Annotated in this window: 63 protein-coding genes and 2 pseudogenes; 40 read left to right on the forward strand and 25 right to left on the reverse strand. The window is 61.8% G+C overall.

What is annotated here, in order from left to right; translation table 11 throughout:
• Positions 1 to 20: 20 nt before the first annotated feature.
• The 4 genes from AC3WK8_RS26685 to AC3WK8_RS26700 all read left to right on the forward strand — a co-directional run bounded on the left by AC3WK8_RS26685 (position 21) and on the right by AC3WK8_RS26700 (position 10,669).
• The gene (locus tag AC3WK8_RS26685; protein ID WP_492574089.1) at positions 21 to 5,822 is read left to right on the forward strand and encodes a thioester reductase domain-containing protein; all 5,802 of its coding nucleotides are present in this window, start codon (positions 21 to 23) and stop codon (positions 5,820 to 5,822) included.
• 48 nt (positions 5,823 to 5,870) lie between these two features.
• On the forward strand, positions 5,871 to 7,277 hold the full coding sequence (locus AC3WK8_RS26690) for a PfaD family polyunsaturated fatty acid/polyketide biosynthesis protein (protein WP_103326348.1): 1,407 nt from the start codon (positions 5,871 to 5,873) through the stop codon (positions 7,275 to 7,277).
• Between the two features lie 348 nt (positions 7,278 to 7,625).
• The gene (locus AC3WK8_RS26695) at positions 7,626 to 9,317 is read left to right on the forward strand and encodes a SulP family inorganic anion transporter (RefSeq protein WP_085600152.1); all 1,692 of its coding nucleotides are present in this window, start codon (positions 7,626 to 7,628) and stop codon (positions 9,315 to 9,317) included.
• Between the two features lie 197 nt (positions 9,318 to 9,514).
• Positions 9,515 to 10,669, forward strand: a complete 1,155-nt coding sequence (locus AC3WK8_RS26700; protein WP_085600154.1) for an ankyrin repeat domain-containing protein — start codon at positions 9,515 to 9,517, stop codon at positions 10,667 to 10,669.
• 63 nt (positions 10,670 to 10,732) lie between these two features.
• Here AC3WK8_RS26700 and AC3WK8_RS26705 read toward each other — a convergent pair whose 3' ends face one another.
• A complete protein-coding gene (locus AC3WK8_RS26705) occupies positions 10,733 to 11,392 on the reverse strand; it encodes a hypothetical protein (RefSeq protein ID WP_085600156.1) in 660 nt (219 codons plus the stop codon).
• Between the two features lie 164 nt (positions 11,393 to 11,556).
• On the opposite strand from AC3WK8_RS26705, the gene idi reads away from it, so the two are divergent.
• Positions 11,557 to 12,072, forward strand: a complete 516-nt coding sequence (gene idi, locus AC3WK8_RS26710; protein ID WP_022644453.1) for an isopentenyl-diphosphate Delta-isomerase — start codon at positions 11,557 to 11,559, stop codon at positions 12,070 to 12,072.
• Between the two features lie 60 nt (positions 12,073 to 12,132).
• On the opposite strand, the gene AC3WK8_RS26715 is transcribed toward idi, so the two are convergent.
• Entirely contained in the window at positions 12,133 to 12,786 is a 654-nt protein-coding gene (locus AC3WK8_RS26715; protein ID WP_103326347.1) for a TetR/AcrR family transcriptional regulator, read from the reverse strand.
• A gap of 166 nt (positions 12,787 to 12,952) precedes the next feature.
• On the opposite strand from AC3WK8_RS26715, the gene AC3WK8_RS26720 reads away from it, so the two are divergent.
• The 3 genes from AC3WK8_RS26720 to fahA are packed head-to-tail and all read left to right on the forward strand — an operon-like array spanning position 12,953 to position 16,370.
• The gene (locus AC3WK8_RS26720; protein ID WP_103326346.1) at positions 12,953 to 14,197 is read left to right on the forward strand and encodes an MFS transporter; all 1,245 of its coding nucleotides are present in this window, start codon (positions 12,953 to 12,955) and stop codon (positions 14,195 to 14,197) included.
• A 35-nt stretch (positions 14,198 to 14,232) separates the two neighbouring features.
• Positions 14,233 to 15,039, forward strand: coding sequence for a cyclase family protein (locus tag AC3WK8_RS26725; protein ID WP_103326345.1), 807 nt, complete (start codon positions 14,233 to 14,235; stop codon positions 15,037 to 15,039).
• A complete protein-coding gene (gene fahA, locus AC3WK8_RS26730) occupies positions 15,036 to 16,370 on the forward strand; it encodes a fumarylacetoacetase (protein WP_256592401.1) in 1,335 nt (444 codons plus the stop codon). The genes AC3WK8_RS26725 and fahA overlap by 4 nt, the downstream gene beginning before the upstream one ends.
• A gap of 35 nt (positions 16,371 to 16,405) precedes the next feature.
• On the opposite strand, the gene AC3WK8_RS26735 is transcribed toward fahA, so the two are convergent.
• Positions 16,406 to 17,227 (reverse strand): helix-turn-helix transcriptional regulator, encoded by an 822-nt coding sequence (locus AC3WK8_RS26735; protein ID WP_022644458.1) that lies wholly within the window; start codon positions 17,225 to 17,227, stop codon positions 16,406 to 16,408.
• 503 nt (positions 17,228 to 17,730) lie between these two features.
• Between AC3WK8_RS26735 and AC3WK8_RS26740 the strand changes: the two genes are divergently transcribed.
• The 7 genes and pseudogenes from AC3WK8_RS26740 to AC3WK8_RS26770 all read left to right on the forward strand — a co-directional run bounded on the left by AC3WK8_RS26740 (position 17,731) and on the right by AC3WK8_RS26770 (position 28,534).
• Positions 17,731 to 18,891, forward strand: coding sequence for an HlyD family secretion protein (locus AC3WK8_RS26740; RefSeq protein WP_158250073.1), 1,161 nt, complete (start codon positions 17,731 to 17,733; stop codon positions 18,889 to 18,891).
• Positions 18,888 to 20,405: an MFS transporter gene (locus AC3WK8_RS26745; protein WP_103326341.1), complete on the forward strand. Its 1,518-nt coding sequence runs from the start codon at positions 18,888 to 18,890 to the stop codon at positions 20,403 to 20,405. Before AC3WK8_RS26740 ends, AC3WK8_RS26745 begins: the two co-directional genes overlap by 4 nt.
• Before the next feature lie 542 nt (positions 20,406 to 20,947).
• Positions 20,948 to 22,447 (forward strand): DUF1302 domain-containing protein, encoded by a 1,500-nt coding sequence (locus AC3WK8_RS26750; protein WP_103326340.1) that lies wholly within the window; start codon positions 20,948 to 20,950, stop codon positions 22,445 to 22,447.
• Positions 22,448 to 22,467: 20 nt separating this feature from the next.
• Positions 22,468 to 23,823 (forward strand): DUF1329 domain-containing protein, encoded by a 1,356-nt coding sequence (locus AC3WK8_RS26755; RefSeq protein WP_256592400.1) that lies wholly within the window; start codon positions 22,468 to 22,470, stop codon positions 23,821 to 23,823.
• Positions 23,824 to 23,887: 64 nt separating this feature from the next.
• Positions 23,888 to 24,919, forward strand: a complete 1,032-nt coding sequence (locus tag AC3WK8_RS26760; protein WP_103326338.1) for a WD40/YVTN/BNR-like repeat-containing protein — start codon at positions 23,888 to 23,890, stop codon at positions 24,917 to 24,919.
• Positions 24,916 to 27,296: pseudogene (locus AC3WK8_RS26765) on the forward strand (efflux RND transporter permease subunit). Before AC3WK8_RS26760 ends, AC3WK8_RS26765 begins: the two are co-directional and overlap by 4 nt.
• Positions 27,297 to 27,511: 215 nt before the next feature.
• Positions 27,512 to 28,534: a quinone oxidoreductase family protein gene (locus AC3WK8_RS26770; RefSeq protein ID WP_103326337.1), complete on the forward strand. Its 1,023-nt coding sequence runs from the start codon at positions 27,512 to 27,514 to the stop codon at positions 28,532 to 28,534.
• A gap of 87 nt (positions 28,535 to 28,621) precedes the next feature.
• Here the strand turns inward: AC3WK8_RS26770 and AC3WK8_RS26775 are convergent, their stop codons facing one another.
• Positions 28,622 to 29,251 carry a TetR/AcrR family transcriptional regulator gene (locus AC3WK8_RS26775; protein WP_103326336.1) on the reverse strand — a complete coding sequence of 210 codons (630 nt, stop codon included), beginning with the start codon at positions 29,249 to 29,251 and terminating at the stop codon, positions 28,622 to 28,624.
• A 411-nt stretch (positions 29,252 to 29,662) separates the two neighbouring features.
• Here AC3WK8_RS26775 and AC3WK8_RS26780 point away from each other — a divergent pair, with 411 nt between their 5' ends.
• Genes AC3WK8_RS26780 through AC3WK8_RS26795 form a run of 4 tightly spaced genes read left to right on the forward strand, consistent with a single transcriptional unit; the run spans position 29,663 to position 34,093 of the window.
• Positions 29,663 to 30,907, forward strand: coding sequence for a thiolase C-terminal domain-containing protein (locus tag AC3WK8_RS26780; protein ID WP_103326335.1), 1,245 nt, complete (start codon positions 29,663 to 29,665; stop codon positions 30,905 to 30,907).
• Positions 30,908 to 30,922: 15 nt separating this feature from the next.
• Positions 30,923 to 32,464 (forward strand): class I adenylate-forming enzyme family protein, encoded by a 1,542-nt coding sequence (locus tag AC3WK8_RS26785; RefSeq protein WP_053129906.1) that lies wholly within the window; start codon positions 30,923 to 30,925, stop codon positions 32,462 to 32,464.
• 1 nt (position 32,465) lies between these two features.
• Positions 32,466 to 33,245 (forward strand): SDR family NAD(P)-dependent oxidoreductase, encoded by a 780-nt coding sequence (locus AC3WK8_RS26790; protein ID WP_103326334.1) that lies wholly within the window; start codon positions 32,466 to 32,468, stop codon positions 33,243 to 33,245.
• 47 nt (positions 33,246 to 33,292) lie between these two features.
• Complete coding sequence (locus AC3WK8_RS26795) at positions 33,293 to 34,093, forward strand: cyclase family protein (protein WP_103326333.1); 801 nt, start codon at positions 33,293 to 33,295, stop codon at positions 34,091 to 34,093.
• 56 nt (positions 34,094 to 34,149) lie between these two features.
• On the opposite strand, the gene AC3WK8_RS26800 is transcribed toward AC3WK8_RS26795, so the two are convergent.
• Positions 34,150 to 34,647 carry a hypothetical protein gene (locus AC3WK8_RS26800; RefSeq protein ID WP_103326332.1) on the reverse strand — a complete coding sequence of 166 codons (498 nt, stop codon included), beginning with the start codon at positions 34,645 to 34,647 and terminating at the stop codon, positions 34,150 to 34,152.
• Positions 34,637 to 34,915 (reverse strand): hypothetical protein, encoded by a 279-nt coding sequence (locus AC3WK8_RS26805; RefSeq protein ID WP_103326331.1) that lies wholly within the window; start codon positions 34,913 to 34,915, stop codon positions 34,637 to 34,639. Before AC3WK8_RS26805 ends, AC3WK8_RS26800 begins: the two co-directional genes overlap by 11 nt.
• 238 nt (positions 34,916 to 35,153) lie before the next feature.
• On the opposite strand from AC3WK8_RS26805, the gene AC3WK8_RS26810 reads away from it, so the two are divergent.
• From AC3WK8_RS26810 to AC3WK8_RS26825, 4 genes are all read left to right on the forward strand, one after another.
• Positions 35,154 to 35,636: a hypothetical protein gene (locus tag AC3WK8_RS26810; protein WP_103326330.1), complete on the forward strand. Its 483-nt coding sequence runs from the start codon at positions 35,154 to 35,156 to the stop codon at positions 35,634 to 35,636.
• Between the two features lie 79 nt (positions 35,637 to 35,715).
• Positions 35,716 to 36,093, forward strand: coding sequence for a cytochrome c (locus AC3WK8_RS26815; protein ID WP_103326329.1), 378 nt, complete (start codon positions 35,716 to 35,718; stop codon positions 36,091 to 36,093).
• A 246-nt stretch (positions 36,094 to 36,339) separates the two neighbouring features.
• Positions 36,340 to 37,200, forward strand: coding sequence for an RNA ligase family protein (locus AC3WK8_RS26820; protein ID WP_103326328.1), 861 nt, complete (start codon positions 36,340 to 36,342; stop codon positions 37,198 to 37,200).
• A gap of 14 nt (positions 37,201 to 37,214) precedes the next feature.
• The gene (locus AC3WK8_RS26825) at positions 37,215 to 38,360 is read left to right on the forward strand and encodes an AAA family ATPase (RefSeq protein WP_103326327.1); all 1,146 of its coding nucleotides are present in this window, start codon (positions 37,215 to 37,217) and stop codon (positions 38,358 to 38,360) included.
• A gap of 117 nt (positions 38,361 to 38,477) precedes the next feature.
• Here the strand turns inward: AC3WK8_RS26825 and AC3WK8_RS26830 are convergent, their stop codons facing one another.
• Positions 38,478 to 39,479 carry a hypothetical protein gene (locus AC3WK8_RS26830; protein ID WP_256592399.1) on the reverse strand — a complete coding sequence of 334 codons (1,002 nt, stop codon included), beginning with the start codon at positions 39,477 to 39,479 and terminating at the stop codon, positions 38,478 to 38,480.
• 122 nt (positions 39,480 to 39,601) lie between these two features.
• Here AC3WK8_RS26830 and AC3WK8_RS26835 point away from each other — a divergent pair, with 122 nt between their 5' ends.
• Together AC3WK8_RS26835 and AC3WK8_RS26840 are read left to right on the forward strand one after the other, a co-directional pair.
• On the forward strand, positions 39,602 to 40,168 hold the full coding sequence (locus AC3WK8_RS26835) for a hypothetical protein (RefSeq protein WP_103326325.1): 567 nt from the start codon (positions 39,602 to 39,604) through the stop codon (positions 40,166 to 40,168).
• A gap of 112 nt (positions 40,169 to 40,280) precedes the next feature.
• Positions 40,281 to 41,246 (forward strand): bifunctional GNAT family N-acetyltransferase/nucleoside diphosphate kinase regulator, encoded by a 966-nt coding sequence (locus AC3WK8_RS26840; protein ID WP_103326324.1) that lies wholly within the window; start codon positions 40,281 to 40,283, stop codon positions 41,244 to 41,246.
• Positions 41,247 to 41,399: 153 nt separating this feature from the next.
• Here AC3WK8_RS26840 and gspD read toward each other — a convergent pair whose 3' ends face one another.
• The 15 genes from gspD to AC3WK8_RS26915 all read right to left on the reverse strand — a co-directional run bounded on the left by gspD (position 41,400) and on the right by AC3WK8_RS26915 (position 57,446).
• Positions 41,400 to 43,640 (reverse strand): type II secretion system secretin GspD, encoded by a 2,241-nt coding sequence (gene gspD, locus AC3WK8_RS26845; protein ID WP_103326323.1) that lies wholly within the window; start codon positions 43,638 to 43,640, stop codon positions 41,400 to 41,402.
• Positions 43,637 to 44,173 (reverse strand): DNA utilization family protein, encoded by a 537-nt coding sequence (locus AC3WK8_RS26850; RefSeq protein ID WP_103326322.1) that lies wholly within the window; start codon positions 44,171 to 44,173, stop codon positions 43,637 to 43,639. Before AC3WK8_RS26850 ends, gspD begins: the two co-directional genes overlap by 4 nt.
• Complete coding sequence (gene gspM / locus AC3WK8_RS26855; protein ID WP_103326321.1) at positions 44,170 to 44,769, reverse strand: type II secretion system protein GspM; 600 nt, start codon at positions 44,767 to 44,769, stop codon at positions 44,170 to 44,172. The genes AC3WK8_RS26850 and gspM overlap by 4 nt, the downstream gene beginning before the upstream one ends.
• Positions 44,744 to 45,841 carry a PilN domain-containing protein gene (locus AC3WK8_RS26860; protein ID WP_103326320.1) on the reverse strand — a complete coding sequence of 366 codons (1,098 nt, stop codon included), beginning with the start codon at positions 45,839 to 45,841 and terminating at the stop codon, positions 44,744 to 44,746. Before AC3WK8_RS26860 ends, gspM begins: the two co-directional genes overlap by 26 nt.
• Positions 45,838 to 46,551: a type II secretion system protein GspK gene (locus tag AC3WK8_RS26865; RefSeq protein ID WP_085600179.1), complete on the reverse strand. Its 714-nt coding sequence runs from the start codon at positions 46,549 to 46,551 to the stop codon at positions 45,838 to 45,840. The genes AC3WK8_RS26860 and AC3WK8_RS26865 overlap by 4 nt, the downstream gene beginning before the upstream one ends.
• Positions 46,548 to 47,159 carry a type II secretion system protein GspJ gene (locus AC3WK8_RS26870; RefSeq protein ID WP_103326319.1) on the reverse strand — a complete coding sequence of 204 codons (612 nt, stop codon included), beginning with the start codon at positions 47,157 to 47,159 and terminating at the stop codon, positions 46,548 to 46,550. Before AC3WK8_RS26870 ends, AC3WK8_RS26865 begins: the two co-directional genes overlap by 4 nt.
• Complete coding sequence (locus AC3WK8_RS26875) at positions 47,156 to 47,536, reverse strand: type II secretion system protein (RefSeq protein WP_103326318.1); 381 nt, start codon at positions 47,534 to 47,536, stop codon at positions 47,156 to 47,158. Before AC3WK8_RS26875 ends, AC3WK8_RS26870 begins: the two co-directional genes overlap by 4 nt.
• The gene (locus AC3WK8_RS26880) at positions 47,533 to 47,997 is read right to left on the reverse strand and encodes a GspH/FimT family protein (RefSeq protein ID WP_085600185.1); all 465 of its coding nucleotides are present in this window, start codon (positions 47,995 to 47,997) and stop codon (positions 47,533 to 47,535) included. The genes AC3WK8_RS26875 and AC3WK8_RS26880 overlap by 4 nt, the downstream gene beginning before the upstream one ends.
• 2 nt (positions 47,998 to 47,999) lie before the next feature.
• Positions 48,000 to 48,422 carry a type II secretion system major pseudopilin GspG gene (gene gspG, locus AC3WK8_RS26885; protein WP_053129952.1) on the reverse strand — a complete coding sequence of 141 codons (423 nt, stop codon included), beginning with the start codon at positions 48,420 to 48,422 and terminating at the stop codon, positions 48,000 to 48,002.
• Positions 48,423 to 48,434: 12 nt separating this feature from the next.
• Entirely contained in the window at positions 48,435 to 49,646 is a 1,212-nt protein-coding gene (gene gspF / locus AC3WK8_RS26890; RefSeq protein WP_103326317.1) for a type II secretion system inner membrane protein GspF, read from the reverse strand.
• A gap of 2 nt (positions 49,647 to 49,648) precedes the next feature.
• Complete coding sequence (gene gspE, locus AC3WK8_RS26895; RefSeq protein WP_103326316.1) at positions 49,649 to 51,349, reverse strand: type II secretion system ATPase GspE; 1,701 nt, start codon at positions 51,347 to 51,349, stop codon at positions 49,649 to 49,651.
• Positions 51,350 to 51,419: 70 nt separating this feature from the next.
• Positions 51,420 to 52,016, reverse strand: a complete 597-nt coding sequence (plcR, locus tag AC3WK8_RS26900) for a phospholipase C accessory protein PlcR (RefSeq protein WP_158250072.1) — start codon at positions 52,014 to 52,016, stop codon at positions 51,420 to 51,422.
• A gap of 17 nt (positions 52,017 to 52,033) precedes the next feature.
• Complete coding sequence (locus AC3WK8_RS26905) at positions 52,034 to 54,223, reverse strand: phosphocholine-specific phospholipase C (RefSeq protein ID WP_103326314.1); 2,190 nt, start codon at positions 54,221 to 54,223, stop codon at positions 52,034 to 52,036.
• A gap of 414 nt (positions 54,224 to 54,637) precedes the next feature.
• Positions 54,638 to 55,081, reverse strand: coding sequence for a phospholipase C accessory protein PlcR (gene plcR, locus AC3WK8_RS26910; protein WP_158250071.1), 444 nt, complete (start codon positions 55,079 to 55,081; stop codon positions 54,638 to 54,640).
• A 358-nt stretch (positions 55,082 to 55,439) separates the two neighbouring features.
• Positions 55,440 to 57,446, reverse strand: coding sequence for a neutral/alkaline ceramidase (locus AC3WK8_RS26915; RefSeq protein WP_103326312.1), 2,007 nt, complete (start codon positions 57,444 to 57,446; stop codon positions 55,440 to 55,442).
• Between the two features lie 668 nt (positions 57,447 to 58,114).
• On the opposite strand from AC3WK8_RS26915, the gene AC3WK8_RS26920 reads away from it, so the two are divergent.
• The 3 genes from AC3WK8_RS26920 to AC3WK8_RS26930 are packed head-to-tail and all read left to right on the forward strand — an operon-like array spanning position 58,115 to position 61,840.
• Positions 58,115 to 59,923: a TnsB C-terminal domain-containing protein gene (locus AC3WK8_RS26920; RefSeq protein ID WP_103326351.1), complete on the forward strand. Its 1,809-nt coding sequence runs from the start codon at positions 58,115 to 58,117 to the stop codon at positions 59,921 to 59,923.
• Between the two features lies 1 nt (position 59,924).
• Positions 59,925 to 60,785 carry a TniB family NTP-binding protein gene (locus AC3WK8_RS26925; protein ID WP_103326311.1) on the forward strand — a complete coding sequence of 287 codons (861 nt, stop codon included), beginning with the start codon at positions 59,925 to 59,927 and terminating at the stop codon, positions 60,783 to 60,785.
• Positions 60,786 to 60,787: 2 nt separating this feature from the next.
• Entirely contained in the window at positions 60,788 to 61,840 is a 1,053-nt protein-coding gene (locus tag AC3WK8_RS26930) for a TniQ family protein (RefSeq protein WP_335740010.1), read from the forward strand.
• A gap of 292 nt (positions 61,841 to 62,132) precedes the next feature.
• Here AC3WK8_RS26930 and AC3WK8_RS26935 read toward each other — a convergent pair whose 3' ends face one another.
• Positions 62,133 to 63,206: a site-specific integrase gene (locus AC3WK8_RS26935; protein WP_103326310.1), complete on the reverse strand. Its 1,074-nt coding sequence runs from the start codon at positions 63,204 to 63,206 to the stop codon at positions 62,133 to 62,135.
• Between the two features lie 117 nt (positions 63,207 to 63,323).
• Here AC3WK8_RS26935 and AC3WK8_RS26940 point away from each other — a divergent pair.
• A pseudogene (locus tag AC3WK8_RS26940) lies at positions 63,324 to 63,701 on the forward strand (DNA-binding protein); the annotation flags it as partial.
• 801 nt (positions 63,702 to 64,502) lie between these two features.
• On the opposite strand, the gene AC3WK8_RS26945 reads toward AC3WK8_RS26940, so the two are convergent.
• Positions 64,503 to 66,455 (reverse strand): sigma-54-dependent Fis family transcriptional regulator, encoded by a 1,953-nt coding sequence (locus AC3WK8_RS26945; protein WP_085597652.1) that lies wholly within the window; start codon positions 66,453 to 66,455, stop codon positions 64,503 to 64,505.
• 200 nt (positions 66,456 to 66,655) lie between these two features.
• Here AC3WK8_RS26945 and AC3WK8_RS26950 point away from each other — a divergent pair, with 200 nt between their 5' ends.
• From AC3WK8_RS26950 to AC3WK8_RS27000, 11 genes are all read left to right on the forward strand, one after another.
• Complete coding sequence (locus AC3WK8_RS26950; protein ID WP_085597653.1) at positions 66,656 to 67,714, forward strand: phosphotransferase family protein; 1,059 nt, start codon at positions 66,656 to 66,658, stop codon at positions 67,712 to 67,714.
• Positions 67,711 to 68,067 carry a DUF6285 domain-containing protein gene (locus AC3WK8_RS26955; protein ID WP_085597654.1) on the forward strand — a complete coding sequence of 119 codons (357 nt, stop codon included), beginning with the start codon at positions 67,711 to 67,713 and terminating at the stop codon, positions 68,065 to 68,067. Before AC3WK8_RS26950 ends, AC3WK8_RS26955 begins: the two co-directional genes overlap by 4 nt.
• Before the next feature lie 49 nt (positions 68,068 to 68,116).
• Positions 68,117 to 69,289, forward strand: coding sequence for an acyl-CoA dehydrogenase family protein (locus AC3WK8_RS26960; RefSeq protein ID WP_085597655.1), 1,173 nt, complete (start codon positions 68,117 to 68,119; stop codon positions 69,287 to 69,289).
• Positions 69,289 to 70,056: an SDR family NAD(P)-dependent oxidoreductase gene (locus AC3WK8_RS26965; protein ID WP_085597656.1), complete on the forward strand. Its 768-nt coding sequence runs from the start codon at positions 69,289 to 69,291 to the stop codon at positions 70,054 to 70,056. The genes AC3WK8_RS26960 and AC3WK8_RS26965 overlap by 1 nt, the downstream gene beginning before the upstream one ends.
• Before the next feature lie 94 nt (positions 70,057 to 70,150).
• Positions 70,151 to 71,806 carry a long-chain-fatty-acid--CoA ligase gene (locus tag AC3WK8_RS26970; protein ID WP_085597657.1) on the forward strand — a complete coding sequence of 552 codons (1,656 nt, stop codon included), beginning with the start codon at positions 70,151 to 70,153 and terminating at the stop codon, positions 71,804 to 71,806.
• Positions 71,807 to 72,068: 262 nt separating this feature from the next.
• Entirely contained in the window at positions 72,069 to 73,226 is a 1,158-nt protein-coding gene (locus tag AC3WK8_RS26975) for an iron-containing alcohol dehydrogenase (RefSeq protein ID WP_085597658.1), read from the forward strand.
• Between the two features lie 12 nt (positions 73,227 to 73,238).
• Positions 73,239 to 74,570 carry an APC family permease gene (locus AC3WK8_RS26980; protein WP_103326309.1) on the forward strand — a complete coding sequence of 444 codons (1,332 nt, stop codon included), beginning with the start codon at positions 73,239 to 73,241 and terminating at the stop codon, positions 74,568 to 74,570.
• A 111-nt stretch (positions 74,571 to 74,681) separates the two neighbouring features.
• Entirely contained in the window at positions 74,682 to 76,106 is a 1,425-nt protein-coding gene (locus tag AC3WK8_RS26985) for a gamma-aminobutyraldehyde dehydrogenase (protein WP_085597660.1), read from the forward strand.
• 70 nt (positions 76,107 to 76,176) lie between these two features.
• A complete protein-coding gene (locus tag AC3WK8_RS26990; protein WP_085597661.1) occupies positions 76,177 to 77,430 on the forward strand; it encodes an aspartate aminotransferase family protein in 1,254 nt (417 codons plus the stop codon).
• Positions 77,431 to 78,900 (forward strand): aspartate aminotransferase family protein, encoded by a 1,470-nt coding sequence (locus tag AC3WK8_RS26995; protein ID WP_256578600.1) that lies wholly within the window; start codon positions 77,431 to 77,433, stop codon positions 78,898 to 78,900. It begins immediately after the preceding gene.
• 81 nt (positions 78,901 to 78,981) lie between these two features.
• Complete coding sequence (locus tag AC3WK8_RS27000; RefSeq protein WP_085597663.1) at positions 78,982 to 79,902, forward strand: NAD(P)-dependent oxidoreductase; 921 nt, start codon at positions 78,982 to 78,984, stop codon at positions 79,900 to 79,902.
• A gap of 142 nt (positions 79,903 to 80,044) precedes the next feature.
• Here the strand turns inward: AC3WK8_RS27000 and AC3WK8_RS27005 are convergent, their stop codons facing one another.
• Positions 80,045 to 83,110 (reverse strand): efflux RND transporter permease subunit, encoded by a 3,066-nt coding sequence (locus tag AC3WK8_RS27005; RefSeq protein ID WP_442964150.1) that lies wholly within the window; start codon positions 83,108 to 83,110, stop codon positions 80,045 to 80,047.
• Positions 83,111 to 83,158 lie beyond the last annotated feature (48 nt).

Below are 83,158 nucleotides of genomic sequence, written 5' to 3' on the forward strand. Positions count from 1 at the left end.
ACTGGGGTGGGGTCGGGGTGGTGGCAGCGCCCGACTACCGGGCGCGGATGACCCAGGCTGGAATCGGCTCGATCGAGGCCCCACAGGCCATGGCGTGGTTGGAAAGCTGGCTGAGCAGCCCGCTGGAGCGCCTCGGCCTGGCCAAGCTGGACCTGGCCAGGGTCGCCCGCGCCTGGGGCATCGCCAGCGATGCAGTGGCAGAACTCATGTCCGCAGTGCCTGCGGTGTCGCTACCGGTACCGCCGGTACTTGCCCCGCCGGTCGCTGCGGCCAGTGCCTGGCAAGCGCTGGAGCAACGCCTGAGGCCGCTGCTGTACAGCCTGCTGCAAGAGCACGGATGGTTGGCAAGCGAGCAGGGACTGGCCCCTCGATACCAGCCCTGGCGTGCAGCGGCGCTGCGCCTGGCCGGCCATCCCGAGGTGGATGCCGGCTGGGACCAGCAGTGGTCGCAGTGGCAGGCCTACTGCGAACAGGTACTGGCAGGAGCCGAGCCGCGCGGCCTGGAGACCCAGGTACGCCTGCTCGACCAGATGCTGCGGGCATTGCCGGCGATATTGCGTGGCGAACAGGAGGCGACCCAGGTGCTGTTCCCCGAGGGGCGTCTGGACTGGGTCGAAGCCCTGTATCGGGATCACCCGGTGTCGAACCACTTCAACGCCGTGCTGGGTGAGCGCCTGCAGGCCTATGTCGAGCAGCGCTTGAGGCTCGAGCCCCAGGCGCGCTTGCGGATCCTGGAGGTCGGCGCTGGGACCGGCGGGACCAGTGCCGGGCTCTTGGCGCGCTTGGCACCTTATGCCGGACAGATCGACGAGTACGCCTATACCGATGTGTCGCCGGCCTTCCTTGAGCATGCCCAACAGCACTACGCACCACGGGCAGGCTACCTGCGCACCGGCTTGCTGGATATCGAGCGGGACCCTTCGGGCCAGGGTTTCCAGGCCGGTGGCTACGATGTGGTAGTGGCGGCGAACGTGCTGCATGCGACCCGCGACATCACGCGGACCCTGGGGCAGGTCAAGAGCCTGCTCAAGGGCAACGGACTGCTGCTCTTGAACGAGGCCACCCAGGCACACCTGTTCGGGCACTTGACGTTCGGCCTGTTGCCCGGATGGTGGCTGGCCGAGGATCAAGAGCTGCGTATCCCGGGCACGCCGATGCTGACTCCCGCCAGTTGGCGCTGCGTGCTGCAAACACAAGGATTTCATGGCGTGGACATCCCGTGCGGCACGACCCGGGCCCTGAGCCAGGAGGTCATCCTGGCCATCAGCGACGGCGTTGTGCGCCATGCCGTCACGCCCATCGAGCCGCTTTCCGCCGCACCTGCCGGCCCCCCGACTGAAGCTCCAGGCGACCAGCCGCCTGCGACGCCGTGCGGCCTGGATGCTCAGGAACTGGTGACCCAGGTCGAAGCGGCGATCGCCCAGATGATTTCCGACTACCTGCAGATCGCCCGTGAAGAGCTGGACCGGAATACGCCCTTTGGCGAGTTCGGTTTCGATTCGATCGCTTCGACGGCGTTTACCCGGCTGCTCAATGAGCGTTATGGGCTGGACATGCGGCCCTCGGAGTTTTTCGAGACACCGACGATTGCCGCGCTGGCCAGCTACCTGGCGCAGGAGTACCGCGCCGAACTGCAACCGCTCTTTGCCCCGACCCAGGGGCCCCAAGGGCCCGAGGCGAGCGCGCCGAAGGCTGCCGTATCCAGGGTCGCCCCTATAGCCCAAGGTTCGCGTGGCGAGCCCGGCCCGACCAGGGCGGGCGCCGAGCCGATCGCCGTGATCGGCATGAGCGGGCGTTTCCCTGAGGCCGAGGACATCGACGCGCTGTGGCGCAACCTCGAGGCGGGCCGCGACTGCATCGGTGAGTTGCCCCAGGGGCGGTTTGGCGCCGGGCCAGAGCCCATCTTGCGCCACGCCGCAGTGCTGGAAGACCTGGATGGGTTCGATCCGGCCTTCTTCAATATTTCACGCCGCGAGGCCCAGGGCATGGACCCCCAGCATCGCTTGCTGATGATGCAGGTCTACAAGGTGATCGAGGATGCGGGGTATTCAGTGCAAAGCCTCTCGGGCAGCAATACCGCGCTGCTGGTGGGTACTTGCGCCACGGGTTATGCCCAGCTGCTGGCCCAGTCCGGCGAGGCCGTGACCGCGGCACTGGCAGTGGGCACCGCTGGATCGATGGGCCCCAATCGCATGAGCTACTGGCTGAACTGGCATGGGCCGAGCGAGCCCATCGAAACCGCCTGTTCGAGTTCCCTGGTGGCCGTGCATCGGGCCGTGACTTTGCTGCGTACTGGACAATGCGACCAGGCGGTGGTGGGGGGCGTCAATACCCTGCTTTCAGCAGAGGCCCATGAGAGCTTCATGCATGCCGGGGTGCTGAGCGGGGATGGTCGGTGCCGGGCGTTTTCGGCCCGGGCTGGCGGTTATGTCCGGGGTGAAGGAGTGGCGATGCTGATGCTCAAGCCACTGTCCGCGGCCGAGCGTGACGGCGACCAGATCCATGGCTTGATCCTCGGTAGCGCGCAGAATCACGGCGGCCAGGCCAACTCGCTGACCGCTCCCAATCCGCAGGCCCAGGCCAAGGTGATCGAAACGGCTCTGCGTGAAGCAGGGGTGGACCTGGCTAGCATCGGTTACATCGAGGCCCATGGCACCGGCACCGAGCTTGGCGACCCGATCGAGATCAAGGGCCTGAAGCAGGCGTTCCATACGCTGGCAGGCAAAGATGCGTTGGCCGAGCACAGCGTCGGCCTGGGAACCATCAAGAGCAACATCGGCCACCTGGAACTGGCGGCCGGAGTGGCGGGGCTGGTCAAGGTGCTATTGCAGATGCGCCATGGGTGCCTGGTCCAGAGCCTGCACAGCCAGCCGCTGAACCCGCAGATCGAACTCGCGGGCAGTCCGTTCTATGTGGTGGATGCCAAGCGGCCCTGGCCGGCGCTCGCCGATGGCCGGGGCGGCGTGCTGCCCAGGCGCGCCGGGGTCAGCTCGTTCGGCTTTGGCGGGGTGAATGCCCATGTGGTGCTGGAGGAATATCGGCCGCAGTCACGTCCGGCCCAAACGGCCCAAGCCAAACCGGTGCTGGTGCTGCTCTCGGCCCGGGACGCCACGGGACTCAAGGCGCGGGTCGAGCAACTGCTGGCCTTTCTGGAGCACCGCGAAGCGGACCTGCAATCCCTGGCGTATACCCTGCAGGTAGGGCGCGAGGCAATGAAGGTGCGCCTGGCTTGCGTGGTGGATTGCATCGATGGCCTGCGCAGCCGGCTGCGGGCTTACCTGGGCGAAGAGGGTGGGCAGGGCGAGATCTTCCATGGCGATATCAAGCGCGACCCGGGCCTGCAAATGATCTTCCAGGCGGACGAGGACCTGCAGGAAACCGCCAGCAGGTTGATCGCCCAGGGCAAGCTGGGGCGACTGGCGCAGTGGTGGGTATTGGGCCTGGAGATCGACTGGACGCGCCTGCATGGCCAGCAGCGGCCGCGGCGGATCAGCTTGCCGACCTATCCCTTCGCCCTGGAGCGATGCTGGATGCAAGCATCCTCCAAGCCAGACGCCAGCCAGCCGCACCGCAAGCCTGCGCCGATGGCGTCGCTGCCCGGCAAGCCTCGGGGCCTGCGCCTGCGGGCGACGGAAGAACGCACCGAGCTACGGGCCGTCGCTTCCCAGGGCGGGGCGTCGAGCGGGCCTTCCATGGCGCAGATTGCCGTGGCGCAGGCTCCCAGGAGCACACCCGATATCGACACCGTAGCGGATCTCCCTCAACAGAACGCTGGGCTGGATGAGTTGGAGCAGGCTCTCAAGGAAAGCCTGGCGGCGGCGCTGCGGATTGACGTCAACGAAATCGACCCTGACGAGATGCTCTCTGAACATGGTCTTGACTCGATCATCGCCGTGGAGTGGATTCGTGAACTCAATCGGCTGTATTCGATCTCGATCAATACCAGCCAGGTGTATGAATTCCCGACGATTCGCCAGATGGCCAAGTTGGTGCAACAAGCCAGGGAACGCCCGAGGGCGGTTGCCTTGAATACCGCAGCCGATGGGCACGATTCCGGCCAGTCTTTGGGCGCGACGCAGATGGAGCGCGCGGTGACGATCGCTATCCAGCCGCAGGTCGCCGGGCCGGCCTCGACCTCCTTGCAGGACCAGGTCGACCAGGCGCTGGAGCAGGAACTGACGACAAGCCTTGCCCAGTCCTTGCGTATCGACAGCCAGGAAATAGATCCCGAGGAAATGCTCGCCGAGCATGGACTGGATTCGATCATCGCCGTGGAGTGGATCCGCGAGATAAACCAGCGTTACTCGATCTCGCTCAACACCAGCCAGGTCTACGAACATCCGACCATCAGACAGCTGGCGGCCCTGGTCGGCCAACTACGAAGCACCGAGTCGCCCGTTGTCCCGGGTACGCCGCAGCCGGTGGCAAGCGCGCCCCAGCGAGCAGCGAGGCCGTCTGAGCCATCGCCCGATCCGGCTCCGGTATCGGCTGCGACGGCATCACCCGCGGGCCACCAGCTTGAATCGCCATCGCGGGTATTGGCGAACCAGCTTCGACTGGACACTTTGATCAGCTCGGACATCCTGCGCGCGGCAGCGAAACTTGCGCAATCCACCGATCTACCACCCAGCCAAGTCCTGTTGACCGGGGCCAGTGGGTTTGTCGGGCGCTTCCTTGCCCTGGATCTGGCGCAAGGCTTGGCGCCACGCGCGGGAACCCTGTATTGCCTGGTGCGGGCGACTTCGGATGCGGCGGCGCGGCAGCGCCTGGTCGAGAGCCTGGCGGCATCTGCCGAACTTCAGCAACGCCTGGTCGCACTGGAGCGGTCCGGGCGCCTGGTGGTCCTGGCGGGCGACCTGACCAAGCCGCGCCTGGGCCTGGCGCAACCGACCTGGGACATGCTGGTGCACAAGGTCGAGGCCATCGTGCACAACGGTGCCCTGGTCAATCACATGCTGGCCTACAACCAGTTGCACGGGACCAATGTCCACGGCACTGCCGAGGTGATACGCCTGGCGCTTTCAGGACAGAAGAAGGCCATCAACTTCATCTCGAGCATCGCCGTGGGCAGTGCGGTGCACCGGAACGAGCCGATCCACGAGAGTGAGAAGGCCCTGGACCTGTATGACCACTGCCTTGGAGCAGGGCGCTACGCCGCCGGTTATGCGGCCAGCAAGTGGGCCGGGGAGGTACTCTTGCAGGAGGCATGGGAGAAGTGGGCGATACCGGTCAAGGTGTTCCGTTGCGGCATGCTGTTGCCCCACAGTACCCAGCCTGGGTTCGTCAATTTCGCCGATATCTTCTCGCGCTTTCTGGTCAGCCTGGTGCAAACCGCTATTGCTCCGCCGTCTTTCCATCTAGACAGTTCCCGCTCCATGACCCCGATATTTCGCGGGTTGCCGGTGGATGCGGCCGCACGTTCGATTGCCCAGATCAGCCTGGGCGTGGAAGCCGGGTACTCCATCTACCACGTCCAGAGCAACGGGCCCGATGCCCCCAGCCTGGACTTGCTGGTGGAGTGGATACGGGAGCTGGGTTATCCGCTCGAGAAGCTGGGAAGCTCCGAAGCCTGGAGCCAGGAGTTCGTGGCCCGCCTGCAAGCGCTGGACGCCCGGCCAAGATCCTACAGCCTTTATTCATCGGTCTATCAACTGGACGAGTTACAGGAGGTATTGAACCAGCCCGAGTTCGACAGCCACAGGTTTGCCGAACGCACCCGCTCACACATCGACGGTCCGGTGGCCCAGGACTGGCTGGCGCCGATCGATCGGAAGTTCATTTCGGGCTACCTGACGGAACTGGCCAATGCCGGGTTGATCTAGGAACTGACTTTGATCGAGGACATGGATATGGGAAGTGCTCCTGACCCAATGACACGGATGGTTCAGACCACGGCAAGCGAATGGCGCCAGGGCGGGCAGGACCTGGGCAGTGCGCTGTTCCGCCGGCGCTACGGCTTGAAGTACGCCTATGTCGCCGGAGCCATGTATCGCGGCACCGCGTCACCGCAACTGGTGATTCGCCTGGGCCGGGCCGGCCTGCTCGGCTACCTGGGGACCGGTGGCTTGAGCCTGGCGCAGATCGAACAGGCGATCGGCACGCTGCAAGCCGCGCTGCCGGCGGGCGAGCCCTACGGGCTGAACCTTCTGGCGGAGTACGACGATCCTCGTCATGAGCGAGCGACGGTGGAGATGTACCTGGCCCGCGGCATTCGCAATATCGAGGCGGCGGCCTTCATCGAGATCACATTGCCGCTGGTGCTGTTCCGGCTGCGCGGACTTGCGCGCGACGCCGACGGCACGCTGGTGTGCAGGCACCGGGTGCTGGCCAAGGTCTCGCGGCTCGAGGTGGCCGAAGCCTTCATGAGCCCGGCGCCGGAGCCGCTGGTGGAGGCGCTGCGCAGGGCCGGGGATATCACCCAGGAGCAGGCCGAACTGGCTCGGCAGGTACCCATGAGCCATGACATCTGCGTCGAAGCCGATTCCGGCGGGCATACCGATGGCGGTATCCCGACCATCGTGCTGCCGGCAATGTTGCAGTTGCGCGACGCATTGCAAGCCCGGGCGGGGTATGCCGACCCCATCTGCCTCGGCCTGGCTGGGGGCATCGGCACTCCCGCAGCCGCGGCGGCGGCCTTCGCGATGGGGGCCGACTTCATCCTGACCGGGTCGATCAACCAGTGTACGGTCGAGTCGGGCGCCACGGACCTGGTCAAGACCATGCTGCAGGACGTGAGCATCCACGACATGGCCTATGCCCCGGCAGGGGACCTGTTCGAACGGGGGAGCAGGGTGCAGGTACTCAAGCGAGGGGTGTTGTTTCCCATGCGGGCCAACCGCCTGTATGCGCTCTACTGTCATTACGAGAGCCTCGAGGCGATACCGCAGAACATTCGCGGCGTGCTGGAGCGGCTGTTCTTCAAGCGCACGCTGGAGCAGGTCTGGCAAGAGTGCGAGCACTATCTGCTGGCCCAGGGCCGCGAAGCAGACCTGGCCCTGGCCCGAAGCAACCCCAAGGTGCGCATGGCCCGGGTGTTTCGCTGGTACTTCGCCTACTCGACCAAGCTGGCTTTCAGCGGCGAAAGCGTGGACCAGGCCAACTACCAGGTACAGACCGGCCCGGCGCTCGGCGCCTTCAACCAGTGGGTCAAGGGCACGCCCCTGGAATCCTGGCAGCGGCGGCATGTGGACGAGATCGCCACGAGCTTGATGGAGGCCACGGCGCAGCACTTGCAGGCGCTGCTGATGCTATCCAGCCCTCAGGAAGCCATCCGATGAGCTGAGCGGGACATACCGGCAAAGGCTGTCCGCCACCCATGTCATCTCGCTGTAGCGCAGGAGCCGGCTGGCTCCTGCCAACGGTTTCAGCCGCCGGCCCCGGATCCGAGGCCGGCGCCATCGATCCAGTCATTCGCTCACTGCGCGCCTGTCGCCCGGGCGCTGGCGACGCTGGTCGAGCGCAGGCGAGCACCGGCCAACATTCGACGATCAACATAAAAGCTGCTCCAGCTCATGGCGCTCGAGTGCGCGATTGGCTTCAATAGCGGGCTGCGTCGCCTTGCCGGCTGCATGGCTTGCAAGGGCATGGATGAATAACAAGAACGGAACACTTCGAAAGGACCCTGCATGTTGCTCTCCCGCTATCTGTCCGGCCTGTCCAACTTGCTGCACTACCGCCGTGAATGGTTGCGCGCCGACCTGCGGGCCGGTTTGTCGGTGGCGGCGATCCAGATTCCCATCGCCATCGCCTATGCCCAGATCGTCGGGCTGCCTGCGCAGTACGGGCTCTATGCCTGCGTGCTGCCGATGATCGTCTATGCCCTGGTCGGCAGCTCGCGGCAGTTGATGGTCGGCCCCGATGCCGCCACCTGCGCCATGCTCGGCGGGGCGGTGGCGCCCCTGGCCATGGGCGACCTGCAGCGCACCGTCGAGTTGTCGATGATCGTCACCGTGCTGGTGGGGCTGATGCTGATCGCTGCGGGGATCGCCCGTGCCGGGTTCATCGCCAGCTTCTTCTCGCGGCCGATCCTCATCGGCTACCTGAACGGCATCGGCCTGAGCCTGATCGCCGGGCAAATGGGCAAGGTGGTGGGCTTCAAGATCGAAGGCGAAGGCTTCATCCTCGGGCTGATGGATTTTCTCCAGCGCCTGGGCGAGATCCACTGGCTGACCCTGGCCATCGGCTTGGCCAGCCTGGGCCTGCTGATCGGCTTGCCGCGACGCTATCCACGGGTGCCGGCGGCGCTGGTGACGGTGGCGGTGTTCACCTTGCTGGCCGGGGTCTTCGGTCTCGACCAGTTCGGCGTGGCGGTCTTGGGCCATGTGCCTGCCGGCATCCCCGAGCTGTCCTGGCCCAGCACCACCCTGGAGGAGAGCAAGAGCCTGCTGCGCGACGCCCTGGGTATCGCCACGGTGAGTTTCTGCAGCGCCATGCTCACCGCCCGCAGCTTTGCCGCACGCCATGGCTATGCGATCAATGCCAACCATGAGTTCATCGCCCTGGGCATGAGCAACCTGGCGGCGGGGGCCTCCCAGGGCTTCGCCATCAGCGGCGCGGATTCGCGCACCGCGGTCAACGACATGGTTGGAGGCAAGAGCCAGTTGGTGGGCATCATCGCCGCCGTGGCGATCGCCCTGATCTTGCTGTTCTTCACCGCGCCCATGGCCTGGATCCCGCAGCCGGCCCTGGGCGCGGTCCTGCTGATGGCCGGTTGGGGCCTGATCGATGTGAAATCCCTCGGGCAGATCCACAAGCTCAGCCGCTTCGAGTTCTGGCTGTGCCTGCTGACTACGGTGAGCGTGCTGGGCCTTGGGGTATTGCCGGGGATCATGTTCGCCGTGACCCTGGCCATCCTGCGCCTGCTGTACAGCATCTACCAGCCCACCGACGCGGTGCTGGGCTGGATGCCAGGCATCGAAGGCCAGGTCGATATCAGCAAGTACCCGCAGGCCCGGACTGTGCCCGGGCTGGTGGTGTATCGCTTTGACGACGCGATCCTGTTCTTCAACGCCGACTACTTCAAGATGCGCCTGCTGGAGAACATCGGGCGCGACGGCAAGCCCGAGGTGGTGTTGTTCGATGCCGAGGCGGTCACCAATATCGATGTCAGCGGCATCGCGGTGCTGCGGGAAATCCGCGACACCCTGGCCGCCCAGGGCATTCACTTCGCCATCGCCCGTGCCCGCGGCACCTTCCTGAAGATGCTGGAGCGCTCGGGGATGAGTGCGGAGATGGACGAGCAGCTGCTGTTCGGCTCGGTACGTGCGGGGATCAGGAGCTACCGGATCTGGCGCAACAGCATGCGCGGCAAGCAGTGAGGCGGGGCGGGCGACCCTGGTCATAAGCCCTTCGGCACCAGCCCTGCACTCATTCGCTGCGACTGCGGTCGTGACACTCCGGCCTTCATGGGCGGTTGCATCGCAATCATGAGTGAGCAGTCCCTCTGGGTTACCGAAGTGGTTGACGAGCGCGGCGGTTAACGACTCAATGCGCCCCCGGAGCGTATCGACAGAACATGGACCTGCACCTGATGACCGAGTGGCAACGACTGTACGAAGAACACGAGAGCCAGCTGGATCGCCTCTACGAGGATGTCCTGGAGGGCAGGCTGGAGCGATTGCGGGCCTTTGCCCAACAGTATCCGCAGTTGCTGGAGCTGCCACGCTATGGCTCCGCCGGGGATATCGGCCTGCTGCATATGGCCGCCAGCGAAGGCCAGGCCGAGGTTTGCCAACTACTGCTCGAGCTGGGCCTGGAGGTGGATCGGCCGGTGGAGGTCTGCGGCCAGGAAACGGCGCTGGGGCTGGCGGCCAGCGAAGGGAGCCTGCCGACCTGCACTGTGTTGCTCGACGCCGGCGCCAGTGCCAATGGCCTGCCATTGAGCATCTGCCCGCCACTTTACGCGGCCGCGCTGGCTGGCCATGACCAGGTGGTCGCACTGCTTCTGGCGCGGGGCGCCGCGGTCAACCAGTTGCATCGGCGCTTCAACAACACCGCCCTGGATGCCGCGCGCACCTGGGGCCACCCGGCGGTTGCAGGGCTGCTGCAAGCCAATGGCGCACAGAGCATCCTGGATATCGATGTCCAGGACGTCGATGGGCCAGGGCAGGCGATCGCGACCTTCGTCCACAACAGCGCCGGCTGGGTGCTGCCGGCGCTGTTCGGTCCGCCCAGCGCGGACCCTCGGTTTTCGCTGCATATCAGCCTGCTCACCAAGGGTCGCTACAAGCTGTTGTTCACCATTGGCCTGTACCGCACCACTCCCATGACCGAGCTGTTCGTCTGCCTACCCGAGGACTGGGCGCTTCCCCAGCATGGTCTGGCGCAGCAGCCAGCCTGGTGCTTCCCGGTGCAGCTACTGGCTCGCCTGGCGCGCCAGAGCCTGGAACACCAGGCCTTAGGCGAGGGGATGCTGGTGCTGCGTGATGATCCCGGCTACGCAGACCTGGCGTGGCCCGATTCGGTGGATGCGATGCTGGTTGTAGACAAGCCCTGGGACCCGGCATCCGCGGCCGAGGAGATTGCCGACGATGACGGGGTGGAGCTGTTGTTGCTGGTCCCGGTGAAGTTCACTGCCAAGGGCAGGCCCACCGGCGAGGCCCTGGATGCCCTGGTCGCCCGTAAGCGCAAGGCGAGCTGGAAGGTCCTGGCGCTCAAGTCCCCGGCCTGATACCCGGCGGCCCCGCCGGCCCATGGGCGCCGACGGGGACAGTAATGGGTCAAGCAGAGGGCGTTACTGGGTGATGGTCAGGCTGCCGGTGGCCTGGACCGAGCCATACCGAATGCGCGAATAGACCGGGTCGCTGTAGCTGAAGTCCATGACGGTGCCCATGGAGCCAAGGTGTATGGCCTGGCAGCTGAAGTTCACTGCCACTTGCCCGCCATAGGGCGTGACGCCAATGGCGACCTGGGTCGGCCCGGTCCATTGGATACTGCAGCCCAGCGTGCTGCCTCCGGCGCTGGTGTTATAGCCTCGGCAATTCAAGCTGGCGTTGCCGTTGCTGGTGCTGGGCAAGCCAGCCCACTTGGCGATGGCCAGGTTGGCCGAGCAGGAGGTGTTGATGCTGTTGGCCCCCGGAGCAAGCTTGTAGACCCCGGAAGGCGGCGCGAGGGTGGCGGTGACAGGAGTCAGCGGCAGTGGCGAGAACGTTGCGGCGGCCTGGTTTTCAACCACCGTCGTCCTCGACGGAGCAAGCTTGCACACCACTACGGCGCCGACGTCGTCGGACTTCTTCAGTTCACCCAGGGCGGTAATGTCAGAGCCGCCCCTGGACTCGCAGAAGAGTTTTCGCAGCTGGGCTTTTTCTTCGATATCGGCCGTGGATGAGGCCTGGGCCAGGGGGGCGAGTGCCAGGCCGATGACTCCTGCCAGCAACAGGCGTGAAAGATTCATGATCGATTCCTTATCGATGTTAAGACCGGGCGAAGGGTATGCCCGGCCTGTCGCCGATTTAATGACAAAAGCTCGGGTGCGAGCCTGGACTAAGCTGGATCGCAGTTGCGCTGGCGCCTTGAGCCCATCGCTGAAAACCCACCCCACAATGCGAGGAAGGCTACATGCCGCACATCGAGGTAATCCTGGTGGATGACAACGACAGGGAGGTGGGCTTCATGGAGAAGCTGGCCGCCCACAAGGTCGGGGCGCGCCACCGGGCGGTATCGGTCTATGTGTTCAACAGCCGCAATGAACTGCTGCTGCAAAGGCGCGCAGCGCGCAAATATCATTGCGGCGGTCTATGGAGCAACACCTGTTGCGGGCACCCGCTTCCAGGCGAGAGCACCGATCATGCGGCGCAAAGACGCCTGGAAGAGGAGATGGGCTTGACCTGCCCGGTGACCAAGCGCTTCGAGCTCGGTTACTTTCTCCATTTGCCGGGAGGCTTGATCGAGCACGAATACGGGCACCTGTACTTTGCCCGTTGCGATGTTGAGCCCGTCTTGAATCCCGACGAAGCGGACGCCTGTGCATATCGCTCCCTCGAGGACATTCGCCAGGATATCCAGGCACATCCGGACGACTACACGCCCTGGTTCAAGTTCACCTTCCCCGAGGTCATGAACCTCGAGATCTAGTGCCCGCTACTGCTGGCGCAGCGCTTTGTGCGGGCATGGGCACGCCCGCAGATGCCCGCTTCAGCGACAGGGTTGCGCGGTCGTGGCGCGGATCCCGGCCGTGATGAAGGAGATCAGGTAGTTGGTCTTCACCTCGATATCCATGGCCTTGACCTCGCCAGCGGAGATCCGCTCGATGCGCTCGTCGAACACGCTCATGACCAGGGCGCCGACAGCGAAGTGATAGGCCCAATGCGCCGCGGCCGCCGTGATGTCGGGCAGGGCCCGGCGGATAGCGGCGATGAACTCGGCGGCGAACGGGTCGAACAGCGCCTCGACGATGCCCCGGCCTGCCTCCTTGGGGTCGGAAGACTCGCGCGCCACCAACTTGGCATAGGCGACTCCCGCCTCGTCATGCTGGATGCTCATCACGGGGGTCACGAAGGCCCGGACGATGTGCTCCAACGGATCTTCTGCGTCCGCCAGAGGCTGGCGCAACAAGGCTTGCCGGGCTTCGAGCACGGACTTGCGCCGCTCGAAAAGCTCGCGATACAGGTTGAGCTTGGTCTTGAAGTGGTACACCACCAGGGGCAAGCCCACGTTGGCCGCCGCCGCGATATCGCGCATCGAAACACCGTCATAGCCACCCTCGGCGAACAGGCGCTCGGCGGCATCGAGAATCGACTCACGCTTGCTTACCACGGCCATCTCTTGCTTCTGGGGTACCTGGGTCATCGACATCCTCAAGACTTGCTGGGCAGGCGCTGATTGTGCCTGCCCGACCCGGCCCACGCCACCGCATCGACTTGGCTAGACCGACTAACTGTACGTGTGTATAGTTTTGCGCAAAACAACAAAACCACCGCTCCGCTCGAGCATGGTGGTACCTCCAGGAGTCAGCATGACGACCCAACCCGACAGCTTGAAATGGCGTGTCCTCATCGGTTCCTTCCTCAGCTACACCTTCGATGCCCTGGACATCCTGGTGCTGATCATCGCCTTGCCGACCATCCAGGAAAGCCTGCACATCAGTGCCAGCCAGGCCGGGCTGATGGTGACCGCCACCTTGCTCGGGGTCGGCGTCAGCAGCCTGGTGATGGGCACCCTGGCCGATACCCTGGGCCGCAAGAAAGCCCTGCTGGCATCGCTGGTGGCATTCGGCGGGCTGACCATGGCCATCGCCGCGGCGAGTGACTGGAAGCAGATCCTGGTCCTGCGCTTTTTCGCCGGACTTGGGCTGGGTGGGGTCTGGGGAGTCGTCGCGGCCCACGTACATGAGACGTGGCCGGCCCGGCAGCGGGGCCGGGCGACCGCCTTCGTGCTCAGTGCGTTTTCCGCAGGTTCCGGCCTGGCCGCGCTGCTGGCTGCCGGCCTGCTGCAGGCCTATGGCTGGCGCACGCTGTTTTTCCTCAGCGGTGCGCTGGTGCTGGTGCCGGTGCTGTATGTCGCATTGCGGGTTCCGGAGTCCGCCGCCTGGCTTGCCAGGCGCCACCGCCAACCGGAACGGGCGGACGCCCGGCCGACGCTGGCCATCGCGCAGCTGTTCGGCCCGGGCCTGGCCCGCCGGACGCTCCTGGGCAGCGCAGCCTCGGCCCTGGCGCTGACGGCCTATTGGGGGACGATGACCTGGATCCCGACCTTCCTGGTCAAGCATCACGGGCTTTCATCCACCACCATGGCGAACCTGATCGCGGTGATGAACGTTGGCGCGTTCATCGGCTACAACCTGTTCGGCTGGCTCGCCGACCGCCTGGGCAAGCGGCGCATGGTCATCGTCTCCCTGGTGGGGTCGGGGCTCATGCTCCCGGTCTACATCTGGGTGGCAGACAGCACCCTGTTGCTGGTGCTGGGCCCGGTGTACGCCTTCTTCCTGTCGTTTGTCGGGCTGTTCGGCTCGTACTTCGCCCAGTTGTACCCCACCCATCTGCGGGCGTCCGGCGCCGGTTTCTGCTTCAACACCGGACGCGGCCTGTCGGCGTTCTCGCCGATCCTCCTGGGATCGCTGGCGAGCAGCATGGGGCTGAGCCTGAGCCTCGGTTTTTGCGGCGTGCTGTTCCTGCTCGCCGCCGTGGCAGTCTGCTGGCTACCCGCCCAAGTGCAGGGGGTCGGCGATCCTGAGCCATTGCCGGTGGCTGACAGGGTTTGATTGGCATGCAATTACCTGAATGAGGAGTCATAGAAATGGGACGTCGATTTGTAGATCTTTCAATCTTCCTTGAGAACGATGTGATATCCGACCCGCCCGGATATGGGCCGAAAATCCAGTATCTGGATCACCGGACGACAGCGGAGCAGGTCACCTCGTTCTTTCCCGGCCTGCAGGTCTCGGACCTGCCCGACAGCGAAGGCTGGGCCATCGAGCATGTGCAACTCAACACCCACAACGGCACGCACCTGGATGCGCCGTATCACTTCCACAGCACGATGAACGAGTCGTTCGGCGAGCGTGAGCGGGCCATCACCATCGACGAGGTGCCGCTGGAGTGGTGCTTCCAGCCGGCAGTGAAACTGGACTTCACCCGGTTTCCCGATGGCTACGTAGTCACCGCGCAGGATGTCGAGGCGGAACTGGCGCGGATCGGCCACCAGCTCAGCCCGCTGGAGATCGTGGTGGTCAACACCGCTGCGGGCAAGCAGTACGGCCAGCCGGGGTACGTATCGGCGGGCTGCGGCATGGGTTTGGAGGCCACCATGTACCTGCTCGAGCGCGGCGTGCGCCTGACCGGCACCGATGGCTGGAGCTGGGATGCGCCCTTCGTGCATACCGCCAAGAAGTACGCCCAGACCCAAGACCCAGCGCTGATCTGGGAAGGGCACAAGTCCGGTCGCAACATCGGCTATTGCCACCTGGAGAAGCTGCACAACCTCGAAGCCTTGCCCTCCACGGGCTTCTTCATTTCCTGCTTCCCCTGCAAGATCCGTAGCGCGTCGGCCGGCTGGACCCGCGCCGTGGCCATCTTCGACGACGCGCTCAAGGCCGGGGCATGAGCGCCAACGCACCCCAGGAGAACCCCATGCACTTGAACCACACCCATGATGCGACGCGCCTGAGTTGGTTGGCCGAAGCCAATGACCGCGCCACCGACTTTCCCTTGCAGAACCTGCCGCTGTGCGTGTTTCGCCGTCGCGATGGCGACGAAGCCTGGCGTGGCGGCGTGGGCATCGGTGACCAGATCGTCGACCTGGCAGCCTTGTCTCGTACCCGATGCGTCAGCGGTGAACTGGCCGCAGCCGTGCAGGCTGCGGCGGGGGCATCGCTCAATCCGCTGCTGGAGCTGGGGCCCGAGGCCTGGCAAACCCTGCGCCATGGGCTCTTTGCTCTGCTGGAAGCCGGCAGCCAGGACGAGCCCACCGTGCGCCAGGTCCTGGTCAGCCAGGAGGAGGTCGCATACCGGATGCCGGTCCAGGTCGGGGACTACACCGACTTCTATACCTCCCTCGATCATGCGGTGAACTGCTGCCGCCAGTTCGGCCTTGAGGTGTACCCCAACTTCGACTGGCTGCCGATTGCCTATCACGGCCGTGCTTCATCCATCGAGGTCAGCGGGCAGAAGGTCTACCGGCCCATGGGCCAGAGCCGCCCGGATGCCGCTGCCGCTCCGGTCTTCGGACCTTGCCAGCGCCTGGACTACGAACTGGAGATCGGCGCGGTGATCGGCCGCGGCAATGCCCGTGGCAGCCGCATTGCGCTGGAGGATGCCCAACAGCATATCTTCGGCCTGTGCCTGCTCAACGACTGGTCCGCACGGGACATCCAGACCTGGGAGATGAACCCGCTGGGGCCGTTTCTCGCCAAGAACTTCGCCACCACGATATCCCCCTGGATCGTCACTCTCGAGGCCTTGCTGCCGTACCGCACGAGCTGGAACAGGGCACCGGAGCGGCCGCAACCGCTGGCTTACCTGAGCGCGGCACAGAACGCCGAGGCGGGGGCATTCGATATCCAGCTGGAGGTGTCGATTCAAAGCGCCAGCCAGCGCGCCGCCGGCCAGCAGCCGCGAACCCTGACCCGCACCAGTTTCCGCCATCAGTACTGGACCCTGGGCCAGATGATCGCTCAGCACACCGTGGGTGGCTGCAACCTGCAGAGTGGCGACCTGTTGGGTAGCGGCACGATCTCGGGCCCCACCGCAGGCGAAGCCGGCGCGTTGATCGAACTGACGGTTTGCGCAACGCAACCGGTGGACATCGGCCACGGCGAGCGCCGGGGGTTCCTCGAGGATGGCGACACCGTGCTGTTCAAGGGCTGGTGCCAGCGGGAAGACTTCGTGCGTATCGGTTTTGGCGTCAACCAGGGCACCGTGTACCCGACGCCATGACCCGCAGGCACGGCGCGCTCCCTGGCGCCGTGCCTTCAAGCCGCCGGTTCGAAGGCTGCGGCCGAGCGTATGTCCGAAGGGCTGCCGCCGAACCGCTGGCGAAAGCGCGAGGAGAAACGTGAGCTGCAGCTGTAGCCTACTTCGCAGGCGATATTGGCGATCGGCAGATCGGTCAGCTGCAACAAGGTCAGGGCCCTGGCCATGCGCACATCCAACAGCAGTTGCTGGAAGTGGCTGCCTTCCGCTGCCAGCCTGCGGCGCAGCGTCGCCTCGCTCATGGCCAGGTGTCGCGCGACCATGGTCGCCGTCCAGATCGCTCCAGGATCGCTGCCGATCAGTTGCCGCACCCGCAGGGTGATCTGGTTGCTGGAGCTGGTAGCGAAGTAGCCTCCGTGATGGTCGAGCCAGGTCAGCATCTCCGTCAGGCGGCTGGTGACGATGGCCTGGGGCAATTGCAGTTTTTCATCGAAGCCGGCATAGGCGTGGCGAAAGGACGCCAGCAGCCCCTCGCTGCCGCCTTGGATCAACTGCGCATCATTGATCCGCCGCCCCCTGGGCCGCCGTTCCAGGAACGCCTTGACCACCGGATCAGCACACACCAGCACCTGGGCCTCGAAGAAACCCGAGCGGGGGCAGGGGATGTGGATCACATCGAACGTCTGCTCCGAGGCCAGCGCGACGATTTCTCCCGGGCGCACCAGCAACTCATGCCCGGCCCAGCGCAAGCAGCTCTGGCCTTTCCATACCGCCACCAGGCTCGATTGCTCGACATGGATGCGATGGGTGAAGGGTTTTTGGCTATGAATGATCCGGGCGCTGGAACCCAGGTTCGCTCGGCTGGTGATTGAGCGTTTCATTGGCAAGTACTCGATGCGAAGCGAATGTCCCCGCCAGCCAGGTCGAGGTCGAGCGGCTGTACGGTGGCGACCTCGGTCGTGGGTCACAAGCAGTGATTTTATGGCAAAACACGCCCTGTAAAACACCGGCGTCTGGCGGTTGCCCATGTGTTTGTCCGACCTGCCTGCTGTGTCGCAGGCAGCGGCGCCTGGATGGTGCGCTACAGACTTGATCGATTCGACACGATCAATGAGCGGCTCGGTCATGGTGGCAGGCAGTGCCTGGCGGAAAATTCCTCGCAGCGGTGCCTGGCACGTCTACAGAGGTGAATGCATGAAACGTTTTTCTCCTGCGACAGCAGGCTGACCCTTCCTTCCTCCGCGGTGCCGGTCGCCTGATCCTGGCCGCCGCTCCCCACCCTTGAGCCACGGGTCGTGGCTCCTGAATTGCCTGTGCACAGATCGCTGCAAGCGAGCGGTTTTCGTGCGCGCGCGTGTTTTATCCGGAACGATCAATGAGCCCCATGAACGAACAACATCCCGATCCCCGCAAGAATGCCCGGCGCGCGCAATGGGCGGTCGCCACCTTGGCAGTCATCGGCATCGCGGCCGCGGTCTACCAGGCCGGACTGGATACCGAGGTGACCGAAGATGCCTACGTCCGCGGCAATCTGGTCCAGGTCACGTCCCAGGTCAGTGGCACCGTCACCGCGATCGAAGTCGACGACACCGACAAGGTCGAGCCGGGGCAGCGGTTGATCGCCCTGAGCGACGTGGACCAGGCCCTGGGCCTGGAGCGCGCCAAGGCCGCCCTGGCGACCGCCGTGCGCAACGCCAGGGCGCAGTACCTGCACGTGAAGGAGCTGGAGTCGCAAACCAGCTCGCGGGCCAGCGATTACCAGAAGGCCTCGGCCGATTTCCAAAGGCGCTCGCAACTGGCCGATGCGGGAGCGATCTCCAGGGAGGAACTGAGCCATGCACGCCAGGCCCTGGAGACTGCCAGGGCCGGCCTGTCGGCTGCGCAACAAGCCCTGGCGCAAAGCCAGGCGCTGGTGGAGGGCACGCGACTGCGGTCCCATCCGCTGGTGATGACGGCGGCGAGCGAGGTGCGCGACGCCTTCGTCGCCCTGCACCGCACCCGCATCGGCTCGCCGGTATCGGGCTACGTCACCAGCCGCAACGTGCAGGTGGGGCAACGCATCAGCCCTGGGGTATCGCTGATGTCCGTAGTCCCGCTCGACCAGGTGTGGGTGGACGCCAACTTCAAGGAGTCGCAACTCAAGAACATCCGGATCGGCCAGCAAGTGCTGCTGACTTCGGATGTCTACGGCTCGCAGGTGACCTACAGGGGCAGGGTGGTCGGGGTCGATGCCGGTACCGGCAATGCCTTTGCATTGCTGCCGGCACAGAACGCAACGGGCAACTGGATCAAGGTCACCCAGCGCGTGCCGGTGCGCATCGAGCTTGAACCCGGCGCCTTGAATGAGCATCCGCTGCGTGTGGGCTTGTCGATGAAAGTCGCGATCCAGACCCACGATCGCAGCGGCTTGGTGCTGCGCGAGGATGTCGCGGCGCTCTCGGCCAGCCGTACCACGATCTTCGACAAAGAACTCCAGGACGCCGACCAGCTGGTCGAGGAGATCGTGCAAGCCAACGCCGGGCAACCAGCGATGGCCCGGCAATGAAGAGTGGCCAACACAGGTTGTTGCTGCTGATCTTCCTGCTGTGCTTCGCAGAGTTCCTGCAAAACGGCATGTTCGCCTTTGCTGCCGCGCCGATTCGCGGGGAAATCGGTGCCTCTCCCGAGGAATACAGCCTTGTCACGGTCCTGCATGCCTGGATTGCCATCCTGGGCATCGCGATTCATCGCTGGCTGCTCGAGCGCAGCGGCTGGCGCTGGTATGTATTGGCGACCATCGCACTGCATGCGCTGGGGTGCTTGATCTGCGCACAAAGCCACGACCTTGCAAGCTTCAGCCTGGGACGCGCGCTGATGGCCCTGGGCAGCGCGGCCTTCATGATCAGTGCGCGAATGCTGGTCACCCTGATTCCAGCCGGGCCTGGACGCTTCACCGGCATCACAGTGTTCTGCTGCGCCCTGGCGGCCGGGACGGCCTGCGCTCCGGTGGCCTCATCGCTGGCGGTGTCGCTGGATCACTGGCACCTGATGTTCTGGGCACTGATCTGCTGTACCACGGTCGCCGCTTTCCTCGCGGCCGGGGTGCTGCCATCGACTGCCGAGCCTCGGGAGCGGCACAACCAGGCCAGCCTGCTGGACCTGGGGCTGCTGGCAATGGGCTCGTTCTCGTTGCTCTACATCATTCAGCGGCTGTGCTACGACTTCTACGACCATTCACCGATGCTCGTCCTTTGGTTGCTGGTGGCAGTGTCGCTGTTCGGCTACTTCTTCCACCTGCAGCACAGGCAGGCGCCCCTGCTCGAACTGCGGCAGCTGCTCACGCCGCGCTACCTGCTGGGCCTGGCCTTGTTCTCGCTGAGCTACGGGGTGATGAACGCCAACAACTATGTACTGCCGACGCTGCTGCAGACCGGCCTGGGAATGACCTGGGAAAGCATCGCCAGGCTGCAGTCCTGCGGCTTGGCGGGCGAGTTGGTGACTTGGTTGATCATGGCCAGGATCCTGTTGCGTGCGCCTTCTCCCAGGAAGTTCTACCTGGCGGGGTTCGCCTGCCTGGGCGGCTTCGGCTGGTTGCTGTCGAACCTGAGCCCTGCGGTCGACCCGCTGCAATACGTGCTGCCGGCCCTGGTGCTCAATGGCTGTTTCGTGATGCTGGTATTGGGAACCGCCGCGACCCAGACCTTCAGGGAAGCTTCCAGGGACGACAAGCTGCTGTCCCACGCCCAGCAGATCAAGAGCATTTTCGGCCAGTTGGCAATGGCCTCGGGAACCACGATCGCCACGGTGTTCAGCCAGTGGCGAACCACTGAGCAGTACGCCGCCCTCAATGCCAACCTGATGCCGGGACGGCCGGGCTACGAGCAGAGCAGCCAGGTCATGGGCAGTCACTTCAGCCACTTCGCCGAAGCGGGCACGGCAGCCAGGATGGCATTCGCCGAACAGGCCCGGGAGCTGTCCAGCCAGGCCACTCTGCTGGCGAGCATCAATCACTTTCAGATCCTGGTGGCGCTCGCCTGTGCCTGCGCGGTGCTGATCGGTTGGCAACGGATTCATCGCTAGCACCGACGGCTTGCGCCGTGCGCACCTCCTGTCGCCAGAACCGTGCCCCCTGCGCCACCACCTGCCAGGAAGCTTCGCGGAGTGTTGATTGGCCAGCCGGGGAGCGCGGCCGGCACCTCGGGACAGGGCGGCCATGCAAGGTACGACTTCATGGTTTTTGGTACCAAATATGTTGACTTGATTCCATGCGCCATGCTCTATTGGTACCACAACAACATTAGTCGGTACCGATCTCCGTTGCATCAGTGGCCAGGGCAGTGCCCGGGCCACAGGTCATGAGGGGCAGTCCCTGCGCTTGGCTCGAACACGGGCGGGTGGTGGGAGTTGGTGCCCCTGCTCGGATGGCCTGGGGCGGGGGTTCGCGATAAACGACAGGAGCCAGCAAAGTGAAAATAAAAATAACAGCAGCATGCTTTTCTACCTGCAGTGCACTCGCCATCGCAGCAAGCGCACTGGCGACGGCGACAGCTTATTCTCCAGCGTGCAACGCCGCGGAAATCGACCTGGGCAATCCCGACTGGCAGATACGCTGAGACAACACCCTGCGCTACGGCGTGATCTCGCGGTTGAGATCCCATCGTTCGGCACTGGTGGCCAATCCGAACCAGGATGATGGCAACCGCAACTTCGACCCGGGCATTGTCTCGAACCGCGTCGATTGGGTGAGCGAGGTCGACGTCAGCCATTCGAGCGGCTTTGGTGCCAGGGTCTCTGGTGCGGCCTGGTACGACGATGTCTACAACCGCAAGAACGACAACCCGGGTTTTTCCGCAGGGGCCTTTCCCAACCATACGCCGCACAACAGGTTTTCTTCCGATACGCAATTGTGGATGGGCCGCAACGCCGAATTCCTCGATGCATTCGTCTATCAGAAGTTCGACCTGGGCGATATGCCGAGCGTCGTGCGCCTGGGCCAGCATGCGCTGGTCTGGGGCGAAAGCCTGTTCTTCTCCAGCAACGCCATTGCCGGAGCGCAGAGCCCTTACGATCTGAGCCGCCTGGCCACCGACTCGACGGCGCAAGCCAAGGAATACGTATTGCCCGTTCCCCAGGTGTCGGGGCAGATCCAGCTGACGCCGGATGTATCGATCGGCGCCTACTACCAGTTCGAGTTCGTCGAGAACCGTCTGCCTGCGGCGGGCAGCTATTTCGCTGTCGGGGATACCGCGCCTATCGGCGGCGAGAGCATTCTCGTGCCCTTGCCCTCGGGGCAGATGCTCAAGGTCAATCGCAACAAGGATGTCAGGGCCTCCGATTCGGGGCAGGGCGGCGTGCAGTTGAAGTGGAACTGGAACGAAACCGACTTCGGTTTCTATGCGCTGCGTTTCCACAGCAAGAGCCCGGTGAGTACGACCACCCTGGGAGCCGGAGGCATCCCGGCGTCCTATACCCTGGTCTACCCGGAGGACACCACCGCCCTGGCCTTCAGTGCCAGCCACTCCTTCGGCGATACCAACCTGGCGCTGGAAGCCGGTGTGCACCACAACCAACCGCTGTACTCGACCCGCGCGGTGGACTTCGCCGGTAGCAACAACAGCGATAAACCGGCCTATGCAGTGGGCAGGACGGGGCACCTGAACCTCTCGGCGATCTCCAACCTGCCACCGACAGCCTGGTGGAACGAGGCCTCGCTGACCGGCGAGATCGCCTGGAACCGCATGCTGTCCTGTACCAAACAGTGCGGGGCCCTGGATGCCAACACCACCCGGGATGCTTCAGCCCTGTCCCTGGTGTTCCAGCCTACGTATCGCCAGGTGCTGCCAGGGCTCGATATCGATGTGCCGATCGGCGTCCAGTACGCCCCCAAGGGCTCGCGTTCTTCGCTTGCAGCCGGTTTCCCGCCCGAAAACGGCGGCACCTTCACCCTGGGGGTGGCCGGCACCTACGACACGGTGTGGAAGCTCAAGCTGGCCTACACCAACTACTTCGGCAAGGCCATGCCGGCCACGATCACCCTGCCTTCTGGCGTCACGGCGGCGAGCTTCGGCCAGTCGCTTGCCGATCGCGACTACATCTCCTTCTCGGTGCGCCGCACCTGGTAACGCTGTCATTCGAGGTAACGATGAAACTCTTTCAGATGTCTTGTGGCGTAGCTGCCTGCTTCGCGGTTTTTATCAGTAGTACCAATGCGGCCGTCACGGCCGAGGAAGCAGCGAAACTGGCTACCGAGCTGACCCCCTTCGGGGCCGAGCGCGCGGGCAACCAGGACGGCAGCATCCCAGCCTGGAACGGCGGCTACACCAGCGCGCTGCCCAATGCGGCCAATGGCAGCCGTGGCGATCCGTTCAAGGACGAAAAACTGCTGTTCACCATCACCGCCAGCAACGTCGCTGAATACGCCGACAAGCTGAACGACGGCCAGGTGGCGATGTTCAAGAAGTTTGCGGACTATCGCATCAATGTCTATCCGACCCACCGGACCGCCAGCGCGCCACAGGCGGTGTACGCCAATACTGCCTGGAACGCGGTCCACGCCACGCTGGATGGGGATGTGCCACGGGGTTTTGCCGGGGGAATTCCGTTCCCCATTCCCAAGAGCGGGGCGCAGGTGATGTGGAACCACCTGCTGCGCTGGCGCGGAGCCTCGTTCGTGATCCAGGGCGCCGGGTACCAGCAGTTGCCCAGCAAGAAGGTGCTGGTTTCCGAGATTCGGATCAACTTCCAGTTCCCCTCGTACCTGAAGGATGCCAAGCCCGAGCAGTTCAATGACGGCAAGGCGGTGTACCGGCAGATGGCGGGTTTCCTGGTGGGGCCGCCCAGCCGCGCCGGGGAGGGCATCTCTTCGTTCTATGCGCTGGATTCGGCCAACGACCAGGCCTGGACCTACCTGCCGGGCCAGCGCCGGGTGCGCAAGCTGCCCAACCCCTGCTGCGACACGCCATCGTCGTCGGCCGCGGGCCTGACCACCACCGATGAACTGCAGATCTGGGAAGGCACCCTGACGCGCTTCAACTGGAAGCTGCTGGGCAAGAAGGAGATCTACGTTCCCTACAACGGCAATGCCTTCATGGGGGCCAAATCCAACGAAGAGATCCTCGGCGACAAGGTCTATGCCAATCCGGACTACGTGCGCTGGGAGTTGCACCGCATGTGGGTGGTCGAGGCCACGCTGCGCGATGGCGAACGCCATGCAGCGGTCAAGAGTCGCTACTACTGCGATGAAGACACCTGGGGCTGCCAGTTGGCCGACCGCTGGGACAGCAGGGGTCAGCTGTGGCGCACCTTCTGGATGAGCAACATCGTCGCCCCGGAGATCCCGGCGGTGGTCAACCTGACCTGGCAGTTCACCGACTTGCTGGCGGGAGTGGGCTACATGTCGGACTTGATGGCCGGCAAATCGAACCAGTACGCCCTCAAGCCCAGTTATCCCGCGTCCGAGTTCGGACCCGATGCGCTGACCCGCAGTGGCGTGCGCTGAGCAACCTGCAAGGCGGCCGCGTGCGGTGGCCGCCCCCGATTCCAAGCCTTCTTCGGTGGCACCTATGCTTTTGCGTCTTGGCTTATTCATTGCCGGTCTTTATCTATCCATCGCCCAGGCGGCGCCTGTACTGCCAGCCCTGGAGCGGCCGGCGCAAACACTGCGAGAAATACCGAGCGCCAGCCTGCAGAGCATCGCCAGCGCCGCAAGCCGGCTGGTGGCGGTGGGCGAGCGCGGGGTCATCGTCATCAGCGATGACCAGGCCCATAGCTGGCAGCAAGTGGACTCGCCGGTGAGTGTCGGGTTGACGTCGGTGCGCTTCGTCGATTCGCGCCATGGCTGGGCCACCGGCCATGGCGCAGTGGTGCTGGCCACCACCGATGGCGGCAGCACCTGGGCCAGGCAACTGGACGGCAACCAGGCCGCGCAGCAACTGTTGGCGGCGGCCGGCAGTGGCCCGGGGCCGGCCGTGGAGGAGGCCGAGCGCATGGTCGCCGATGGTGCGGACAAACCGCTGCTGGATCTGTGGTTCTTCGATGCACAACACGGCATCGTGGTGGGCGCCTATGGCCTGGCCTTCGAAACCCTTGACGGCGGCCAGCATTGGCAGGGTATTTCCTCACGCTTTCCCGGAGGCTCCGACCGGCACCTGTATGCCATCCACGCACGTGGCAACGAAGTGCTGATCGCCGGCGAGAGCGGCACGCTGCTGTACTCCAACGACCGGGGGCGGACCTTCCGCCACTGCGCCGTGCCCTATGAGGGCAGCTTCTTCACCGCCCAGATCAGCGCATCAGGTGAGCTACTGGCGGCCGGCCTGCGTGGCAACCTGTGGAAGAGCAGCGATGCCGGAGAGCACTGGAGCCGGGTTCCGGCCCTGGGTTCGGATTCGATCGTTGCGTCAACGGTCGATGCCCAGGGCCAGGTGCTGCTGGCCAACCAGGGAGGGAGCCTCATGCGCCTGGAGCACGATCACCTGCTGCGCCTGCCGGGGCAGTTACCGCCCTTGAATGGAATCCTGGCCCTGGATAATGGCGAGTCCGTCGTGGCCTCCGTACGTGGTGTCTTTCTTGTGAAGAAGGTGAGCCTAAAATGACCGCCATGAGTCCCAGCTTGTCGCCAGAGACCCAGGCCAGCGAGCTCCAAGCGCATTCGGGCTCCTGGATCGAGCGCCTGGTGTTCTCCCATCGCCCCTGGGTGGTGTTGATCTGCATGCTGCTCACTGTGCTGCTGGCCTGGCAGGCGCTGCAGCTCAAGCTCAACGCCAGCTTCGAGAAGACCATCCCGCGCCAGCACCCCTACATCCAGACCTTCCTGCAGTACCAGGCCGAGTTGACCGGGCTGGGCAACGCCGTGCGCATCTCGGTCGGCAATCCCGGTGCCAGCCTCTATGACAAGCACTACATGGAAACCTTGCGGGCGCTGAGCGATGAGGTGTTCCTCATCCCTGGCGTCGATCGGATCCGCATGAAAAGCCTGTGGTCGCCCTCGACCAGCTGGCTGGCGGTCACCGAAGAGGGCCTGGAAGGCGGGCCGGTGATCCCCAGGGGCTTCGATGGCAGCCCGAGGAGCCTCGAACAACTGCAAGCCAACATCGAGCGCTCGGGCGAAATCGGCCAGACCGTGGCGCTGGATCGCCGTTCTTCGCTGATCTACGTGCCGCTGCTTACGACCACCCCGGATGGCCAGGCGCTGGACTACGCCGCGTTGTCCCAGGAACTCGAGCGGCTGCGCGACAAGTACCAACAGCAGGGGGTGGAGGTGCGGATCAGCGGATTCGCCAAGGTGGTGGGGGACCTGATCGATGGCGTGAGGATCATGCTGGTGTTCTTCGCCGTAGCTGCGCTGGTGGCGGCCCTGATGGTGTATGGCTATACCCGTTGCATTCGCTCCACGGTGCTGGTGCTCCTGGCATCGATCATTGCGGTGCTCTGGCAACTGGGGTTGATGCACGCGCTGGGCTACTCGCTGGACCCGTACTCGATCCTGGTGCCTTTTCTGGTCTTCGCCATCGGCATGAGCCACGGGGCGCAGAAGATGAACGGCATCATGCAGGACATCGGCCGCGGCAGGCCGCGCCTGGAGGCCGCGCGCATGACCTTCCGCCGGTTGTTCCTGGCGGGGCTGACCGCGCTCCTGGCCGATGCGGTGGGCTTTGCCGTGTTGCTGGCCATCGATATCCAGGTCATTCGCGAACTGGCGATCGCGGCGAGCATCGGCGTTGCGCTGTTGATCTTCACCAACCTGATCCTGCTGCCAGTGTTGCTCAGCTATACCGGTGTCAGCGCCCGGGCGGCGGCGCGCAGCTTGCATGACGACCAGGCCCAGCTCCGGCGCAACTACTGGCGCGGCGTGGAGCTGTTCACCCAGCGCCGCTGGGCCACGGCGGCGCTGGTGGTGGCCGGGGTGATGGCGCTGGGTGGCTGGCTTGCCAGTACTCACCTGCAGATCGGCGATCTTGACCCCGGGGCTCCGGAGTTGCGGCCCGAAAGCCGCTACAACCAGGACGCAGCCTTCATGAACAAGGCCTACGGCACTGCCAGTGACCTGCTGGCGGTGCTGGTCACTACCCCCGAAGGCCAGTGCGCGGACTACACCATCCTGAACAAGGTGGATGCCCTGGAGTGGCAGCTGCGGCAGATTCCTGGAGTAGAGAGCGTGCAATCTCTAGCGACGATGAACCGCCGCATGCTGGTGGGAATGAACGAGGGCAACCCCAAGTGGTACGACCTGGTGCCGAACCAGGCCATCCTCAACTCGACCACCGCCAAGGTCCCGCGTGGGCTGAGCAATGACAGTTGCAGCCTGCTGACGCTGTATGCCTACCTCGGCGACCACAAGGCCGCCACCCTGGAACGAGTGACCGCCCATGTCGAAGCTTTCGCCAAGGACAACGACAGCCGGGGCTGCAGTTCAAGCTGGCGGCGGGCAGCGCCGGTATCGAGGCAGCGACCAACATCGTGGTCAAGAGCGCCTGGCGCACCATGTTGTTGATGGTCTACGCGGCAGTCATCGCGCTGTGCTTCATCGCCTTTCGCAGCTGGCGCGCCGTGGTGATCGCCGTGCTGCCACTGATGCTCACCAGCGTGCTGGCCGAGGCGCTGATGGTCTGGCTCGGCATGGGGGTGAAGGTGTCGACGCTGCCAGTGATCGCCTTGGGCGTAGGTATCGGTGTCGACTATGCGCTCTACATTCTCAGCGTCACCCTGGCGGGCGTGCGCAGCGGTGCATCCCTGGCCCAGGCCTACCGTCAGGCGCTGAACTTCACTGGCCGGGTGGTGGTGCTGACCGGCTTCACCCTGGCTATCGGCGTGGTCACCTGGACCTTCAGCCCGATCAAGTTCCAGGCCGACATGGGCCTGCTGCTGGCCTTCATGTTCATCTGGAACATGCTGGGAGCGCTGATCCTGATCCCGGCACTGGCCTATTGGCTGGTGCCGGCATTTCGCCCGGTGCCGTCCGGGCCGGCTTGAGCCACAACCACAAGACGCCGGGCCCGATTCGTAGCGGGCTCGCTTGATAGGATCACTGATTAACGGTACCAAATTCTTTGATTTGGTCCCATTTGCATGCTGTAATGGTACTTGATTATGCATGTTCGGTACCGATGCCCGTCAATCAAATGCCCTCCATGCAGGGCGGGTTTCGGCTGCCGTAGCTCCAGCATTCCACTAGAGAGGAGTCTGTAATGCGCGCTATCCAACTCAATGAATATGGCTCGGTCGACAACTACCAACTGGTCGACGCCCCGGCTCCGCAAGCCGGACCTGGGCAGGTTCGCATCAAGGTCGAGTACGCCGGCATGCGCTGGGGCGATGTCATGCATCGCACCGGCACGCTCAAGCGTGACACGCCGCCGCCGTTCATCGCCGGGCTGGAAGCGGCTGGCCGTATCGACCAGGTCGGTGCCGGGGTGAGCGGCCTGAAGATCGGCGACAAGGTTGCCGCGGCGGTACTCGAAGGAGGTTTCGCCGAATACGTCGTCGCCCCTGCCGAGGGCCTCAAGCCGCTCCCGCCATCGATCGCGCTGGACAAGGCCCTGGCCTATTTCCTCAATATGCGGGTGGCCTACATGATCGTGTACCAGTGGGCCAAGGTCCGTGAGGGCGAGACCGTGCTGCTCCATGCTGCAGCCGGCGGCATTGGCCTTTTGGTATTGCAGATCCTCAAGCGCAAGTTCAGCAACGTCCGGGTGATCGGCATCTGCAGTTCGCAGGACAAGGTGCAGTTGTTGCGTGCCAACGGCTGCGACCACGTCGTCAATCGCAAGACGCAGAACTACGTGGATGAGATCAATCGCATCTGTGGTCCCAAGACCAGCGGCTTCTTTGTCGGCGGTGAGCAGGGGGGCGGGGTCGATGTCTCGATCAACGGCGTTTCCGGGCCGACGATCGCCACCGATACCCAAGTCATTCGCAAGCGTGGCCGCTGGGTCATCTTTGGCCGCCAGGCCGGCGACAGCATGCCGCCCATCGATACCCAACCCATTTGCTATGACGGCATCACCATCATGCCGTACTCGATCGTTGCCTGGTTCGGCCAGCCTGAGTGGGAAGCCTCCGAAGCCTTCACCCTGGAGTGGCTGGAAAGCGAAACCCTGTATGAGATCGAGCAATGGCCGCTGGAGCAGGTCGCCGCGGCAGAACACTCCCTGGAATCCGGCCAGAGTTCGGGCAAGCTGGTGATTCGTGTCGCCCCGAGCGATGCCTGAGAATCGGCTCTTGAGCGGCTGATCCGGTCCACCCCGATCGGCTCGGTGCGCCCCCCGGCCAGGTTCGAACCTGCCGGGGGGTTCAAGTCATTGCGGCGTCTTGGCCTTGCGTGCCCGCGGCGCCTTGTCTTTTGCCGGCTCCCCGCGGCGCTTCTCCAGAAGCCCACCGAGCATGACCCGATAGAACTCATCGAACGCCTGGTCCATGGTCATGCCGGCCTTGGTCAGGAATTCCGGTTGGCGCAGCCGTTGCGCCGCCGCTCGCAAAGTCTCCACGATCAGTTGCACGTGACAGGGCACGAAGAACCCCTCGCGTATGCCTTGCTCGAGAAGTTGCTCGGCGACCACCGCGCGGGCGTTCTGGTACTCATCGAAGATCCTCTTGGCTTCCGGCAGCCGCTCCAGATCCAGCAGGAAGGGTGTGCTGAGCGTGCTGCCAGCCTTGGCTCCTACTCGGAAATACTCCGTCAGGACCTCGGCACTGTTGCCCTGCGCCTGGTCGATGACCTGGTTGCCTTCTTTGAGAACGCTGTCGAAATAGCGCTGGATCATCCGGCAGAACAGTTCTTCCTTGGTTCCGGCCAGTTCGTAGAGACGCCGCCTGGAGCAGCGCATGCGCGCGGCGATTTCGCCCACGCTGAGCGCGCTCATGCCCTCACTGAGGAACAGGCTGGTGAGTTCGGCCTGGAACTCATCGTCATCAAAAATTTTCTTCATCAGCGTTGGCGCCTAATTGACGGAAGGTGCATCGAGGTGGCGACGGTACCACAACCCCAGGTGGCTGTTAGCACACAACAGGGTTGTGGGAGCGCGTCGCTGTCCATGGATAGCGGTGAACCGGTCGAGCACAGACTTGCACATTCCCCCATGCCCTTGGGCATAGGAACGAGCAGCGCCCACGCCGGACCAGGACGGACGAGGGTTGGCTTGTCGAGATGTTCGTCGGCTCGACTCGGTACCAATTATGTTGACATGGTACCTTTGGCGCCGTTAAATGGAACCGTATTCGATAATTTGGTACCAAACTGACCAATCAATCGAAACAGGCAGTCTCCGGATGAGGTCCTCGGCATGCCATCCATGCCTGCCTCAGGACCCCATGAACGCAAACAACAAGAAAGGTCTGACATGGAACCCATCTACATCGCGGGTGTTGCCCAAACCGCCTTCGCCAGGAGGCCGGCAGCCTCAATCAAGCAGATGACGATCGAGGCGCTGCAGGACGTACTGGCCGATGCCGGCGCCGATCTGCGGCAGATCGAAGCGGCGTTCTTTTCCAATGGCTGCCAGGACGTGGTGGAAGGGCAAACCAACATCGCCGGGCAGATCGCACTGCGCGCGGCGGGGCTGGACTCGATTCCCATCGTCAATGTGGAGAACGCCTGCGCTTCGGCGTCGACGGCGGTCTGGCTGGCCCTGCAGTACCTGCGCTCTGGCGCGGGCGACGTGGCCTTGGCCATCGGCGTCGAGAAGATGACCTACGGCCAGGAGTCCCTCGACCAGCGCATGATGGAGGCCTTTCGCGGCGGCATGGACGTGCACGAGGTAGAGGCCACCCTGCAGCGCATGGATCAACTGGGCGCTCCACCACCTGCGGGAGTGGAGCTAGGGCATCGGACCGCGTTCATGGACCTGTACGCCACCATGTGCCGCGCGCACATGCAGCGCTTCGGCTCGACCCAGCGGCAGATGGCGGTGATCGCCGCGAAGAACCATGGCCACTCGGTGCACAACCCAAGAGCGCAGTTCCGCAAGGCCTTCACGGTGGAGGAGGTGCTGGCCGGGCGCCCCCTGAGCTATCCGCTGACAGTGCCGATGTGCTCGCCCTTCGCCGATGGTGCGGCGGCGGCCATCCTCTGTACCGAGCGTGGCGCGGCGCGGCTGGGGCTGGGCAGGTCGCGGGTCAAGGTACGTGCCTATGAACTGGTGTCCGGCAAGGAGCGCGCCTGGGAAGACTTCCAGAATAGCGGTGGCGCCCGGGCGGCTCGCCGGGCCTACGAGGTGGCAGGGGTCGGGCCAGACGATATCGATGTAGCCGAAGTGCATGACGCCACGGCTTTTGGCGAGCTCTATGTGGCCGAGCAACTGGGTTTTTGCGCATTCGGTGAAGGCGGCATCCTGGCGGAGTCCGGTGCCACCACCCTTGGCGGAAGCATTCCGATCAACCCCTCAGGCGGCCTGGAAAGCCGTGGCCATCCGATCGGTGCCACCGGCCTGGCCCAGGTCTTCGAGCTGACCCAGCAACTGCGCGGGCAGTGCGGTCCCCGGCAGGTAGCCGGGGCACGCCTGGCGCTGCAGGAGAACGGCGGCGGATTCCTGGGCATCGAGGAAGGTGTTGCGGTTGTCTCCATCCTGGAACGCGTAGGCGATTGAGCAAGGGGCAGCATCGTGCGAATTGTTGATTTTCTGGACAAAGGCTACCGGACCCACCCGGAGCGCATTTTCTGCATCGACGCCCAGGGCCAGCTGAGCTATGCGCAGGCCCACGACAGCAGCCACCGGATCGCCAATGTCTTGCTGGCACTGGGGGCAGGCGAGGGGAGCAAGGTCTCGATCTATGCCCCCAACTGCGGCGCGGTCCTGGAGTGCATCTATGGCATGAACCGCATGGGCGCCACCTGGGTACCGCTGAACGCCCGCAATGGACTGGAAGAAAACCTGTATATCCTCGAGTCCTTCGAGGTGGACATCGTGCTCTACGATACGCGGCTGGCCGAGACGGTCGCGCAATACATGCAGCAGGTCCGGCGGACGATCCGCTTCGTGGCCATCGACGGCCCGGAGGGTGATTCCCTCAGGAGCCTGTGCCAACAGGTTGCGACCCGGGCCCCGAACCTGATCCCGGGGCCGGAACATGTGGTGTCGATCATTCCCACAGGGGGCACCACCGGCAAGCCCAAGGGCGTGATGCACAACAATCTGAACTGGATCGCCCAAGTCGCCAATGTGAGCACCGCGCTGCCGCCCAAGGGCCCAGTGGTACACCTGGTGGTCGCGCCGCTGACCCATGGCGCCGGCGCCATTGCCGCGATCCTGACTGCACAGGGCGCCACCCATGTGATCCTCGATTGCTTCGATGCCGAGAAGGTCATGCGCAGTATCGAGCAACATGGGGTTACGCACCTGTTCCTGCCGCCCACGGCACTGTATGCGCTGCTGGCCCACCCCGATGTGCGCCGCTACGACTACAGCTCGTTGCAATACTTCCTGTACGGCGCCGCGCCCGCGGCCCAGGCGAAGATCGAGGAAGCCATCGGCGTGTTCGGGCCGGTCATGACCCAGGGTTACGGCCAGACCGAGGCTCCCACGGCTTGCACCTTCCTGGCGCCGGACGATCACCGCCCCGATGACCCGCGCCTCAGCCAGCGCATGCGCAGTTGCGGACGCCCGGGCATCCTGACACAGGTGCGGATCATCACCAGCGATGGCCAGGAGGCCGAGCCCATGCAGGCCGGTGAGATAGAAGTACGCGGTGCCCTGGTGATGGTGGGCTACTACAACAATCCCGCCGCCACCCAAGAGGCGAAGAACGGCGAGTGGCTGCGTACCGGCGATGTCGGCTACCTCGACCAGGACGGTTATCTGTACATCGTCGATCGCAGCAAGGACATGATCATTTCCGGGGGCTTCAACATCTATCCTTCCGAAATCGAAGCGGTGGTGTGCTCCCTGGGCGAGGTCGAGGATTGCGCGGTCATTGGCGTCCCCGATGAAAAATGGGGCGAGGCGGTCAAGCTGGTGGTGCAATTGAAGAAAGGCCGGTCCATCGACCAGGAAGTGCTGCTGCGCACCTGCCGCGAGCAGTTGGGCGGGGTGAAGACGCCCAAGTCGGTGGAGATCTGGGACGACCTGCCACGCAGCGCTACGGGCAAGGTGCTCAAGCGCGAAATCAGAAACCGGTTCTGGCTCGGCGCCGAGCGGAGGGTATGAAATGAACGCACTCGCAGGAATGAACATCATTGTCAGTGGCGGGGCCAGTGGCATCGGGCTGGCCATCGCCAGGAACCTGCTGGCCAAGGGCGCCCGGGTCTGTGTCACCGGGCGCAGCGCGGATAAATTGCGGGCTCTCCAGGCGGAACTGGGTCGTGATGGGATCGATGTGGAGGTACGCAGTTTCGATGTCACCGATCGCCCGGCGGTATTCTTGGCCGTCGCCGAGTTGCTAGCCAGCTGGGGCCGCATCGACGGCCTGGTCAACAACGCCGGGGTATACAAATCAGCGGCCTTCCTCGACTTCGCCGCCGAAGACTTCGAGAACCTGTTTCAGATCAATGTTATGGGCTGCGTGAACCTGATGCAGGCGGTGCTCCCGCATTTGCTCGCGCAAAGGGCAGGGCGCATCGTCAACATCGCTTCCACCGCGGGCAAATGGGGCTCCATGAACCAGAGCGCCTACAACGTGAGCAAGCACGCGCTGGTCGGGCTGACCCGTTGCGTGGCGTTGGAGACGGCCGCCCACGGCGTCACGGTGAATGCGATCTGCCCGGGCCTGGTGGCCACTGACATGATGGATGAACTGCTGGCCCGCCAGGCCCAGGCAATGGGTACGGACAAGGACAGCTTGCAAGCTTCGCTGGAGGAGCGGATTCCCCTGCGCCGGGCGATTCGCCCCGAAGAGATCGGCGAGCTGGCGGCCTATCTGCTGTCACCGGGTGCGGCCGGCATGACCGGCCAATCGATCTTGTACGACGGCGGCCTGGTCATGACCTGAGGTCACCACCGTCGCTTTCACTTTCTCACTTGCTTAGGAGGCATCACATGACACGCCTGGTCTGCCTGACTCGCCCCATCGACCCGGAGCTGCGTTCGAAGATCCCGCCAGCCATGGCATCGATGGCCAGCGTCATCGCTCCACTTGTCGACTATCACCGTCCGGAGGCCAAGGGCCGCGAACGCATGATGGGGCTCTTCTGCTGCGAAGCTCACGACCTGCCCCATGGCGAGGGTTGGGGCGAGGAAATACTCTCGGACATGAGCTCCCACTGTGGCACGCACGTGGACGCGCCTTATCACAGCGGGAACCTGATCGAGGGCAAACCCGCACGCAAGATCCACGAAATCAACCTGCAGGAGTTGTTCTGCCCGGGGATGGTGCTCGACATGCGTCCCTTCGAGCGCCGCAACGATGCCTACACCATCGAAGAGCTGCAGGCTGCCATCGATGCGGTGGGCCGGCCGATCCAGGCCGGAGACGCTGTGCTGCTGCGTACCGGGCAGGAACGCTTCGAGTCGCTGTCCGCCGAATGGTTCGCCTATCCGGGCATGTCCCGTGAGGGCACGCTGTTCCTGGCGCGGGCCGGGGCCAAGGTGCTCGGCACCGATGCGCCAGGCTGGGACCGGCCCTTCCCGGTGATGCGCAAGCGGTTCGAGGAAACGGGCGAGGGCAGCACCATCTGGGATGGACACTTCGCGATCCAGGAGAAGGAAGCCTTCATCGTGCAGCAGATGCACAACCTGGCCGCGCTGCCGGCGTCAGGGTTCATGGTCGGTTTCTTCCCGATGAAGCTGGTGGGAACCAGCGCCGCGCCGGCCCGTGCCGTCGCCTTCCTGGACAACTAGGCCCTGCGCTTCATACCAAGCCCGTCTTTATAGGTGGGCTTGGTATCGTCCTGGCATCAAGCCAGGTTCCCTACATACAGCTCATTGAAGACCACATCGTCGTCCAGATCGGAAAAGCGATCGAAGTCGTCGATCTCATCCGGCATTGCGTAGTAGGCAAGGTAATTTCTATCCAGGACCAGATAACCGCCCACAAGCTCCTGCCTTTTGGATCGTGCCTTGATTTCGCCTGCCGTTATCCCGGGGTAGAACCTTTTATCAAACCGACCCGTATAAGGAGGCTCGCAGCATAAGGAGACGATATTGCCGGCCTCGTTGGCGGAAAATGAGATGGCTCCGCCGTCGATCCTGTAGCAGGTGTACTTCATCCCGAAGTTATCGAAATCAAAGGCCTGCACATCGAACTCATCCAGGATGTTCCAGACGATATCGTCTGCATTGTCTCCCAGACAGATACCGCCAATCGACTTCCCAGGGACTATCTCGAGATCTAGGCCAATCACCCTGTCACCTTCGTCATTCCCGCGTCCGTGAATATCGTATTTAGTCGCCATCGGCCACTAGAACCTCGTCTTCCCTGATGGCGTTCTTCAGCAAGTGCACAAACTCGACAATCTTGTCTTCACTGCGCCCTTGCAGATAATCAACCAGTATTTGTTGATGGGCGGGGTAGATCCGCGTTGTCCCGTAGGGGTCTATATAGATTCCGGTTTTCTGCTCAAGGTCCAGAAAGGCAGGTTCCAGAAACTTGACGTCCCGGTCATGAATGGACAAAGAGGGCTTGTTGCCTCGGCTATCGGCCAAGTATGAAAAATCCAGCACAGGCAGCTCATTCAAAGTGTGGTGGGTAAGGTGCCGAATTGCCGGCTGGGCAAATAGAGCTTTACCCTCTCGGAGGCTCTGGATCGGCCAGTTGATATCGTCGGAGCATGGTAGAATCCGCCGCCCAAAAGTGCGAGCCCCGCGAAATCGGGCGCCCAAAACTGAGGCGACGCGCTAAAGCGTGGTCATGCCGGGCCTGGGTGGGCAGTGATAAAAATAGCCGTGAGCACTAGAACATATGAAAGGACTGCAAGAGCGATGGAGCGACGGCCAGTTGATCGGCCTGGACATCATTTATCGCCAGCCCGGGGTTATCGAGCCCATAGCGATCGACTCGGTTGAAAACACCGAACTTCCCCATACCTATGGCAGGGCCTACAGCCTTTCACGGGAAGCAAAGACCGCGCCGGGTGAGTTGCTTGGTGAAGATGACGATGTATGGGCGCAAGTCCAGGTAAACCATAAGTTGTCTTTGAGCAACGGCCAGGTCGTTCTATGCGGCGAGGGCGAAATGGGCAACGAAGGTTTTATCGCCAGGACCGATGCAAGCAATCATTTGGAGTGGTTCCTGTTCTCGACCACAGCCAATCCATTCGTGGCGATCAAGCAAGAAGGCGACCTGGTTTACGTTCAGTCCACGCACAACTTTTGTGTCGTCTTGAACCTGTTGGACGATGACGTGCTCATCGTCAACGAAAGCGTTTTTCAAGTTGCCCGATAGCAGTTGCAGGGCCCCAATCACAGTGGCGACTGCAACTGAAAAGGACTTCATACCTGACCGAGGGAAATGCAAAATAAAAATGAAAAGATCATTCATCGCTTCACTGGCTGTTCTAGCGTTGATCCAAGCACCGTTATCCTTCGCCGATAATGCCAACGGCAAAAACCTCTACCTGCAGCGATGTGCCGTGTGCCATGGACCGGATATCAAGGGGACGGGACCGTTGGCCAATAAAAGCAATCCGCCTACCCCGGACCTCACGACATCCGCCTTCAAGAAACGCCTGAACGATTACCCGGGCGTTATCGTTTCCTCGGTGATACTGCGACCAAACGGCGACCTGATCCCAAGAACCTTGCGCGAGAACGGCGTGAAGATTGCGCCCTATGCCTGGAAGGTCCAGGACTTTCGTGATTTGCACCAGTACATGACCGGGGTGATCGCGAAAACTCGCTGACCTGGCCCAGCTCAACGTATCGCAGGGCTTGACCAGGTGCCGCCATCTGCTGTTGAATGCGCGCCCTCAAGCCCCTGCAACCTTTCTCCCAAGTGGTGAAGCCAGTGCCCTACGCCAGCCAACACGCCTGATACCGACGACGGTCCATCGTGCCTGATGGCTGCCCGCGCTTTTGCGCGGCGCCTCCTCATCGCTGTGCCTGCCTGATCCTGTCGTCGGTTTTTCCCTATTCCCAAGGAGAAACCCATGAACATGGATATTCGTGCCGACGCGCACTCCCTAGAACTGCTCAAGTACCCCCGTACCCCCCACCTGGAAAGCTCACGCCTGCAGGATGGCGACACTGACGCCGGACAGGTTCGTTATGCCTCCCTGGCTGGCCAATGGCTGGTGGTGGAAGAAAAACTCGACGGTGCCAACGCCGGCATCAGCTTTACCGAGGGCGGCGAACTGCGCCTGCAATCCCGTGGCCACTACCTCACTGGTGGCGGACGCGAGCGCCAGTTCAATTTGTTCAAGCAGTGGGCCGCGGCCCACGAACACTGGCTGCTGGAGCGCCTGGAAGATCGCTTCGTACTGTACGGCGAGTGGCTGCACAAGAAGCACTCGGTGTTCTACGACCACTTGCCCCATTACTTTTGCGAGTTCGATGTGTGGGATCGCAGCACGGGGTTGTTCTTGTCTACGGCCGCACGCCGCAAGCTGCTCCAGGACGGCCCCGTGCTGTCGGTACCGGTGCTGTACGAAGGCCCGGCACCACGCCGGCAGGCCGAGCTGATGGCGCTGGTTGGCGATTCGCTGGCCAAGACTGCCCATTGGCGCGAGGCATTCGAGCAAGTGGTACGCCGTGAAGGCCTCGACCTGGCCCGGGCCTGGCGCCAGTGCGACCGCTCCAGTCGCATGGAAGGCTTGTACCTGAAGCTCGAGGACGCACAACAAACCCTCGGCCGCTTGAAGTGGGTGCGCCAGGATTTCGTCCAGGCCATCCTCGATGCCGATCAGCACCATGCCAATCAACCGTTCATTCCCAATCAACTGGCCGCCGGCGTCGACCTCTACGCGCCGCGCCTGTCCATGGACTGGTACGGCTCCTGCCGTGGCTACTGAAGGAGCCTTTCGAAATGGATATTCATCCACTGCAACACCTGGTGCCCGAGCCTGGGCACGCCATGGACAGTGCCGCCTGCCTGGCGGCCATCCCGGCCCTGGCGCGCCTGGCCGACACCCCGCAGGACCCGACCTACCACGCCGAGGGCGATGTGTGGATTCACACCCGCATGGTGGTGGAGGCGCTACTGGCCCAGCCGGCCTACCAGCAGGCCAGCGCCGAGCAGCGCTTCGTGCTGTTCTTCGCCGCCTTGCTGCATGACATCGCCAAGCCCGATACCACGGTGATCGACCCCGAGACCGGGCGTATCGGCCAACCCGGACACTCGCGTCGGGGAGCGGTGGATGCCCGGCTGCTGTTGTGGCGCGCCGCTGTGCCGTTCGAGCTGCGCGAGCAGATCTGCCGCATCATCGCCGTGCACCAGGTGCCGTTCTTCGCCCTGCAAGGCGATCGCAGCGGGCGCAGCACGGAGTTCCTGCTCCACAAGCTGTCCTGGGAGCTGCCGGTGTGGATGCTCTGCGCGGTGGCCGAGGCCGACATGCAAGGTCGTGATTACGTTGGCAAGGCCGATGTCTTGAGTGCCATTGAACTGTGGCGTGAACTGGCGGCCGAGGAGGGCTGCCTGCAGGGGCCGCGCGCCTTCGCCGACGACTACACGCGCATCCAGTACCTGCGTGGCGCCCGGGTGCACCCCGACTATCCGCTGCATGCACCGCAAGGCTCGCAAGTGGTGATGCTTTCCGGCTTGCCGGCCAGCGGCAAGGACACCTGGGCCGCGCGACATCATCCGGACCTGCCGGTGGTCTCGTTCGACGATGCGCGCCAGGCCCTGGGCCTGCGCCACGGGCAGAACGAAGGCGCCGCCGCGCACTACGCCATCGACCGGGCCAAGGCCTTGTTGCGAGAGCAGCGGCCATTCATATGGAACTCGACGCACCTGTCGGCGCAGATGCGCAATCGCACCCTGGACTTGCTGTACGGCTACGGTGCAGAGGTGGAGATCGTCTACCTGGAAAGCCCGGAGAGCGAGATCATGCGGCGCAACCAGCAGCGCGACACCTCGCTGCGCAACGCGGATATCCGCCGCATGCTATTCAAATGGGAGGTGCCGCTGCCGACCGAGGCGCACCGGGTGAGTTACCAGGCGCTGACCAGGTGATGCCGGAGGAGGGCGGTGGAGGCCAGGGGGATGTAGAGAGTGGCGCCCTTGCATGATTACGCTGGCCAACCCCATGGCCAGGTGGAGCAAGGCAAGGGCGCAGCGGATTGGCCCAGGTTAGTTCTGCCAGCACTGCGCGTAGCGCTCACACACCCCATAGCGCTTGTCCAGGTCGGCCATCCGGGTCCAGTGATCGGCCATCGTTTCTTTTTGCAATTGCTCATTGAGCCGACGGTAGTACTGCAACATCGCGTTGTTGGTAGCCAGCGCCTGGGTGACATCGGTGGCCTGGGTGTCTGGCACCAGTGCCTTGATGGCTGGTGTATCCAAGCGCGAGAGGCGTGTGCGGTACTCGACCTTGTAGTGCTCGAGCGCGCTGGCCTTTACCCCTTGAGCCTGCTTCAGGTAAGTCGCTACGTTCTGCCGAAATTGGCTCCAATAGGCATCCGGCAGGTCCAGGTTCATCTGCCGCTTGCGCTTGTCCACCACCAGGTCGGCGGCTTCGTTCTGGCTGCTCTCGCTCAAGGCCGGCCCGGGCTTCATCTCGCTGATGATGCTCTGCGAGACAATCTGCTCGATCATTTCGTCACGCTCGACGGTGGCCGGCAGGCCCTTTACGGGCGCAGGGAAGAGGGCGTTGGCGCCCAGGCAGCTTGCCAGGCCTTTGTTCACCAGAGGGACAGGGGAGCGCACCACTTGGCCCTGCGCTTGGTGCAGGCGCTTGAGCGATGTCACGCACTGACTGCCGGCACGACTGAAGGTGAGTTCGTATTCAGCGCCACTTTGCGGCGTGAAGGTGAAGGCCATGCCACATACCGAGCCGGTGCCTTGGGTATTGAGGTGCAGCATTCGCTCTTTGTTCGGGGCCAAGCGGATTTCCAGGTAGGGCGTCTTCTGGGAGGCAGGAGGGATCGACATGTTCGCTCGCCGGCGAGAATCGGCGAGGAACAAGTTATTGAGAATCCCCGTGGTTTGCCCGTCACAGTTCTGCTCATCGAACACACCCAGCGTGGCGCTGCTCATGTCGCTGATAAAACGAAGCTTGGCGGCGTCTGCTTCGGTTGCATCCGGATAAGTGCCCGATAAACTGCAGCCGCTCAAGATCAAGGCGAAGGCCATGGCACCCGATACACGGCCGGTGAAAATACTACTCATAGTGGGTGTCATCCTTAACGCTTGATTTGAAAGGGGCAGCATCATAATGGGAAAGCCACATTTTGTTTCAATGGATCGAGTATCGAATGCGCAAGACAAGTCAGTTGTTGGTAGTTGGAGTTACAGCCTTGATGAGTGCCTGTTCGGCATTACCGCCTGAAATGGCCCTGGATTCCAAAGTCTATTCCGCCGAAAACGCAGGCCTCGTCCTCGGTGCGCTGATCGAGGGCGGGCCCTACGGCACCTGGATCAGTTTTCGTGACGTGAATAGCGGCAAGACCTACGGCTGGGCTCCCAAGGACTATTACTCGGCATGGCTGCCTGCAGGTACCTATGAAGTGAATGACCTGGGTTCACGCCGCGGCCTCATGGGCCCCTATTCGAAACCCCTGCGTTTTACCGTGGCCAACGGCCAACTCAATTACCTGGGCGAGATGACGTATGGCTGCCCGGTCGCGGCCCACCCAGCTGCCGTCTATGGGGTCAAGAACTGCGGCTTCCTTGCACTGGGAACCTGCACGGTGGACCGTCCCAGCATTGCCATATGTGTAACGGACAGGCAGGAACAGGCCGTTCGAACCTTCGTCAAGCAGCACCCGCAATACTCCCGGCTTCCGGTCAGGCCGACCGTGATGTCGACGCAGCAGCCGTAACGACGGCCAACTCGCTTGGGCATCGATGGCGGGTAGGGCACGGAGCAGGTCGTGATCTTTTCGGCATTGCTCGCCTTATGCCTTAAGATGCCCGGTTGCCGAAAGAACCGTCATGGCCATAACCGCCATGAAGGGCTTTCATCCTTTACGAACAAGTGTGGTGAAGATGAACAAGCCTTTCATTTCGCTGTGCCCTGAAATCACTCGGGCACATGCGCTGACGTTGAAAGATTGGTTGGAAGATGAGCGCGTTACCTGTTACCTGAGCGATTCACGTGATGTTTCCCGTTCCATCGAACACGTCATCGATCGGACCCAACTGCCGATCCTGACCCATCTATTCAACCGGGACGGCCGGTTCTTCATGGCCTATGACCGCCATGACGCCCCGGTGGGTTTTGTCCGACTCGTCAAGACCGGCTCCAATTGCGAGATAGTCCTGGTCATCGGAGACAGCGACAAATGGGGCCGGAACCTTGGCGCCCGGACCATCCGCGAGGGCATGAAGCTGGCCTTTCTCGATATGCGGGCCGAAAAGCTCATCGCCAAGATCCACCCGGACAACTCGCGCTCACTGAAAGCCTTCGTGCGCAGCGGCTTTGTGCTTGAGAACGAAACGCCGGCATTGAAATCATTTTCCATGACGGCGGGGCGCTATCTGCAGTTCTTGCGCGAGGGGGCCGCTGGCGACTCCACGGGGATCTACATCACCGAAATCGACAAGGCCAGGCTCGAGAGCCTGATCGTCTTCGAGCAGGGCCCGGCCGTGGTTGAACTCGAACATGAGCTTGGACGGGCCATTGTCGTCAAGCCGCAGCATGTGGCGCGCAATGTCGTCACGATGAATTCCAGGGCCTTGCTGCACCTGGATGACGAAGAAATCGAAGTGGCCCTGGTCTACCCTGACGACGCGGACAGCAGCGCCGGCAAGCATTCCGTGTGTTCCGACATCGGCGCCGCGATCCTGGGTTATCAGGAGGGCGATGCCATCGACTGGCGTATTTCTGATCGGACCCGCCGGATCGAGATCAGGAAGGTGCTTTACCAGCCAGAGGCCGCAGGCGATTTCCACCTGTAGTTGCGCCTTTGGCCCAGTGTTCGTCCATCAGGCGCCAAGCCCCTCCATAAAAGAGGCCGCGCCTGATGCTGGCCCTCCTTAGCACCCGGGCGAACCAGTACACGAGCGGTCTGGAGTCGAGCCTCTTCAGCCAGGCCCGGTGTCGATCAGGCCTCAGAGTTTTTGCAGTGGCTGGATAAGCTGGAAGCGCTGGCGATACTCATCCGTCACCTGGCGCGCCTCGCTGTTGCCGGTGATCACGCGAGGGGTGATGAGCACGATCAGTTCCGACCGGTCGTCATTGCGGATGGTCGTACCGAACAACCACTTCAGCCCCGGCACCTTGCCCAGATACGGCACGCTGCGATCGGCCTCTGCCTGGTTTTGCGTGATCAGGCCTCCCAGCAGGACAGTCTGGCCGCTTTGCACGGCGACTTGGGTAGACACCGCGCGGGTCGAGATGGTGGGGTTGGCCGGTGGCGTCGCCGTGGTCCCGGTTCCGCCGCTGGCGGGAGTCGTGGCGTCGCTGACCTGTTGCTGAATGTCCATGTATACCAAGCCGCCGGGGTTGATGCGTGGCACCACATTGAGGATCACCCCGGTCTGCACGTACTGCACGGAGCTGGTCTGGATGGCGCCGACCCCGGTATTGATGGTGGTCTGGCTGATCGGGATGTTGTTGCCCACCTGGATCCGCGCTTGCTGGTTGTTCATCACCACCAGCGATGGCGCCGACAGCACCTTGGTGTTGCCGCTGGTTTCCAGCGCTCGCAAGGCCACCTGGAAGTTGTTGCTGACAAAGGAGTAGAACAGCGAAGCCGATCTCACCTCGACGCCGCCTCCGCCCAATGCACCCTGGCTGCCCGTGGTGTTCTGCACGCCAGGAGTGGTCGAGTTGCCCGCCAGGTTCCCCAGGTACCATTGCACGCCTTGCTCCAGGGAGCCGGTCAGGCTGACTTCCAGAATGCGTGTTTCGATCTGCACTTGCAGGGGGGGATTGTCCAGACGCTGTATCGCCGACTCGATTTCAGCCCATTGCGCCGGCCGGCTGCGTACCAACAGTTGGTTGCTGCTTTTCTGGGCCGTGATGCGCACTGAATTGTCGAATGTCTCGTTGCTCGTGGCGTTTTCGGCCTGCTCCTGGTCCTCGCTGCTGGCCTCGAACTCTTCTTCCGGCTGTGCCGCGTTGGTGCCTTCGGCGTTGCCGTTACCACCGATCCCATTGATCCCCGATGGCAGGCCTGAAACATTGCCGCTGCCGTCATTGCCAGTGCCGTAACCATTGCTCGACAGGGTGACCGTACGCAGGCCGGGTGCTACCTGGGCGGCCGGCTCGTCGGTGATTTTCGCATTGCCGTAAATCTGTCGCAGGTACTTGGCAAGGTCGGTGGCCTTCATGTTGCGCACGTCGTACACATACATTTGCGGTTCATTGCCGCCACCCTGGTCAATGGCTTCGATCCAGCGCCCGACATCACTGAGGTACTGCGGCTGAGAAGAGATCACCACGATGGAGTTGGTGCGCTCGATCGGCAGGAAACGCAACATCCCGGCCAGTGGTGTCGCGCTTTGCGCTCCGAACAAATGCTCAAGCTCGGGCATCAACTTGCTGACGTTGGCGTGCTTGAGCCCGAAGACGCTGACGGACATGCCCTTGAGCCAGTTGACATCGAAGGTGTCGATGGTCTGCTGATAGTTGTTCAGTTCATCGGGAGTGCCCGCCATGATCAGCAGGTTGCGGGCGGCGTCGACCTGCACGAAGGCATTTTCCCGGGCCATGGGTTGCAAGAGCTTTTGCATTTGCGGTGCGGAAATATAGTTGAGCAGAAAGAACCGCGCCGTCATGCCGCTGCCAGGTTGTGGCAATGCCAGCTGCGGCGCGAGCCGGCCGGCGAGCGCCGTGTTCGCCGGCAGCACAACGTAGCTGTCGTTCTGCCGGATGATGGCGTTCCTGGTCAGTGCCAACAGGGTTTCCAGGATCGAGAAAGCCTGGCTCTTGTCGACGGGCCTGGAGGTCGAGAAGGTGACGTCGCCCACCACACCCGGGGCGATGCTGTAGTTCTCCTTCAGCACATCACCGAGGATGGTGTTGGCCACGGCCTGGATCGAGACATTGGCGAAGTTGAAGGTGACGCCTGGCTCTTGGGATGCCCTAGCGGCATGGGGCAGCGCTGACGGTTTCTTATTGATGAAGTGCTGGTTGCCCTGGACAACCCGGGTCGTGGTCGGCGGTGTGATGATCGCCAGTGGCGGTGCTTTCGGCGCCGGGATCGGCAGCGGCGCGCGATCAGTACCGGTGCCGGACAAGGCCTCTTTGATCAACCTGTCGTCCCGTGCGCTGTCGGTGGCCGGTGTCGTACAACCACAGAGCGCGATCGCGCCGGCCAAGCCCGGGTAGATGAATCGTTTTCTCACAGATCGCTGTCCTTGGGAGTGTCAGGCAAAGAGGGGAGAGCCGGTGTGTTCTGCGGCACTTTCAATAGCAGCAGCTTCAACGTTTGGGTGTTGGCACCCTGGGTCAACGAGACGTGTGTCGGTTCGATCCGCTCGACTCGCCAGCCATTGGGCAGTTGTTGCTGTTCGAGGGTCGCCAGCTGTTGCCCGTCGCTGGTCTTGAAGAAGGCCTTGCGCAGGGCTCCGGAAGCGATGACGCCGGTCAGGCTCAGGCCATTGAGCGACGCTGGCGCCGTCTCGGTGGCTGGGGAGGGTGACGGGTCAGGCTGCCTATGGGCGTTGAACAGTGGTTTTTTCCAGGTGTATTCATGCGCTGCCAACGCTACGGGCATGGGCTCGGCAGTGCCGGCGGCTTTCACCGGGGCAGCCGATGGATCGAGTGGAGGGAGCCATTGAACCTCGGTGCCAAAGCCGTTGAGCAAGATCAGGAGCAACCCCAGCAGGCCCAGTACGGCTGCACTCAGCCAACGAAGCGAGGGCGGGAAGCGCGTCATGGCGTCGCTCCTTTTGGCGTTGGGTTTTGCAGGTAAGCGCTGATCAGCAGTTGCGCGGCCAAGCGATTTGCGCTGGCAAGCTGGCCCCGGCTTTTCTCGATCCGCAAGGACTCGATGAACAGCGAGACTTTGCCGTTTTCCAGGCGGTGCAGCAGGCCGGCCAATGGCTCGATGGCGCATTCGAGGTTGATCCGCACACTGACTTGCCGATAAGGCCCTTGCTGGGTGACCGGCACCGGAATTCGATTGGCCAGCGTGCAGCCACTGCCCTCCGTGGCGAATACCTGCAAATCGGCGGCGATCAACTGCATCAGTTGTGCGGTGGCCGTGCCCATGTCGGAATCGGCCAGCAGGTTTTCATTGCCCACGGATGAGCGCCTGATCTGAGCCAGCGAGTTCTCCAGCGCAGGCCGTTGGCCGGACAATGCCACGTAGCGTTGCTGGTTGTGGCGTAGCAGCGCCATCTCATCGGCAATGGCCAACAAAGGCTGGCTGAACCAAACATGCAAGGTCAGAAAATACCCCCCGACCAGGCTCGAAGCGGCCAAGGCCAGGGCCAGGGCGCGCTGGCTAGCGGGAGTTGGTCGCAGGCGCATGGCTGGCCTCCGCTTTGCGTAGGGTGGCGAGCATGCTGAAGCGGTCCAGGCCGGTGACAAGGTCTGGCTGGATGGCGCCCTGGAAATTGATGCCTTCCAGGCTGCGGCAGGCTTTCATGGCACTGATCAGGGCGCTGGCCTGGCTGCTTTGGCCGGTCAGGCTGACCTGGCCGTCCGGGTTGATATTCAGGGACTCCAGGGTGGTATTCAGCGGGATGCATTGGCTCAACTCATCGAGCAGCGCCGCCATCGAGGTGGTTTGTGCCCGGCGTTCCACGACATAGCGTTGAGCGTTGAGGGTGTCGTCGATCTGCTGATTGAGCGCCTGGACCTGTTGCGTTTGCCGTTGCAGGGCCTTGACCTGCTGCCGCATGTCTTCAAGGGCCTGCTGACGGTTGTGCAGCCAGAGCTGCAGGCCGGCCAGCGCCAGGACCAGGGCGACCAGCGCAAGGGCCGGAGCTGGCCGCATCAGCGAGCGGCGTCTGCGGGTGCGGCGATGGGGTGCCAGCAAGTCGAGGTGCAAACGTGTGCCGTGCTCATCCAGCACATCAACCGCCATGATCGAATGACCGGCCTGTTGCGCCTGATCGAGCAGCGTATCCAGCCGCTCACGGCTGACCACGGCCAGGCGAATGCGGATCAGCGAGTCGTGGGCAGAGGGCAGGCGAACACAGTCGAAATAGACCTGGCTGGCCTTGAACGGGGTGTACTTGTCCATCTCGTACGACAGCATGGAGCTGAGGTCCTGGGCCACCGCCGCCGGCAGGGACACTTCATGGAGCAAGCGCTGGTGCGGCAGCAGGATCAGGACCGCTGCAGCAGATGTCGATGGCGCGAGGGCTGGTTGCAGTTGCTCAACGTCCCCGGTCCAGAAATGGTCGTCCCGGGAAAACAGCAACGGTTGTTTTTTCTCGGGGTTGATCCTGGCTCGCCAGGAGGCGGGCAGGCAGGCCAGGAGCTCTGCCCGCCACCAGGCAAGGAATCCAGGCAGCGGCGACCCTCGCCAGCGCAGCAGTAGCCAGCGGATCAGCGGCTGTAGCCGGTCAGCCAGGGGCTGGATCAGCAGATTCATTCTTTCCAGCGCAGCACCCGATACGGTCGTTGACCGCTTCCTTGTGGTGAAAGAAAAACCACGGCCTCCAGGGAAGCCGAAACCTGATTCTCCAGCGTCGCCAGGACTCGCACATTGACCACCGATTCGGGGCCCCGCTGCAGCGCGACCTTTGGCCGTGACAGTTTGAGCAAGGCCAGCAGTTCGGGGCTGGCTGCATCCACATCCGGCACCGTGAGGCCGGACCAGAGCGTGAGGTGCGGTAGCAAGCGCTCGTACAGGCGCGGCTGCATGCCGGGTAACTGCTGCAACTGTTCGAGCGCTTTGAGGGGGCCGGCACTGCGCTGTTGGCCCAGGCTTTCACTCCATTGCCGAGCCTGCCCGGAGGTTGCGCCGAGGCCATGGGCCAGGCGCGCGAAACTGTCCAGCGCGGCAAAATTCAGATCCAGTTTGCCGCGCTCGCTGCTGACTTGGAGGCTCAGCGTGGCCTGCTCAAAGGGCAATGAGTAAACACGCCCGTCAGCCACCGTGCGCGGCGGATAGGCAAACAACCCTTCGACCGCCAACGCCAGGCCCGCTTGCGCGGCCAGCAGGGCGCGGCTGTGTTGCAGTTCAAAAGCGCTCTGGCGGTTTTCCAGGCGCAGGATCTCGACCAGGCTGCCCATCATCAGTCCCAGCAGGGCGATGGCCCACAAGACCATGATCAATGCGGCGCCGCGCTGGCGGCTCATGGGGTCACCTCGGAATCCAGGCGCAACGCCACGATTTGCGTGGGCCACAGGTCGGCTCCGCGAGTATCGACGTCGATACGCACGGCCTGGGGCAGCCGGTCCGGCCAGGGCCAGCGCTCCAGCCAGTCGGTCGGCTGGCGGTTGGGGTCCAGGCCTCTGTAGCTCAAGCGCAAGTCCTGAACCTCCTGCACCAGTATCTGGGGATTGCCCCAGGGGTGTAGCCCATCCGGGCGGTCCTGGCTGAAACTGATTTGCAGGCGACTGGTATCAGCCGGGCCGGCCACCGCTTCAAGGGTATGCACCTGGACACCAGCGGCGAGTTGCCCAGGCATTGGAGAAACGAAACGCATGCGTTGTCGCTCTCCTTCGAACACCCGTTCCTGATCCGCCGCGTGGCCAAAATCCTCGGCCAGCGCCTGTTGGAGTGCGCTGCGCAGAAAGTTCTGCGCGGTCCTCACTTGGGTCAGGCGATCGGTGTGTTTTTCACTGAGCAGCAGCAAGTGGTTACCGGAGCCCAAGGCGGAACCGATCAGCACCATCAGCAAGCCGAGGAAGCTCAGGGCGAGCAGCACTTCCAGCAGCGTAAACCCGCGCTGGCCTTGCCTCATGGCAGGCTCCCCGCTGGATGCTTGATGGCCTTGAGCGTGACGAAGCGTTCATGCCGGCTGCCCTTGACCAGCATGAGTTCTAGCTGGGAGAGCACAATGGCCCCCTCATCCCGAAGCGGGGTGGCGCTCAGGCGCCATTGGATACCGTCGCGGGTACCTTCCAGGTGGGCGCCGCTGCCCAGGCCTTCTCCATATTCGGCCATCAGCGAAGTGGCCATCAGGGCCATTCGGGTTGTCTGCCCATCCCGCGCCAGTGCCTGGGTGGCGTAACCCAGGGTGTTGAGTACGACTGCAAACCCAATGCCCAGGACGACGATCGCCGCGAGTAATTCGACCAGGGTAAAGCCACGCTGCTGGCGGGGAGGCAAAGGCGTCATGGCTGTTGCCTATCTCGCCAGTCGACCCGTCCGGTGAGCCAGTCGATATCGATACGCGTCGCTTGGTTGCCGCGCGCCAGGTACAGGTGCCCGCCAGTGGAACCGCCGTTGGGGTAGAAGGTGATCAGCCCGACTGCCCCTTCATCGCTATCGGCAGTGGCCGCCGTCGTCAGGCGCAGGGTCATGCCATCCGGCAATTGGCGCGGTGCCTTGCCGGGCAGCTGATAACTGTTGCGCAGTACATCCAGGCGCAGGGAGGCTGGTTGTCCTGCGCTGATGGCTTGGCTTCGGACCTGGCGCAACGCCAGGCTCAGGTCACGCTTGACCTGGCGCTCCTGGGCGCTCTTGAGCCCCTGGGAGATACCCGAGGCCAACAGGCCGAAACCCACGGCAACCATGAGCAGCACCACCAGCATTTCCAGGAGGGTGAAGCCCTGTTGAACCGGCCGCATGGCAGGCATGGCTATTCCCAACTGCCCAGGTCCTTGCTGTAGCCGTCACCGCCGGGCTGGCCGTCCTGACCGTAGAAAATCAGGTCGAACGAACCGTGCTGGCCGGGTGCGCGATAGCCGAATGCATGGCCGAACGGGTCCTTGAGATCACTGGCCTTGGCATACGGACCGCTCCAACTGGCGGCATTGGCGGGGCGGGCAAGCAGCGCATCGAGGGTGCGCGGCGGTGACCCGACGTCCAGCGCATAGCTTTCGATTTTCATCGACAGGCTGGCCAATTGCGCCTTGCCGGCACCGTACTTGCCCTTGTCGACATTGCCGCCCACCTGGCGAACGACGATGGTCGCGACAACGCCCAGCAAGACAATGACCGCCAGCATCTCCAGTAAAGTGAGGCCGCGCTGGCGCTTGGGCAGTGAACGAGCTGTTTTCATTAACGTCTCCGGTCAAAGGTTACTGGTCAGGCTCATCAGCGGCAGCATGATGGCCAGCATGATCACCGCCACCAACGCCGCCATGACCACGGTCAGGCTCGGGACCAGCGCGGCCAACAGGCGGTCGATGCTGCGCTTGGCTTCTTCATCGAAAATGCTCGCCACTTTCAACAACATGCCATCGAGTTTCCCGGACTCTTCACCCACCTCGATCATCTGGATCGCGAGGTCTGGCAACAGTTGTTCGGTTTCCAATGCCGTCGACAACCGCTGACCGTCCTTGACCTTGACCGTGGCGTTTGCCACGGCGGCGTTCATCGCCAGGTTACTGGCGACTTGCCGGCTGATGTCGAGGGCATTGATCAGGGGTACGCCCTGGGTCACCAAGGTGCCCAGGGTACGGGCGAACCGTGCGCTTTCCAGGCGTTTCAACAAGCCGCCGGCCAGGCGTGATCGCAGCAGGTATCGATGCCATTTCAAGCGATTTCCGGGCCGGCCCATGTAGCTCAGCGCTGCCCAAGCCAGCCCGAGAAGCAGCGCCAATGCATGCAGGCCATAGCTGGAAAGAAACTGCCCGAGGTCGAGGATCAGCTGGGTCAGCAGCGGGACAGGCACCCCCAGGCCGTCGAAAATCGGCACGAACTGCGGGACCACATAGGCCAGCAGCAACACCAGCGAGCCGAGCACACCCACCACCAGGAAGGCCGGGTAAATCAAGGCGTTGATGACTTCAGTGCGGATGGCCTGCATCCGTTCCAGGTAGCTCGCCAGTTGCCCGAGGCTTTGATCCAGCACCCCGGCGGCTTCACCGGCGTGAACCAGGCTCAAGTACAGCGGGGTAAAGGATTGCCGTTCGACGGCCATGGCCGCTGACAGCGTCTGCCCGGCCTTGACCCGGTCGCGAATGCGTTCGATCAATTGCCGAGCCGCTGGTTTGCCGGGTTGTCGGATCAGGATACCCAGCGCCCGTTCCAGCGGCTGGTCAGCCCCGAGCAACGTCGCGAGTTGCTGGGTAAAACGGCCGAGTTCTTCGCGACTCAAATGGGACGGGCGCAACCAGGAGGGGCGAGGCAAACCCGAGGCGCCGCTGGCGCGTTGTACCCGCAGGACCAGCAGGCCACGCTCTTGCAACTGGCTCGCGGCGGCCTGCGGGTCGCTGGCTTCAAGATGGCCGTTCACGGTGTTGTGGTCGGCGTCCAATGCCTTGTATCGATACTGTTCCATGGTCAGTCATTGCGCGTGATGCGCAATACCTCTTCCAGTGAGGTGATACCCGCCAGGGCCTGGCGCAGGCCTTCTTCATGCAAGGTGCGCAAACCGGCAGCGCGAGCGGCCTGCTCCAGGGTAGCAGCGTCGGCGTGGCGCATCAGCAGCGAGCGGATTTCTTCATTCATCACCAACAATTCGGTGACGGCACTGCGTCCGCTGTAACCGGTTCCCGGTGCATCGGCCCTGGGCCGGTACAGCCGGATCGGACGCTCATCGGTGTAGCGATCCAGCTGGTGCTCGGCGATTAGTTGCGCCGGCGCCTCAAAGGCTTCGCGCCATTGCGGGTCTAGCCGTCGCACCAGGCGTTGAGCAAGGATCCCGGTGACGGTCGAGGCGATCAGGTAGCTCTCCACGCCCATGTCCAGCAAGCGGGTAATGCTGGCCGCGGCGCTGTTGGTGTGCAAGGTCGACAACACCAGGTGGCCGGTCAATGACGATTGAATGGCGATCCGGCAGGTTTCCAGATCGCGTATTTCACCGACCATGATCACGTCCGGGTCCTGGCGGACGATCGAGCGCAATGCGCCGGCGAAGTCCAGGCCTATGGCCGGCTTTACCTGAATCTGATTGATCCCGGGCAATTGGTATTCGACAGGGTCCTCGACGGTGATGATTTTCCGTTCGCTGGTATTGAGCCGGGTCAGTGCGGTGTACAGCGTGGTGGTCTTGCCCGAGCCGGTGGGGCCGGTCACCAGCAGAATGCCATGGGGGCGTTCGAGCAAGTCGAGGAGCTGCCGGAGCCGCTGGCCATCGAAGCCCAGGCTGGGAAAATCGAAGGTCACCTGCTCGCGGTCCAGCAGCCGCATGACCACCGATTCGCCGTGACGGGTCGGCACCGTCGAGACCCGCAGGTCCAGCTCCTTGCCTTGAATCCTCAACATCATGCGCCCGTCCTGGGGCAGGCGACGTTCGGCAATGTCCAGGTGCGCCATGATCTTGATCCGGGAAATCACCGCTGCCGACGAACTGACCGGAGGCGCCTCGCCTTCCTGCAAGGTTCCATCGATGCGGTAACGCACCTTGAGCTGGTTTTCGAAGGGTTCGATATGAATGTCCGAGACGCCCAGCTCGACCGCTCGTTGCAACAGCAGGTTGACGATCCGGATCACCGGGGCTTCGGAAGCCAGGTCCTTGAGGTGTTCGATATCGTCGGTCTTGTCGACGCTCTCGCCGAGGTTTTCGATCAGCGTGCCCATGGCCGAGCGGCCCTGGCCGTAATAGCGTTCGATCAATTGTTCAATCTCACTGCGCAGGCCAATCGACAGGCGCGCCGTGAGCTGGCTGGCATATTCCAGAGCCAGGATCGGATAACGCTGGGTCGGGTTGCTCACCAGTATGTGCAGTTGCTGGTCGAAGGGCGGCAAAGGCACCACCCCGTAGTGTTTCAGGAACCGTGGCGAGACGTCCGGCAGACCACCTTCCAGCGGCGGCGCGTCGCTGCCATGCAACAAGGGAATGTCGAGCAGGGTCGACCAGGCCGTTGCCAGGTCTTGTTCCGAGAGCCGGCCAAGTCGAATCAGCAGCTCGGGCAGCTCGTGTTGTTGCGCGTCGCCCTCTAGCTGCCTGGCTTGTGCCACTTCGGCCCCTTTCAAGTGCCCCTGTGTTACCAGCCAGTCGATAGCTTGCGTGGTCAGTGTGGGTGAGTCGGCTATGGCCATCAGCGGATTCCGTGGGTGAGCAGACCTTGTCACCCCATGACTGCTGTGCGTCATGGGGTGACAAGGTGCCTTAATGGCTCAGCGGCTGTGGGGCACTGCTGCCGAAGATCTCCAGGCGCAGCGCCTTGAGTTTTTCCTCGATGGCGGCGCGCCGTGCCTCGTCGCCATCGACGGTCTTGAGTACTTCGTCAATCGCCTGGTTCGCGGCCTGCTGGTAGGTCTCCAGTTGCTGGCGCTGGGCAGGCGAGGGGAGGGCCGGTGGTGTGGAGCGGTCTTTCATGTCCATCCAGATGCTGTAGTTCAGGCGCTCCTGTGACTTGGGGTCGGACTCGATGTTTGGCGTCAGTCGTTCGACCTGGGCATAGGCGGTCTTCAATTCCTCGCCGTTGCTGACCGAGGTTTTCAGCTCGTTGATCAAGCGCTCGGCGGTCTGCCGGCGCTCAGTGGCCGACAAGGTGTTGGCGGTTTGCGAAAACGCGGTGATTTGCTGTTCCAGCGACGCTGGCGCTTGGCTGTCGGCGGCTGGCGCAGGCACGGCCGACGTGGCATCGCTCACTGGGCGCGAGGCGACGCCGGGCCCTTGTTCCACGACGCTGTCCACCGGCTGGCGAAACAGCACCAGGTAGGCAATCAACGCCGCACACACCGCTAAAAGAATGGCTTTCATCTTGAAGGTTCCTTTCATCAGGACGGCATGATGTCCAAGAGTGGATCGGTGCGGCTTGGCAAACCGGTTTCAACATGCCCAGCGAGCCGTCGAGAGAAGTTGCTTTCGGTGTTGGTGGCTGTGAGGGTCAGGTCATACCAGCCGGAACTGCTGCGCAGCAACCAGGAATCGCTCAGGCTTTCACCCGGCTTGAGCTCAAGGGTGTGCACCGTATCGCCCTTGTACGCGGGGTTGGATTTCACCGTCACCGTACAGGCCAGTACCCCGGTATTTTTGATCGTCAGGACAATCTGCGCCCCCTGGTAGCTGACTGAAACCTCAGGCCGGGCGAGGGTCTTGGCCAACTGGTTATTGCCGGTAAATTCCCGATAGAAGCCATTCGGTGCACGCACTTCAAAGCCGTAGCGACCGTTCGCGTCGATACGGTCCTTGAGGTTTTCAATGAGCGTCTGGCCGCGGCTTCTAAGGTTCGTTGCCGCATGGATATCGTAGCTGGTCACCGTATAGAACGCCGGGGCGCCCCGTTCGTTGGAGTGCACCTGGAAGACCGCAGCTGAACGTGCGTACGGGTTTTCCGGCAGGGCCATGCCCTCGTTTCTCAAGTTGAGCAGCAGGCTGCCATCGCTGGCGGCGACGCTGACCTCGGCATGTAGCTGGTAGGGCACGGCCAGGGCGTCGCGCTGGCCGATTTCCTGGCCCGGCAAGGTCGTAGGGTTGGTGTAATAAGGGTAGGAGCGATAGTACTGCTTGTAGTAGGCATCATCCTGGCGGGCTTTGGTTTCAGTCAGGTTGGTCAGGTTGGCGGGCACGCTGCTATCGGTTTTCCCGGTGAAGTCGAAAAGCGAGGTCAAGTCACCGCAAACCGCCCGGCGCCAGGGGGAAATATTGTCCGCGGTAACGCCGAAGCGTTTTTCGAGGAATCTGAGCACAGAGGTGTGATCGAAGACTTCGGCACTGACCTTTCCGCCCCGAGACCACGGCGATATCGCCAGTACCGGCACGCGCGGGCCCAAGCCAATGGGCAACTGGGTGGCGCTTTCGATTTCGCCTTGGGTGTCGACGGCCGAAAGGCCGGTGCCCGGTTTCCATGGCGGTACGGCAGCGGACACGTGGTCGAAATAACCGTCGCCTTCATCGTAGTTGATGATGAATACGGTCCTGGCCCAGACCTTGGGGTTGCTGGTCAGGGCTTCGAGAATCGTCGATACGTAGTATTCACCGAAGGAGGGACCCCACCAAGGGTGTTCCGAATAACAGTACGGCGGCACGATCCAAGACACTTGTGGCAAGGTGTTGTTTTGCACGTCTTCGCGCAACTTGGTCACTCCGCGAGCGACCATGGCTCGTTGCCATAAATCGGAGTCGGGTTTTGATTCCTTGAAGCGTTTAAACCAGGCCAGGGCATTGCAGTCGTAATTGTTGTCGGCCTGTATGAGCCACTTCCATTTGAGATCGAGGTAGAGCCACCAGAGTGAAGACGACTGGTAGCCGCCTTCCTGGTAAATACGCCAATCGATATTGGCTTCGCTCAGGCGTTCGGGGTAGGTGGTCCAGTCCACAGAACCACTTACACCCATGGTGCCGTCGCCCATGCTGTTGGTGTATTGGACATTCTTGCCATCGCCGGTAGGCGCGGTGCGCCCGGTCATGTGATACAGGCGATTGGGGTTGGTGGGGCCCATGATCGATTGGTGATAGGCCTCGCCCAGGGTGAAGGCGTCTGCCAGGGCATAGTAGTACGGGATGTCATCCCGCTTGAAATGGCCCATGGCGGTGTAGTCCTGGATCGCCATCCACCGGTCGTTGCGGCCTTCGTTCCAGGTCCCGTGAAACGCCGACCACTCGTGGTTCTGCGAGCCTAACCATTGGGCGTGCACGTTCTTTGTATCGAAGTGATAGGGCAGGTATTCGGTGGTTTTGTAGGTTTGATGCATCACCGACTTGCCATCGGCGCGCTTGAGGACCCGGGGGTCGTTGAATCCACGAACGCCGTTGAGGTGGCCGAAGTAATGATCAAACGAACGGTTTTCCTGCATCAGGATGACCACATGGTCTACATCCTGCAGGGTGCCGCTGCGCACATCCGGCTCAATGGCCAGTGCGCGTCGTATGGTTTCGGGAAAAAGTCCGGACATTCCGGCCAGCGCTGTAGCCTGTGCACTGCCTTTCAAAAAAGTACGACGATGAAACTTTGGGGCGTCTGTCATCGATAAGCTTCCTGTAAGGTGCGTTGGGGAAACGCCCTCATAAAAGTTCGACCTTATTGTTCTTTCTTGATGTTTTTATTAAATTGAGCGCTATTTTCTCGACGTTTCAGGCGCACGCGCCAGAATCATGCTCTGCTGCAAATTTAAGTTCTGGCATTTCAGATGCGACAGTCACTCATAGTAAAGACGATACCCAGGCAGCTATTCAAGGCATAAGTTCCAGCAAAGGATAAGATGCACTTTTATGGGGCATGGCTATTTTTTGACCCAATAAGCGCTTTCCTGCAAGAGGCTCCTATCGCTTCTAATCTGAGGGCTACGACGCAAATACCACCAGGGCATTAAAGGACAAAAAGCGGACTTTGAAAGACAGATATTTGATTTTTAAATAGTCGACGCCATGCTACCTGCCGTTTATTGCAACAGAAACTGAGGTTCTTCCATGCCAAAGATCTGCTTACGCAGTGCGCTGAGCCTTTCTTCGATAAGGCTGTGCTGTTGCTCTTCGTCTTCAACGCTACCGAGCACCTCGTCAATCACCTGTTCAGAGGCTTTCGCGTAGAGGCCGATCTGCTCGCGCTGAAGGGAGGAGGGCAGCGGCGGCGGGGTATGGCTGTCCTTGAGTTCCATCCAGAGCTTGTAGTTCAAGGCCTCCAGAGACTTGGGCTGGGGCTCGATGTAGGGCGTCAGTTCCTGAACGTGGGTGTAGGCCTGGTTCAGGTTCGCCCCTTTGGCGACGGCGCTTTTAATCTCATCTACCAAGTTTTCCGCGCGTTGCTTGCGCTCCGCCTCCGATAGCGTGCTGGCAGATTGAGAAAACCTGGTGATGTTGGCAACGAGCACTTTGATGTCGATCATGGTCGGTCCCTGAAGAAAGAGCGCGTGTGTTGTCGAACTTGAGCCAAAAGCCCCTATACGTAGTGGCCGGTAGAGTAGGGTACAAATATTACAAAACAACTCATCAATATACAGGCTTCCGGGTAAGACCATCACTTACCGATAATGACCAATGGGTCAGAATGACAACGAATCAAGAGAGGCCCGCAAGTAGGGTGGCGTTATCTTGGGTGGCGATATTGCAGAGGTCATTTTGAAAGCGACGGTTATTGATAATAAATACGATGCGAATATCAAGTGCAGGCCAGGGCCAGCACTTGAAGTATCCCTGATGAGCAAGAACGAACCCTGCCAGAAGTAACTTGTCACCAACCGAGGGTCAATCAGCCACTACTTCAAATTTTCTAGTAGTTCCTGTAAAGGCGCTGATCGTTCCCCAGACATTTTTCTGATCACCGCCATGGCTGATGTAGTAGTAGCCGGGTTTGGCATCCTGTGGAATATCCCAGGAAATAGTCGCCTTCGATGCAGAAACTCCGACCCGTTCCCAGCGGTATTTGGTTTCCCAGTCGTTGTCGGTCGCCACACGTATGGCCGGTTTCTCACGGGCGGGGTCGGCTGAGGTGTAGTAAACGCTCAGGAAGGTGTCTTCGGTATGCAAGTTGTTCTTCGGGTGCCCGGTGACGAAGGCCACCGTCACGGTTTGCCCCCGGTGGTAGATCTTTTCCGGTTGCTGCAGCACATCGCCAAACGAGGTGCCGATGTACGGGGCATCGGTGACGACACCGGTCTGGAAGTTCAACAGACAGCAGGACAGGTCAGGTGGCTGGGCGGTACTGGCGACCGGCTGATGGTCACGCATGGCGCTGGCCATGTCGGTGAACAGCTGTTGATAGGCGGCCTGGGTCCAGGGACCGAAGATCGTCGAGCCGCCTTCATACTCCTGGGCACCGTATTCTTCGCGGGTGGTGACATAACTGGAGTAGGCGTTGGCATAACCATTGAAGATCACATGGTTGATGCCCATGGGTGCGACTATGGCTTGTACCGCCCGGCGAATGCGCACACCGGACATCACCGTAAACTCGGCCGGTGCGCCCAGCACGGCGAGCTGGCCGATGCGGAACATCTGGATCGGCAGCACATTGGGAGTCCAGGGGAAGGGTTTCTTGTTGCCAGTGTCGGCCAGTATCTGTTTTTCAGCCTGGCACTTCTTCAGCTCCTTGGACGGCGCACCGGTCAGCAAGCCGCCGAGGAAAGACAGCAGCGGATTATTGCTTTCACTGATGCCCAGCGGACCAGGGCCATCTTCCGTACTGCCGGCTGCCAGACTGCTGCCCAAGGCGGCAATACACAGCGTCTTCGGCGTGCCATCCGTGTAGTCAGGGCGTACGGTCAGGCCGTGGAAGTCGACAAACTGAAAGCGGTTGTCTAGCCCACCGGTCACTTCCTCGGTCGGCCCGGTGGCCAGTTCATAGGCTTTGTTGAACTGCCTCAAGCCGATTTCCTTGGTATTGGCGAACTCGTCCTCAGTCGGCCCGGAGCCTGGACGCAAGTTCAGGTTCGGCGACAAGTTGCCGGCATTCGTCTGGGCAAAGGCGGCGATAAACCCTGGTTTTTTACTGATGTCATGTTCCCAGTGGTAAGACGCATAGCCTTTGTTATCAGAAGAAATCAGATGGTTGTTATTGGTCATGGATGTGCCGTGCACAGGGAACCAGCTGATGACTCCGGCAAGCTCGCCCTGTTGGTCGACGAACTTCAATACCGTCATTTCCGGGTCGATACCGTCTATGTAGCCGGCGACATCCGGATTGCGCTGGTGAGAGAGCAGCGACCTGTTCTTGCTGGCGTTGGTGAGATCACCCTTGGCATAAAACAATCGACCAGGTTGCATCTGTCGATGGGCCTGGTCAATTGAACGCACGATGCCATCGACAATCACGTTAAAGGTCTTTTCCTGAAAGCCCAGTACCGACAAGTCGTAGATTGTGTAGTGAGAAAAGCCACCAGGACCTGAGTGGGTGTGAGTAGCCGCCAGCATCACATTGTTTTCATTATAGACCCCTGGGTATTTCTTCTCCAACTTGCGCAAGACACTTTGCTGCACTGCTTGGAAAATCATGCCCAGGTCGGTGTTGACGTACACCAGCCGCTTGCCCGTGGCTGCATCTTCAATGATGAAAGCCCTCGACCATTGCCGCGTATGAATACCAGCGGTCTTCTGGTCGGTGGAGGAGTACCCCATCATCCCGACTTCCGCTGCCTCGCCGGTAACATCGGCTTTGCCCAAGCCAAATCGATAAGGTTGTTCGCCAGCAAAGCCGGTTGAACATAACAAGCAGGTGATGACAACGAGAACAGAACGATACAGTCGGATACTCATTTGAATCTCCCTGTTTATTGTTTTGTGTGCAAAAGATAACCCCGTGTTGCCAGGCTCGTCGGAAGCGAGCCTGCACTGAAGACCAGGCTGCTGGTCAGAGGCTGGTAGAAACTAGAACAGTCCGGTTCAGAGGGATGGGGTATTTACGGACATAAACGGGACTCTCAGGGACAACGGTTGAATCCCTTAGAGCGAGGCCTCGTCCGCGAGGATGAGATCCGCAGGTAAAGGAAGAGATCACGCCTGATGCGGATCAAACAGTTTTTGCGCAGTACCCGGGGTGAATCAGTGCACGAGTGATCTGGAATCGAAGTCAGGCTCTGGTTACGAGTGTGGTCTGGTCGAGCATGGACGGGATGGCGTTCAGACAATGACTTATCTGAATACGGGGCGTGGTCCGTCGAGAGGGAGGACGTGTGACGACTGATGAAAAAAGATAGAAAATAAAGTTTCTTAAAATCAGTGAGTTATGGCTCCGAAGGCTTGAAAAGTAGACAAAACCTTGAGGCACGGCGGAGTATGGTCTACTTTTTAAACTCACTAGAGTCGCCATTTCAGAGCACGTTTTTAAATTACCTATTAGCTAGTTATCAATAACTTCTAATTGTAGGCGGAATTTTCTCACTTGATATATAGATACAAATAACTTGCATGCTCGGATTATTATCATGACTAATGATCTGATTGAGGGCGAGCTTGTAGTCGCTAAAGGCAAGCTTGCTAAGATACAGCAAGTATTTAGCGAAAAAAATATAAGAGTGCAGATCGTTTCCACTGGTGCCGCATTAATGGTGGCAGGCTGTGATATTGAGCGAATTAGAAAGGAAAATTATGATAATAACGTAAGTCGCGACGCGAATGATTACACATCGGAGCAGTTGCTGGTTTTTGCTGAGCGCTACGATGTGATACAGAAGTGGCGAAGGGGAGAGTTAACCACCGCTGAGGGTGGTAAAGCGCTAGGGTTATCAAGAAGTTATTTTTTCCGATTGGCTAAGCTTTATGATGAGAATCTGGGGCCGTTAAGCATGGCTCTTAGGCGGAGAGGCAGAAAGAAAGGGGTAACGCGCCTAACTGAAGATATGGAGACGATTATCTCCGATGCTACCAAAAGAATATTCAAAAATGGTTTCGCGAGCTTTAGTAAGGTATGGGTTGAGGTTGACACTACCTGCAAAGAAAAAAACCTAATCTCTCCATGTAAAGATACCGTGCTTCGGCGCGTAAAAATTTTAGTGTCAGAGAAGGAGCAATTTAAGCTAAAAAGGGGTAAAGATGCTGCATCGCAAAAGTACTCAAGTCGACCTGGGAAGAAGTTTATTTCAAGGCCCCTGCAATGGGTTCAGATGGATCATACGTTAGTAGATGTTATATTGCTGGCCGATGATCGTGTGAACATAATAGGGCGCCCTTGGTGGACTGCCATTGTCGATTTGAAAACTAGAGTTATCCTCGGCTACTATTTGAGCCTCCATACTCCATCCTCTGTGTCTGTTGCATGCGCATTAAGTCACAGTATCTTGCCAAAAAAAGAGTTTGCAATAAAGTTAGGCCTGGATCCGGCTGATTATTTTTTTTACGGTGTTCCTGAAGTATTGCATATGGATAACGCTTCAGAGTTTACTTCGCCAAAGCTGAAGTCTGGGTGCACGTCTTTCGGCATCCATCCTGAGTACAGGCCAATAGGGCGTAAGCATTATGGGGGGCATATTGAGCGTCTTATTGGAACTTTCATGACAACTAAAGTGCATCTGCTCAAAGGTACAACCATGTCTAACGCTGTTGCGCGCAGGGGGGTTGATAGTGAAAAGAACGCAACTATGACTTTCTCCGAATTCGTTAGATGGTTTGCGCGAGAGGTTGTTGTTTACCACTCGACAGTTCACTCCGAACTTGGTGAAAGCCCGAGGCAAGCATGGAACAATTTCTATGCGCCTGGCGGAGGCGTACCATACCCACCAAAAGTTGATCAACTAGACAGACTAAAACTTTATTTTATGCCTGAAGAGCTTAGGAAAATTCGTCCTGACGGTATAAGCCTTCATGGGTATAAGTATTGGGACCCTATCCTTGCTCCTTTCGTTGGTGCGCAGCATGCAGTAGTTAAATATGATCCATTCAACCTTAATGAAGTCTGGGTAAAGCTAAATGGTGAATTTTGTCCTATACGCTTGTCGGACCTTACGATTCAAGCATTAACGTACGAAGAGTATAGGGCTAGTAAACTCTATCGAAAACCTATTCGGGCAGGCGCTATTGATAGTGATGCAGGAAGAAAAGCCTATAGAGAAAAGCAAAAAATTGAGAAAGAGAGCGCAAGGCTGACAAGGCAGGAGCGCCGCCGTTTAGCAGCCGAACAAATTTATCGTGAGTCATACCTTTCTGAGGAGACAACTACTCAGGAAAGGAAAGTTGATGACAAGAATCCTCCGCCTGATTATTCAGTGCGACCCAGAAGATTCACGCCGGAGAATTAGCATGTGCTCAGATCATGTCAGGGCTGACCTGCAGTACCTTTTATCCGCCACTTATGAGGAAAGGATTGCGGCCATATATAAAGAGCTGTGGGTAGATAATAATTCCAGCGAGGCTGTGTTTCGCATGATGAATAATATAGCCGATGTTCCCGCAAGGATGACTGCTCCTGCCTTATTGGTAGTAGGCCCGGGTGGTTCAGGGAAAACAGCAATAATTTCGCAAATTTACAAGCATGTAAAGAACAGTGAAAAGCTGTTATTTATATCTATGGCGGAATCTCCGGAGATTAATATCAAGAAGACCTTGAGGTCGGCGTTAGCTATGGCTCTCGAGCTTCCTCCTAGTTCAAGCGCGAGACCACAAAGCGGGACAGATATCCCTAACGAGATGCGCGAAGTGATCAAATTGAGGGGGGTCTGGGGTGTGGTTATTGATGAATTTCATGACGTGCTACTTCGCCCTAAACAGGAACAGAGGACAAGCATGTCCATTTTGAAAAAGTTAGTAGGCTCAGAGTATGGTTTAAAGTTATTTTGCTTTGGAACGGTGATTGCTAGAAATGCGTTAAGGTCGAACGAAGAATTTAAAAGAAGGTTTCATGAAGTCGAACTTTCTGACTGGGTTGAGAGTGAAGCATTTCGATCATTTTTATTTGAGGTTGAGGAATCACTCCCTTTAAAGCGGCCGTCGAATCTTTACTCTGAGAAAATGGTGAGACTTTTATTGTTTTTGGCGAATGGGCGAATGGATAAAACATTGGATGTGATACGGGGCGCCGCGTGCTATGCAATAAAAATGGAAGTTGAGCAAATCAATGAGGATTTACTTAAGCGCGCAGCAATGAGCCCTTGGGGTTACTAGAAGTGAAATTTAAAGGCCTGCCAAAGCCAGTCTTTGATGAGACTCTTACTTCTTGGCTTTTTCGATGTTCTGTCAATAGACGTTCTAGGGTAGGCAAACGACTCAGATTGGAGGGCCGTCCAGAAGCTTGGTGGGTGGGGATTGAATTGAAGACCGCTGATGCCGACATTGACTTTGTCACTGCCGAAAAAAAACTGCGAGAGGCAGGATATGAAACGAACTCCCTGATATTAGAAATAGTTTTCGGCCCGCAAGGGAAGCGTTTTGTAGAGTGGAACTTTCGCCGCTTATTTTGCGTTGAATGTTTGCGCCAAGATGTATCTGAGGGTCGCTTGCCAATCTGGAGAAAGAGTTGGTGTTATGAGTTTGCATCCGACTGTTTCGTCCATCGCAAGCAGTTGGACAGCCTCGTTGCTCCATTGCGCTACTCAAAAGCGTGGGATGCTTTTGTTCAACATTGTAAGAGTAATGCAAATCGTATCTCCAGCGCTGATATCTTCTTTGCTCGCCTACGAGCTAGCACGTTGAGCAGGATCGCCAAGGCTGCAGAAAATGGGACAGCAGAAGATCATTACGACTTGAGTAGCCTATTGAGCAGGCTAACCTGCATATTACTACAAGCACCTTTTAAAGGAACCCACGGTGGTTCCGCCAGGATACATTTCCAGGCTAGGCGTGGGATTCAATTTACCGCGCCAAACTCCTTGTTGGAAAGTTTCTCTGTGGGCGCAGCGACTGCGGATTCCTCTAGCAGAATCGGCGGAATGGTAATTGCCAGTACGCTACTCGGGATCATTCCCGAATCTAGATTTTTAGAGTTTGTTCAATCCTATGAAGTAATGAATGTTAATTCCATACTGCCAAGAAACCTACTTCAGGCTGCAGCATTTCCTCAGTTGGATAGAATTGGATACGGTGTATTACATGATTATCTTGGCTATGTGCCGCGCTCAAGGTTTCCTGTGTTAGATCGGCATCTACAGTTGCAGGAGGATCGCTACAAGCGTGAAGGGGTATTCGATGGAAGGCCTTTAGGGTTGATAGATCGTGCTTAAATAAACTTTATCCGATTTGTTTCTAGATCGTCATACGCACGGGGTTGCTGATTTCAAAGGATATAGTTTGCTATAAATTGGGCTAGAACCGCTTCAAGCGGTCTCTGCTGGATGGCTTTTTTAAACTTCGACTTAGCGTACCGAAGGCTGATGCGATAGTTACATCGAGGATGATTAGTGGAGTGGGGCGCTCCAAACCGTGCTGGTCATCCACTGAGTGGAGCGACCCGACCATTCAAAGTCCGGCGCTGGCGTGTCTGTGCGCTAGGGTAGTTCCGCTGCAGGCTAAGGATTATTTGGCGCGCTCATTGGACGTCTCCATCGATAGCAACTGGCCGGCACGGCTGCCCAATAGCGACCCGGCTTGAAAATAGCCCATCACCGTAGTGATACTGCGGTGCTCAGTCATCGCCATCACCTCTCCCAAGGGCACTCCTTGACGTCCGGCCTCGGTGACAAAGCCCGAGCGCAGGCTGTGCGCTGCCCAATCCCCTTCAAGCCCGGCCAATTGCGCCCGACGCTTGACGATACGCGCCACCTGATCGCCTGACAGTCCAGTGCTGGCCACCCGACCGCCTCTGTACAGCCGACGGAACAAAGGGCCGGTCTGCGCAGGGGCCGCCTCCAGCCACACCTGCAGCGCGTGGGCCGCAGGCCCTTGCAAGGGCTTTTCCCGCCGCTCGCCGCCCGTGTCGGTCTTCGTCGCCCCCAACGTATACAGCCAGGTGTCTGAGTCCAAGCGACGGAGGTCCTGAACCTGCAGGCCAACCACTTCTGAGCGTCTGCGTCCGCCGCCACTCCACGCCAACAGCAACAGAGCACGGTCCCGGAGGCCGCGAATACCATCGGTACAGGTAGCGAGCATCGCCTGCAGCGGTTCCAACACCACAGCGGTTTTCTTGCGAACCGAGACGCCGTGGCGAGCCTGGGCCTTACGGGCTTCACGCAACAGGGTTTTCACGACCTGACTTTCTGCCGGGTTTTCCCATTGTTGCAGGTGATGCCACTTGGCCAGGACGGCCAGGCGGTGGCTGACCGTGCTGAACGCTAACGGGCCTGGTTTTCCCTTGGCGCCAGCGGCGACCAGCGCGGCATCAAGGTTCGCTGGCAGCAGGTGGCTCCAGCCACCCGCGCCGTCGGGTCGGGCAAGGTGGTCGACAATGAACTGCACCGCCACCTCCGGCGGCAAGGCGCCATCACCGAGTGCGCGCCGGTAACGCAGTTGCAGCCAGGCGGACCAATAGGCTAGGGCGCTCTGATAGCTGCGCACGGTGTTGGCCGCAGTACCGGCGGCGATGAATGCGTCTGCGGCAGCACGAGTGCTGGCGGCCAGTTCCGCCAGCACTAAAGGCGAGGAGGAGGGCATCGGTATCGGTTCTGTCAATGTCTTCTTGCTCAACGTTGCAATAGATTCGGATAACCTTTGCTTATCAGATCTAATATAGCTGGAGACGGGCCATGGCAGTAGGGTGCCGGAACTGACGTGTTTGCCCCCGCGGATGCTGTATTGGCTCGCGGCGAGCGGTCGACGGTGGAGCGAGTGCACTTGCAGCTCGGACGGGGTAGTCCGGCGCGGGTTGGTGCGTTGCTGGATCAATGATGGCAACAGTTGGCCGGGCGCTTGCGTGGTGAGACACGGCTGCCCGATCTGCCGAGGGAGGTGGCGCAGGCCTTTTTGACCATCTAGCAGCAGGCCGTCACCCTGGCCCAGAGCGTCACGGAGCAGGCGTTAGCCGGTCAGCGCCAAGTACTGACATAAGAGCGTGAGGCGGCGCTAGGCGCACTGGATGCCCGCCTGGCCAATCTGGAACACTTGCTGACTCAATATCAGGTGCAAATCGACGACCTGTGCAGGCAGCGCTGCGGTCTGCCGGCGTAACGTGACGAGGCGCATGCACAATTTATCTAGGTTCGTCAGCAGTTGCAGGGAAGCCTTGCACAGTCCGAGCATGTGCGTAGCGAGCAACAGCGCTACACCCAGATTTCGAAGAAAGGATGTATCGTGAGATTGATAAGGCCCGGGACGAGAGTAAAGGCCTACTTGGCACAAACGCTGATGCTATCTGACCAACTGGACCAGGCACGCCTCGCTGCAGTGCAGGCTGGCGATCAGTTCTACGCGCTGCAAGATCGACTGGACCAAGATAAGCCGGCAGAAACGCAGCGAAACTGCCTTGACACACTGTGCTTGCGCGGAGAATCAGAAGGCGCAATTAGTGCTGCTGCGGAAACCCTGTACAACAAACGGCGTCAGCACCCTTGATAGGCTCGTTGCGGGTACGTTACTTCGTGTAGGTTGAGCAGGCTATGCAGGGAGGCAGTCAACGACGAACGACAATTTACAGTTCGTCGATAACCGACCGATCACGCCACAGCAAGATGATCTGCTGGGTCGGACCGCATTTTCCGAGCGCTTGGCATTGGCGATCAATACCAAGAGAAACCGAGAAAACCTGGCGATCGGCCATGCCGAAGGTTGGGGAAGTGACAATCAAAAAATGCCGTAGCAATGGGTAGGCTGGAACAACTTAAGCAACGCAAAGATCCGAGCGGCGCTGACAAGCATTTGGCGAAGCTGCTGCTCGCGTGCACTGCTGTTTCAGCGCGATACAGTTGAAGAGTGCGGAGTAAAAGGGCTGCCTTGTGTATGCTTATTATGTATTCAACGCTCGGAGCGCAGTCGGCGCCACAATGTGGTCCGGCTGATGCCCAGGCGATGTGCCGCTTCGTCGAGGTTGCCCTGACAGCTTTCAAGCGTCTCTTGTACGTGACGTAATTGCGCGGCCTTTCCAACGCGGTGCAGATCCGTATCCCGTGGCGACTTTTTCCGTACCTGTGGCAGAGGGGAGCCTTCGCACAGTTCGGGCAGCACGCGGATCAGGTAATACTCATCCAGCCCCTGCTCGCTTAGCAGTTCGCGGGCCGAGAGCATCGCCCTCTCGATCACGTTCTCCAGTTCCCGGACGTTGCCTGGCCAGGCATAGCGGGTCAGGTACGGCAGCAGGGCGGTCGGTATCTCAGCTGCCCCCGGCGGCTGGCCCTGGACCAGCAGGCGCTGGCTAATGCCCCGGCAGATCAGGGCAATATCCTCTGGTCGCTCGCGCAGCGGGGTGGTCTGCAGCCGTAGGATGTTAAGCCGGTAATACAGGTCGCTGCGAAAATCTCCATCATTCATGGCGGCGTGCAGGTCCTGGTGAGTTGCTGCGATGATCCGTACATCGATGGAAGTCGGCTCGGTGCCACCCAGGCGCAGCACCTCTCGCTCCTGCAGCACTCGCAGTAGGCGGGTTTGCAACGATACGGGCATATCGCCGATTTCATCGAGAAACAGCGTGCCGCGGTGGGCCGTTTCGAGCAGTCCGGGCTTGCCGCCCTTGCGCGAGCCGCTGAAGGCGCCTTCCTCGTAGCCGAACAGTTCGCTTTCCAATAGCGACTCGGGAAACGCCGCGCAGTTGATGCCGACGAAAGGCCCCTGCTGGCGAGGGCTCTCGTTATGGATGCCCTGGGCCAACAACTCCTTGCCGGTGCCGCTTTCGCCGGTGATCAGGATGGTCGAGTGGCTGGCGGCGAAACGCTTGGCCATCTGCAGCAGTTCGCGGCTGGAGCGGCTGTTGCCGCTGAGTTGCTCAAGCCGGTAGCGGGCGGTGAATGCACCCGGGCGGCGGGTGGAGCGGATGCGCTGGTCCGCCCGCTGTACGGCGGTGATGTCCTGGCAGGTCAAGACCAGGCCAGTACGCTCGCCGTTTTCGAGGATCGGCAGCAAATTGCTAACCACCGCATGGGAGCCGAGACGGATCACCCGGTTTTCTTCGCCGCTGCCATCCAGCAATGCCTGTTGCAAGTCCAGCTCCGGGCACAGCTGCTGCAGTGGCCGGCCAAGGGCTGCACTGGCTGGCAGCTCCAGCAGGTGCGCCAGGGCCGGATTCAGGGATTGCACCAGGCCCTGGTTATCGACCGCCGCCACGCCAGTGGGAATGTGTTGCAGCACGGCGTTCAAATGGCGGCGCTTGGCGATCTCTACGCGCTGGCTATCGAGGATGCCCAGGGCCTCCTCGAGCGCCTTGCGTACTGTGTCCTCACTGAGCGACAGCACCCCATACAGCCCTGCCTGTTCCGCCAGCTCCACCACCGTCGACGACCCTATTATGCTGAGATAGCCCAGCCGGGCGGCCTGTTCGACTGCCTGGCGGGCTTCTTCCAGGGAGTTGTAGGCGGCCTGGTGAACCGGCACGGTGAACAGTGCATTCATCGCCTGTAGGTCGTGATTGATGCTGCTGTAGCTGAGCAAGGCCACTTGCGAGGAGTGCTCCCGGGCGTGCCCCAGCGCACGCAGCAGGTCAGCGCCGCCCACCTGCATGGACAGCACCGGTCGTGCTAGGTGCTTGCGCAGGTAGGCAGCGGTGGCGCCGGCGCAGACGAACACGTCGGCGTCACCGCGCTGTTCCAGCTCGCGGGCGGTCTGCAACGCTTCGGACACCGAGGTGTCGAGCACTTCGATATGGGTGTGAGGGTAGTCCGCGGCGAGCCCGGCCACCACCAGGGCAAGGCGGCTGCGTTGCCGGGGACGTTGCAGGTGGCTGATGAGCACGACGACCTGGGAGGCGGGGGAGTGCATGACTAGACCTGTTCATAAATGAAATGCCTCGATAGTGCAGTATTTCTTTCAAGTATGAAACGCGGCGCTGTTGCATCGCTTCTCACTGAGACAGCAGACGCCAGGATTGGCGTGGCTTGCGGGCGATCAGCGAAGAGTTGGCACAGGCATTGCTCCTGCTGACCTGCTAATTCAAAACTGAAGGCAGGGACCATCGATCCATGAGCAGTTCCCCTATGAGACCCACCACTGGCAACGCGCCCGCAAGCCCGACCGACGATCAGCGCCTGGTCGACTTCATCCGCGAGCATGCCGCCGCCACGCGAGTGGTCATCGATGCCCGCAAGCGCCTGAGCGGTGGCGCGATCCAGGAAAACTGGCTGCTCGAACTGCAGATCGAAGGCGGCCCATGGGCTGGTACCCGACACTGGGTACTGCGCAGCGATGCGCTTTCCGCGCTGCCGGCGAGCCTCGATCGCGAACAGGAATTTGCCGTGTTGCAGGTGGTCCACCAGGCCGGGGGAAAAGTACCGCGGCCGCTCTGGCTGTGCCGTGACCCGAGTGTTCACGGACGGGTGTTCTTCCTCATGGAGTTCGTTTCGGGGGTGGCTGCAGGGCGCCTGCTCAGCGCAGGGGCCGGCGCCCGCGGCCAGGCGCGGCTGGCGGCGCAACTGGGGGCCAACCTGGCGCGCCTGCATCAAATCCGCCCGCCGTGCGCAGCGCTGGATTTCCTGCCCGTGCCGGACCGTGCACCGGCCCTGAATACCATCAGTGCCTATCGCCGCTACCTCGACACCCTGGCCGAAGCTTACCCAGTACTGGAGTGGGGCCTGCGCTGGTGTGAACTGCACGCGCCATCCAGCAACGGTCTGTGCCTGCTGCATCGCGATTACCGCACGGGCAACTACCTGGCCAGCGAGCAGGGGCTGGAAGCGGTGCTCGACTGGGAATTCAGCGGCTGGGGCGATCCTTGCGAGGACCTTGGCTGGTTCACCGCCCGCTGCTGGCGTTTCACCCGTCCGGACCTCGAGGCGGGCGGTATCGGCCTGCTGGAGGATTTCCTGCACGGGTACCACGAGGTCTCGCCATTGCGCATCGAGCGCAGCCAACTGCATTACTGGCAAGTCATGGCGACCCTGCGCTGGGCAGTGATCGCTCTGCAGCAGGGGCAGCGCCACCTGTCCGGCGAAGAACCGTCCCTCGAACTGGCGCTGACCGCGCGCCTGTTGCCGGAGCTGGAGCTCGACATCCTCAACCTGACCGGCGGAGAAGCGCCATGACCCAGCCGAACGCTCATGAACTTCTGGAGATCGCACGCCAGACCTTGCTCGAGCAACTGCTGCCTGCGCTGTCCGCTGAACTGCGCTACCCGGCGCTGATGATCGCCAATGCCATGGCCATTGCGGCCCGCGAAAGTCGCCTGCAAGCCCGGGTCTGCAGCCAAGAACAAGAACTGCTGGGGGCCCTGACCGAGGGGGCCGGGCCGTCATTGCCCGAGACCCGGCGGCAACTTGCCCAAGAGATTCGCCAGGGCCGCCACGATGCAAGGCAGCAGCAGCTCGCCCTGGTCAAGGCGCTACGCCAAGTGACCGTCGCCCGCCTGGCGATCAGCAACCCCAAGGCCGTGCCCTGAGCGCCGCCCGTACCCTTTCCCCGGACCGACTGAAGAAAGAAGGACAGACATGAATTTCACCCTGCCGGACGAGCTGCTTGCATTGCAGGCCAAAACCCGCGATTTCATCGCTGAACAGGTTATTCCGTTCGAGAACGACTGCCGTCAGGATGGCCACGGTCCCAGCGACGCCCTGCGCCAGGAGCTGCTGGCCCACGCCCGGGTCGCCGGCCTGCTGACCCCCCACGCCAGCCGCGAAATGGGCGGGTTGGGCCTGAGTCATGTGGCCAAGGCGATTGTCTTCGAAGAAGCCGGGTATTCCCCACTGGGCCCGGTGGCCCTGAACATCCACGCCCCGGATGAGGGCAACATCCACCTGATGGACGTGGTGGCGACCGAAGCACAGAAGGACCGCTGGCTGCGGCCACTGGTCCAGGGGCATGTGCGCTCCTGTTTCGCCATGACCGAACCGGCCCCGGGCTCAGGCTCCGATCCCTCGATGCTGCGTACCACCGCCACCCGCGATGGCGACGACTACCTGATCAATGGCCACAAATGGCTGATTACCGGGGCCGAGGGCGCCGGGTTCGCCATCATCATGGCGCGCATGGAGGACGGCACGGCAACCATGTTCCTGTCCGACATGCAGCGCGACGGGATCATCCACGAGCGGCAACTGGACTCCCTGGACAGTTGCTTCACCGGTGGCCACGGGCAGTTGCGCTTCGACAACCTGCGGGTTCCGGCGAGCGATGTGCTGGGGGAAATCGGCAAAGGCTTCCGCTATGCCCAGGTGCGCCTGGCGCCGGCACGCCTGACGCACTGCATGCGCTGGCTTGGGGCCGCGCGCCGCGCCCACGATATTGCCTGCGACTATGCGCGCACTCGCGACGCCTTCGGCAAGCCGTTGGGCGAGCACCAGGGCGTGGGTTTCATGCTGGCCGACAACCAGATGGACCTGCACCTGGTACGCCTGGCGGTGTGGCATTGCGCCTGGGTGCTCGATCAGGGGCAGCGGGCCAATGTGGATTCGAGCATGGCCAAGGTGATCAGCGCCGAGGCGCTGTGGCGAGTGGTGGATCGTTGCGTGCAGGTGCTGGGCGGGCGTGGTGTGACCGGTGAGACCGTGGTGGAACGCATCTTCCGCGACATTCGCCCGTTCCGTATCTACGACGGCCCGAGCGAAGTGCACCGCATGAGCCTGGCGAAGAAAATCCTCGACCAGCGCCTGGGAGCCCACTGATGCAGCCGCTGCTTGCCCGAATGTTCGCCCTTGATGGGCGCCGAGCCCTGGTGACCGGGGCCTCCAGCGGCCTTGGCCGTCACTTTGCGATGACCCTGGCCGCCGCCGGCGCCGAAGTGCTGGTGACCGCCAGGCGCCTGCAGCCGCTGCAGACCCTGGTGGAGGAGATCGAGGTAGCCGGCGGCAGCGCCCGTGCCTTTGCCCTCGATGTGACCTGCCGCGATTATGTCTGCCGGGTGCTGGACGCTGCCGGCCCGCTGGATGTGCTGGTGAACAACGCCGGGGTGAGTGATAGCCAGCCCTTGCTGGACTGCAACGATCAAGACTGGGACCGGGTGCTCGACACCAACCTCAAGGGCGCCTGGATCGTGGCCCAGGAAAGCGCCCGGCGGATGATCGCCGCGGGGCAGGGCGGCAGCCTGATCAATGTCACCTCGATCCTCGCCAGCCGGGTGGCGGGCGCCGTTGCGCCTTACCTTGCGGCCAAGGCCGGCCTGGCCCATTTGACTCGCGCCATGGCGCTGGAACTGGCGCGTCACGGCATCCGCGTGAACGCCCTGGCGCCGGGCTACGTGATCACCGATTTGAACCAAGCGTTCCTCGCCAGCGAGGCCGGGGACAAGCTGCGCTCGCGCATTCCCGGCCGGCGCTTCAGCCAGCCGCAAGACCTGGACGGTGCCTTGCTGCTGCTCGCCAGCGATGCCGGCCGCGGCATGAGCGGCGCCGAGATCGTGGTCGACGCTGGCCACCTGTGCAGCAGCCTGTGAGGCGCCCGGGCGCCAGGACAACAAGAACCCGCAACGGTCAGGAGGTGTATATGTGTGTGCGATGCCTGGGCAATGTCTCGATGGAGTGGCAGTCATGATGACCTCGACCTTCGAGCACGAACTTGCCCCCAACCAAGCCAACCATGTGCCGCTGTCGCCGCTGTCGTTCCTCAAGCGTGCCGCGCAGGTGTACCCGCAGCGCGATGCGGTGGTCTACGGTGCGCGGCGCTACAGCTACCGCCAGTTGCACCAGCGCAGCCGCGCCCTGGCCAGTGCCCTGGAGCAGGTGGGGGTGCAGCCGGGAGAGCGGGTGGCGATCCTGGCGCCGAACATTCCCGAGATGCTCGAGGCGCACTATGGCGTGCCGGGCGCCGGGGCCGTGCTGGTGTGCATCAATATTCGCCTGGAGGCGCGCAGCATCGCCTTCATCCTGCGCCATTGCGCGGCCAAGGTGCTGATCTGCGATCGCGAGTTCGGCGCGGTGGTCCACCAGGCACTGGCCATGCTCGAGTCGCCGCCATTGCTGGTGGGGATCGACGATGATCAGGCCGAATCGGCCGACCTGGCCCACGACCTGGACTATGAAGCGTTCCTGGCCCAGGGCGACCCCGGTCGGCCGCTGAGTGCGCCGCAGAACGAGTGGCAATCGATCGCCATCAACTACACCTCCGGCACCACAGGCGATCCCAAGGGCGTGGTCCTGCACCACCGCGGGGCCTACCTCAATGCCTGTGCCGGGGCGCTGATCTTCCAGCTCGGCCCACGCAGCGTCTACCTGTGGACCTTGCCGATGTTCCACTGCAATGGCTGGAGCCACACCTGGGCGGTGACCCTGTCCGGTGGCACCCATGTGTGCCTGCGCAAGGTGCAAGCGGAAGCGATCCACGAGGCCATCGCCGAGCATGCGGTGACCCACCTGAGCGCGGCACCGGTGGTGATGTCGATGCTGATCCACGCCGAGCATGGCGGCACGGCGACCAAGGCGGCGAGCGTGTCGGTGATCACCGGTGGTGCCGCGCCGCCCAGCGCGGTGATCGCCGCCATGGAGGCCCGCGGCTTCAGCATCACCCATGCCTATGGCATGACTGAAAGCTACGGCCCCAGCACCCTGTGCCTGTGGCAACCGGGCATCGACGAGCTGCCCCTGGAAGCCCGCGCCCGCTTCATGAGTCGCCAGGGCGTGGCCCACCCGATGCTCGAGGAGGCCAGCGTGCTGGACCTGGACACGGGCCGTGCGGTCCCGGCCGATGGCGCCACCCTGGGCGAGCTGGTGGTGCGTGGCAACACCGTGATGAAGGGCTACCTGCATAACCCGGAGGCCACGCGCAGCGCACTGGCCGACGGCTGGCTGCACACCGGCGACCTGGCCGTGCTGCACCCGGACGGCTACGTGGAAATCAAGGACCGGGCCAAGGACATCATCATTTCCGGCGGCGAGAACATCAGCTCGCTGGAAATCGAAGAAGTGCTCTACCTGCACCCCGCGGTGGTCGAGGCCGCCGTGGTGGCGCGCCCCGATGCGCGCTGGGGCGAAACCCCGCAGGCGTTCGTCACCCTGCGCGTAGACGCCCTGGCCAGCACCAGTGGCGACGACCTGATCCGCTGGTGCCGCGAGCATCTGGCGCACTTCAAGGCCCCCCGGCATGTGTCGCTGATGGCGCTGCCCAAGACGGCCACCGGCAAGATCCAGAAATTCGTCCTCCGCGAGCAGGCCCAACAGGAGGCCAGCGCCGCCAACACCAAACCCTGATCGACCTGCAACCCCTGCACATTGAATAACAACAAGCACGTTGTCCGAGTTGACTGATGTTCCAGCTGTTGCACAGGCGCAAGCGGATGGCTTCTGGCAATCCGCGCAGCTCATGCCCGGCCTGGTCTAGCGGACAAAAAACACAGGAAGTGACCCAGCGCTACCCGCGCAGGGATTCGGGCTAGCCGTATAGCCCACCCGTTGTTGCTGCCGAGAACCGTTAAAAACGACAAAAACTGAACCTAACCGGCAAGAGGTCTGTATGAAATTCCAATTCCTACTCCCCACCAAAGTGGTCGTGGAACCCGGCCTGCGTGAGCGCACCGGCGAGCATCTGGATGAACTCGGTCTGCAGCGCGTGCTGATCGTGACGGATGCCGGGGTCAAGGCCGCAGGGCTGTTGACCAGCGTCTATGCCAGCCTGAACAGGTCGGGCATCGACTTCGATGAGATCGCCGACATCAAGGCCAACCCTCGCAGCGACGACATCAATCACACCGCAGAGGCCTACCGGGGCAAAGGTATCGATGGCCTCCTGGCCGTTGGCGGGGGCAGTGCGATGGACGCCGCCAAGGCCCTGAGCGTGCTGCTGACCCACGAAGGTCGGATCGAAGACTACGAGGGCTCTTTCAAGCTCAAGCACGGGGTACTGCCCATCGTGGCGATCCCTACCACCGCGGGCACCGGTAGCGAGGTGACGTGCTTCTCGGTGATCACCGATACTGCGCGCCACTTCAAGATGAACCTGCTGGACTACCGGATCGGCCCGGTGCTGGCCCTGCTCGACTCGCACATCACCGCCACGCTTCCTGCGTCGATAGCCGCCGCGACCGGTATGGACGCCTTGACCCATGCCATCGAAGCCTACACCTGTCGCGTGTCCAATCCGATCAGCGACGGCCTGGCCCTGCATGCCATTCGCTTGATCAGCCAGTACCTCAAGCCGGCAGTCCAGGAACCCTCTAACCTGGAGGCCCGTGAGCAGATGCTGGTGGCGAGCCTGATCGCCGGCATGGCATTCGGCAATGCCGACGTGGGCAGCGTGCACTGCATCTCCGAGGCTATTGGCGGCATGTACGACACGCCGCACGGCGTGGGCAATGCGATCTTCCTGCCCTTTGTCTTCGGCCACAATCTGGATGCGGACATTCTGCGCCATGCCCAGGTCGCCTACGCGCTGGGCATCGACCCCAGTCTCTCGCCCACCAATGCCGCCCAGGCGGCTGTCGACTACCTGTTCCAGATGAGCAAGGCCCTGGGCATTCCTCGCTTTGCCGAGGTGAAAGGGGTGCGTGAAGAAGACTTCCTGACGATCGCCGACAAGTCGAAGAAGAATTTTTCGGATGCCAGCAACGCCAAGGAGATGAGCGTGGAGACCTATCACGCAATCATCATCGCCGCTTACCAATTTGCCGGTTGAGGAGTGTCGATCATGAACGAAGCACACTCCGGCGCCTCGTTGAAGCGCACCCTGGGCCCGTTTTCCGTTTTGCTCTTCGGTCTGGCGTTCCTGGCTCCATTGATCGTCTTTGGAACCTATGGCGTGATTTCCCAAGCCAGCGGCAACACCACGGCCCTGTCTTATGCCATTGCCTCGATTGGCGTGATTGTCACTGCGTTGAGCTACGGGCGCCTGGTCAAGGTGTTCCCGGCTGCCGGCTCGGCCTACATCTATACCCGCAAGATGTTGAATCCCAATCTTGGCTTTATGGTGGGCTGGGTCGCCTTGCTCGACTACTTCTTCATTCCGATGCTGATCTGGTTGCTGGGGGCCAGTTATCTCAGCATGGCCTTTGCTGATGTGCCGCAGTGGGTATGGATTACCGGGTTCATTGTCTCCAGCACGGTGCTGAATGTGTTGGGCATCCAGGTGGCCAACCGCTTCAACATTCTGTTGATGGTGATCCAGCTGGCGATCATTGCGGTATTCATCGGCCTTTGCTGGCACTACATCGTCGCCGCCAATGGCCCTGGCGGGCTGCTGTCGGCCAAGCCGTTCTTCAATCAGGACGTGCCGTTTGCCACTACCATGGCCGGTGCCGCGATTGCCGCCTACTCGTTTCTGGGCTTCGACGCGCTGTCCACCTTGAGCGAGGAGAGCAGGGACCCGAGCCGGACGATTCCGCGGGCGATTCTGCTGGTCGCCTTGAGCGGCGGCGTGCTGTACGTCGGTTCCTCGTACTTCATGTACCTGGCCCATCCCGCCATGGAGTTTGCCAACGTGGACGGCGCGGCGTTCGAGATCGCCCGGATGATCGGCGGGGATCTGTTCTTCGCGGTGGTATTGGCGGGCATCATCATCGCCCACTTCGCCGCGGGGTTGTCGTTCCAGGCCAGTGTGGGGCGACTGCTGTACGCCCTCGGCCGGGACAACCAGCTACCGCGCAAGTTCTTCGGCGTGTTGCACCCGCGCTACCGGACGCCGACGTTCAACATCCTGCTGTCCGGCGCTTTCGGCACTGTAGGTTTTGCCCTGACGATTGCCACCGCCACTTCCTTGGTGAACTTCGGGGCCTTCGTCGCTTTCACCGCGGTCAACCTGTGCGCCCTGCGGCTGACCTTCAATGCAGCAGTCAAAGACGGCGCCGGACTCCTGCGCGGTGTGATCTTGCCGGTCATCGGGGCGATCACCGCAGGCTGGATGCTGGTCAGTCTGGATAAGGACGCACTGATCATGGGGAGCATCTGGCTTGGCGTGGGCGTGGTTTACCTGGCGTGCCGCACGAGCTTTTTCCGCAGCCCCGTACCGGATGCCCTGGCCTAGAGAACTGGCGGCTGGCGCAGTTGCGGAATCGTCGGCTGCGCTGCCATCGAACGCACCATCAATAGACCCAAGGCCAGGCACTGGCCTTGCCGTTCAACAGTGAGAATTGATATGCAAACCAAACTTCTGATCAATGGCGCTCTGGTGGCAGGAGAGGGCGAAAGCCTGGCCGTGTACAACCCATCCCTGGGCCAGGTGCTGGTGCAGACCCGCGAGGCCAGTCGCGCCCAGGTCGATGCGGCGGTGCAGAGCGCCAGCGCCGCTTTTGCCGGCTGGTCGCAAACACCGCCCAAAGAGCGTGCGGCATTGCTGCTCAAGTTGGCCGACCGCATCGATGCCCAGGCGCAGGAATTCGCGCGCCTGGAATCGGACAACTGCGGCAAGCCGTTCAATGCGGTGCTGCAAGACGAGCTTCCGGCCGTTTCTGATGTGTTCCGCTTCTTCGCCGGTGCGGTTCGCTGCCTGCAGGGTTCGGCGGCGGGCGAGTACCTGCCGGGCCACACCTCGATGATCCGCCGCGATCCGGTGGGCGTGGTGGCCTCCATCGCGCCGTGGAACTACCCGTTGATGATGGCGGCCTGGAAGCTCGGCCCGGCGCTGGCAGCCGGGAACACCGTGGTGCTCAAGCCATCGGAGCAGACCCCACTGACCAGCTTGAAACTGGGAGAACTGCTGGCCGAAATCTTCCCCGCTGGCGTCGTCAATATCCTTCACGGGCGCGGTGCTTCGGTGGGCGAGCCACTGACCGGCCACCCGCAGGTGCGCATGGTGTCCCTGACCGGCTCGGTCAGCACCGGCAGCCGGATCATCGAAAGCACGGCCGACAGCGTCAAGCGCATGCACATGGAGCTGGGTGGCAAGGCCCCGGTGCTGATCTTCGATGACGCCGACATCGACGCCGCCGTGGAGGGCATCCGCGCCTTTGGCTTCTACAACGCCGGGCAAGACTGCACCGCGGCTTGTCGCATCTATGTACAGAAGGCCGTGTATCCACAGTTCGTGCGCAAGCTCGGAGAGGCGGTGTCCAGCATCAAGTCCGGGCTGCAGGACGACCCGACCACCGAGATGGGCCCGCTGATCACTCAAGAGCACCTGGAGCGTGTCGAGGGTTTTGTCAAACGCGCCCTGGAACTTCCGCACATCGAAGTGGTGACCGGTGGCCGGCGCGCCGCGGGGGGCGGGTTCTTCTTCGAGCCCACGGTGTTGGCTGGCGCGACCCAGGAGGATGAGGTGGTGCGCCGTGAAATCTTCGGCCCGGTGGTGACGGTTTCGGAATTCGAGGACGAAGCCCAGGCGCTGGCCTGGGCCAATGAATCGGACTACGGCCTGGCGTCTTCGGTATGGACCGCGGACATAGGCCGGGCCCACCGCCTGGCCGCTCGCCTGCAATACGGCTGCACCTGGGTCAACACCCACTTCATGCTGGTCAGCGAGATGCCCCATGGCGGCGTGAAGCTGTCCGGGTACGGCAAGGATCTGTCCATGTACGGCCTGGAAGACTACACCGTGGTGCGGCATGTGATGTTCAAGCACTGATACAAGGCATCGTGAATCCCTCGGGCAAGCCGCCTGCCGGCCGGGCCCGGATAACTGCAAGAGGCTATGCATGAACAACATCGAGACCTTTGAGAAACTCGAATCCAACGTCCGGATGTATTGCCGTGACCTGCCCCTGGTGTTCGATACCGCCCAGGGCAGCAAGATCCACGCCGAGGATGGCCGTGATTATCTGGACTTCTTCGCCGGCGCCGGGGCGCTCAACTATGGCCACAACGACCCGCGCATGCGCGATGCCCTGATCGACTATCTGTCGGCCAATGGGGTGACCCATGCCCTGGACCTGCACACCAGCATGAAGCGTCGCTTCCTGGAGTCGATCAAGCGCGACCTGTTCGATCCGCGGGGCTGGGACTACAAGGTCCAGTTCACCGGCCCCACCGGCGCCGACGCGGTGGAGGCCGCGCTGAAGCTGGCACGCAAGGCCACCGGGCGGACCAAGATCGTCTCCTTCTATGGGGCTTACCATGGCATGACCGCCGGAGCCCTGGCGGTCACCGGCAACCGCACTCGGCGCGGCGCCGGTTTGTCCTCCGAGGTGATTTTCGTTCCCTACGAAGACAGCCCATACGGCGAGTTCGACAGCATCGGTTTTCTTGAGCGCCTGGCCAACGACCAGGGCAGTGGCTCGGAGCTGCCTGCGGCAGTGATCGTGGAGTCGGTACAGATCCAGGCGGGTGTGTATGCGGCCTCGGACAGTTGGCTGCAACGACTGCGCCAGTGGACCACTGAGCACGGTGTGATTCTGATCTGTGATGAGGTGCAGGCTGGCTGCGGGCGCACCGGGGACTTCTTCGGTTTCGAGCGTTCCGGCATCCAGCCGGACCTGGTGACCTGTGCCAAATCCATCGGCGGCTTTGGGCTGCCGATGGCAATTGTGCTGATTCGCTCCGCGCTGGATGTGTGGCAGCCGGGGGATCACATCGGCACCTTCCGCGGCAACCAGCTGGCGTTTCTCACCGCCCAGATCGCGCTCGGCTACTGGCACGACGAGCAATTCCTCAAACTGCTCGCCGAGAACAGTGCGCTCATGGCGCGAGCGGTCGCCGACATCGCCGAGATTCCGGGCGTGGTCGGTGCACGCTGCCGCGGCATGGTGGCCGGCATCGACTTCGGCCGTGGCAACGTTGCGCTCAGCAAGGATGCCCAGCAGCGTGCGCTTCGGGCAGGCCTATTGGCGGATCGCTGCGGCCCGAACGGCGAAATCATCAAGCTGATGCCTCCCATCAACACACCCACCGATCAGCTTGCACAAGGCTTGAGGATCTTCGCCGAGTCAGTGGCGGCAGCGCTGGGCAAGTAAATGGATCAGGACGCCAGGGCAGCACGTGGTCATGCCCGTGCTGCAAAGGGGCCAGTGATCGGCAACCCGTCACAGGAGGAAAACCAGCTGATGAAAAGTGTCGCTTCAACCAAGCAGAACGATCTGTCGTTCCTTATCCATCCCTATACCAACTTGGCCCTGCACCGCGAGGTCGGGCCTGTCGTCATCGCCAAGGGTGATGGCATACGGGTGATCGATGACCAGGGCAATGCCTATATCGAAGCCATGTCGGGCCTCTGGAGCACGGCATTGGGGTTCAGCGAACAACGCCTGGTCGATGCGGCCGTGGAACAGTTCAAACAGCTGCCGTACTACCACAACTTCAGTCACAAGACCCATGCTCCCGCCGCGGCTCTGGCCGCCAAGCTGGCTGAACTCGCCCCCGGTGACTTGAACCATGTGTTCTTCACTAATTCCGGTTCCGAAGCCATCGACTCGGTGGTGAAGGTGGTCTGGTACCTGAACAACGCACTGGGCAGGCCCGCGAAGAAAAAATTCATCTCTCGCCAGCAGGCCTATCACGGAACCACCGTGGCTTCGGCGAGCCTGACCGGTATCCCGTCGATTCATCGCGACTTCGATCTTCCGGCGATTCCCGTACACCACCTGACCTGCCCGAACTATTACCGTCTGGCCAAGCCCGGGGAAAGCGAAGAGGCGTTCTCGATGCGCCTGGCGCACGAGCTGGAGCGGCACATCCTGGCTGAGGGGTCGGAGACCATCGCCGCCTTTATCGGCGAGCCGCTCATCGCCGCGGGCGGAGTGCTGCCACCTCCCAAGGGCTACTGGGCGGCGATCCAGGTGGTGTGCAAACGCTATGACATCCTGCTGGTGATCGACGAGATCGTCACCGGCTTTGGCCGGCTGGGCACAATGTTCGGTGCTCAGCTCTACGATATCCAGCCCGATATCATGGTGCTTTCCAAGCAGCTCACCTCGTCCTATCAGCCGCTGGCGGCCTTGCTGGTGTCCGATGCCATCAATGAGGTTCTGGTGAGCCAGAGTGATCGCCTGGGGGCGTTCGTGCATGGCTTGACCACCAGCGGTCATCCCGTCGCCACGGCCGTGGCCCTGGAAAACATCAGCATCATCGTAGAGCGTGACCTGGTGGGCCATGTCCAGCGTTTGGCTCCGGTGTTCCAGAGCCGGCTGCGGGCTTTCGAGGATCATCCCCTGGTGGGCGACGTGCGCGGAGTAGGGCTGGTGGGCGGGATCGAGCTGGTGGCGAACAAAGCGCAGAAACAACCGTTCAGCCAACCGGGAATCCTGGGCAGCTACATCTTCAAGCAAGCCCACAAGCATGGGCTGATCATTCGCTCCATATACGACACGGTTGCCTTCTGCCCGCCGCTGATTAGCACGCAGGAGGATATTGACGCCATCTTCAGCGCATTCGAGCGAACGCTGAGTGACGCAACGGACTGGGCGCGGTCACAGAACCTACTTTGAACCAAGGCCTGCACAGCCACCCCACTGGCTGTCCAGGCAACTCCACAGAGCAGGTAAAACAACAACCATGAGGGTTTGACTGTGCACGAGCAAAATGAAGCGAGCTTCGACTTTGAGGTGTCCGTGTTGGGACTTGGCGCCATGGGAACGATTATGGCGCAAGCCTTTCTCAAACAGGGCAAACGCGTAGCGATTTGGAATCGATCACCCGGCAAGGCCACAGCGCTGGTGGCCGCTGGCGCTCACCTCTGCGACTCTGTCGAGGCCGCGCTCGACGCCAGCCCGGTTGCGGTCTTCGTGCTTCTGGACAACCAGGCGACACTTGAAGTGCTGGGGATGGCGGGGGTGACGCGTGCACTCGCCAATCGCACAATCGTCGACTACACCACCAGCGCCGAAGAAGAGAGCCTGGAGCTTCAGGCACTCATCAATCGGGCGGGCGGTCACTATCTCAAAGGGACGATAGTGGCCTACCCACGCAATGTCGGTCATCGTGAAAGCCACTGCATCCATACTGGCGAACGTGAAGCCTTCGAACAGCATCGGGCACTGCTTGAAGTACTTGCCGGCCATGCAAGCTTCCTTCCCTGGGAAGAGGCCTTCGCCTTTGGAACCGTGCTTCACGCGCATGCATTCGCCGCCATGGTTGCGTTTTTCGAGGCCGTGGCTGCGAGCGAGCGATTTGGCCTGTGCAACACGGCGACGCCCCGACGCCTGCTCGATACGTCGCGCTTTTTTATCGCCGATGCCCTCGAAGAAGCGGTTCGTCGGCTCGAAACACAGGATTTCACCAGCGATCAGGCGAGGCTCGATGTGCATGCGGGCGCCTTTGCCTACATTGCCCAATCCCAGCATGCACAAGGTGCCTGGACACCGGTATTCGACGCGGTGTGCCAGGTCGCGCAACGTGCGCTATTGATGGGCTACGGCGATCAGGATATCGCGGCCGCCACCCAGGTGTTCGCAACGAGTGCCCCCTTGCAAGAGCCGCTCGGTAACTGACGGGGGCATCGCGATTGTTTTACCGTTGATCCTGTTCGATCTACCTGGGGCATTCATCCCATTGCCTCACCGAGGCAATGGGGTGTTCATTATCGACCCAGCAGCATCATCCATGCAGCAGTGTGGATCTACAGTGGAAGGTTCATGCGCCGCTGGCGGGTTCTTCATGAACAGTATCCGAGGAGGCCCCTGGTGCTTGCCTTGGCCGGTTTTCCCATTGCAGCAGAAGGGAAATGCCACAAGGTAAAACCGTCAAGGTCACTATTGTCGCCACGGCCAACCCACCAATCACCGCATAAGCCATAGGGCCCCAGAATATCTGCGGGGCGATCGGGATCATGCCGAGGATAGCGGCGCAGGCGGTCAACAGAATCGGCCGGGCGCGGTGCATCGAGGCGTGCACTATGGCCTCGGAGGGGGATTGGCCGAGCCGCGTGTTGATGTCGACCTCCTCGATCAGGATGATCGCGTTGCGCACGATCATGCCCACCAGGGCGATGACCCCCAGCTGCGCGACAAAGCCCATGGGCGTTGCCGTCGGCAACATGGCCAGGACCACACCGATGAGCCCGAACGGAGCCATCGCCAACGCCAGGAACATGCGCGAGAAACTGCGCAGTTGCACCATCAGCAGCACGCACATCACCAGTGCCGTGATGGGCAGCACGGCGGCGAGTGATTTGCTGCCCTTGGCCGCTTCCTCGACTGCGCCGCCGACTTCAACCTTGTAGCCCTTGGGCAGCTCGGCAGAGAACCGTGACACGGCGGGCGCCAGTGCTTGAACCACGGTGGCCGCCTCGAGCCCTTCGCGAACGTCGCCCTGTACGGTGATCAGGGGCAGGCGCTGGCGGCGCCAGACGATGGGGTCTTCCACGCCGAAACTGAGCTTGGCGATCTGCGTCAAGGGAACGCTATGGCCAGCGGCCGTGCGCAACTGGAGATTAGCGAGGGTTGCCAGGTTGGTGCGTTCGCCGATTTGCGCGCGGATCACCACATCGATAAGCCGCTCCTGGTCGCGCACCGTGGTGACCGCCGAGCCGGAGAAGATGGTTGCCATGGCACTGGCGATGTCTTCCGAGGAAAGCCCCAATGCCCGCGCTTGGGTCTGGTCGACTTCGACCCGCACGCTGCGTTGTGGCTCGCCGGACAGCAGATGCACCTCCCGGGTGTCGTGGTTGGCAGAGATCAGGTTGGCCAGGCGCGTGGCGATATCACGCACCTGGTTCTGATCGGGGCCAGTGACGCGGTACTTGAGCGGCCAGCCTACCGGAGGGCCGAGTTCCAGCGGCGTCGCACGGGCGATGAGCCCGGAGAACTGCGTCTTGAACGCCTCAGCCAGCCTGGCCTGCAACGCATCACGCTGCTTGACGCTTTTGGCCACCACCACCGTCTGGGTGACGTTCTCGTTCTGCAGCAGCACCTCCATGGGCAGATAGAAACGAATGGCGCCGGAGCCGATGTAGGTGGAGAAGCGCTCGACATCCGGGTCGTTCTTCAGCAACTCCTCGAGTTTTGAGGCCTGGCGTATGGTTGCATCCAGCGAGGCATTCTGCGGCAGCGTCAGGCTGACCAGCAGTTCGGGGCGGTCGGAGGGCGGGAAGAACTGCTGTTCGAGGTAGCTTGCCCCGCCGAGCGACGCCACGAAGGCCGCGCCGGCAAAGCCCAGGGTCAGCGCCCGATGCTTGAGGGCCCAGGCCAGCGCCCGTTCGTAGGCGTTCATCACGCGCCCGCCGCCATGCCCGTGATGGGGCATCGACTTGGGCAGGATCAGGGTCCCGAGCAAGGGCGAGAACAGCACCGCAACCACCCAGGAAGCCGACAGCGAGATCAGCACCACCATAAACATCGAGTAGCAGTATTCACCCGCGCTCGAGGCGGCGAACCCCACCGGGATGAACCCGGCGATCATCACCAGGGTGCCGGTCAGCATCGGGAAGGCAGTTGAATCGTAGGCGAAGCTCGCTGCCCGCTTGAGGTTCCAGCCTTCTTCGAGTTTGCCGACCATGGCCTCGACGGTGATCATCGCGTCATCCACCAGCAGGCCGAGGGCGATGATCAAGGCCCCCAGCGAGATGCGTTGCAGGCCGATGCCTGTCAACTCCATGCCGATAAAGGTCATGGCCAGAACCAGAGGGATCGAGAGGCTGACCACCAACCCGGCGCGCACGCCGAGCGAGAGAAAGGACACCGCGAGCACGATGGCCACCGCTTCGGCGAGGACCGTCAGAAAACCACTGACGGCCTGCTTCACCACGGTCGATTGGTCGGCGACCTGGATCATCTCGATACCGTGGGGCAGGGAGGTCTTGACCTCATCCATGCGGTTGCGAACCGCTTCGCCAAAATTCAGCAGGTTGCCACCCGAGGCCATCGAGATGGCAAGGCCTAGGGCTTTCTCACCATTGACCCGGAACAGCGGCGCGGGCGGGTCGGCGGCAATGCGCCGGATAGCCGCGAGCTCGGTGAGCGGCACGAAACGATCATTGGCGCGCAAGGTGACGTTGCGCAGGCTTTCCTCGGAGGCGAAACCGCCGCTGACGCGCAGGGCGATCTTGTCCTCGGCCAGCCGCACCGTGCCAGAAGGTATCACCGCGTTCTGCGCCTTCAAGGCGCGCAGTACGGCCTCTTCATCAAGCCCGAAGGCGGCCAGCCGGCCAGGGGAGAATTCGATGACAATCTGCTCCTCCTGTACTCCCAGCAACTGCACCTTGCCGATTCCGGGAATCCGCAGCAGCTCCGCACGCACGCCTTCGAGGTAGTCACGCAGTTCACGGTCGGAGAACCCCTCGGCGGTGAAGCCGAAGATCTGCCCGTAGGTGTCGCCGAATTCGTCGTCGAAGGAGGGGCCCTGCACGCCGCTTGGCAGCGTGGCGGTGATGTCGGCCATCTTCTTGCGAACCTGATACCAGGCATCGGGAACCACTCGCGCCGGCGCATCGTCGCGCAGGTTGACCATGATCACGGTTTCGCCAGGGCGCGTGTAACTGTCGAGCCGGTCGAGATAGGGGATCTCTTCGAGCTTCTTCTCCAGGCGGTCGGTCAGGAGTTTCGTCGTGTCGTCGATGGTCGCTCCGGGCCAGTGGGCGCTCACGACCATGGTCTTGATGGTGAAGGCCGGGTCTTCGTTGCGACTCAGCTTGGCATAGCTCAGCGCACCACCGACCAGGGTCACCAGCATGAGGAAGAACATCAGTGGCATCTGGCCGATCGACCAGGCCGAGAGGTTGAAGCCGCGGGAATCTGCAGGGGGGGGCGG

Source organism: Pseudomonas sp. FW507-12TSA (genome assembly GCF_058781435.1).

What these genes read in the sequence shown, in the direction of transcription:
- AC3WK8_RS26690 (WP_103326348.1), top strand. Translation starts at nt 5,871, where the DNA reads ATGACACGGATGGTTCAGACCACGGCAAGCGAATGGCGCCAGGGCGGG.
- AC3WK8_RS26695 (WP_085600152.1), top strand. Translation starts at nt 7,626, where the DNA reads ATGTTGCTCTCCCGCTATCTGTCCGGCCTGTCCAACTTGCTGCACTAC.
- AC3WK8_RS26700 (WP_085600154.1), top strand. Translation starts at nt 9,515, where the DNA reads ATGGACCTGCACCTGATGACCGAGTGGCAACGACTGTACGAAGAACAC.
- AC3WK8_RS26705 (WP_085600156.1), bottom strand. Translation starts at nt 11,392, where the DNA reads ATGAATCTTTCACGCCTGTTGCTGGCAGGAGTCATCGGCCTGGCACTC.
- idi (WP_022644453.1), top strand. Translation starts at nt 11,557, where the DNA reads ATGCCGCACATCGAGGTAATCCTGGTGGATGACAACGACAGGGAGGTG.
- AC3WK8_RS26715 (WP_103326347.1), bottom strand. Translation starts at nt 12,786, where the DNA reads ATGACCCAGGTACCCCAGAAGCAAGAGATGGCCGTGGTAAGCAAGCGT.
- AC3WK8_RS26720 (WP_103326346.1), top strand. Translation starts at nt 12,953, where the DNA reads ATGACGACCCAACCCGACAGCTTGAAATGGCGTGTCCTCATCGGTTCC.
- AC3WK8_RS26725 (WP_103326345.1), top strand. Translation starts at nt 14,233, where the DNA reads ATGGGACGTCGATTTGTAGATCTTTCAATCTTCCTTGAGAACGATGTG.
- fahA (WP_256592401.1), top strand. Translation starts at nt 15,036, where the DNA reads ATGAGCGCCAACGCACCCCAGGAGAACCCCATGCACTTGAACCACACC.
- AC3WK8_RS26735 (WP_022644458.1), bottom strand. Translation starts at nt 17,227, where the DNA reads ATGAAACGCTCAATCACCAGCCGAGCGAACCTGGGTTCCAGCGCCCGG.
- AC3WK8_RS26740 (WP_158250073.1), top strand. Translation starts at nt 17,731, where the DNA reads ATGAACGAACAACATCCCGATCCCCGCAAGAATGCCCGGCGCGCGCAA.
- AC3WK8_RS26745 (WP_103326341.1), top strand. Translation starts at nt 18,888, where the DNA reads ATGAAGAGTGGCCAACACAGGTTGTTGCTGCTGATCTTCCTGCTGTGC.
- AC3WK8_RS26755 (WP_256592400.1), top strand. Translation starts at nt 22,468, where the DNA reads ATGAAACTCTTTCAGATGTCTTGTGGCGTAGCTGCCTGCTTCGCGGTT.
- AC3WK8_RS26760 (WP_103326338.1), top strand. Translation starts at nt 23,888, where the DNA reads ATGCTTTTGCGTCTTGGCTTATTCATTGCCGGTCTTTATCTATCCATC.
- AC3WK8_RS26770 (WP_103326337.1), top strand. Translation starts at nt 27,512, where the DNA reads ATGCGCGCTATCCAACTCAATGAATATGGCTCGGTCGACAACTACCAA.
- AC3WK8_RS26775 (WP_103326336.1), bottom strand. Translation starts at nt 29,251, where the DNA reads ATGAAGAAAATTTTTGATGACGATGAGTTCCAGGCCGAACTCACCAGC.
- AC3WK8_RS26780 (WP_103326335.1), top strand. Translation starts at nt 29,663, where the DNA reads ATGGAACCCATCTACATCGCGGGTGTTGCCCAAACCGCCTTCGCCAGG.
- AC3WK8_RS26790 (WP_103326334.1), top strand. Translation starts at nt 32,466, where the DNA reads ATGAACGCACTCGCAGGAATGAACATCATTGTCAGTGGCGGGGCCAGT.
- AC3WK8_RS26795 (WP_103326333.1), top strand. Translation starts at nt 33,293, where the DNA reads ATGACACGCCTGGTCTGCCTGACTCGCCCCATCGACCCGGAGCTGCGT.
- AC3WK8_RS26800 (WP_103326332.1), bottom strand. Translation starts at nt 34,647, where the DNA reads ATGGCGACTAAATACGATATTCACGGACGCGGGAATGACGAAGGTGAC.
- AC3WK8_RS26810 (WP_103326330.1), top strand. Translation starts at nt 35,154, where the DNA reads ATGAAAGGACTGCAAGAGCGATGGAGCGACGGCCAGTTGATCGGCCTG.
- AC3WK8_RS26815 (WP_103326329.1), top strand. Translation starts at nt 35,716, where the DNA reads ATGAAAAGATCATTCATCGCTTCACTGGCTGTTCTAGCGTTGATCCAA.
- AC3WK8_RS26820 (WP_103326328.1), top strand. Translation starts at nt 36,340, where the DNA reads ATGAACATGGATATTCGTGCCGACGCGCACTCCCTAGAACTGCTCAAG.
- AC3WK8_RS26825 (WP_103326327.1), top strand. Translation starts at nt 37,215, where the DNA reads ATGGATATTCATCCACTGCAACACCTGGTGCCCGAGCCTGGGCACGCC.
- AC3WK8_RS26830 (WP_256592399.1), bottom strand. Translation starts at nt 39,479, where the DNA reads ATGGCCTTCGCCTTGATCTTGAGCGGCTGCAGTTTATCGGGCACTTAT.
- AC3WK8_RS26835 (WP_103326325.1), top strand. Translation starts at nt 39,602, where the DNA reads ATGCGCAAGACAAGTCAGTTGTTGGTAGTTGGAGTTACAGCCTTGATG.
- AC3WK8_RS26840 (WP_103326324.1), top strand. Translation starts at nt 40,281, where the DNA reads ATGGCCATAACCGCCATGAAGGGCTTTCATCCTTTACGAACAAGTGTG.
- AC3WK8_RS26850 (WP_103326322.1), bottom strand. Translation starts at nt 44,173, where the DNA reads ATGACGCGCTTCCCGCCCTCGCTTCGTTGGCTGAGTGCAGCCGTACTG.
- gspM (WP_103326321.1), bottom strand. Translation starts at nt 44,769, where the DNA reads ATGCGCCTGCGACCAACTCCCGCTAGCCAGCGCGCCCTGGCCCTGGCC.
- AC3WK8_RS26860 (WP_103326320.1), bottom strand. Translation starts at nt 45,841, where the DNA reads ATGAATCTGCTGATCCAGCCCCTGGCTGACCGGCTACAGCCGCTGATC.
- AC3WK8_RS26865 (WP_085600179.1), bottom strand. Translation starts at nt 46,551, where the DNA reads ATGAGCCGCCAGCGCGGCGCCGCATTGATCATGGTCTTGTGGGCCATC.
- AC3WK8_RS26870 (WP_103326319.1), bottom strand. Translation starts at nt 47,159, where the DNA reads ATGAGGCAAGGCCAGCGCGGGTTTACGCTGCTGGAAGTGCTGCTCGCC.
- AC3WK8_RS26875 (WP_103326318.1), bottom strand. Translation starts at nt 47,536, where the DNA reads ATGACGCCTTTGCCTCCCCGCCAGCAGCGTGGCTTTACCCTGGTCGAA.
- AC3WK8_RS26880 (WP_085600185.1), bottom strand. Translation starts at nt 47,997, where the DNA reads ATGCCTGCCATGCGGCCGGTTCAACAGGGCTTCACCCTCCTGGAAATG.
- gspG (WP_053129952.1), bottom strand. Translation starts at nt 48,422, where the DNA reads ATGAAAACAGCTCGTTCACTGCCCAAGCGCCAGCGCGGCCTCACTTTA.
- gspF (WP_103326317.1), bottom strand. Translation starts at nt 49,646, where the DNA reads ATGGAACAGTATCGATACAAGGCATTGGACGCCGACCACAACACCGTG.
- gspE (WP_103326316.1), bottom strand. Translation starts at nt 51,349, where the DNA reads ATGGCCATAGCCGACTCACCCACACTGACCACGCAAGCTATCGACTGG.
- plcR (WP_158250072.1), bottom strand. Translation starts at nt 52,016, where the DNA reads ATGAAAGCCATTCTTTTAGCGGTGTGTGCGGCGTTGATTGCCTACCTG.
- AC3WK8_RS26905 (WP_103326314.1), bottom strand. Translation starts at nt 54,223, where the DNA reads ATGACAGACGCCCCAAAGTTTCATCGTCGTACTTTTTTGAAAGGCAGT.
- plcR (WP_158250071.1), bottom strand. Translation starts at nt 55,081, where the DNA reads ATGATCGACATCAAAGTGCTCGTTGCCAACATCACCAGGTTTTCTCAA.
- AC3WK8_RS26915 (WP_103326312.1), bottom strand. Translation starts at nt 57,446, where the DNA reads ATGAGTATCCGACTGTATCGTTCTGTTCTCGTTGTCATCACCTGCTTG.
- AC3WK8_RS26920 (WP_103326351.1), top strand. Translation starts at nt 58,115, where the DNA reads ATGACTAATGATCTGATTGAGGGCGAGCTTGTAGTCGCTAAAGGCAAG.
- AC3WK8_RS26925 (WP_103326311.1), top strand. Translation starts at nt 59,925, where the DNA reads ATGTGCTCAGATCATGTCAGGGCTGACCTGCAGTACCTTTTATCCGCC.
- AC3WK8_RS26935 (WP_103326310.1), bottom strand. Translation starts at nt 63,206, where the DNA reads ATGCCCTCCTCCTCGCCTTTAGTGCTGGCGGAACTGGCCGCCAGCACT.
- AC3WK8_RS26945 (WP_085597652.1), bottom strand. Translation starts at nt 66,455, where the DNA reads ATGCACTCCCCCGCCTCCCAGGTCGTCGTGCTCATCAGCCACCTGCAA.
- AC3WK8_RS26950 (WP_085597653.1), top strand. Translation starts at nt 66,656, where the DNA reads ATGAGCAGTTCCCCTATGAGACCCACCACTGGCAACGCGCCCGCAAGC.
- AC3WK8_RS26955 (WP_085597654.1), top strand. Translation starts at nt 67,711, where the DNA reads ATGACCCAGCCGAACGCTCATGAACTTCTGGAGATCGCACGCCAGACC.
- AC3WK8_RS26960 (WP_085597655.1), top strand. Translation starts at nt 68,117, where the DNA reads ATGAATTTCACCCTGCCGGACGAGCTGCTTGCATTGCAGGCCAAAACC.
- AC3WK8_RS26965 (WP_085597656.1), top strand. Translation starts at nt 69,289, where the DNA reads ATGCAGCCGCTGCTTGCCCGAATGTTCGCCCTTGATGGGCGCCGAGCC.
- AC3WK8_RS26970 (WP_085597657.1), top strand. Translation starts at nt 70,151, where the DNA reads ATGATGACCTCGACCTTCGAGCACGAACTTGCCCCCAACCAAGCCAAC.
- AC3WK8_RS26975 (WP_085597658.1), top strand. Translation starts at nt 72,069, where the DNA reads ATGAAATTCCAATTCCTACTCCCCACCAAAGTGGTCGTGGAACCCGGC.
- AC3WK8_RS26980 (WP_103326309.1), top strand. Translation starts at nt 73,239, where the DNA reads ATGAACGAAGCACACTCCGGCGCCTCGTTGAAGCGCACCCTGGGCCCG.
- AC3WK8_RS26985 (WP_085597660.1), top strand. Translation starts at nt 74,682, where the DNA reads ATGCAAACCAAACTTCTGATCAATGGCGCTCTGGTGGCAGGAGAGGGC.
- AC3WK8_RS26990 (WP_085597661.1), top strand. Translation starts at nt 76,177, where the DNA reads ATGAACAACATCGAGACCTTTGAGAAACTCGAATCCAACGTCCGGATG.
- AC3WK8_RS26995 (WP_256578600.1), top strand. Translation starts at nt 77,431, where the DNA reads ATGGATCAGGACGCCAGGGCAGCACGTGGTCATGCCCGTGCTGCAAAG.